This window comes from Mycobacterium sp., assembly GCF_025933915.1.
Lineage (GTDB): Bacteria > Actinomycetota > Actinomycetes > Mycobacteriales > Mycobacteriaceae > Mycobacterium.
This window is the reverse complement of sequence record NZ_JAICZA010000001.1, coordinates 1-82,806: the sequence shown is the minus strand read 5'-3', so window position 1 is coordinate 82,806 and position 82,806 is coordinate 1. Positions and strand designations below refer to the sequence as shown.

Sequence of the window (82,806 nt, the reverse complement as noted above, 5' to 3'; positions counted from 1 at the left end):
GGACTGCCGAAATACAAGCTGCCCGAAGAGCTTGTGTTCTGGGACGAGCCGCTTCCCGTCAACGCCAACGGCAAGGTCGACCGCACCAAACTCGATGCGCTGTCCGTTGGGCGCCAGCGGATGCTCGCCGACCGTCTCGCCACCACCGGGTGAGAGGTCTGCCGCGGGGCCTAGCCGTTGGCGGGATGGAAAACCGGCACGACGAATCCGTCCTCGTCGTCACGAAAGGCGATCACCAATTCCATGTCAGCACACAGATCTTCGACGCGGCAATTCTCCACGACCGTCATCAGCCGCGGCCCCTCCTCGAGGTCCACCATCGCCAGCACGTAGGGCGTGCGTACGTCAAAAGGGGCGGCATTCTGGTGGATGACACTCCACGTGTAGAGCCGCGCGCGCCCGGCGGACGGTGTCAGAACGACGTCCTCACCCCAACAGTGCGGACAGAACGGCCGGGCGTACAACGAGGTCTGTCCGCAGGACCGGCAGGCGTTCACCATCAGCCGGCGGCCCTGCGCGGCCGACCACCACGCTTGGCCGTCTGCGTCGATCGTGGGCCGATCAGGAGCCGTCATCACTGCCTCCCGAGAATCATTGTGGCGCTATGGGTGAAGAAACCACCCATCGCGTGGACGCATGCCAACCCGGCGTCGCTGACCTGGCGCTGTCCGCATTCCCCCCGCAGCTGCCTCACCGCCTCCACCATGAGGAACATTCCGCGCATACCGGGGTGACACGAGGCCAGGCCGCCCCCATCGGTGTTGGTCGGGAGCGCCCCGCCCGGGCGAAGCGCTCCGGACTCGATGAAGGGCCCCCCTTCGCCCTTGGCGCAGAAACCGAGGTCCTCCACGGTCAGCAGGACGGTGGAGGTAAAGGAGTCGTAGAGCTGGCACACATCGATGTCGGCCGGGCTGACGCCCGCGCGCGCGAACGCCGGCGGGCCCGAGCGGGCCGCCGCCGATGTCGTGAAATCGGGCCATTGGCTCATGCTTACGTGCGACGTCGCATCGGCCGCACCGAGAATCCACACCGGCTCCTTCGCGCAATCTCTGGCCACGCGCTCGCTGGCAAGCACGACGGCGCCGCCGCCGTCGGTGCGCAGGCACACATGCTTGGAGGTGAACGGTTCGGCCAACATCGGCGCGGCCGCGACGTCGGCCACGGTGATGCGGTCACGCTCAAACGCGTTGTCGTTCATAACCGCCCACTCGTGGGCCGCGACGGCGACTTCTGCCAATTGGTCGACGGTTGTGCCGAACTCGATCATGTGGCGCCTAGCTGCCATGGCGTACTTGGCAATGAGGGTCGCGCCGTAGGGCGCCTCGTACTGCAGCGCGCCACCGGTGCCCATCGCGGCAGCCGACGCGCGCACCCGTCGCTTGACGTCGGAGCGCGCGGTCGATGCGTAGGTCAACAGAGCGACCTCGATTTCGCCGGCCGCGATTGCGGCGGCGGCGTGCCCGGCCATCACTTCCCACGAGGATCCGCCGACGTTGGTCGCATCCACCCAGGTAGGTCGCAGACCGAGGTACTCGCTGACTTCCACGGGGGGAAGCAGCGTTCCGTGCCCGCCGAAACCGTCGATGTCCTCCTTCGCGAGCCCGGCATCTGCGACCGCCCGCCGCGACGACTGGGCCATCAGCGCCATGGCGGTCTTGTCGGGTACCCGGCCGCAGTCGGACAGGGCTGCGCCCACGATGGCGACGCGGTTCGATGGCATAGCTATGGTTATCACATCGAGGTCGCGGCTGATAATGGCCATTGACGATATTATGGAAACGTGATTCTCGGTCCGCTACCGTGAGCCTATGACGACGGCGCTGCGGGACGCGTTGCGGGGCGAGGCTCTGGTGCTGTGCCTGGCGCTGCTCAACTCACGCACTCCTGACATTCCCGCGGTCGCGGCCGCATGCGGGTACGACGCCGTGTACGTCGATCTCGAGCACACCTCGACGTCTCTGGATACTGCGCAGATGCTATGCACGAGCGCACTCGGCGCGGGGATTTCCGGCCTGGTGCGGGTGCCGTCGCACGATCCCAGTGTCATCGCGAGGGTGCTGGATGGTGGCGCAGTAGGAATCATTGTGCCGCATATTAATTCGAAGGAAGAGGCGGAACGAGTGGTCCAAGCCGCGCGTTTTCCGCCGATCGGCAACCGGTCCATTTCGGGTCCCAATGCGGTCAGTGGATACGCGCCCCGAGAGGCGGCGCAATTGGCGGAGCTGCTCGAACGCCGCACGGTGGTGGCCGTGATGATCGAGACCCCGGAGGCGGTCGAGGCATCCGACTCCATCGCCTCGGTAGACGGCATCGACATGATCCTCATCGGACCGAGCGATCTGACCGCCGAAATGGGCATCCACGGACAGTATGAGAATAGCCATTTCCACGGTGCAGTAGAATCGGTCGCGGCGGCTTGTCGTAGTCACGGTGTGGCGCTCGGTATCGCCGGAATAAAGTCAGTTGACCTGCTGAATCGATTCGTGGGACTGGGATTGCGATTCATCTCGGCCGGCACTGACATCGGGATGATGACCGAGGCGGCCACAACGCGCGCGCAAGTGCTTCGCGGACTGCAGAGCCGCCGCGATGACCAGCGTGACGAATGACACCGAGTAGCCGAAGCGACGCCAACCCAACAGGAGGACCGGATGCCGACAGCCATCTACACCGAACGTGTCACCGACCCAATGGCGTGGACGGGCGGGGACTTCGCGAGTAAGGAAGACTTCGCCTTCGATCTGTCCGCCCGCAATGTGGCTGCGCTGGAATCGATCCTGACCAAGACCGCGAACAAGGACCGGGACGACATCACGCCCGAGGACGCTCGCCACCCAGACCTCGACGACGACCTGGCACGGCTCTATCGGGATCTGATGTTCGGGAAGGGACTCGCGTGCGTGCGCGGCTTTCCGGTCGAGCAGCATTCGATCGAAGACCTCGAACGCATCTACTGGGCGTTCTGCACGCATCTCGGCTATCTGGTGTCGAACAACTCCTTTGGGCACCGCATGGTGCGCGTCCAGGAAGAGATCCTGCCCGGCGGGGTGCAACCCGCCCGCGGCACGAAGTCTCGCGCTGAACTGGCGATGCACAATGACGCCGCCGACATCCTGTCGCTGCTGTGCGTCTACCCGGCGGCGCATGGCGGCGAAAGCCAGTTCGCCAGCGGCCCTGCCGCGCACAACCGAATCGTGGCCGAACGGCCCGACCTACTCGACGTGCTCTATCAAGGCTTTCCGCACCACCGACGCAGCGAACAGCCCGATGACCAGCCCGATATCACCCCCTACGACGTGCCGGTCTTTTCCCAGATCAACGGGCGAATCTGCATCAACTTCACCTATAGCAGCATCTTGCCGGCGATGAAGACCCTGGGCCGCGAATTCACCCCGAAGCAACAAGAGGCCGTCGAGCTGCTCCGCAACATACTCGTCGAGCAGCAGGTCGAATTCCGTTTGGAATCCGGGGAAGCGGCCGTGGCCAACAACTTCGCGATGTGCCACTCCCGGTCGGACTTCGTCAGCAGCAACGATCCCAAGAAGGCCCGCTGCTTCCTCCGCGCGTGGATGGAGGTCCCGCGGGAAGATCGTCGGCTGCCGATCGGTCGCGAGTACTTCCACATGGAAAACAAGGATCTGCGGCTCGGATACGACGTGGTGCCCGGCCGCGACGGCGCGATCGCGCGCAACGACTACCGCAACGTCGACACCGCGCTGGCCGACATGTTCAAGGCGGCGCAGGCCAAACCCAAGGCGCGGCCGTGACCACGGGTGCGAAAGGCGCACCAGGGAGATGACCGACGCGCCACGACCACGGTTGGTCGTCGAGCGGTGGACCGACCCCGCCGCGGGGGAGGTCCTGGAACCTTCCGGCATCGACATCGTCAAACTCGATCTGACCGCACCCGCCGAATCAGGTTGGGCAGCACTGGAGTCCGCGCATGGGTATCAGGTCGCAACGCGAACCGATGTTGCCTCCGTCGCCGACGGCGCGCAGTGGCTGGCCGGGGAGGCATTGATCGCGCGCTGCCCGTCCCTGCTCGCCGTCTGTTCGGCTGGAGCCGGATACGACGTCATCGATGTCGATGCGTGCACCCGCGCGGGGGTGGTGGTGTGCAACAACTCCGGGCCGGGAGCCGAGGCGGTGGCCGAGCACGCCCTCGGATTCATGCTCGACCTCGCCAAGAAGATCACCGTCTCCGACCGGGCATTGCGCGGCGGTCCCCTCGGCGATCGGCTTGCCTTGCGTGGAAGTCAGCTGCTTGGCAAGACCCTCGGCGTCGTCGGGCTTGGTGCCATCGGGGGCAGGCTCGTCGAGTTGTGCGCGCCGTTCGGCATGGAGGTGCTGGTCTTCGATCCGTATCTCGACGAGGCGGCCGCACGGTCCCGCGGGGTGCAGCTGGTGACGCTGGGCGAGCTCGTTGAGCGTTCAGACTTCGTGCAGGTGACCTGCCCTCTGACCAGCGAGACGCGCGGGCTCATCGGCAGAACACAGTTCGCCGCGATGAAACCGACCGCCTTCTTCATCACCACCGCGCGCGGGCCCGTCCATGACGAGGAAGCGCTGCTCGACGCGCTGGTCAGCGGCGGTATCGCCGGGGCGGGCCTCGATGTGTTCCACCAGGAGCCGCCCCGGCAGGACAATCCGCTGCTTGGGCTCGACAACGTCGTTGCAACGCCGCACACCGCCGGCATCACCGTGGAGGCCGCGCGGGACATCGCGGTCGCGACCGCCACCCAGTGGCGCGCGATCTTCGAAGGCTGCATGCCGCCGCGTTTGCTGAACCCGGAGGTCTGGCCTCGCTACTGCGAAAGATTCCACGACGTCCTCGGTATTCACCCGAGTGCCGGCGTCACCGCGGCCGCCCAGTGAAAACGACTACTCCACAACGAGTTTAAGAGAAGGGCCCACGATAGGTGACTCAATACCACACGATCGACGTCGAGGTCAGGGGTCATACCGCCTGTGTGACCCTCAACCGTCCCGAGGTGCTCAACGCGATCAACGACGAGATGATCGCCGAATTGGCCGTGGCGTATGCGGAAATCGAACGCTCACAGGATATCTGGACAGTGATCATCACGGGTGCCGGCCGTGCCCTGTGCGTCGGAGCGGATGTCAACAAGGCTGCCGATCACGACATGGAGAACGCGGCGGGGATCGATAACCAGGGCGAGCCCATCCTCAGCTCGATGCGGCAGTGGGACGCGCCGCAGGAGGCGACGCCGCCGTGGCTTCAGATGACCAAGCCGATTATCTGCGCGGTGAACGGCATCGCCTGTGGTGCGGGAATGGACCTCGTGACCACGGCGGACATCACCATAGCGTCCGAGCGCGCGACGTTGATGGACCCGCACGTCAGCATTGGCGTGACGTCCGGGCGTGAAGGGGTCAGGCTCGCCCGCATTCTCCCGTTGCCTGTGGCGATGCGGCTGATCTTGATGGGTAAACACGAAAAGCTTGACGCACAGCGCGCTTATGATTTGGGTGTCTTCACCGAGGTGGTCACGCACGATGCGCTCATGGCACGCGCCTGGGGGATCGCCGACGTAGTGAACTCGAATGCGCCGCTGGCGGTGCGGGGTTCACGGATGGCCGTGCGCAAGGGGCTGACGATGCCCATCTACGAGGCGGAGCTGCTCGCCGAGAATTACCGGATGAAGGTGGCGCTGACGAAGGATGCCATCGAGGGGCCGCGCGCCTTCCTCGAGAAGCGCAAGCCGGACTGGAAAGGCCTGTAGGCACTGTAGCGCCTGGGCCAGCGCGCTACGCCATCCCGAAGAAGTTCTTCGCGTTGGTGGACAGCACCTTTCGCTTGGTCTCCTCGTCCAGACCCTCGGTCGCCTTGTTGGCGACCTCGAGACTCCGCGGCCAGTTGGTGTCGTTGTGTGGGTAATCGGTCTCGAACATGAGCTGGTCCGGCCCGACCAGATCCAGGATGCGGAACGCGACCGGATCACCGAAGGTGGAGAACCACACTCGACCGGGTACCTGGCTGCTCGGTGGTTCGGTCAGCAGCGGGTGAATGCCGCCCCATGCGCGTCGGTCCTCCCAGACCTCGTCGACACGCTGCAGGTAGTAGGGGATCCAGCCCGCTTGCGCCTCGGCGAACGCAAGCTTGAGGTCGGGGAACTGCATGAGCTTGCCGGAGAACAACCAGTCGACCATGGCGATGGTGCAGTTGACCGCCATCAACGCGCTCGTCACGACGTGCGGAGAGTCGGGGGAGGACTTGGTGAGCGAAGAACTCGACCCGATGTGCAGCATGATCCCCACCCGGTTTCGCTCGCACGCGGCGAAGAACGGGTCCCAATAATCGCTATGAATGGACGGCAGGTCGAGACGGGAGGGCAGCTCGGAGAAACACACGGCGTGCATTCCCTTGGCGGCGACCCTTTCGACCTCTTTCGCAGCGAGCTCGACGTCCCAGAGCGGGATGATGCCAAGCGGGATCAGCCGACCGTTCGAATTGGCGGCCCACTCGTCGATCTGGAAGTCGTTGTAGGCCTCGACGCAGAGCTTGGCGAGTTCCTTGTCCTTGCCGTAGAGGAAGCGTTGACCGCAAAAGCGGACGAGCGTATTCGGGAAGCAGGCGGAGGCCTCGATGCCGGCAATGTCCATGTCCGCGAGCCGATCCGCAGGACGGAAGCAGCCGGGGCGCATCTCGTCATAGGTGATCGGGTCGGTGGTGAGTTCGTCGAGTTCGTACCCGGCCGCCGCGCTGATGAGCGGAATCGGGATGACCGCATCCTCGTAATGCCAGATGTCGGCGTCGCGGCCCTCGTCGTCCTCGATGAACGCGACATCGGAGGTGACGGTCGGATCCATGCGGCCCCGGGTGCGAACGATCCGCGGGCCGATGTCGCGATAGCGCTCGGGCAGCCGGCTGGTCCACAAGTCGGCCGGTTCCACCAGATGGTCGTCCGGCGAGACGATTAGGATATCTGCGCTCAAGGCTGCACTCCTTTGACAACGGTCTGCGGCTTCAATTGGCGGCGCGCTGATTCGGAAATGAGAATGACCGTTTCCACGGTACCGCATGACGTCGACACGGCACTCCCGGGCACCTCCACACCGTCACCGCCCCGAGACTGTTGCCATAGCGGCCCACTGGCAGGCCGTTGAGAGCGGGGGCCAAGGCTGGCAATGGCCAGTTAACGGCAGTGAGAATCAACATACGCGTGTAGGTAGATCGCACATTTTCCGCGCCGAACGCGTATTCTTGCTGCATTATGCCTACGAAGAAGCGCGCCGGTCCCGAGTTCGAACCCGGCTTGGAATTGGTCGATACGGACGTCGAACTGCCCGGCGTGTGGCAGCAACGCACGATCGAGCGGCGGCTGAGCACCGCCAGAGCGCGTGCCCTCGCGCGTAGTTCGCGGTTTTTGGCTACCGCGCTCGAACTGGTAGAGGAGTCGGGTAAGGCCGACTTCACGATTCAGACGCTCATTGACAGGTCGAATCTGAGCCTCCGGGCGTTCTACCAACACTTCGCAGGCAAAGAAGAACTCATGTTGGCGCTCTACGAAAACGTCACAAGTCAGTTCACCGAGAACATCCGCCAGGAGGTCGCTGCGGCCGACGGTCCGATGGAGCAACTCGAGGCCTTCTGCCGCGGCGTGCTGTCCCGCGCTGAGTCGTCGGAAGCCGTGGGCGGCCGGGTCATGACGATCTACAACTTGAGCCTGGAGATCGAGCGGCCGGACGACTTCGCAAAGGTGTGGGAACCTCATCTGAAACTGCTGACGAAGATCATCACGTCGTGTGCGCGGGCCGGACTGGTACGCACCGACCTGACCCCCACGCAGCTGACCACGTTGCTGAACACCACGCTCACCGCACTCGCCCAAATCGGCGTTTTCCATCTGGGCGGCAAGAGTTCGAAGCTGACCGAGGACCAGTTGTGGGCGTGGTGCAAACAAGCCGTCACACCGCCTACCGCCGATGTCAAGGCCAGGCCCGCTCGCAAGGCAGCACCGCGTGCGACGTCCGCCAGCCGGGCCGGACGGCCAAAGAAACTAACGGGGTAGGCCGAGCCCACGCTGCGCGATGATGGTGCGCTGGACCTCGCTGGTGCCCGCATAGATCGTGGTGCCCAACGAAAATCGCAGTGAGTGGTCAAACCGCCCGCGTTCGGGAGCGGTCGGCTCGAGGTAACTGCGTAAGCCGTCGGCACCGACGAGTTCGACCACGTCCTGGCTGGCACGTTCGAGCGCCTCGGTACTGAACACCTTGGACATCGGGCCCTCGGCCACCGGTGTGTCGCCCTGTTCCAGCATCCACACGCACCGCCGCTGCAACAGCATCGACACCTCCGTCTCCATCGCGACGCGGGCGAGCCGACGCCGCACGTCGCTATTCGCGATCGGTCGTGAGCCATCGTCGGACAGACTGGTGGTGGCCCAATGCTCGGCATGCTCCAACAGCCGAATCAGATGCGGACCCCAACCCGAGGCGTGCTCGTCCTGCAGGGAAAGCCCGAGCACTTGCCAGCCCCCATCGACCTCGCCAATGCGCCACTCGTCACCGATGCGGACATCGCTGTAGAAGGTGATGTTGGTGCGTTCTCCGGAAAGGGTCCACACGGCCTGTGCCTCAAACCCATCGGAGTCACACGGCACCAAAAACATCGTCAGCCCCTTGTGTTTCGGCTTATCCGGGCTCGTTCGCGCAAGCAGGAACACAAAATCGGCGATGTGACCGTTGGTGGTGAACATCTTGGAGCCGTTGATCACCCATGGCGCGTCTTTCCCCGAGCCGTCGCGCACGGCCTTGGTGGCAGCCGCCGCTACATCCGATCCACATTCCGGTTCGGTGAAGCCGAGAGCGATGGTGATGTCACCGCTGATCGCACCGGCCAGAATGCGATCCTTCAACGCCGGGGTGCCGACGTCGCGGATGATCGACGCCACCATCCTGGTCGTCTCGGAGAGGTACACCGGCGCGTCAAAACGCATCAGTTCCTCTTTGACGACCTGGTCCTGCCACGCGTTACGGTTTTGTCCGCCGAACTCGACGGGCCAGGCCGGGGCGAAATAGCCCTTGTCAACTAGGCTTTTGGCGAACTCGTCGTCGTGTGCGACGCCGCTACGGGAGATGCGTTCCTCGAATTCGGGAGTCAACACGTCCTGAAGGTGGGCGCGGATCCCGTCGCGGTAGGTCGCAGTATCTGCATCGAGCTGAAAATGCATGTATGCACGCCAATCTGTCGTCACACACGGCCCCGGGCGGCGGGGTCGGTAATGCTAATCTCGCTTTTGAGAGTAACCATATCCGCATGTGATGGGGACGATTGTTGTGGATCTGAGCGTAACGGGCGAACAGCGGCAGTTGGTGGATTCGTTCGCCGCGCTGTTTGCCCGCGAGTCGACCTCCGAGCGAGTCCGGGCGGCTGAGCCGTCGGGCTTCGATCTCAAGCTGTGGAAAGCGCTGCAGGAGACCGGGACAGTGCAGATGGCGGTCGGTGAGGCGGCCGGCGGATGGGGCGCCTCCGAACTGGAACTCGCGCTGATTGCCGAACAGTTCGGCCGCGCAGTTGCGTCGGCGCCGGTCATCGAAGCACAGGTTGCCGCGCGATTGCTGGCCCAGTCCGGCGAGGCGTGCGCAGGGCTGCTAAGCGCGGCCCTCGCGGGTGACCAACTGGTCACCTTCGCGCCGCGCGTCGGACGCGGTAGGCAGCTGGGGTTGGTGCCCGGCGGGGCCGTGGCAGACCATGTGATTGCCCTGGCTGAGGGACGCCTGCTGCTGGTGCCGATCGGGAAGAACCGCAAGGCGGTGGGAAACCTTGCATCAATGCCGCTGGCGGACATCATGATTGAAAATGAGTACATCGTGCTCGCCGACGGAAAACGGGCGCGCGATCGGTTCGATGGCGCTCTCGATTTATGGCTCACGCTGACCGCTGCCGCGTTGGCGGGTGCGGCCAGGAAGGCCGTGGAAATCGGCGTCGACTACGCCAAGCAACGTCACGCCTTCGGAACCGCGATCGGCACCTTCCAAGCGGTGTCGCACCCGCTGGCCGACAGCGCTACCGCCGCCGACGGCGCGCGGCTGCTCGGGCTTGAGGCGGCGTGCGCATTTACCGATGAGCCCGATCGCGTTCGCGAACTGGCTGCGATGGCTTTCGCATTCGCCTACGAGACGGCGCGCGACGCCACGCGACGCAGCTTGCACATCCACGGCGGATACGGGTTCGGCATGGAGGGCGACATTCAGCTCTACTACCGCCGAGTGCGGGGCTGGGCAATGGTTTTCGGCGAGCCCGCCGTCGCGTTGGACCGCGTGGCCGATGCGCGCTACGGGGACGGCGAGGGCTGACCAGGATTGCGAGACGCCAAGATCGCAAAGCTCAGCGTCGCTCGTGCCGCGAGCCGGTTTCGGCCGACGTCGGAGACGTCGACGCCGACAACTACCATGTGTTTTCCTGCGCGCACCAACGTGGCGGTCGCACGCGCGGGGCCATCGACGATCGGCGCCAGAAAATGGATGGACATGTCCGCGGTTCCCGCGCCTCCGCCGTCGCCGGCATATTTGACCGCAAGGCGCCCCGCGGCGACATCGATGAGCGTGGCTACGAGTCCACCCTGCAACGCCCCGCGAAGGTTCATCAGGTCCGGTCGGTTGTGCAGGTCAACGACGACTGAGTCATCGGTATCGACGACGTCGAAGAACGGCAGCTTGGCGAAAAGATGCCCCGGAATGGTGACGTCCATTGGGCGTGTCGGCGCGGGTGAGTTGGTGGTCATCGGCGCAACGTTAGACGTCGGACCGGACCTGATCTTTGACAGCCAGGACAACCGGGCGAGCGTTCCGCCAGTTCGGTACCCCTTGCTCCTCGCCCGCAGTGGGGAGCTTGTCCTGGCGGATCTGCGCCCAGTGGGAGTGATTCAATTGGTGCAACGCGAAACACGATTGCAGCGAGTTGTAGAAGCCCATATTGTCGACCGATTGGTTTACCGACTCCTTGATGAGCAGGGCCGCCATCGTGGGCACCTTCGTGATGCGCCGCGCCATCTCGAGCGTGCGCTCGGCGAGTTCGTCGCGCTTGAAGATCTTGCTGACCATGCCGAGCCGGTAGGCCTCTTCGATACCGATCGCGTCACCGGTGAGCATGAGCTCCTTCGTGCGTCGCGGTCCGAATTCCCAGGGATGGCCGAAGTATTCCATGCCGCACATTCCCAGCCGCGTTCCCACCACATCGGCGAAGCGCACCTCGTCGCTTCCCACGATCAGATCACACGCCCAGATCAACATGAGCCCTGCCGAGAACACGTCGCCATGCACCTGGGCGATAGTGATCTTGCGCAGGTTGCGCCATCGCAGGTTGTTCTGAAAGAAGTAGTGCCACTCCTGGAGCATGGTCCGCTCGGCGCCGTCGCGGGTACCGCCGTTGATAGTGACGGTGGGGTGCTGGCCCGGCCCCGGGCTGAACTCGGCGCGCGCCTGCTTGGAGCCGATATCGTGGCCCGACGAGAACATCGGGCCCTCGCCGGCGAGGATGACGACGCGGACGGTGTCATCGGCCTCGGCGCGGGCGAACGCCTCGTCGAGTTCGACCAGCATGCCCCGATTCTGGGCGTTGCGCTGGTCAGGGCGGTTCAGCGAAATCCGAACGATCATGCCGTCGTCGAAGGTCTCCCGCTTCAAGAATTCGTAATCGTTCACCGTTCGCCCCTTCTGTCATCCGTATCCGGTAATGGTGTTATCAATATATGAGAAGTTATGTTCTCACGGATCGGGCGGGTCGTGACCGGAAGGGGTGCAGATGGTGGACGGTCAACGGAAGCCGCGAGTAATTCTGTGGGGTCCGGGTCAGGTCGGCATCGGTGCATTGCGTGCCCTCATCGCGCACCCAGGCCTAGAGCTAGCCGGCGTGGTGGTACATGCGGAAGCCAAGGACGGCAAGGACGCCGGCGACCTGTGCGGAATGCCCGAGACCGGCGTCATCGCCACGCGGAACATCGGTGCCGCACTGTCGGTGGACGCCGACGTGGTGGCCTACTTCGCATCGGGCGACTATCGCTACTACGAGGCGGCGCAGGACATCGCGCGCTGCCTGCGCGCGGGTAAGCACGTCGTCTCCACCTCACTGGTTCCCATGTGCTATCCGCCCGCAGCCGACAAGGAAACCGTGGAACTGCTGGAGGCGGCGTGCGCGGAGGGTGGCACCAGCTTCTTCAACAGTGGCGTCGACCCCGGCTGGGCGAACGATGTGATCGCGCTGACGATGACAGGCTTCAGCAGTCGAGTCGAGGGCATCACCATGCTCGAGATCCTCGACTACGGCCCCATCAATCAACCCGACATCATGTTCGACTTCATGGGATTCGGCCACACCCCGGAACATCCGGCGCCGCTATTCGATCCCGAGCGTCTTGCCGCGTTGTGGGCACCCACCGTCCACCTGGTCGCCGACGGCGTCGGACTCCCGCTCGACCGCGTCGAGGTATCCATCGAAAAATGGTTGGCCACAGAGCGATACGAGGTTGCGTCGGGCTGGATCGAGCCGGGGACCATGGGAGGTATGCGCTTCAAGCTCGCCGGCATGGTGGGCGGCGAGGAGCGTGTTGTGCTCGAACACGTCACTCGCATGGGCACCGGTTCCGCACCGGATTGGCCGCGGCATCCATCACCACACGGTGGCTACCGGGTCATCGTCGACGGCCTGCCCACCTATACCGTCGACATCGAGATGCATGGGCGCGGGAACAACATGCGCGGCCTGACCTACGCGACTGTCATGCGCGAACTCAATGCCATCCCCGCCGTAATGGCCGCGCCACCTGGTTTGCTCTCCACCCTCGATCTGCCTCTGGTGACCGGTCCAGTGCGCGGCGGAACATGGCAAGGCGTGTTGCCCGCGATGGCAAAGTCGTGAGCGAGCCAGCGGTCCCGCTGACGTCGACGGACCTGTGGGAGGTCATGCGCACAGCGTCGACGGTGCGACGCTATCGCGACGAACCGGTCTCGGACGAGGCCATCGATGCGTGTCTGCGCGCGGCGAGTTGGGCTCCGTCCGGAGGCAATCAGCAGCCGTGGAAGTTCGTCGTTCTGAGATCGAGTAGCGTGCGCGATGTGGTCACAGCCGCGGCCCACAAGACATGGGACGTCATGACTGAGTTCTATCGGCTTTCGATGCCCGGAAACGAGGCTGACGACCCCAAATCACGTGTTTTGCGAACGATGGCTGAGCACATGAGCGTTGGTGGCGCGGCCCCTGTGCTGGTGCTGTTCTGCGTCCAGCCGCAGCGAGGAACCACCGAACTACAGCAGGGGGGGTCGATCTTTCCCGCCGTCCAGAACTTCCTGTTGGCTGCCCGGGCGCAAGGCCTTGGGGCGGCGATCACCCTGTGGCAGGGTTCTTGCGAGGATCAGTTGCGGTCCATGGTCGGAATTCCGGACGACTGGCTCACCGCGACGCTGCTTACGGTGGGCTGGCCCAAGGGCGGGCACCACCCGGTGCGCCGCAAACCGCTTAATGAGGTGGCGGCGATCGATAGTTGGGACCGGCCTTGGAGTGCGACAAGGGAGTGACAGTGCGCAACCCGGATCTCGTTGTACCTGCGGATCTTTACCGATGGACGGCCGCAACATGATTGCGCCACGCTCGCATCGGCGGGGGCCGTGGAAGTCGCGGGCTGCTGCTATTTGACCTGACAACTACGATTATGCCTCGCCGAAAACAATTGTTCTCTTTTCAGAGAGGCTGCCGATCCTGCGACTCTGGGCCTTTCCGTGAACAATCCGCCCGAGTCGGGTATCCGGGCTTTGAAGAGCGCCTGCAGGATTGGTGTTCGTTCTCAACGAATCTGGGCCAACCACGGCCGGCGGGTGGCGGCGCTTATCAGTATTGGTACCGGGCTTTCAGGATCTTGACTTCGCTGTCGTGTGCTCGGTACACGAGCCGATGTTCGTCGTCGATCCGCCGGGACCAATACCCGGACAGTTCCCCTGTGAGTGGTTCTGGTTTTCCGATCCCTCCGAATGGGTCGCGTTGGATTTACCGATGAGTCGGGTGATCCGACGGGCCATCTTGCGGTCGGAGGGTAACCAAAACAGGAAGTCCGCCCAGACGTCAGCATCGAAGCTGATACTCCTCACTCCTGCCGGCCGGCCATCTCCTGAAGTTCGTCGATCGAGTTGGTCTAAGTGGTCGGGCGGGGGCGGCTGGCCTTGTCCCGCGCGACGGCACCCATGAGTCGCCGCGCATTTTCAGGTGAACGCAGTAGGTAGACCGTTCTTGCCACGAGCCGTAGTCGGCGGCCGACATGAGCACCGCGTCTCCGGCCCTCGAGGTAATGCGCACGGGCTCATGGTCGGTGTGACCTGTTCGAGCAGCGGGAAAGAGGCGCTGCCGGGCTTCACTTGCGCTGATACTCGAACGGGCAATCGGCATCCGCAGTGGGTCGTTCAGCTCGTGATGAGGAGTTCGACGGCAACAGTGCGGACCGAAGCCGCTCGGCTCGTCGACTGCCGCCGTCACCAGGGGCACCGAGTCAGCAGAAGCGGACGGTCAACGTCGCCAGCCCAAAGATCTTTCGGCCGTTGGACTTCGCGCCGACAATCACGACGCCGGTGCGGGTCGCCGGGTCCAGCGCCTTGATCCGGCCGCTGAACTCGATGTCTGCGCCCTCGGCAGCAGACACGATGACGGGCTGGGACAGCCGCACAGCGTAGCGGGTGATCGCGCCGGGGTCGCCCGTCCATGCTGAGGCGTATGCGGCACCCAAACCCATGGTCAGCATCCCGTGGGCGATCACATCGGGCTGTCGCGCCAGCTTGGCGATGTTCTCGTCCCAGTGCAACGGGTTGGCGTCGCCGGCCACGCCGGCGTAGTTCACCAGGTCGCCGCGGGACAGTCGGACGTGCCGCACCGGTAGCTCGTCGCCGACGTTCACGTCATCGAAGGACTGCGTTCCCGGGGTGCGGGTCGTACCTCCTTGGGCGATCCGGACCTCGCCCACGGGGCGCACGGTCTTCTGGTATGCCACATCGGGTTCGTCGGTTCCGAGGAGGTTCACGTCGTGCATCACCACCTTTTGCACGGCCGCCCTGATGGCCGGATCGACATCCTCGGCGGTGATGCCGACGACCGTGGTGTGCAGGGTGTGCACCCGCTCGCCTGCAGTGTCGGTGAAGGTGTTGGTCACGGTGATCAGGTCTCTGCCGGCGATCCGGCGCACCGACGACAGTTCGACATCAGTCTGCAGCTCGTCGCCGGCCACGATCGGTCGGTGCTGCTCGAAGACCTCTTCGGTCTGCAGGTACATGTCATAACCGATGACCACCGATTCGAACAGGTGCCGATTGGCCGCCATCGCCGGGGCCGATGTGAAGGTCAGCGGCGCCACCAGGCCCGAGTATCCGAGCTCCGCGGCTGCTGCGACATCCCAGTGCGCGGGCTGATAGTCCTGCACCGCACGCGCGAACTCGCGTACCTTCTCGCGGCCGACCCGGTAGGTGTCGTCCATCTGGTAGTAGTGGCCGACCCGCGATTCGGTTGTCGAGACTTCTGCCGCTGTGGTCATGAATGTGCCCAACTCTCCTATCGGCTTGTTCGACTGAGGCCGACCAGAGCACCCTAACGCGCAGACCTCGTGTCTAACGGCGCCGGCCGCTCGTCCATACGGATGTCAAATAGTGACCCGAGTTGAGCAGCTCCTGTCGCGCTTTCGCTCGACAAACTCCCAGTTAGACACTCGATTCATTGCCCGCCGTCGAAAGCTCTTGGGAGGGAGCATTATCCGTCTCCGGGGCGACACCGCGGCCGACCGTCGAGATCGATGCGCGCCGTGGCGTCACCTATCACTCGCGCCGGGTGAGCAAGCAAGCTGGCGTTACATTTCTGTGTGCTAGTGTAACTGCGTTGTCGCAACGGGCCGACGGGAAAGTGATGACCGCTGAGGAAGTCGTGCGTGCGGAGATCGCCGCATGGAGCCGCAACGATGTCGATGAAGTCATGAGCCACTTCGCCAAGGACGCCACATTCGACATCGGCCCTTCCTGGCCACGGCTATCAGGTCGCGACGCGATCCACGAGATGATGAAGGCCTTCTTCGCCCGCGGGACGTGCGTCGACCTCGAAATCCTGCATCTCGCCGTCGACGGCGATGTGGTGCTGATGGAGCGCCGCGATCATTGGCTCATCGAGGGAAAGCAGATGAGCTGGCCGGTCATGGGCGCGTATCAGGTGCACGGCGAAAAGATCAAAGCCTGGCGCGAATACTTCTACCCGCCCAATGAGACCTAGATGCCTCGCGCCCCCAAGGACGCTTTCGTGCTTCCCGTCCAGTTGAACAGCCCCGCAGCCCCGATGGAGTTCTGATGACCGTTCCGACCGCCCCCGCCGCATCTGATCTGTACTACGACCCGTACAGCGTCGACCTCAACATGAACCCCTATCCGGTGTTCGCCAGGATTCGCGAAGAAGCCCCGCTGTACTACAACGAGCAGCACGACTTCTACGCGCTGAGCCGCTACGACGACGTCAACAAGGGTGTCATCGACCACGAGACGTTCATCTCCGGGCGCGGAGCGCTGCTCGAGATCATCAAGTCCGGCATGGAAATACCGCCCGGCACACTGATTTTCGAGGATCCACCGATCCACAACATTCACCGCAACCTGCTGTCGCGGGTGTTCACACCGCGCAAAGTGCTTGCCCTCGAGCCGCAGATCCGCGAGTTCACCGCGCGGTGCCTGGATCCGCTGATCGGGTCGGATCGGTTCGACTTCGTCAACGACCTCGGCGAGCAGATGCCGATGCGCGTCATCGGCATGCTGCTCGGTCTCCCCGAAGACCGGCAGCGGCAGATCACCGACCACGGCGAGGAGACCCTGCAAGGGAAGACGGTCGACGCGCTGGCCACCGGTGAGGTATTCGCGGAGTTCGTCGACTGGCGCGCCGAACACCCGTCCGACGACATCATGACCGACCTCCTCAACGCGGAGTTCGAGGACGAGACCGGCACCGTACGCAAGTTGCGCCGCGACGAGCTGTTGCTGTACCTGACCGTCATCGCCACCGCCGGCTCCGAAACCACCACCCGCCTGATCGGCTGGGCCGGTAAGACGCTGGCCGACTACCCGGATCAGCGCCGTGATCTGGTGGAGAACCCGGGACTGATACCCCAGGCGATCGAGGAGATCCTGCGCTGGGAGCCGCCGGCGCTGCAGATGGCCCGCTACGTCACCCGCGATGTGGAGTACTACGGCCAGACCGTGCCGGAGGGTTCGGCGATGCTCATGCTCGTCGGCGCGGCCAACCGCGATCATCGCAGGTTCGCACCGGACGGTGACGTCTTTGACATCCACCGGGAACAGCGCTCGCACATGACCTTTGGCGCGGGCACGCATTTCTGCATGGGCAACGCGCTGGCCCGCCTGGAGGGCCGGATCGCGCTGGAGGAGATCCTCAAGCGCTTCCCGTCCTGGGAGGTCGACTGGTCCAACGCGGTACCGTCGGAGACCGCCGCGGTGCGGGGCTGGGCTGCGATGCCGACGTTGGTGTCCCGTTCCTGACGTCACCGCGCACACCGAACGTCGGCTACGGGCTTGACCGTTGCACGACGTCGGAGAGATCCCGCCGCGGCGTGGGCGGCAAGGGCGCCGCGCTGTCCGCGGCCCAGCCCACCCGTAGCAGCATCTGGGGATACCCTTGCGCGCCCCACACCTCGTCGCGGAGGGCGTCGCGCGTTTCGGGGATTTCCAGGGGTTCGGTGATCGGGCAGGTCGCCAGTCCCATCGCCGTCGCCGTCAGCAGCAGTGCGCTGGTCGCCTCGCCGACTCGCAGCTGAGCCAGACGGTCGTCGGCTTCGCTGCCGAGCACCAGGATGACGGCATTGTCGTCGGCGGGTGAGGTACCCGGCGGCTGCGCCAGGCCTGGCCCGGCGAAGATGCGACCGGGTATCGGTGCGCCACAATCGTGTTTGGGGATGTTGCGGGCCGGCACGCCGGCCCGCGAACCGTATCGACCGCTCCACCTGGCGAGCTCGACAAGGTAGTCGCGGTTGGTCGCATGCGCCTGTGCGGCTCGCTTGACGATCTCATGCAGCCTTTCCCGGGCATCAACCACGCGCAGCGTCACTCCCATCCGAGCGGCCACGGCAGCCATCGAGGCGATTTCACTCGCCGTCACCGGGCGAGCGCTGTACGTCCGCCGATCGGATCGGCGCTGCGGGATCGCCTCGGCCCAGAGGATGTCGGTGCGGTCGGGGCTGTATGGGGACACCTCGATGGCGGCGAGGTGGCTGGGGTCGGCCGGATCAGGTAGGCGATGCACGTCGGCGCGCCAACCCATCGCCGCCAGAGCGACGACGCAATGGTGAAGCGCTGCACCGCAACTCAAGATCAGGTCCCGGCCGCCCGGGTCGGTGTTGGGCAACCGCATGCCTGTATCGCCGTAGAGGTGCAGACTCGTGCGATCCACCCGCCACCGCCACGGCTGGGTGTTGTCGATGGAAGGGGCTCGGGTCGCCAGCGTGAGAACCGCATCGACGACCTCGTCGTCCGGGAAATGCCGGCCATTTACAGCAACGGGTTGCCTTTTCGCCATATCCACACGACCGCCTCCTGTCGCGCTTGCGTCAAAGCTATTATAACTGAATAATATCCTCTAAATAGGCGACGGGCAACTGGCGAGAGGGTGCTTGGGGGCGGATGGCCACCATGGCTTCCGCGCGGTCAAAGGGCGCGGCGCCCAACGTCAATCGGTCGCCCGCGCGTCGCCGGAGCATGCCGTTGCCACTGCCCATTCGGGTGCACGACCGGCTCGACTCGGGGACTTTTGGCCCTGCCGCCAGGGCCGTGCGCGACGGAAAATGGTGTTACCACTAGTTGCATATAAAGTTGGGAGGTGACGATCGTGGATCAACTGACAACCTTGGACGCCGGCTTCCTGAAGGCGGAAGACGCCGACCGGCACGTGAGTTTGGCGATCGGCGGTCTGGCGGTCATCGAGGGACCGATCCCGGACCGCGACGCGCTGATGGCGACTTTTGCTCAGCGGATCAGCCACTGCCCCCGATTCGGGCAACGCCTGCGAACGCGCCGGTTCGACCTCGGAGCACCCGAGTGGGTGGACGATCCAGGGTTTGATCTCGGTCGTCACCTTCGGCACATCGCGCTACCGCAGCCCGGAGGCGACCGAGAGCTGCTCCAGCTGGCCGCCGACGTGATTTCCCGGCGCCTGGACCGGGATCGTCCGCTGTGGGAAATCTGGATCATCGAAGGCCTCAGTGACAACCGGTGGGCGATGCTCACCAAGATCCACCACTGCATGGCCGACGGAATTGCCGCCACCCACATGCTCGCCGGCCTCTGCGACCCCGATGCCAGCGGCACCTTCGAGAGCTTCGCCAGCCATATCCGTGCCACCGAAGAACCTGAAGCGCAACGGATCTCACGGGGCATACAGAGTTTGAATCCGGTGCACATCCTGGGCGGATTGTGGAATACGTCGGCGGCCATCACGTCCGCCGCCGCCCGCACGGCCCTGGGTGCCGCGGAAATCGCCGCCGGTTTGCTGCGCCCCACAACGACATCTCTGAACGGGCCGATAACCACGTTGCGCCGCTACGGCGTCGCGCGGGTGCCCCTCGCCGACATCGCGCAGGTGTGCCAAACCTTCGACGTCACCATCAATGACGTTGCGCTGGCCGCAATCACGGAGAGCTACCGCAACACCCTGGTTCAGCGGGGCGAAACGCCGCTGCCGGATGCGCTTCGCGCGCTGGTGCCGGTGTCGATGCGGTCTGTCGACGCGTTGAACAAGACGGATAACCGCGTGTCGGTGATGCTGCCGTACCTACCGGTCGACGAGGAGCACCCGATTGAGCGGCTGCGGACCGTCCACGCCCGCTTGGACCGCACGAAGTCCCACGGCCAGCGCCAGGCGGGTCACGCATTCGTGTCGATGGCCAACCGCATTCCCTTTCCCCTGACCGCATGGGCGGTCCGGTTGTTGACCCAGCTACCGCAGCGCGGCGTGACCACCCTCGCCACCAACGTTCCCGGCCCGCGTCAGCCACTACGACTCATGGGCCAACGAGTGCTCAGCGTGTTCCCCGTCCCGCCGATCGCGATGCAATTGCGAACCGGGGTGGCAATGCTGAGCTATGCCGACGACCTGTTCTTCGGCGTTCTCGCCGACTACGAAGCCGTGGCCGACATCGACGCGTTGGCCCGTGGAATCGAGCTGGCGGTGGCGCGCCTCGTATCGATCAGCAAGCAACGCAAACGAATACATGGCCGTCGGGGGCTATCACTGGTCGCCAACGTCTAACCACATCGGTGCGCACCCGCACCGTGCGCCTATGCTGTGTGACGAGAAAAGGAGCCTGCCCAATGGACAAGATCTCGCTCACAGCTCTGGCGCGCGAGCAGTTGGCGGCCGCGCACCGGGCCGCCAGCGGCCGTAGCGCACATACGGTGTACGGCGGTCATCAACACTCACTCCGGCAAACCATGGTCGCGCTGACGGCCGGATCGGCGCTCGCCGACCATGACAGCCCCGGTGAGGCCACGTTGCAGGTCTTGCACGGGCGTGTCCGGCTGACGTCGCCCGAGACCAGTTGGGACGGCGCCCCGGGTGACCACCTGGTGATTCCGCCGACCCGCCATGGCCTGCAGGCCGTCGAAGACTGCGTCGTCTTGTTGACCGTTTCCAAAAGCGTTTAGCCAAGCCGGAGTTGGTCCGGGCTGGGACTACGGTCCGGCCACCTCGATGATGCCGTGGGCGCCACGTTCGGCGTCGACCATCGCGTGTGACACGAACGGGTACCGACCCGGTTCGCCGAAGGTCAATTCGACGAATCCGCCTTGAGCCGCGAACAATCCGAGTGTCTGGGCACCGCCCGCGCCCGGGCCTCCCTTACCGCCCAGCCGGTAGTCGCCCTCGGACCACACGGTGTCGAACTGCCCCCCGACGACGTGGAACGACGTGCCCCGGTTCGGTCCCGCGGCGAGCACCCAGATGCGAACGCGCTCGCCTACCCGAGCAGTCAGCGGCGCGTGGTCGTATTGGCGGGCGTAGCCGTTGAACACCACCAGGTCGGGCGTGTCCTTGGCGACCTTGTCGGCGTCGGCCTCGCCTCCGGGCGGGCCGAGGTACATCTCCGATTGCTCGATCAGGTATTCGCGATCCACCCGCGGCAGGTCCGGCGGGTCGATGATCACCGCCCCGAACATGCCGTTGGCGATGTGCAGTGACATCGGCATCGTCGAGCAGTGATACAGCCAGATTCCCGCCCGCGTGGCGGTGAACCGATACACCAGGCGCTGGCCGGGTTGGATGGTGCGCATCGGTCGGTCGGGGGCGAGCGCCCCGGCGTGGAAGTCGATCGAATGCCCGGTGCTGCCGTCGTTGACGAGGGTGATTTCGAAGACGTCACCGATCTTGCCGCGCAACGTGGGTCCGGGGGCGGTGCCACCGAATGTCCAGAGCCGCTGGGTGATCCCGGGTGACACCTCCCGTTGGATCTCGGTCACCGGCAACGTCAGGCGATGCTCGGCCGTTGCCGGGGGCAGCGTCGCGTCACGCGGGGTGAAGCCCGGCCCGCGGTCGGCCCCGAGGCTGCGGGCGAGGTCGCCGGGAGGGATCGTCGCGCCGGGGGCCGGCCCGTGGTGACCGGGATGCACCGAAGGCGTTGTGGGCATTGGCGCACCGGTCACCCGGACCGAAAAGACCATGCCCATCTGTCGGTGTCCGGCCACGGCGCACCAGCCGTCGAGGTTGGAGCCGATCACCCCGGCATCCAGGACGGTCGACTCGCCCGGTGCGATCCGTCCGGTGCGAGTGCCGTTGGACAGCACCAGATCGTGTTGGTCGGTGCCGGTATTGGCCAGAGTGATCTGCAGCCGGTCACCGGCGGGAACCTCGACCGTGTCCGGCACGAAGCGCATCCCCTCGATTCGGAGCGACGCTGTGGTGGTGTGACCGGTGGCGGCCACGGCCACCCGGGGTGCGGTGCCGATACCGAGCGACGACGCCGGGTCGGCCGCCACGCCGGCCGCGGTCGCCAGCACGACGACCCCGAGTCCGGCGGCGGCGACGCCGAGGCGCCGGCGCGGGGGCGCGCCCTCCGGCTGGCCCGGGGTCGTGGGCTTGTCGCGGTCCCGGTGGGCCCGCCACGCCGCCCGAACCAGCAGCGGCAGGAAGGCCGCGTAGGAGACCAGCACCAGAATCGATGCCGCGACCCGCACCAGGCTCGGAGCCGGAAGAACGCAGAGCAGCAGCCCGGCGTTGGCGACGGTGAGCCGCCACGGGGCCCCCCGCTCGAGCTCTGCGCCGGCGGCCAGCGTCGATGCGCGCCCGCCCATCACGACCGGCGCCAGGTAGGTCAGCGAGCCGAGCAGCACCTGCACCAGGAAGCCGGCCAGCACCGGCGCGGTGAGTTCGCCGGCCGCCGCGACCGCCGCCGGCCAGCTCGGCGCGATCGCCAGTGCGACGGCGGCGAAGGCCAGCGACCCGATCAGCCAGGCCACGCCGGCCAATACCGAGAGAGTGGCAAAGTCGTTGGGCCGCTTGCGGCGGATCTCGTCGAGGTGCGGCCGCAGCACGATCCCGGCGGCACCGAGATACCCGAGGGCGCCCAGTCCGGTGATCGGCGGTGATCCCACCACCGCACCGCCGGCGGTCACGGCCAGTGCGGTCAGCAAGGCCGGCAGGCCGTGGCGAGCGGCCACCTCGACCCCGGTGGCCATCCGGGTGCGCAGCATCGTCGGCCACAGCGTGACCAGCGTGCCCAGCACCGTGAGCCCCACCCAGCCGAACAAATTCACCGCCGCATGCGCGATGACGAATCGCTCGTGGATGCGGCCGGGGAGCGCCGAATTCGCCATCGCCACACCAAGGCCCGCGCCGAGGGCCAGACACACCGTCGCGGCGACGTAGTAGCGCACGGTGACGCCGAAGCGGGCGGGTAGCGCGGTGCGCATCTGCTGCAGCAGTGTCGCGCCGTGCGCCAGGGCGGCGACGGCGACCACTACACCGCCCGCCAGCACCACCGGCCACCACCGTCCCAGCATGCCTGCGACCACCGTGACGGCACCGGCGTTAAAGGCCGTGATACGCAACACTTCCGCCGTCCGCGCCGGATCCGGCGGCCGGCGCAGCAGCGCATCGGCGAAATGGCGGCTCCAGATCAGGATCGCGTTGCCGGCGGCGCCCAGGGCCAGCAGATGGACCAACAGCCAGCCGGACAGCGGAATGAACCGATGCGCGGCCGCCACCACGACGAGCGCGGCGAGCCAGGCGAACACGACCGCACCGGCACGCAGGTGCCATCCGGAACGATTCATGCCGGCACCCGACGGGCCGCGCGCAGGGCCGAATTGAGGGCGACGGCAACGAATGCGAGGACGGCGACGATGTTCAGCACGCCGCCCGCCTGCAGCGCCCAGTGGACGCCGCGTGCGTCGCCGACCGCCAGTCGCAGCAGCAGCGACACATGCAACACCACGGCCGGGCCGTACATCAGGGGGGTGTAGGGCAGTGGGCGGCGCAGCACGGCCGGCAGGATCACGGGTGCGTGCGCCATGATCATCGACAGCACAAAGCCCAGCATCACCGCGTGCACCACCGCGTCATAGCTTGCGCCGGCGGGTGTTTGGCCGATCAGCAGCCACGTCGACGCCGGTACCAGCAGCCATCCGTAGCCGGCGAGCAGGCACACCGCCATGTAGCGGGGCAGCCCCGTCGCGCGCACGGTGCGGCGGGCGACATCGAACCGACCCAGCCACGCCACCGTCGCCAACAGCGTCGCCCCGAGCAGCGGATAGCCGAACATCGGCCACAACAGCGCGGCGACGGTGGCCGCGACCATCGCCACGACGATCGCCGTGAGCAGCGCGTCGGCCCGGGTGCCGAGCATGGCGACACGGGCGAGTTCGAGGCGCTCCCCGACGATCGTGAGGATCAAAAATCCCGACAGCCAGGGCAACAGATCGGGGATCGGCACGCCGCCCAGCCACAGCAGTGCCGCTCCGGTCGCCAAAACGGCACCGCCGACCTGGACCAGAACCGACACGTCGGCGGCCCGTCGCCACAGCGGCACGTACACCGCGACCAACATCGCGGATCCGGCGAGCAACAGGACGCCCCCGAGGTTTCGGGGTGCCCGGGTGACCAGCAACACCGCGCCGGCGCCGAGGAACAGCGGGCTCAGGTAGGCCCACCAGTGCTGCGCGGCCACGGCGCGCTCCAGCGCAATCACCGTGCCGACGAACCCGAGCACCAGCAGGATGCCGTGCACCTCGGTCAGCCGGGTGGTTTCGACCGGTGCGGGGAGGCCGAGCAGCATCAGCGCCGCGTCAAGCCCTGCCAACAGCGCGAACCCGCCGGGCACCAGCAGCAGCGCGCGGGGCGGGAGGGCTCGGTCAGTCATCATGCCGCACAACGGGGTCGGGTAAGAATAGCCGGCAGGCGCCGGGTTCGGCGAACGGAATGAGAGCAAGCCCCGGTGTGTCGGTGGCGCCGAGTCGCTCCAGCATTCCCTCGACGATGCCGAGGTGGACCTGACAGACGATCGTCGGGTAGCGACGGGCCGCGTTCAGCAGAGGACAGCGGCGCAGCGCGACGCCTCGGTGCGCACCCAGCGCGTCTGGGTCGTCATCCGGCGCGAAGCCGAGGCGTGCCAGCGCCTCGAGCACGGACTGCCGCGCATCGCCGCCGGTCTGGCTGTACTCGTCGATGAGTTCGCGGCCCCACTCGACGCCGGCGGCGCGCGCGTCGCGCTCCGGGTGGGCGCTGGTGCGAGCCAGCTGTCCGGCCAGCGCGGTCGCCAAGCCCGCGTAGTCACGTATCGCCACCGCGGGGTCGGCGGCCGACGCCCGATACAACGTGGCCGGACGCCCGCGCCCGGAAGTCCTGGCGGTGGAGCGTTCGACGAGCCCGAGTTCGACGACCGCGTCGAGATGTTCGCGAACGGTGTTGGCGTGCAGGTCAAGCGCCGCGGCTGCCTCCGCGACCCGGACGGGGGAGTGGGCGCGCACGTACTCGAGCACCCGTAGCCGCTGCCCGGACAGCGCCACCGGCGCCTCCAGCACCGGCGTGGGTCGGGGGCCCAGGACGATAGGCTCTTTTTTCACGGAATTTACTGTAGTAAATTATTGGACGATGCACATAGGGCAATGAGTCACATTCGCTCAGCGGAGCGACCGGGCTCAGCGGAAAGGAACCAAAACATGCCAGCCAACGATGTGATCGTGGCGTCCACAGCTGCCGACGCCGCGGCGGTCGAAGCCATCACCAACCACAACGCTCAGCTCGCGGGGCAGCTCGCGGTGCTGACCGATGCGATGGTGTCGGCGCTCGAGCGCGGTGCGGACTTCGAGTCGGCACGATCCACGGCCCTGGCATTCCTGGCCGGTCAGCTGCTGCCCATCGCCGCCGCCAAAGAGGACCGGCTGTACTCGGCCGCCACCCACACCCAACGTGCGCGGCCCCTGATCGAATCGATGATCGCGGCGCACCGCATCATCGGCTCCCTCGTCGACGGCATCCGTACGGAACCGCCGGTGCGCGCGGCCGGTTCCGCCCACGCCCTGCGGGTGCTGTTCGACGCGCATTTGGTTGACGAGAACGAGCGGATCCTGCCGATCGTCGCCGCCGACCCGGACATCTCCCTGATGGAGGTGGCCGAGGGCATAAACGAACTCCTCGGCTATGCCCCCTCCGCCGACGGCGACGAGCATTCACACAACTGCGGTTGCGGCGAGACCGATGTCGACGATCCCGTGCTCGACGTGCGCGAGGTGCCCCACTCGATCCGGCACGCCACCGTGTTCGGTGCGTTCGATGCCGTTCCGCCCGGTGGAGCCCTGGTGCTGGTGGCTCCCCACGACCCGGTCCCGCTGCTGCACCAACTCAACGACCGCGCCTCGGGTCGGCTCGAGGTCGAATACGAGCAGCGCGGCCCCGATGCGTGGCGGCTGCGACTGATCAGGCGGTGAGCACCGCTGTGCTTACGGGCCAGCCCGAAATAGGTTTGTCACCAGGGGAATTCGAATGGAGCCGCGCTAGCCCGCGGCTCCATTCGAATTCTCAACCCGAGGCTTGACGAGTCGCGCCGCGCGTTTGGTCTTTTAATCGACGCGGGATATCGCCGCGCGCGGGCACGCGGCGATGGCCTGCTCGGCAAGCGCTTCCTGGTCGGCGGGGACGGGGTCGGTGAGGACCACGGAGTACTCGTCGTCATCGAGCTCGAACACCTCGGGCGCGATGTTCACACAGAACGCATTGCCCTCACAGCGATCACGGTCCACTACCACGCGCATCGAGAATCCTCCTTCGGTAGTTCAGCAGGTCGTCCTGTACGCCAGCAGAGCGAAAGCCTCACGCGTTCGCCTGCTGGCACACCCATCCGTCGGGCATACGCCCAGTCTCGATGAACCGGCTCAGTTCCGCGCTCGTTTGCGGCGGTAGGCCTGTGTCGGCGCTCGGATAGATGACCGGCTCCTCTTTGGAGTTGTGCTGGTGAAGTTGAGCGAGCAGCTGCGTGCACGTATCCCTCAGCCGCTGGCTGTCGGTCCCGTCGGCGAGTAGATCCGCCAGCGCGCCCATGGTGTGCCACAGTTCACCGTGCTCGCGCATCATCACGAAGATCGGCATCACGATCCCGCCCTCCCGAAGCGGCGGGAACAGAAAGACCTCCTCAAGGTAGATGTGCCGGCGCAGCGCCTCCAGCGTGTCGGTCAATAGTTCGCGCTGCAGGCTGCCACAGTCCAGCTTTTCGATGAAAGTCTCTATCGCATCATCGATTTCGTGGTGTTCTCGCGTCAGCTCGGAAGATAGCGACAGGCTGGCCATTTGTGCCTCCTCTACGTCAGGCAGGTTCCGTTTCATTGAGCTCGGCGTCGACGCTGATCGTCGCGCCGGCGAACAATCGCGATACCGGGCACAGGGCGGCGGCCTGATCGACCACGGCGGCAAAGGATTCGGCATCCAGCCCGGCAACGCTGGCGCTCACCTTCAATCGCGACGTGGTGATCGTCGGAACTCCATCGACCGCATCCAGGGTCACGGTGGCGGTGACCTCGAGTCGCTGTGGCGGGGTCTGGTTCTCGCCCAATTTCAGGGCCAGCGCCATTGAGAAGCACGACGAGTGCGCCGCCGCGGCCAGTTCTTCCGGACTGGTTTTGCCGCCAGGTTGCTCGGTGCGGGAGGCCCAGGTCAGCGGCAGGCCGTCCAGTGCTCCGCTGCTGCCCTGCGACAACGTGCCTTCGCCCGACGCCAGCGGGCCTTCCCATGTGGTCTGCGTTGCCCGTTCCGCGATGCTCATATTGGTCGATCCCTCTCTCTGGCTGCGTGGCATTTATACAAGTGCTAGTTGTGTAAACTCTAGACCGTCATCGCGCCCGTTGGCCAGAGCGATCCCTCGTGATCGACCATCGTCATGGTGTCGGTTGCCGGCGGTAAGCGCGGACAACGTCGGGATCGGGGTCGATACCCAGGCCCGGCCCCTGCGGGACGCAGATCCGGCCTGCCTTCGGAGTGAGGGCATCGCCGTAGACGGACGCCTCCAGGTCGAACCGGCGCCATTCGATCATGGAGTCGGCGCTGCCCAGCGCGGCCGTCGCATGAAGCGCCGCGAGCAACCCGGGACCGTCGTAGAAGGAATGTGTCATCACCGGGATGTTGTGGACGGCCGCAAGAGGAAAAACCTTGCACAACTCGCTGATGCCCCCCATCTTGGCCGGGCTCGGCTGAACGAAGTCCACCGCCCCCGCGGCGAGCATTCGCTCGAATTCCAGTAGGGTGGAAGCGTTTTCGCCGGACGAGACCGGAATTCCGGTGGTTCGTCGCAGTTCGGCCAGACCGTCGAAATTCTCCGGCGGCCACAGGGGCTCCTCGAGAAATTTGAGCCGAAGCGCCCCGAGTTCTTCAGCGACGGCGCCGGCTTCGGTCAAGGTCCAGGGACAGCCGGCGTCCACGATGAGCTCGACGTCGGGGCCGGCTTCCTCGCGGGCCGCGCGCATTGCCGGCATGCCCGCCTCGTGCAGCTTGATCACGTGAAAGCCGGCGTCGATTGCGTTGCGCACCGCGACGCGGACCAGCGTTGGATCGGAATAGCAGGCCAGGCTCGCGTAGCAGGGCATGCTGGCCACTCCGCCGCCGAGGAGCTGATAGACGGGAGCGTCGGCGAGCTTGCCGGCGATGTCCCACAAGGCGATGTCCACCGCCGAGAGCCCGTAGGTCAACGCACCGCCGCGCCCGAAAACGTGCAGCTTCTTTTGGACCTCCAGCATCAGCGGACCGATCCGGGTGGCGTCCTGGCCGATGCACAGCGGGGTGATCAGTTGGTCGACAGCAAGTTTGGCCGAATCGACGGCGCGAAAACCGAAGGCTTCCCCCCAACCCTCCACTCCGTCGCGGGTCGTCACCTTGACGAGCAGCGAGTCTGCCGCGGTCAGCGGGTCGCCCCACAGGGAGGCCCCGGGCGTGCTGTCCACCTTGAGCGGGATACGCAGTGGAATCGTCTCGATCGTGGCGACGACTGCGGGGCGGTCAGGCATAGGGCTATTTGGCGAGTGCCTCGAGGGCCAGGGTGGAGTGGGCGTAGGCGCCGCCGGCGCGCATTTCGGCGGCCACCCAGATGGCCTCCATGATCTCCTCGTCGGTGGCGCCTTTGCGGTGGGCGAGCTTGGTGTGGCCCTGAATGCAGTAGGGGCACTGGGTGGTGTGTGCCACCGCGACGGCAATGAGCTGCTTGGTCTTCTCCGGCAGCGCGCCCTCGGCGAACACCGCGCGGGAAAACGCCTCGAACGCCTCGTGGGTGTGCGGCGCGAGTTCCTTGCGACGGTTGTAGATCTCCTGGGTGGCCTGCGGGTACATGCCGTCTGCCATGAGCAGCTCCTTCTCGTATTATGTTGTCCGGCGCGCGGTTTGGGTTACGTTTTGCCGAGCAGTTTTCGCAGCACGTACTGCATGATGCCGCCGTGCCGGTAGTAGTCGGCTTCGCCGGGGGTGTCGATGCGTACCTTGGCGTCGAACTCGATGTCGCCGGCCTTGACGTGAACGCTGTCGGGCAGTGCGTCGTTGAATGCGCTCACCCCGGTGATGTCGAAGGCTTCCTCGCCGGTGAGGCCCAATGAGTCGGCATCTTGTCCGTCCGGGAACTGCAGCGGCAACACGCCCATGCCGATCAGGTTGGAGCGGTGGATGCGCTCATAGGACACCGCCAGCACCGCGTGCACCCCCAGCAGCAGGGTGCCCTTGGCCGCCCAGTCCCGCGAGGAGCCCGAGCCGTATTCCTTGCCGGCCAGGATGACCAGGGGAGTGCCGGCGGCGATGTAGTTCACCGAGGCGTCGTAGATGGTGGCCACCGGGCCGTCGGATTGGGTGAAGTCGCGGGTGAAACCGCCTTCGGTGCCGGGTGCAAGCTCGTTGCGCAACCTGATGTTGGCGAAAGTGCCCCGGATCATCACCTCGTGATTGCCGCGCCGTGATCCGTAGGAGTTGAAGTCCTTACGCTGGATCCCGTGCTCGGACAGGTATTTTCCCGCCGGCGAGTCGAACCGGATCGATCCGGCTGGACTGATGTGGTCGGTCGTGACCGAATCGCCCAACTTGGCCAGTACCCGCGCGCCGGTGATGTCGCCAACCGGCTGGGGGTCTGGGGTCATACCGTCGAAGTAAGGTGGCTGACGCACGTAGGTGGACTCGGTGTCCCATTGGAAGGTGTCGCTGTCGGGGACCGGCAGGGATCGCCAGTTCTCGTCGCCGGTGAACACATCCGCGTAGCTCTCCGCGAACATCTCGGCCTGCAGGTTGTCGTTGACGACGGCGTCGACCTCTTCGGCCGAGGGCCAGAGGTCACGCAGATACACCGGTTCGCCGTCGCTGCCGGTGCCGATCGGATCGAGCAGCAGGTTGGTGTGCAGGGTGCCGGCCAGTGCGTAGGCCACCACCAGGGGCGGGGAGGCCAGGAAATTCATCCGGGTTTCCGGGTGGATGCGGCCCTCGAAGTTGCGGTTGCCCGACAGCACCGAGCAGACCGTCAGGTCGTTGTCGACGACGGCCGTGCTCACTTCGGGGATCAGCGGCCCGGAGTTGCCGATGCAGGTGGTGCAGCCGTAGCCGACCAGGTTGAAACCGAGCTTGTCCAGATACGGTGTCAGGCCGGCCCGGTCGTAGTAGTCGGTGACCACCCGCGAGCCCGGCGCCAGCGAGGTCTTCACCCACGGTTTGCGGGTGAGCCCCTTTTCCACCGCCTTCTTGGCCAGCAGCGCCGCGCCCACCATCACCGAGGGGTTGGAGGTGTTGGTGCACGACGTGATCGCCGCGATCACCACGTGCCCGTTGTCGACTTCGGTGCGGGTACCGTCCGCGAGCTCGACGTCCACATGTGTCGACGGCCATTCGCCTACGACGCAGTCGTCGTTCGGCGTGCGCGGTTTGCCTTCAGGGCTGCTGGTGCTGCCGAAAGCGATCGGGTCACTGGCCGGGAACGAGTCCGCGGACGCCTCATCGAGAGCCGACAGCGCCTCTTCGGTCGTCTCCGCGCCCCCGAGCAGCGCACAGACGGCGTGCGGCGCCAGCCGCAGCGGGATGCGGTCCTGCGGGCGTTTCGGCCCCGCGATCGACGGCTCGACGTTGCCCAGGTCCAACTCGAGGGTCTGCGAGTACGTCGGCTCGTGATCGGGGTCGTGCCACATGCCCTGCTCTTTGGTGTAGGCCTCCACCAGCTTGATCTGATGTTCGGAGCGGCCGGTGAGCCGCAGGTAGTCCAGGGTGACGTCGTCGACGGGGAAGATCGCGCAGGTCGCACCGTACTCCGGGCTCATGTTGCCGATCGTCGCCCGGTTGGCCAGCGGCACGTTGGCCACTCCGGGACCGAAGAACTCGACGAACTTGCCCACCACACCGGTGCGGCGCAGCAGCTCGGCCACGGTCAACACCAGGTCGGTGGCCGTGGTGCCGGCCGGCAGTTCGCCGCTGAGCTTCAGGCCGACGACCGGCGGGACCAGCATGCTCATCGGCTGGCCGAGCATCGCCGCCTCGGCCTCGATGCCGCCCACACCCCAGCCCAATACACCCAGCCCGTTGACCATCGGCGTGTGCGAGTCGGTGCCGACCAGGGTGTCGGGGTAGGCCATTGGGGTCCCAGCCCCGTCGTCGCGGGTGAACACCACGCGGGCGAGATATTCCAGGTTGACCTGGTGACAGATGCCGGTGTCCGGGGGCACCACGGAGAAGTCGTCGAACGCCTGCTGCGCCCAGCGCAGCAACTGGTAGCGCTCGGCGTTGCGCTCGAACTCCAGCTCCGCGTTGATCTTGAAGGCGTCCGCGCGCCCGAAGACATCGGCGATCACCGAGTGGTCGATCACCAACTCGGTCGGGCACAGCGGGTTGATCCTCTTGGTGTCACCGCCCAGCGCGGTGATGGCGTCGCGCATCGCGACCAGGTCGACCACACACGGCACCCCGGTGAAGTCCTGCATCAAGACACGGGCGGGGGTGTAGGCGATCTCCCGGCCGTGTTCGGCGGCCGGGTCCCAGTCCGCCAGCGCCTGGACCTGCTCGGCGGTCACCAGGTGGCCGTCTTCGTTGCGCAGCAGATCTTCCAGCAGAACCTTCAGGCTGTACGGCAGCCGGGCCGAACCGTCGATTCGATCAAGGCGGTGGATGAGGTACGTCTGCTCGTCGACCGTGAGCCGGTCCAGGGTTCCAAAGCTGTTCGATGCCATCGCATTCACCTAACCGGTTGTTGGCTTACTCTCACCACCGTAGTCAAAGCGGCGGATGAAGGGCAGGGGCCGCTGCAACGGCCGAGGCTCAACTCGCCGGTCGCAACACATCGGCCAGCGCACGCCGGGGCGTGGGCGGTGGTGCTGCGCCGAGTGCGGGTGCGACACCCACCCGGATGAGGACCTGGGGTAGGTCGGTGTGATCCGTGAGTGCCGCGAGCAGTTCACGGCTGACCGACAGTTCCGTCAGTTGCGACACCGGGCAGGTGGCCAAGCCTGCCATCGTGCATTCCAGCAAGACACTCGACAGCACCTCGCCGCACGCAAACGCGTTGGCGTGACTGTCATCTTCGGTGGACAGCATCAAGATCTTCGAGAAATCCCGCGTGACGCCGGTGCGCCTGTCTGGATTGTGGGTGAAGGGAAAGTGGCGATTGACTCCCACCCGACCCGACTCGGTCGCCGAAATCAAGGAGCTATAGGGGATGCCCTCCGACATTTCGAACGGTGCTGTCCACCAATCGAGTTCGAGATGATACGAGGAGTCGTACAGGCGCAGCGACTCGGTGAATTCGGCGGCTTCGGCAAGGCGCGGACGCATCGTTTCCGGCAATACGTCCAATCGCACCGCGTCGGTGCCGATTGTGCCGCGCAGCACGGTCTCAACCGATTCCCAATCGATCGGCGCCAGGAACGGGAGCCGATCGGTTCGACGTTTGAGGATCGCGTCGGCGCGGCGACGCTGGTGGTCGGCCACGCCGTCTGCGGGGACGAATTTCACCCTCGCCAGGTGCGCAGGATTGCCCGACTCGGGAAATCGCTCGACATCGGCGATCCAGCCCGCGGCCGCCATCGCAACCCGGAGATGCTCGAGCGCTCCGCCACAGCTGATGTGGGCCTCCCGCATCGATCGATCCGTGTGCATGACACGGCTCGCGTCGAGAAACAGGTCCAGCCCGGCGCCGTCGGCCACCCACAGCCACGGCTGGGTGTTGTACAGCGACGGGGCGCGGCAGGCCAACCGGACCGCATTCTCGATGACCTTGTTTTCCGGCTTGGCTTCCACGATGGTGTCCAACACGGCGCACCTCCCGCTTCCCTGCTGCCCCAACGTCATTCGTTACCGGAGACGATTCGGGCGTGCAGTGCTATTATTAATGAATAATATCCTCTAAATAGCTGAAAGGCAACCGGACGAGAGGACGGATCGGGTGGGCGAGCAAGACGAGGACGAGGCCGGACGACCGCACCGCGCGGGCCACAACCGGCAGCGCCAACGAGTTCTGGAACTGGTGCGTGAACGCGACGAACCGGTCGACGCGGACGAACTCGCCGCTCGCCTTGGGCTGCACACGACGACGGTGCGCTTCCACCTTGACGCGTTGTGCGGCGAGGGGCTCGTCGAGCGCACCCGGATCACACGAACCGGTGTGGGTCGTCCCCGTACCGGCTATCGCGCGGTGCGCGACCGGATGGACTATCGAATCCTCGCCGAGATATTGGCACTGGAACTCGGCGAGACCGCCGACAAGCGGCGCCGCCGTGCCGAAGCCGCGGGTCGGCGATGGGCTGAGCGGATCACCAATGCGGACTCACACGAAGATGTTGCGGGGCAACCCGTTCCGGGCGGTGCTGCACCGAGGAAGGCCGCTGAACAGAGATCGGCGATGATCACGGCGGTGTTCGACCGGATGGGATTCGGCCCCGAGCTGGTGCCGGCCGCAAAATCGACCCGCGGCAACCGGTGGACCATTCGCCTGCACAGCTGCCCGGTCCGCGACCTGGCCCGTGATCACCCGGAGGTGGCGTGCGCCTTGCACCGGGGGCTGCTGCGGGGCCTGGCGGGGCCGGAGAAGTCGGTTGGTTCCGCGCCGGGGATGCAGGCCGAGCTGGAGCCGTTCGTCGAACCCGAGTTGTGTCTTGCCAGGGTGCGCGCATGACTGAGTTGTGTGCCCCGGTTGACCAAGGGCTCGCGGATCTCGCCGCCCGCGCGGACGTCGAGGCGCTCCTGCGCCGGTTTTACGGCCGGGTGATGGCCGACGACGTCCTCGCCGAACCTTTCGCGGAGCTGCGGACCAAGGGCCTGGAGTCGCACATCCCGGTGATGGCCGACTTCTGGGAGACCGCGCTGTTCCGGGCCGGCCTCTACCGGGGCAGCGCCTTGCAGGCCCACCGGCACGTCCATCAACGAATCCCCTTGAACGGCCGACACTTTGTCCGCTGGCTGACCACGTGGAACGACACCGTCGATCAGATGTTCCGGGGACCCATCGCCGAGCGCGCGAAGATTCAGGGCGCCCGGATCGCGTGGGCCATGCACCGACGGCTGACGGGCTCGGACACACCGGAACTCGACAACCTGGTCGCGCGCTGAAGGCTGACGGAGCGTACTACCTGCGGAAGAGCTTGACGCGGATGATCCCGTCGTAGGTCATCGAATCCCTACCTCTCGTCAGACCCTTTCGCGCTCGACACCGGCGTCGATGTGGGTTATGCGCCCGACGTGCCGCTCGCTGCGCATCCGTTCGGTCATGTGCGGGTAGTGCAGCTCGAAGGCGGGTCGTTCGGAGCGGATGCGGGGCAACTCCGTGAAGTTGTGCCGCGGCGGCGGGCAACTGGTGGCCCACTCCAGCGAATTGCCATGTCCCCAAGGGTCATCCACGGTGACCGGTTCTCCGTAGCGCCAGCTCCTGAACACATTCCAGACGAACGGCAGCATCGACGCGCCCAGGATCAACGCCCCGATGGTGGAGATGACATTCAACCCGGTGAAACCGTCGGTGGGCAAGTAGTCCGCGTAGCGGCGGGGCATGCCCATGTTGCCCAGCCAGTGCTGCACCAAAAATGTGGTGTGAAAGCCGATCAGGGTCAACCAGAAGTGCAGCTTGCCCAACCGCTCGTCGAGCAGCCGGCCGATCATCTTCGGGAACCAGAAGTAGATGCCGGCGAAGGTGGAGAACACGATGGTGCCGAACAGCACGTAGTGGAAATGCGCAACCACGAAATAGGAGTCGGTGACGTGGAAGTCGATCGGAGGGCTGGCCAGCATCACCCCGGACAACCCGCCCAGCAGAAATGTCACCATGAAGCCCACGGCGAACAACATCGGAGTTTCGAATGTCAGTTGCCCCTTCCAGATGGTGCCGATCCAATTGACGAACTTGATCCCGGTAGGCACCGCGATGAGATAGCTCATGAACGAGAAGAACGGCAGCAGCACCGCTCCGGTGGCGAACATGTGATGCGCCCACACCGCCGTCGATAGTCCGGCGATACTCATCGTCGCGTAGATCAGCGTGCTGTAACCAAAGATCGGTTTGCGTGCGAATACCGGCACCACCTCGCTGATGATGCCGAAGAAGGGCAGTGCGATGACGTAGACCTCGGGGTGGCCGAAGAACCAGAAGAGGTGCTGCCACAGCATTACCCCTCCGTTCGCCGCGTCGTAGATGTGAGCACCCAGGTGTCGGTCGGCAGCCAGCCCCAACAGCGCCGCGGTCAGGAGCGGAAAGATGATCAGCACCATGATCGAGGTCACCAGGATGTTCCAGGTGAAGATCGGCAGCCGAAACATCGTCATCCCCGGCGCGCGCAGGCACACCACCGTGGTGATCATGTTGACCGCGCCCAAGATGGTGCCCAAACCACCGACCGCCAAGCCCACGATCCACAAATCGGCGCCCGCGCCCGGACTGTGCACGGCGTCCGACAGCGGCGTGTAGGCGGTCCAGCCGAAGTCGGCGGCCCCGCCCGGGGTGATGAACCCCGCCAGCGCGATCAGCGCACCGAACACGAACAGCCAAAAGGACAGGGCGTTGAGCCGCGGGAACGCCACGTCGGGCGCGCCGATCTGCAGCGGCAGAACCAGATTGGCGAACCCGAACACGACCGGCGTGGCGTAGAACAGCAGCATGATCGTGCCGTGCATGGTGAACAACTGGTTGTACTGCTCATTCGACAGGAATTGCAGACCCGGCGCCGACAATTCAGCCCGCATCAACAGCGCCAACAGGCCGCCGATAAAGAAAAAGACGAAGCAGGCGACGCAGTACATGATGCCGATCACTTTGTGATCGGTCGTGGTGATCAGTCTGTAGACCAGGTTGCCGGTCGGCCCCTGCCGCGCGGGAAAGGGTCGGTGAGCCAAGAATTTTCGCGGTACGACTTCAGTTGTCATCGCGTCCTCTACTACGGGGGCAGCATCCCCCACTTTTGGTTTACGGTCAGGTAGCGAAGTCCGGCCGGGCCCGCGGTGAGTTGCGGCCGCGACCTGCTTGGCAGCCATAACAACACGCCGGGGGCCAGCTTGATCGTGCCCTCTTCGGTGGTGATCCGACCGCTCCCGAACAACACATGGATCAAGACGTCGACGTCGGCTCCGGTGGCGGTGTCGACTTCGCCGTCGGGCGGCAACGTGATGACATTCCAGTCCAGGTCGCGTTTTTCCCGGACGCCGGACTTCCTGGCCACCCGGGCGCTATCCGACAATCCCGCTACCGGCAGCTTGGCGGGGGCGGCCCAGGCGGTCGGTCGGTTGTCGGGTGTGGGCAGCCGCCGCACGCCGAGTTGGTTGTCGGCCATGGGGTTCCACCCCCTTCCGGAATTTGTACAAGTGCGATTGTATAAACACTACGACATGGGCGTGCGATAGGGAAGCCTGCCGGGCGTCCTCTCGTCAAATACCGATCAAATGGTTTGGTGACGCCCGAAGTACTCGTGATCTTCGTTGTATCCGCCGTACCCGCCGCCCAGCTCGGAGTAGTGTTCGACGAACTCAATGCCCTTGAGCCACTTGACATGGCGGAAGCCGTGTTGTAGTTCGTTGCGCAACCGCAGCGGCGCCCCGTGGCCGTAGGTCAGGGCCTCGCCGTTCATGTCGTAGGCCAGCATGGTGAGGTGGTGGCTCATCTGGTCGATCGGGTGTGCGACGTAGTAGACACCGCCATCGGCGCCGGGTCCCAGCGAGTAGAACACCACCCATTTGGCCTCGGGCAGGGGTTTGACGATGTCCATGATCGTCTGCATCGACACGCCACCCCACTTGGCGACACCCGACCAGCCCTGGATGCAGAAGTGTTGGGTGATCTGTTCGTGGTACGGCAGGTCATGCACGGCGGCCAGCGACAACTCGACCGGATGCTCAACGAGGCCGTAGACGCGCAGCCGCCAATCCACGAAGTCGTTTTTCTCCAACTCCTTGTATTCAACGGTTTCCGGGTAGGTGCCGTTGTGCCACAGGTACGGCGAGATGTCCTCGTCGGTGAACGCGCCGGGCCTGGGGTTGGTGCGCTCGAACAGCCGCTGCAGCGGCCCGACGAGCGCGTAGCCGACCCGCTGCACCACGCGGGGGTGGCGATAGGTGAACGGCGTGGCGGCCACCCAGCCGACGGCGACGACCGTCATGGCGACGGCGAAGACCGCGCACCCGATCCAGCCGTCGTCGTCGCGGGCGGCGAACATGTGGTTGAGGTTGCGCAACGCCTCGGTGGTGAAGACGAACGTGACGTGGACGACGATGAACAACACGAAATACATCAGCACCAGGAAATGCAGCGAGCGGGCGGTCTGGATGCTCAACCGCTTGCTGATCACGGTGAAACGCATCGACAGGGCCGGCGACATCCCAAGGCCGGTGATGACGGCCAGTGGTGCGGCGATGAACACGGTGGTGAAGTACGCCAACAGTTGTAACGCGTTATAGGCCACCCAGGTGTTGTCGTGCGGCCAGCTCAGCGAAAGGTATTGGATCGCAACCGATGCCGCGTTGGGGAACACGTCCCAGCTGGTCGGGACGATACGTCGCCATTGGCCGGTGGCGAATAGCAGCACGTAGAAGACCGCGCCGTTGAGTAGCCACAAGACGTCGATGCCAAGGTGCCACCATCGTGCCAGTCCGATCGAGTGACGAATTCCCGGTAACCCCAGCTGGTCTGGCAGCGCGACCGAATCGTCCTTGGCCGTCCACAGGGGGTCAGCGGGTACCGGCTTTGCCACCCGCAGCCACTCGTCCTTGCCCGGGGTGGAGTTGCGGTTGAAGTAAAGCCGTGGATGGTCGCACAGGATCTGAATTCCGGACCGGATGATGAACGTCATCATGAACAGGTTGAAGAAGTGCGTCCAGCCCACCCAGGCGGGGATTCCCGGGCCGGTCCCGGAAGGCACTTGGGTGCCCGGATGCCGCTGGATGAATGTCTGCACCGCCGGCATGTTGTACAGGCCCTTGCCCACTGCCACCGCCGCGAGCAGAACGACAAATCCAATAGGAATGAGCCACAAGAGATTTAGCCATCGGTCGCGACCGATGCGTAGCCGTGGCGCGATCGCCCGCTTGTCTTCCAGCCCGCCGGCCCAGGTCTCCGGGTCGACGACGTCCCCGGGCGCCAGCAACTCCGTGCGGTAGCCCACGCCCGGGTTCTCGTGACCGGCGTCGTCGTGGCGGGCGAGCCTGCGACCGTTGCGCCCGGTGGCCGCGGGGATGCTCCCCGACGGCTCCAGCCTCCTGCCGGCTTTGTCAGCACCCTGCGAGCGCCGAGCAGAAGTCATTTCGTCGGTCATGGTTGGCCGCTCCATCTGGTTTATACAACCTGGCTTGTGTAAACTCTACGGCATGGCATATGTGATCGGAAAGCCATGCGTTGATGTGATGGACCGGGCCTGCGTCGAGGAGTGTCCCGTCGACTGCATCTACGAGGGTGGCAGGGCGCTCTACATTCATCCCGACGAGTGCGTGGATTGCGGCGCATGCGAGCCCGTTTGCCCCGTCGAGGCGATCTACTACGAGGATGACCTGCCCGACGAGTTGCAGCCCTACCAAGCGGACAACGCGGCGTTCTTTTCCGAAACCCTGCCGGGCCGTGATGAGCCCCTGGGGTCACCGGGTGGGGCCGCCAAGCTCGGTCCCCTCGGCGTCGACACACCGTTGGTGGCCAACCTGCCCAAGCAGGACCCTCAGCACGCGTAGCGCGATCGCCATGTCACGCGAGGAGTCGTCCGGCCGCCGTCGTGATGTGCTGCGGGTGTTGCAGGCGGGGTCCGCCCCGATGAGCATTGCCGCGATCGCCAAAGCGCTTGATGTGCACCCTAATACGGTCCGCTTCCACCTGGACACGTTGGTCAACGACGGCCGGGTCGAGCAGGTCGGGCCGGGCCGCAAACGACCGGGGCGGCCACCGCTGATGTTTCGCGCGGTCCCGCGGATGGACCGGAGCGGACCGCGTCATTACCGGCTGCTCGCCGAGATCCTGGCGGCGACGATTGCCTCCGGTCGTGATCCGAGCGCCGAGGCACAGGCCGCGGGTCGTGCGTGGGGACGACAGTTCAGAAGGACTGCGCCACCGCGCAAGAAGACCACCGCGAAGGACTCGATCGACCACCTCGAGGGCGTGCTCGATGAGTTCGGGTTTGCACCCGAGCGTCGCAAATCCGGGGGAGAGCAGCAAATCGGCTTGCGGCATTGCCCATTCCTGGAACTAGCCGAGAGCCATCCCAAGATCGTGTGCCCGATTCATCTGGGCCTGATGCAGGGAGTTCTCGACAACGAAGCCGTGCCCGTCGCCGTCGACCGGCTGGAGGCGTTCGTTCAACCCGATCTATGCCTGGCCCACCTGAAGCTACAAGGTGCCTCGGCGACAACCTCGAATCCTATTCTCGGCGTGCGGTTGTGACGGCCTCACACGCGCGGGTGGCAGCGGAGATCACATTCGCCCGTACGCGACGGCCATCAGCAGGAAAATCGCGGCGATCAAAAGAAGCATCGTCGCCAACGGGTCGATCAGGTCGAACATCATGAGATCACCATCAGCTGAGGCTGGCCAGATGCACACCGTAGGGTACGGCCTTCACGAGTGTGACGGTGAGCGCAATACCGCTGGGCAGGGTGTAGGTGCGCTGCTCGCCGGGATGTGCACCGGCGATGGCGGCACCCAGCGGCGATCGCATCGAATAGACCTCCATGCCACCGTATTCGGCACCGCGCACGCCGAACAGGAATGTTTCGACTTCGCCGGTGTCGTCGTAGCGGATGGTCAAAACCATGCCCGGTTCGGCGATCCCGTCATCGGGCGGGTCCTCGCCGACGACGGCATCCACCAACAACTCATGGATCCGTCGAATGCGGACCTGCCAAGCGCGCTGGACGGCGACCGAGTTTTCGTCAGTGGCGCTGCCAACACCGTTGGTGTCACACAACTCCCGCAGCGTGGCCAGTTCCCGCTGCAGCCGCTCGTAGCCTTGCGGCGAAATCCACGCAGGTTGTGTGCTAGTCATATCTGTTCCCTTTCGTTTGACAGCGTTCGAGTACACGCGAGAAGTGCGGTTTCACAGGGCTATTACTGGGTGACCGTTTTCGACGACGGGAGCCCGTGAGGGGCCAGCCCCCGCCGCGGTCTGGTTTCGGAGTTATCGGGCGGCGTTGCGCAGGGTTCTGTGCTGCGGATCGAACTCGGCCAGAGCCTGCGGCTGCTTGCCGGTAGTGATCTGTTCGGCCAACAGCCGACCGGTTACCGGGCCGTGTGCCAAGCCCCACATGCCGTGCCCGCCGGCCACGTAGACGCCCCGTGCCAGCTCACCGATCAGGGCGCGGCCGTCGGGCGTGACCGTGCACGCACCGGCCCACAGATTGTTGCGTGCGGTCCAATCCACCCCGTCCAGCAGGGAACTGGCTGCGGCGGCGATGGACTCCATCCGTTCGCGTGGGTGCGGTTGGTGGCGGTGGCGGACTTCCAGGGTGCCTGAAACACGCAGCGCGCCCTTGTAGGGCGTGCACGCCACCCGAACGTCCGGCAGGTAGATGGGCGCCAGTATCGGGCGGTCAACCGGCACGGTGAACGAGTAGCCGCTCTGGGCCTGGACGGGGACCCGCAGCCAGCGGCCGGCGAGCCGTGACAACCGGTCACCGGTGGCGATGACCGCGGCGTCGGCGGTCAGGGGGTCGCCGCGGCGCGGCTGCACCGCGGCGCCGCCGCCGGAGCTGTGAACGTCGTCGATTTCAAGTCTGTGCATCGCGGCCCCGCGGGCCATCACCGAGCGGCCCAGGGCTTCTACGAAACGCCGGGGATCGACGAAGCGCTGGCCGTTGATGTTCAGTGCGGCGGTGACTGCCGGCGAGGCCAGGGGCACCTGCTCGCGCAACGCCTCGCCGGATAGCGCGGTGACATACATTGGCTGGCCTGCATTTTCGAGCTGGCGCAGCATTTCCAGCATGCGTTCCGCTTCCCTGGTGCCGCGAAACAGCGCGGTGATCGGCGCGTCGGTTACCGGGGCATCGACCCCGTTGGCGATGAGCACATCGAAGGCTTCGATGCAGTCCTCGTTGAGCGCCACGCTGGCCCGCAGGGTCCGCTGCGACGACGAACGCCGATGAGAGGGTGACAGTTGCATGAAAAAGGCGCCCAGGTGCGCGCCTACGGTCGAGGGTAGGTGCGTCGGCGTGACCGGATCGCGAAGGGCCTGCGGTTCATCGCGCAGCACCCCGGAGTAGTGGTGCGGAAGGGTCAATCCCGGAGCGATCCATCCCGCGTTGCCCCATGACGCGCCCGCGGCAACGCCCGTGCGATCGACCACCGTGACGTCGACTCCCCGCTCCTGGAGGAACCAGGCCGTGGACAGTCCCACGATGCCGGCGCCGACGACGATCACCGACCTGGGGCCGCCGTCAAGACGTTCGTCGCCATCCATCGCGCACCTCCGCAGCTGAACCTCTGATTGGTGATCTCCATGGTGGTGTGCGCGGGTGCCGCGGTGTTTGCCGGAAACCGACAACCGGGGCGTAGGGCGTTGTGCCGAACCGACAACGCCGTTGCCGCGGTTGTCTGACCGGACGTCAGCTCGGGACGGGGGAGAGCATCCGCGCCGGGAAAGACAAATCCCCGCAGGCGTCGACTGCGGGGATCGGTCGGCAATTTGACTGCGGCTGCGGTGATGTCACCGATGCCCCACAAGGCTGTCGAAGTCCCGTTGCCACCTGGCATAGCGGGATCGGTCAAGGGCGACACGGGCGACGCCGAATAGGCCTGCTGCCAACAAACTCATGGTGGACCACGTCGCCACGGCGAACGCCACCCCTTCCTCGGCGGCGGTCCATACCGGAGGGCGCACCGGGGAACCCAAGGCGTCGACCCAGATCTCGATCTCGTCACCGGTCTTCACGTTCGGCGGCGCGGCGACGTCGCCGGTGTGTTCGGTCCCGTCGACGAGCCACCGGGCAGGCACCGTCACCGTTGGGCCCTCGACATCCCTGCGGTTGCTGTCCCCGATGGACGTCGCGGTCACCTGCCGGCGAACCTGCGCTTGCTCGGCGTGAACCCGAGTTCGGGATTCGTGGACGGCGGTGCCCACGGCGGCACCGATAGGCACCGCGACCAGCGAGATCGCGATGGCCAACACCAAAACCAGCGCCTCCACCCGGTCGCTGGCGCGGATCAGCGGGTTGCGGCCGAAAAGCCGCGGGGACACTCTCCGCGGCAGTGGCACGGTGAAGCTTTCCATGTTTTCCATGGTGGCGTCATCGTCCGGATCGTCGGCGGGCTGCAGATGATCGGGACGTCTGGTGCTCATCGGATGTTTCCTATCGACGGGTCGACACGGGGTTTGCAGTCGCACATGGCGGCCGGAAGCCCGGCCGCCACTCGAACCTGGCCATAGATGGACAACCTCATGATGTCGCCGATGGTCGCCGCAAGGTTTGCCGAGGCAAGACAATGGTGCCGCGTCGCGTTGTCGGATTTCGACAGCGTCGTCGGTCAATCGGTGTCGGTGGCCGCGAGCTCGATCATCATGGCCAGTCGCTTTGCGGCGTCGTCCAATGACAGGTTGGTGATCTCGGCCATTTTGCGCAGCCGGTAACGCACGGTGTTTTCGTGCACTCCCAGACGTTCGCCGGCCTCGGCCGGGTCGCCCTGGGCCTCCAGCCATGCCCGTAGCGTGGGCACGTAGTCGGTGCCGTTGGCGTGGTCGTGGCGGCGCAGTTCGGCCACCGGCCCGCGGGTCGGCGCGCGCCCCGACCGCGCCGCGGCACGCAGCCGCTGCAGCAGGATGTCGTCCCACGACTCGTCGTAGGCCGGAGGCGCGGCGGTGGGTGACATCTCGTGCAGCGCCAGGCATTCGTCGGCCTCCTGGCGTGCGGCGGCGAGATCTGCCACCTCGGCCACACCACTGACTCCGGCGATCACCGTCACCCGTTCGGGCAGGGCCGCCCGCAAAGCGGCCACCCAGCGCCGCGCCGTCAGCGCGTCCTCGCCCGGAAGCACGGTATACACGATGTTGCCCGCCAATGCGCTGCGCCCCGGCCGTGACCAGCCGAATCCCGTGGTGGCGCGTTCGAATGCCAACAACAACGCGGCATCGCGGTCGTCTCCGACGAACGCCTGCACCGCGATCACGCGCAAACCGTTGTGCGCCAGGCCCAGCCTGCTCGCCACCGTGGACGCGTCGGGGGCGCCCTCCAGCAATCGGATCACCAGTTCGGATTCGACCTGGCGCTCCAGGTCCGCGCTGGCGCGCGACCGCAGCAGATGCAGGGCCACCGTGTGCGCGCCATCGGCCAAGGCGCTGCGCGCCGCCTCGTTCAGTGGCGCCGGGCAGGCCACCCACACCGACCCGATCAGTTCCGCGCCGGATCGCACCGCGACCACCATCCGCCCGCTCAGGCCCTGTTCGGGGGCCTCGGCGACAAACAGTGGCTCATCGGAGACCGCCAGGTGTGCGAGTACTCCCCGCGCATCAAACAACGCGCGTAGCGGTTCCGGTGTCTGCCGTCCAAGGATCGTCTCGACCCGCGCCGCGTCTGCGTGCTCCTGCAGTCTCGAGTACGCCAGCACCCGCAGCAGCCGATCGTGGATGATGACTGCGCTGCCGATCCCGTCCGCCAAACTATCGGCGAGCGCGAACAGATCGGTTGGGCCGCGCCCGGATTCAGTCTCGCGGCCCTCCAGCACCAGGCCGTAGACCACCGCTGCCACCGCGCTCCACGACACGGTCTCATCGATGACCATCACCGCGCCGACGTCGGTGTTGCTGTCAAACGTCACCGGCGTCTCATCGCCGCGCAGCACCACCACGACCGCGCGCGCCGACGCGGCCCAGCGCACCGCTTCGTCGAGCGAGCCGGCGCCGATGGCCAGCAATACATCGCCCACCACCGCGCGTTCGGTGGGCGGCTCGTGGACGACCACGCTGCGCAGCTCGGTCGACCGCGGCACCGACGACCAACGCAATCGGACGCCATACCCGCCCAGGACGTTCATCAGGCGGTCCAATGTGATCATGCGTCGGCTCCAACGATGCTCAGAAACGAGAGGTTGATGTCTTTGTATCCTGCCCCCAGATCACCAGCAACGACGTGATTTGGCTGCGGAGTGGGAATCCGCCACGCGCCGCCAATCAAGCCCGACCTGCGGCCGGTGTCGCCGACCGAGGTTTTCGGTCCGGCCGCGCTAGTGGTCAGCCACACGGGCGCAAGCCATTACGTGCGCGTCAGGGATCGCCTTTGCACCTGTTCTGGTCAACGCGCGCGACGGCGTCTAGACTTTTCACAATATCGATTGTAAAAACATAGTGCGGGCATGGACCACGCAAGCCGCGTTCGGCCAACGGCCGGCCGCGGACATGTGCGAAGAAAGGGCAGCGGCGCAATGAGTTTTCGCGACGACGGCAAGGTGTACCTCGAAGTCGGGGTCAACGAGGACGTCAGTAAGGACGAAAACCCGAATGTGCCCTACGGCGCCGAAGAGACGGCCCGCGACGTGGTGGAGTGCATTCAGCACGGAGCCACCGCCGTCCAATTCCGTGCCCGCTACGACGACGGCCGGCAAGCCTGGGCCGATGACGAGGTCTCTCGCACCATCTTGGCGGCTGCGGCCCGTGAGGTCGACCCGCTGGCCTATCCCGGCTACGCCGATAGCCTCGAACACATCTGGGCGCTGGCCGAGCGTCCGCCGGCCGGCACCGGGCTGCTGTTCGCACCGTTCGACCCGGCTCAACACGTCAAACGCGTGCTGTGGCTGGAGGACGAGAACCAGTTCAAGGCAGTCGATTTGGACGATTCGAACGGCTCACATCCGTCTTACCCACCCGAACTCGATCGGTTCCCCGAGCTGGGCCTGGTCCCAAGCATCGCTGTGTTCAATGCCGTCGACTTGCGCTGGGTGATTCTGGCCGCCCGCATCGGGATCTTGCGGCAACCATTGAACATCAAGTTGTACTTTTCCGATCGTTGCGTGTCTTATAACGATCCCGACCCCGAGGTCCTCGACTTCCTTGTCTCGCGCATCCCGAAGTGGATCGACCACGAGATCGTCGTCGTGCCGTATGCGATGAGCTCCGCCGAACGGCGTCAAGAGCTTTGGGAGCACGCGCTGAATCGTGGGCTCGGTATCCGGGTGGGTATCGGCGATTGCCCAATGCTGTTCCGGACTGCCACCAACGCCCAAGCGGTGGATCGCGCGGTCAACCTCATCACCAAGCGGGAGCTCGCCCCCGCCACCCAGGATGACGTGCGCGCCCGCTTCGCCGCGGCCGTTGCGGACGAAAGCGAGATGGTAAGGGTTGTCGTCAACCGGAATCGCTGTATGGGATGGGGCGTCTGCTACTCGCATGCGCCGGAGATATACCAACCCGATGCCGAGGGCTACTGCGTCGTCATCAAGCCCCACGTCGACGCCAGCCTGTTGGAGAAGGCCCTCGAGGGTGCGGCGAGCTGCCCGGAACGGGCGATCCGAGTCGAGTTGTGACAACACCTCACCGCCGGACGATGCCCGACCGTTAAAAGTGTGTCAAGGCGCCGGTCACGACGGTGGCTCGGACACAGGTCGAGTTCGCCGTGACGTTCGGGTCGTGAGCGCGCGCTCCAGGAACGGTGTGAGTATGTCGACGGGCAGCGGGAACACCACGGTCGAGTTTTGGTCGGCGCCCAGCTCCAAAAGTGTTTGCAGGTAGCGTAGTTGAAGCGATGCCGGATTCTTCGACAGCGTCTCGGCGGCCTGGCGTAGCTCGTCCGATGCCTGTAATTCGCCGCGGGCGTTGATGACTTTGGCACGACGTTCGCGTTCGGCCTCGGCTTCGCGGGCCATCGCCCGCTGCATGGATTCGGGGATCTCGACGTCCTTGATTTCCACGACTCGGACTTCGATGCCCCAGGGCCGGGTCTGCTCCTCGATGATGGTCCGAAGGTCGCTGTTGAGGTCCTCGCGTTGGGCCAGCAGGGTATCCAGGTCGGCGCGGCCCAGCAGCGAGCGCAATGTGGTCTGTGCGATCTGTGAGGTGGCCACCGCGTAGTTTTCCACGGCGAGAATCGCTTTGAGGGGCTCGACCACCTGGAACATCACCACGGCGTTGACCCGGGCGGGCACGTTGTCACGTGTGATCACCTCTTGGGGCGGGATGGTCAACGTCACCACCCGCTGATCAACCCGGATCATCTTGTCTGCCAGCGGAACCAACCACCGCAGCCCGGGCTGGTACAACGGGCGGGCACGCCCCATCCGGAACACCACACCACGCTCGTACTCGCGCACCACGGCCAGCGAAGCTAGTGCCAGCACTACCAGCAGCACCGCTATCGTCACCCCGACGACAACCAGCATCGCGCTCACGATGCTGCGTCCTTCCCCGGTCGGCTTGCGCCCCAACGGGTCGAATAGCGATCGACCGCTAGGGCCACCTGGTCTTCCATACCCGTGCGGTGCGGCAGGTGCTCGGGAGCGTTGGACGGGGTACGCCACAAATGACCGGCCAGCGGCAGCGACGCCGCCAGCACGACGGTGATGACGCCGATCAATACCAACAGGTCGGCGGGGGAGTGCAGCCTGGCGAGCATCACCAGCGGCATCACCACCCCCAAAGCGGCCACGCAGCAGGCGATACCGCGGTGAAAGCGTCCGGCTTCAGAATGCGGCCACGGGTCGATCTCACGGCTGATCTCGCGCCCGTGCTCCGAGGTCGTACAGGTCGATTTGACCGGGCAGCTGTTGCACACGCTGGGCTTTGCCCGATACCGCATCACGCGGTGCTTCGGATCGAAAGAACTCGGCCAGAGCCATTGGTCCTGGGGACACACCCACGCGTCATGGTCGGCGTGGTAACGGAATTGGCCGCTACGCCACTGCGCGGCGCGCTGCGATACGCGCCGCGCCATCACGTCGACGCCCCAGGCGGTGGCCACCAGTGCCAGTGCATAGCCGGCAACCAGCCATGCCGCGGCGGTCGGGGATGTCACCGTCAGCCTTTCTGCGATGCCGCGGGCATGGGGTCGAGTTCGGTGTAGAGCGGGTGTTCGCGCAGTTCGTCGCTGACCGGTGCGTGGCGGACGTTGCGTATCGCCGTCCACGCGATCCAGACGAATGGCAAGACGCCGCCGAGGATGAAGACGAAATCGCCGGGCAGTCGCAGCCATTCGATCAGCGAGTTCCCGGGGCGGGTGATGTAGCCCAGCGAACGCGCCTCGAAATACCCCGTGCTCACCGAGTGATACAGCTGCAAAACCCCGAGCGGCAGAAGGGTGGCGAACACCATCCACGCCAGCCCGATGTTCATGCACCAGAAGGACACCCGGGCCCACTTCTCCGGCCACTTGGCGGTGGGGATCGCGTAACGGAACGCGAACATCGCCAGCCCGACGGCGAGCATGCCGTAAACACCCATCATCGCCCCGTGGGCATGGTTGGCCGTCAGCGCGGTGCCGATCTCGTAGTAGGAGACGATGGGAAGGTTGATCAGAAATCCAAAGATGCCTGCCCCCAAGAAGTTCCAGAACCCGACTGCCACCAGGAACATGACCGCCCAGCGGTGCGGGAACGGTGTTTCGTGGCTTTGTTGACGAGACCCCAGCTGAAGGAAGGCCCACGCCTCGACCGTCAGGAAGGTCAGCGGGATGACTTCGGCGGCAGAGAAGAACGCGCCCAGTGCCATGTGCTCCACCGGGGTTCCGGAGAAATACAGGTGGTGCATCGTGCCGATCACACCGCCCGCGGAGTACAAGATGATGTCGAGGAAAATCACACCGAGCGCGATCCGTTCGCGCACCACCCCGAGCAGGACGAAGATGTAGGCCACCATCACGGTGGTGAACAGCTCGAGGAAGTCTTCCACCCATAGGTGGACCACCCAGAACCGCCAGAAGTCTGCGACCGAGAAGTGGGTGTCGTGACCGGCCAGCAGGCCGACGGCGTAGAAGGCGGGGATCGCCAGACCGGTGAAGAAAAACAGCCACGGCAGGTTCATCTTCGACGTGCCTTTGAGCTTCCCGCGGAGGCCGCGCCAGATGATCGCGATCCACAAGAACAGGCCGACGGTCAACAGGATCTGCCACAACCGCGGCAGGTCGAGAAATTCCCACTGCTGGGAGAACAAGCCACCCGCGGGGATCACCCCGTAGATCGAGAGCGCCTCACAGATCAGTGAGCCGCCGACCACCAGGACAAGTGCGCCGAGCAGGCCGTACACCAGCCAACTCTGCCGTCGTGGTTCCCGGCGGCTGATGAAGGGCACCAGGAAGATCCCCCCCGCGAGAAACGCGGCCGCCGTCCAAAACAGCGACAGCTGCACATGCCAGGTGCGGGCAAGGTTAAAAGGCAAGAGCTTGGCCAGATCCAGCCCGTAAAACGCCGAGAGGTCTGCACGGTAGTGCTCGACGGCACCACCCATCATGGTTTGCGCCAGGAACAGCACCGATACGGTCGCGAAGATCCAGATCGCGGCGCGCTGCGATGCGGTCAGTCCCACCTCGCCGGGCTGGCGGAATGACAATGTGGACGCCTCGGCGCTCTGCCAGCCGATTTTTTGGCTCCACCGCCCATAAACGGCGAACATGATTCCGGTCCCGCCCAGCAACGTGACCAGCGACAACACCGACCACACCACGATCGATGCCGTCGGCCCATTGTCGACCCGTGGCTCGGCGGGCCAGTTGTTGGTGTAGCTGTAGTTGTGCCCTGGCCGCTCGGCTGCCGACGCCCACGCCGTCCAAGCGAAAAACGCAGTGAGGTCATGGATATCGGCGTTGCTGGTGATCATGCGCGGCAATAGTCCGTACTTGGTGGAGTTCTCGCCGAAGTAAACCGCGTAATGCTGCCGGATGTGGTCGAACGCGGCCGCTTGCTTATCGGTGAAGACCAACGTCTTGGTTTCGGCGCTGTAGCGGTTGGCGCGAAATTCGGTCACCACCCGTTCTTTTGAATCGGCCACCCCCTGGGCCCGCCACTGTGCGGCCACGTCATCGGTGGACATGCGCAGATATTCCGCGGTGTAATCGGGTCCGAGGTAGGCGCCGTGCCCGAGCACAGACCCGTACTGCATCAGGCCACGTGACTGATAAAGCTCTTGACCGCGGGTGATCTGAGCACCGGTGAACAGCACCTGACCCGACTCGCTAACCACCGTGGCCGGCAACGGCATTGAGGCGGTGTAGGTCCGGTACGCAAGGATGCCCATCACCAAGAACCCAAAGACCATCACCAGGGCCACGCCCTGAGCCCAACCCTTGCCGACCAGCGACGTGGAGGTGCCCGGCGTTGCGGGTCGTGACGGTGCTGATCGGATTGCCATGTGCCGGTGCGCTCCTCGGGGCTGGATGAAGGCGGGATACGTGTCCGGGTAATTACACAATGTCGATTGTAGAAATTCACTATGAACTCCATCACGCCGTGGGGGTGGGGCGCTTGATGACCCGGCTGGGAGCTGGCGTTATTACTCCTCGCGCGAGGCTCCTGCGGAGGGCTGGATGGCCAATCATGCTCGGCCATCAGGGGATTCATCCATCGCGATCCGGCCCGCGACGTCGGCGCGTGGGTGTCCTGCCCGGTTGCGTATATCACAGCGATGAACGTGACGACGACCTCACGGGTGGAATGAAAGACCACTTCCTGGCCGACGGTACTTACCCCATGGACATTGTGCGCCATGAATGGCATTCAGTTACTTAACAAATACCGTGGTCTACTTTTGAACGAACTCGCCTGACGGAGGGACGACGTGCTCGCCGGGTGCAGGATCGAGCTCGGCTGCCAGGGTATGGCCGCGAGACATGTTGGGGCCGTGAGGAATCGATAGACCAGCCTCAAATGACTGATTACCGTGCGTGTTTCGTTCCCGCCCGCTGACACACCCATCCATCGGGTATGCGGCCAGTGACGACGAACCGGGTCAGCTGCGCGCTGGTCGGTGCCGGCAAATCGTAGTCGGCGTGCAGATATACGACCGGCTCCTCTTTGAAGTTGTGCTCGTGAAGCTGGTCCAGCAGCTGATCGCACGTGCCCTCGAGCCGTGGGCCGCCTGTTCCATCGGCAAGCAGCCGCGTCAACGTTTCCATCGTCCGCCACAGCTCACCGTGTTCACGCATCATCACGAAGACAGGCATCATTATTCCGGCCTTCCGAATCGGCGGGAACAGGAAGGTCTCCTCCAGGTAGATGTGCCGACGTAGCGCATCCATCGTCGCCCTCAATAGCTCCGGTTGCCGCTCGCCGCCACCGAGTGCCTCGATGAAACATTCGATCGCAGTGCCTATTTCGCGGTGTTGCCGCATCAGTTCGGCGGATAACACCCGGTCGGGCATCACGTTCTCCTCTACGAAGTCTGCAGATGGGATAGGTTCGGTCTCGCTGGCTTCGGCCTTCACACCGACCTCTGCACACGGTCGGCGGCGCCTGTCGAGTAGGTCAGGGCGGTGGCTTTGCGGGCGACGTGGCGAGGTTCGGTTCCCGTCGCCCCACGGAAAGCCCCCGCTGTATTCCCTTGCTGATCTGTTGCCTCTGGCCCGGGCTGCCGGGAGCGGTCTGTACGCAGCTGCAGCTGAGGCCGCCGAAGGGATTAGGATCGCCGCCACCCGGATTCGGCTCGGCGCCGGCCGGCGCCGGCGGTGGAGCCCAGACCACCGCGATGAAGGCAGCGCATATCACGGTTTTCGCGAGGAAAGCCAGCGGCTTTCGACCCAGCTGCCTGCGCCTGGACCGACGCGGCTCAGGCGGGGTCATCCGGCTACCGGCGAATGCGGAATGAGCGAGACGCGCAAGCCGACGCGCTGAACCGCGCCTTCGGACTCGCGCCCGACCATGCCGCCCAGCGGCAGCTTGGACACGGTGGGGCCGGGGGTCGGCGCTGCCGCCCATCCGCCCGGCATGGCGGCGGAGTGGAGAGCATGCAGCGGTGTGACCGACGAAACGGTGGCCGCCCAACTCGGGGGCACCGACAGGGTACTGAGCGAGCTGGCTTGGCCGATGCCCGCCGCGGCACCGTGGCCCAGCCCTGCTAGCGGCGAGAGGTTCTCTAAACCCGCCGCGGCGCCGAGGCCGCTGATGCCTTGGACACCGCTCGCGCCCTCGGCGCCCAAAATGGAACCGGCGCCCGCGTAGTCCAGCGCCAATCCCTGGTAATCCAAACCGAGTCCCTGATAGTCCAAATCCAGGCCGTAAAGGTCTATGCCGATTCCACCGGTGTCGGCGACCAGGCCGGCGCCGTCGGCTCCGAACCCGGCCGCCTCACCGGCCAGGGCGCCTGTACCTGTGTCCAGACCGGGTGCGGCGGCGAGCGTCGAGGCCAGTCCCGTCGCGGCGCCCGCACCGGTGCTCGCGCTCTTTGTCGCACCCTTGCCGGAGGCGTTGGTCACACCCGACAGCGCGCTGAGCGGGGCGGTAGCCCCTGAAGATCCCAGCGAGGCCCCCGTGCCCATCGCCGCCTGCGACAGACCGGTGCTCGGGGGCGAGCCGGGCGTCGACAGCCCCTGCAGGGTTTGCGGCACTGAGGAGGCCCACTGCGTCGCCGTCGCGTGTGCGGTGCTGCCGGACTGGGCTACCGCGTGGGTGACGGCCCCGATGTGGCCGGCGGCGGCGGTCGGATTGGCCGATTGTGGCGGCGGCGACGGCACGGGCGAAAGCGCCGAGGCTGACGCTGAACTCGCGGCGTAGCTGTACATCGCGGTCGCGTCTTGTGCCCACATTTCGCTGTACTCGGCCTCGGTGGCCATGATCGCCGGCGTGTTCTGCCCAAAGATGTTGGACTGGATCAACGCCAGAAGTCGAGCGCGGTTGGCCGCCACCAGCGGAGGTGGGACCGTCATTGCATACGCTGTTTCGAAGGCTGCCGCGGCGGCCGTGGCCTGCGCCGCAGCCTGCTGACACTGCTCGGCGGCCGCCGTCATCCAGGCGATATAGGGCATGACCGCGGCCGCCATCGACATCGACGCCGGCCCCGACCAGGATTCGTCGGTGAGGCCGGCGATCACTGTTTGGTAGCTGCCGGCGGCATCAGTCAGCTCGGTGGCCAGCGCCTCCCACCCCGCGGCGGCGGCCAGCAAAGTCGCGGGGCCGGGCCCCAAATACATTCGACCAGAGTTGATCTCTGGTGGTAACGCGCCAAAATCCATGCTTATCCCTGTCCTTTGTTGACTCTTGTGGCGGAGCTTGCCGATGTCGTGGCGGGTCGCCCGCGACATCTGGTCAGCAGTGGAAGTACGTGATGAAACATCCAAGTCCCCAACGCATCACGCGAGGTGCCTGGTGAACCTGCACACCCGGCGGCCTCTGGCTTGACCTCGCAATTGCGCGGAAACTGGCACACCGGCTTCCCGGCACAGCCGGGTTCGATCGCCAAAACGCATCCCGAATCAGCGAGACCAGCCGATCAGCAGATGCCGAGGGCCCCGAAGCTAATAGCGGCTAGCGTCTAATCCGCCGCGCGATGGTGTTGCGCCGACGAGATGATGTGCCTGATCAGCAACGGGCGACGCAGAAGTGAATCAGAATATTGTGCCCGACAGGGCTGGACGCCGGCGCGCGAGCCGGTGTGTCGATTCGTCGCTGCGACCAAATGATCCCGACCGTGGGCGGGACCGACGAGTCGGACTGTCGCGGCGTGGAAAGAGCCAAAGTGCTTCCACGATCACGCTTTAACCCGGCGCTCTTGAACGCCTTGTCATCGTTCACAGTGGAGCCGACGCTGAGGCGGCGTACCGGAACCGACTCGTGGTCCGGGTGCATCGGGTTGGAAAGCGGGCTGGCCGATGAGACCACTAGCTCGGGTTGCAAGGCGTTGGCGGCCATTTCAGCTCGCAAAGCCCCGCAGCCGAGTACAGCTGCGACAAGGGCCAGCGCAGCAACGATGGCCAACACGGATTGTCGTCGTGACCACCGGGAAAGCGTTCCCACTCCGAAATTCACAGTGCCACGCACTCTACCAGCCGCGATACGCCACCAGCCAACCCGTCACGTCCAGCAAAACCAGGTTCGCAATGGGTGATGGCGGGATGATCTGCCACCTGGAAAACCGGCGGCGCCGTCAGAGCATTCGCGGTCCGCCGAAGCCCGGCACGGCGCCTACCGGGATCAGCGCGAGCACGATGACCAGAATAATGAACAACCGCAACGTTTTTGGTGTGGGTTCCTGTTCGATCTCTTGCCGGCGCGCCGCGAATAGGAGGAAAACGATGGCAACATCGAACGTCACGATCGTCAGCCACCGGGTCCAGTCGAAGCCGGTCAGGAAGACCGGAATGACCAACAGCAGCCCGGCGGTGACCCAGGCCACTGCGCCGCGCAGCGTCTCGACGAACGCGCGCACCGGTACGCCCGAAAGCGCGCTGAGACCCCACACCGTCGCCACGGCCGCACCGGCCCCGAAGATCAAGGACACGGTGAGGCCGAGTATGCCGATGTGGCCGACGGTTCGGATGGCGTCCGCGATTCCGTTGTCGAAGTTCGGCATCACGTTGCGGCACACCCAGTCGTGATAATCGGTTTGACGGGGTTGTCCCTCGATCACATAGTGCATCAGCGTCGCTGGTGATGTGACCGTGGCAAATGGGTTGGGCACCAGGTGATGCGGCACCGCCGCACACAATTGGGAGGCGACGTCGTGGCGGCCGTATGCCGCCACGGCAGCCGTGGCGAGGGCCCCCGGCGACACGGCCAGCAGCATGCCACGGCGCCGGGTGGTTTCCAGCGCACGCCCGAGGACGATGATGGCCAGCAGCGCCCCCAATGCGAACTGCAGCCCTATCGCCTCGTGCACCAGCGTCAACGCCGCGATCGCGGCGCCGAAGGCCGCGCACCATCGGATCGCGACGGCCCGGGAACGTGTGAGCGCCAACGCCGAGCTGAACACCGCCAGGGCCGCCCCGCCGAACAGGTCCGGCCGAGCCGAGAATGCCGCAAACGGGACACCGAACGGCAATAACGGCATCACCATCGCGACCATCAGCCTGCGTTCAGACGGACGGCCGGTGAAGACCACCACGCCGGCAACCGTTGCCAGACCGCACAAATAGACCGCCGTGGACAGCCACCGGAGACCGAGCGTGGCCGCGAAGTAGTGGCCCGGGGCCAACCGAACCAGCTCGCCGGCGAGCCCGCGGCGGACGAAGCCGTGGGTGTAGTCGGCGGTGTAATACGACATCCAGTACACGTCGAGCGGAACGACCTTGATCGCGAACCACAGCACGGCCGTCGCCCAGGCCGCGATCGCGACCGCGATTCCGACGTGGCGGTGGCGTGCGCGTTGATTGGCCTCGAGGCCCAGATCCACCATCAGATCCGGCCCTCGTGGACGGTGGTCGCGGACAGCTGCAAGTCGGCCAGCGCCCGACACGCGAGCTCACCGGTGGCTGCGGTGGCGTTGCCGGCGCCGCTCTGGTAGGAGACGATGGTGAGAAAGCGGCTGCCGTTTACCGTTCCTGTGCCGCAGAACAATTGGCCGTGAGCTCGCTCGATGCGCGACTGGGTGATGCCCTGCTCGGCCAGCCGCATCGAGACCTCCGTCGCATCCGCACCATCGATGCGGCCGACGGCGGTGTCGAGGCTACCGAGGTTGGAGCAACCCACCGGCAGTCGGCCGGACGACATGGCGATGCCTTCGGCGCGCCGGACCAGCCATCGCGGCGTGAACGGGATGAGGGGCAGTCCGGCGAGCATCTCGTTGGGTTGTTCCTCCAGGGACGTCAGCAGTCTTTTGACCTCCGCACGCACGCCGCCCAAGTGATCAACCACCGCGTGGCCGTCGACGGTGAGTGTGATCGAGGTCAGCGCGTTGGCGCGGTCGTCGTCGGCGGTGCGGTCGCTGACCGGAAGCACCACCGTCACGGAGTTTCCGTCGGGGAGCACCCTGCCTATCCGGTGCGCGAGGCGAGCCGCGAACGCCACGAATAGCGCGTTGCTGCTCCCGTTGAGGCTGCGCGCACGCGCGTCCCATGCCGCAGCGTCGGTTTGTAACGTCACGGACTCCGATGCGTTCTGGCCATCGTCCATTGGGTCGGGTGCCCGGGGCCGCCCGCGCGGCTGTGGCTGTCGATCCGACGAGACCGTGAGCACTATCGCCAGAGTCGCGAGCAACGCCCGGATCGCCGCCGGCAGGGCGCGACCGGCGTCGGCCAAGTCCTCACCTACCGTGCGCCACCGGCCACGCGAATTCGCCTGCGGATAGCCAAGGTTGCGTCGTTCTCCCTTGACCGCCTCGGCTAGGGCCGTTGCCATCGCAAGTCCATCGACAACGCAGTGTGACGCCACCAAGGTGACCGCCGCCCCGCCGTCGTCCAAGGGCAGCACGCCGAGATGAAACGTCGGGCCGTGCTCGGGGTCGACACGCACCCGCGCGCGTCTCTCGATCCACGCGCCGATCTCCCGCCGCGGTTGCCGCGGTTCGCAGGTGATGTCCGGCGAGCGGCTGTCGACCACCCAGCGATGACGCCCGAACGGCAGCGGCGAGCGCTCGATCCTGCGTCCGAGGAGACCTGCCCCGAGATTGTCTTTGAAGGCCCGCAATTCGTCGCTGTTCACGTCGCGGTCGTAGACCCACGTGCATTGCACCGTGCTGCCTTGACCGGTGGCGCGCAGCCGCAGGAAGGCGGCGTGGTCCAGAAGCGCCAGCCTCGTCACTAGCATCCCGCCTCGGCCGCGGCGCGATACCCGCGCACCGCCGCCGGTGCGAACACCGCGACGAGAACGCCGGCCCACACGCCCGCCTGCCACAGCGGCGACAGCACCGGGCCGCCCTCCGCGAGGCCGCGCATCGCCTCGATCGTCGGCGATATGGGCGAAAAACGCACCACCGGTTGCAGCCAGCCCGGGAACACCTCGGCGGGTGCGACGCCGGTGTTGAGGAACAGCAGCAGGACGCATCCCGCGCCCAGCCAGGTCACCATCGCCTTGCCGTCCGCGCGGGCGGCGATCGCGATGACCAACGACGCCATTCCCGCCGAAATCGCCACGGGCACCAGCACGAAGGCAGGCACCGCGATCCAGCCGTAGCTGAATCGCAGGCCCAATGCGATCCCGAAGATGGTGAGCACGATGGCGGACGTGGTGGTCCGGGCGGCCTCGGCGACCAGTCGGCCCGCCACGGTGCTGGCTCGATGAACCGGCTGCACCCACAACCTCGTCAGCACACCCGACTCCCGCTCCGCCGGCAACGCCAAACCGGCGCCGAGGGTTCCGAACACGGCGCCGACCACCGCACACATCGGGACCAGCCCGTATAGGCTGTCGTGGCCCGTGACGGCCAGAACGGCTTTGCCGATCAGCAATTTGTAGACGACGAGCAGAAACGTCGGGAACAACAGCGCTTGCACGGCGACGATCGGGTCGCGCCGCCAGCGGCGCAGCAGCCGCCCCGCTTCCGAAGCGCTCTGGCTGACGAACGCCGTCAGCGACGGATCATACGGAATCCCCTGTGTTGCATGGGCAGTCACCGCCCCTCGGGGCTGTTCCGCAGGCGCGTCGCGAGCTTGCCGGCCGTCGTGAGGCGGACTGCGGACGATCCCAGGTGCGCGGAAGCTTCCGCCGCCCACGCGTCGCTGCATCCGCACCGCCAGAGCGCCGAAAAGTGCCAACAGTCCAAGGCACCACGCCGATGCCGCCACCAGCTCCCTACCGGTGGCGTGACCGGCGGCGAGTCCACGCAACGTGTCGGTGACCCGTGAGACCGGCTGGTGGCGGACGAACGGGCCGAGCCATGCCGGAAATGATTCCGCTGGAGCGATGCCCGTGGACACCAGGACCAGGACCAGCTGCGGGAGGAGCAGCAATTGGCTCGACGATTCGACGGAGCCGACCCGGGAGCCCAACGCGTCGGCGCCAAGGCACACCGCCATCGCGAACGCCACGACGATGATCACGAACAGGCCCGTGTCGGCCGGGCCGCCGGCCATCCGGAAGCCAAAGGACCACCCGACGGCGAGAGCGGCGACCAGCGCGATGACCGAGCGTATCAAGCAATAGAGCATCCGCGAGGCCAGCGGTACCGCCGCAGGAACCGGCAGAGTCCGGAGCCGAGACCCGAAGCCGGACAGTCGGTCTCGTGCGGCGCGGTCGGCGGTGGTCATCGCCCCGAACAGCATCGCCTGCACGATCACCACCGGAAGGACATATTGCGGGTAGGTCATCGGGCCGGTGTGGATCAGGCTGCCCAACACCACGGTGAATCCCAGGAAGCAGCCCACCGGCGCCAACGCCGCGAACAGGAGGTCGGCATCGCGCCGGGAGCCTGACATCGTGCGAAGGGTGAGTGCCACCAGGGCACTCATCTCCGGCCCCCCGGCGGGGCGGGAACTTCGTCAGGCATCCAGGAGCGGCCCGGCGTCGGACACCCGGGTGAACTCGGCGCGCATCGTCTCGACGTAGCGCAGGACGGACCCGCGGGCGATGTCGGTGCCCGGGTAGGCGACCACCAGCTGCGTTTTGTCGTGCATGCGATTGACCCACATGCACACCGTCTCCGACAGCCGGTTGTCACCCCAGACACCTGCGCGCAGACCGTCGAAATAGCCACCGAAGGGCAGCTTGCGAATGTCGATGTAGGACAGCATCGGGACCGGACGGTCGGGAACCTCGATGAGGCCCGACCAACGGTCGGGCGACTCGAGCAGGTGGTAGTACGGCACGGCGCCGAGGGCGGTGTTCGCGTCAAACGATGCCTGGGCGGCACTGACCACCTCGTCGAACGACGCGCCGGCCGTAGGAATCGCCAACGGGACGAAACTGGCCAACCATCCGACCGCGGTCGCGTGGGCGGGGTCGCGACGGTTGTCGAACGGTGTAAGCCCGAAATATGTTGGGGCGCCGGTCAGTCGATGTTCGGCCAGGGCGGCACAGGCGAACACACCACCGCTGAAACGTGCCCCCGCAGCGCGGCAAGCCGCTTCGAACCGTCGGCCCTGGTCGTCATCGATCAGGTCGAACACGTCGATGGCCCCCGGGGTATCCGCGGCTGCCTCGCCCAGCTCCAGCGGAAATTTCGGCAGCACGCCGTTGTTCGCTGCGAGAAAGTCCCGCCACGAACGGATCTCGGGCGATTCTTCGCTCAGACTCCTGGTGTACGCATGCTGATTCGCGCTGTATTCGCGATGGCTGGCAGCGGGTGTCAACGGGCTCTGTTCGCGCTGCAGCGCGGCGAAATACATCGTCTGGATGTCGAGGAAGATCACCCCGGCCGACATACCATCGGCGCGCAAGTGGTCAACAGCGATGTAGACGGTGAACCGGTCATCGGCCTGGATCACTCCGAAGGTGAAGCAGTCCCATTGCAGCGGATCGGGCGTGTCGAGAAGGAGTTTGCGAATCTGGGGCGGGGCCATCCTTCCGAGATCCGTTGGCGCCAACGTGATGCCCTCCGGATCGGCAATGACGTAGCGAAGGATTTCGTCGTCGTCGCCGAAGCCAAACCGGTCGTGGTAGGTGTCGTGTCGCCGCAGGTGCCTATTCACGGCGTGCGTCATCGCATCGATATCGCAGATGCCGCTGATTTCCCAGGCCCCGATGCACAACCGCGGGATGTCGCGGCCACGGCTGACCTGGCGCTGGTAATACCGAAGATGCTGCGACTGCTGATAACTCACCGGGGCCGGGTGGTATTGCGCTTCGGCTACGCGCCGATAGGTGGTCGCGGTGGGGTACCAGGATACGACGGTGCCCTCGGCCGTCCAGTCCTCAACCGTGCCCAAGAACATGCGCTACCTTTCGTCAGTCAGCTCGTGACGCCAGTCCGGATGACCTTAACGGCACCGCGCATAAGTTGCTGGCCGAGTTGAGTGCCCGCGGAGTCCCGCCGCGCGGGCCTGGCGAGCGTGTTATCGCCGGACGTGTCGGCGAATGCGCGTGCGAGGTTGAGTTCACCGTGGTTCGAATGGGCGGCCCGCATGTTGTCCCGGGGGGCAAGGAGATGACTCGCCGGCGCGCGCGCGGCGGAATCATAGAATTCCCCTCTCGCGCTGAGCAATCCCCAGGAACTTCTGACAACACATCGTGTGCCTGTGTGAGGTAGTCGACGACGGGGAGTCAGTCAAATCGCGCGCGATCAACACAGAACTACAGTTGGAACAAGCACTTATCTCGACGCGATGACCCAATCTGTCGATTCCCACCCACAGAGTGGCGCTGTCTCGGCGAGGCCAGCCATGACATGCCGGGCCTGCCGAAACGGCGCCTCGGTTACCATATCGTGATCTCCGCCCGTATTGGAATAGTGTCAGCCGAACCTTTCTTGCACCGATGATTCGGGCAAACTTCCAAACCATCACCAAAAGCGGGGCGGCACTGCGTCACACGCTCCTAACAATACGAAGCTGCGCACCGAATTCGGTCGGATCCCCGGCGCTGGCAGCAAACTGCGACCAACCGTGAATCGGGCTCGCCATTGACAGCGCATTGACACCGGGTTACGCAGACACAGCGCCCGCGATGGCCGACGACGATCTGGACATCACATCGTTCCCCACACCGCGGGCCTCGTACAGAAGGGACGTCGACGATGCCTGATGAACTCCGGGGGCCGGCCAGGCTGTTCGATGCCTTGACCACCAAAGGCACCGCCTTCACCGAGGACGAACGCCGGCGGTTGGGTCTGACCGGTCTGCTGCCGACCACGGTGAAGACCCTCGAACAGCAAGCCGAGCATTGCTGGCACGAATTCTCCACTCGCCGCAGCGATCTCGACAAGCACATCTATCTGCGGGCGTTGCAGGACCGCAACGAAACCTTGTTCTACCGCGTGTTACTCGACCACATCGCCGAGACTCTGCCGATCGTCTACACGCCCACCGTGGGAGAAGCCTGCCAGCGTTTCAGCGAGATCTACCGTCGGCCGCGGGGACTGTTCGTGTCCTACGCCGAGCGGGACTGCCTGGACGAGGTGCTGAACAATCGGTCCCAACGCGAGGTCGACGTGATCGTGGTGACCGATGGGCAGCGGATCCTCGGCCTGGGCGATCAGGGCATCGGGGGCATGGGCATCCCGATCGGAAAGCTGTCCCTCTACACCCTGATCGGTGGCATCGACCCCGCTCGGACTCTTCCGATCGTGCTCGATGTGGGAACCGACAACAGCGAACTGCTCGATGACCCTCGCTATCTGGGCTGGCGGCACCGACGTATCGACGACGACGATTACTACGCGTTCATCGACAAGTTCGTCGCCACGGTGCGCAAGCACCTACCCACCGTGTTGCTGCAGTGGGAGGACTTCGCCAGCACACATGCGTTGCCGATCCTCGCCCGCTACCGCGACAAACTCCTTACCTTCAACGACGACATCCAGGGCACCGCCGCCGTCGCCGTCGGCGCGCTGCACGGTGCCGCCAAGGTTGCGGGCCGCCCGTTGTCCCAGCAGCAGGTCGTCATGCTCGGCGCCGGCTCGGCCGGCATCGGAGTGCTCGACATGATCCGTCGCCAAATGGTGAACGAGGGGTTATCCGAACAGGCTGCCTCGGAGCGGATCTGGGTTCTCGACGTGGAAGGGCTTCTCACGGAGGACCGCACCGACCTATCCGACGCGCAGCGGGGATTCGCCCAGCCCGCCGGCCGTGTTGCGGGCTGGGGTCTGTCCGGTCCGGCCCGGCTCGCCGACGTCATCCACCATGTCGACGTCGGCGTGCTGCTGGGCCTGTCCACCGCCGCGGGCGCCTTCACCGAACCCGTCGTGCGTGAACTCGCCGGCAAGGCCGACCGACCGATCATCTTCCCGCTCTCCAACCCGACCAGTCGCGCCGAGGCGCACCCCGCCGAGTTGGATCGGTGGACCGACGGACGCGCCCTGATCGCCACCGGATCGCCGTTCGCCCCGCTGCACCGAAACGGCGTGGAACACCCTGTCGCCCAATGTAATAACGTCTATATCTTTCCCGCGATGGGACTGGCCGTGACCGCGGCCCAGGCGACCCGGGTCACCGACGAGATGATGCGGATCGCCGCGGAGACCTTGGGTGAGGCGTCGCCCGCCCTCGCCGACCCCGACCAGCCGTTGCTGCCCGCGTGGTCAGACGTGCCCGATGTCGCGGTCCGCATTGCGCACGCCGTCGCCGTGCAGGCGGTTGCGGACGGCGTCGCCCCGACGCGCAGCGGCGCGGAACTCGCCGAGCGCATCGCCGGGGTGCGTTGGCTTCCGAAATACGCCGCCCCAGCGAGCCAGTGAACACCGGCCGCCAGGAGACGTCGCGCACGCGGACCTATGCCGCTGACCGGGGAAGAGTGCCGGCCACGCGCAGGCGCTGACAAGACAGGGCGTCCCGCCCGTCACTGATCCAGAAGTTCGGACCCCTGCCCCGCGTGGTATGTTCGCCGACGTGAACATCGGCGTGCGCGCGTATTGGCGCTTTATCGTGGCTCCGGGCGGAGCCGGCGATGGGGCGTCTGGTTGACGCACCCGCACGACTGAGACCCGGAGCCCAGCAGTGACCGCAAGGTCGCTGCTTTTCGCTTTTCAGGGCATCGGGAACCAGCGGGCGTGCCCTGGCAGCTAACACAGAAAGACACACCCACATGTCCCTCACCGACTTCCCCACAACTGTCGACACGTCCGATCATCGGATCGTCTCGTTCCGAGAGCTCTCGGCTCCCGCCGTGATTCGAACCGAACTGCCGCTGACGCCTCGACGCGCCCAGGCCGTCCAGCGCGACCGCGATGAGGTTTCGGCAATCCTGGCCGGCCACGACGACCGGCTGCTCCTCGTGGTCGGCCCCTGCTCGGTACACGATCCCGTCGCCGCACTCGATTACGGCCGCCGGCTCGCCGCGCTTGCCGCCGAGTACGCGGAACGGCTGAAGGTCGTGATGCGGGTCTACTTCGAAAAGCCGCGCACCACCATCGGGTGGAAGGGTCTCATCAACGACCCCGCCATGGATGGCAGCTTCGACGTCGAACGTGGCATCCGCACCGCGCGCGCGTTACTGCTCGACATCATCGACGTCGGCCTGCCCGTGGGGTGCGAATTCTTGGAGCCCACCAGCCCGCAGTACATCGCCGACGCGGTTGCCTGGGGCGCCATCGGCGCCCGGACCACCGAATCACAGGTGCACCGCCAGTTGGCATCCGGGCTGTCGATGCCGATCGGATTCAAGAACGGGACCGACGGCAACATCCAAGTCGCCATCGACGGTGTCAAAGCCTCAGCGGCGCCTCACCATTTCTTCGGAACCGACAACGTGGGCCGCGCGGCCGTCGTCGAGACCATGGGCAATCCCGACTGCCACGTGATCCTCCGGGGCGGTACCGCCGGCCCGAATTACGATGCCGCCTCGGTGGTCACGGCCATCGAGTGGTTAGGCAGGGCAGGGCTTTCCGAACGAGTCATGATCGACTGCTCACACGCCAACTCCGGCAAAGACCACGGGCGACAGGCCGAGGTCGCGGCCGAGGTGGCCGCACGCATCGCGGCGGGCGAGCGCGGTATCGCCGGCCTGATGCTGGAAAGCTTCCTGGTGGCCGGCGCCCAATCGCTGAGCGGCGAGCTGACATACGGCCAATCCGTCACCGATGAATGCATGGACTTCGGAACCACCGCCGGCTTGCTGGCGGAGCTCCATGCGGCGATGGGCTGATCCGGGCAGCCCGCGCACCGGGTCGCGGCTATCGCGCCGAAACCTGGCCGGCGATCGCCTTTTTGTCGATCTTGCCGATCGGCGTGGTGGGTAGCGATGTCATCGTCACCAGGACATCGGGCCGGGCGTGCGCGGCCACGCCGCGCTCGTCGAGATAGACGTTCAATTCCGCAAGCGACAGCCCCTTGTCTTTGAAAACAACTGCCGCACAGATCTTCTCACCAAGATATGGGTCGGGCAGTGCTACCGCGGCGGCCGAGAAGATCGCCGGGTGGCTGTGCATCTGCTCCTCGAGGTCTGCCGCGGAAATGGTTTCGCCGCCACGGCAGATCACGTCTTTGACGCGGCCGGTGACCACGACGTAGCCGTCGTCCCCGATCCGGACCAGGTCACCGCTGCGAAAGAAGCCGTCGGGGTCAAAGCAGCGCTCATTGTCGCGCTCGGCGCGGAAGTAGCCGTTGAACGTGTACGGTCCGCGGACCAGCAATTCGCCCTCGTCGCCGGGCGGCACCGGCTCACCGGTCGTATCGACCACGCGCAGTTCATCGGCGGCGGACAACGGCCGCCCCTGCGTGTGCTCGGTGAGGTGCGGTGGATCATCGAGCCTGGTGTAGTTCAGCAGCCCCTCGGCCATCCCGAACACTTGCTGCAGGCCCGGCGTCAAGGCGGTGCGCACCAACCGGGCGTCCTCGGGCTCCAGCTTGGCTCCGCCGACTTGCAGGAGCCGCAAGGTCTTTGGGGTCACCGGTTCCCATTCGCAGGCCTGCGCCCACAGTTTGGCCAGGGCCGGCACCAGGGCGGTGACCGTGACGCCGTGGCGTGCGATGGCGGCAAAGGCCGCCTCGGGGCTGGGATCGGTGCCGAACACGGTGGTGGCGCCGACCGTCATCGCGCCGAGCAGGCCGGGGCAGGCGAGTGGAAAATTGTGGCCCGCCGACAGCACCGCCAGGTAGACGTCGTCGGAGGTGAGCCGGCAGAGTTCGGCGCTGGCGGTTGCGTTGAATACGTAATCGGCGTGGGTGCGGGGGATGAGCTTGGGCGTGCCGGTGGTGCCGCCGGAAACCAGAAGCAGCGCAGGCGATCCCGGGTCGCCGGGCGCCGGCGGCGGGTCTGCGGGCGCCTGCTCGCACAGGTGCGCCCATGAGGTGAACGGCCCCGGGTCGCCGTCGACGATGACGTGCTCGAGCGCCCCGTGTTCCTCGACGAGCCGGTGCGCCATCGTCCGGTAGTCGAAACCCGCTGCCGTATCGGCGATCAGCAGCCCGGTGGCCTGGCTGACCGCGGCGAAATGCCCGAGTTCGGCGGCCCGATGGCCCGGCAGGCACATCACCGGAATCGCGCCGGCCCGCAGCAGGCCGAACAGCGCCACCGCGAACTGGCAGCGGTTCGGCAGCTGCAGCAGCACCCGGTCGCCCGCCGCGATGCCCGCCGCCCTTAGTCCACCGGCGGCGCGGTTAGCCTGGGCGTCGAGGTCCGCATAACTGAAGCCGGTACCGCCCACGGCGTCGAGCACGGCAATTCGGCCGGGCCACTGCCGCGCCGCGTCGGTCAGGATCGAGTCCAGGGTTCGGCCCGTCCAGTAGCCCTCCGCCCGGTAGGCGGCGGCGCGATCCGCGGGGAATGGCACGAACCCGTCGAGGACTCCGGCCGGCGGCTGCGGTGTGTGCGGGCTCATGGCTCCTTAGGCGGGGTCAGGCGGGGCTAGTAGCGGGGACGCAGGGAGTAAGGATAGGGTAACCAAAAAATTAGGGCAGCCTGTGCTAATCCAGGGAGGGTTTGTGGTGCACGCCCCGGCGCGCTCGGAGGACATCCGGGCGGAGGTGGCTGAACTGCTCGGCGTTGACGTCGATGCAGTTCAGCCGGGTAGCAACCTCATCGGCCAGGGTCTGGACTCGATCCGGATCATGACGTTGGCCGGCCGCTGGCGCCGCCAGGGCGTTGCCGTCGATTTCGCCGCCCTCGCCGAAACGCCGACGATCGAGGCCTGGGCGCAGTTGGTCGCCGCCGGCGGCGAGGGCGCTGATCAGCGGGCCCTGCCGGTCGACACCCCCGCGGACGCCGAGCGATCCGGGGATGACGAGCCTTTTTCGCTGGCCCCGATGCAGCACGCGATGTGGGTCGGCCGCCAAGAAAACCAGCAGCTGGGCGGCGTCGCCGGGCACCTCTACGTCGAATTCGACGGTGGCCCGATCGATCCGGAACGGCTGCGCACGGCGGCCACCGCGCTCGCACGTCGCCATCCGATGCTGCGGGTGCGGTTCCTGCCCGACGGGACGCAGCGCATCACGTCGGCCGACGAGTGCGGCGCCTTCCCGGTCAGCGTCGAGGATCTGCGGGACCTGAGGACCGACGAGGTCGATCAGCGGCTCGCCGCCATCCGCGACGCCAAATCGCACCAGCAGCTCGACGGCGCGGTGTTCGAGTTGGAGGTGACGCTGCTGCCGGACCGACGGTCCCGGCTCCACGTCGACCTGGACATGCAGGCCGCCGACGCGATGAGCTATCGCACCCTGATGGCCGACCTGGCGGCCCTCTACCTCGGCCGCGACCTGCCCGAGCTGAGCTACACCTACCGCCAGTACCGCCAAGCCATCGAGGCCGACGACGCGCGGCCGCAACCGGCCCGCGACGCGGACCGGGCCTGGTGGGCGCAGCGGCTTCCCGAGCTGCCGGACCCACCCGCCTTGCCGACCACCGGTGGCCGTCCCGTGAACCAGAGCACCCGGCGCTGGCACTGGCTGGACCCGCAGACCCGCGATGCGCTGTTCGCCCGCGCCCAGGCGCGCGGATTCACCCCGGCGATGGCGCTGGCCGCGGGGTTCGCCAACACCCTGGCGCGCTGGTCGACCACCTCGCGCTTTCTGCTGAACGTTCCGTTGTTCGGGCGCCAGGCTCTGCACCCGGACGTCGATTCGCTGGTCGGTGACTTCACCTCCTCGCTGCTGCTCGATGTCGATCTCATCGGCGCGGACACGCCGGCGGCCCGGGCGCGGGTCGTGCAGGACGCGATGCGCACGGCGGCCGCCCACTCCGCCTATCCGGGGCTGTCGGTGCTGCGCGACCTCAGCCGTCATCGCGGCACCCAGGTGCTCGCGCCCGTCGTCTTCACCAGCGCGCTCGGACTCGGCGAACTGTTCAGCTCCGAAGTGACCGACCAGTTCGGAGCACCGGGCTGGATCATCTCCCAGGGGCCGCAGGTGCTGCTCGACGCGCAGGTCACCGAGTTCGACGGCGGCGTCCTGGTGAATTGGGATGTGCGCGAAGGGATCTTCCCGTCAGGGGTGATCGACGCGATGTTCGCCCACCACGTCGGCGAGCTGCTCCGGCTGGCCTCCGGCGACGGCGCGTGGGACGCGCCGGGCCCCTCGGCGCTGCCGGAGGCGCAGCGCGCGGTACGCGAGGCGGCCAACGGCCGCACGGCCGAACCCAGCGGAGAAGCCTTGCACGACGGGTTCTTCCGGCAAGCCGAGCAGCGGCCCGACGCGCCGGCGGTGTTCGCGAGCTCCGGTGACCTCAGCTACGCGCAACTGCGCGACCAGGCGCTGGCGGTGGCGGCCGCGCTGCGTGCGGCCGGCGTCGCCCCCGGCGACACCATCGCGGTGGTGGGTCCGAAAACCGCCGAGCAGGTTTCGGCGTTGCTGGGCATCTTGTCCGTCGGTGCGGTCTACCTGCCGATCGGTGCCGACCAGCCCCGCGACCGCGCCGAGCGCATCCTCGCGTCCGCCCGCGGGAGCCTGGCCCTGGTGTGCGGCGGACAACGACTGTCCCTGCCGGTGCCCGAGGTGGTGATCGCCGACATCCTTCGTGATGCCACCTTGTGCACCGAAATCCACTCCGCGAGAATCGATCCCGACGAGCTCGCCTACGTGCTGTTCACTTCCGGCTCCACCGGGGAGCCCAAGGGCGTCGAGGTCACCCACGACGCGGCGATGAACACCGTGGAATTCATCGCCCGCCACTTCGAGATCGGCCCGGCGGATCGATGCCTTTCCCTGTCGACCCTCGAGGGTGACATCTCGGTGATGGACATCTTCGTCACCTTGCGCACCGGCGGCGCCATCGTCGTCGTCGACGAGGCGCAGCGGCGTGATCCCGACGCCTGGGCCCGGCTCATCGACGCTCACAAGGTCACGGTGCTGCATTTCATGCCCGGCTGGCTGGAGATGTTGATCGAGGTCGGCCGCGGGCGGCTGTCCTCGGTCCGGGTGGTGCCCACCGGGGGCGACTGGGTGCGGCCGGAGGTGGTGCGCCGGCTGCGGGCCGAAGCGCCCAACCTGCGGTTCGCCGGCCTCGGGGGCGCGACCGAAACCCCGGTGCACAACAGCATTTTCGAGGTGACCGACGAGATACCCGAAGACTGGACCGCCCTGCCCTTCGGCGTCCCGCTTCCCAACAACGCCTGCCGCGTCGTCGACGACACGGGCGCCGACTGTCCCGACTGGGTTCCCGGCGAGTATTGGGTCTCCGGACGCGGCATCGCACGCGGCTACCGCGGAAGGCCCGATCTCACCGCGGAACGCTTCGTCGAGCACGACGGCCGAATCTGGTACCGCACCGGCGATTTGGTTCGCTACTGGCCAGACGGCACCCTCGAATTCGTCGGCCGCGCCGACCACCGCGTCAAGATCAGCGGGTACCGCGTCGAGCTGGGGGAGATCGAGACCGCGTTGCGTCGCGTGCCCGGGGTGCGGACGGCGGTGGCCGCCTTGATCGCCGTATCCGGCGAATCCGACGTGCTGGCCGCGCAGGTATGCACCGACGACACCGCCGTGACCGCGGAGAAAATCCGACAGGCTCTTGCCGATCTCGTTCCCGCGCACATGATTCCGCGCCACATCACGGTGGCGGAGCGGATCGGCTTCACCGATGCCGGAAAGCTCGACCGGCGCGCCGTGGCGCGCGAATTGGAAGCCGCCGTGTCGCAGTCGCAGCGGCCGGGCCACCGTGCGCCTTCGACGCCGCTGGAATCCGCGCTGGCAATGATCGTCGGTGATCTGCTCGGCCGGCAAAACGTCGGCGTCGACGACGACTTCTTCGCGCTCGGTGGCGATTCGGTGCTGGCCACGCAGGCGGTCGCGCGAATTCGGGCCTGGCTGGACGTACCGGACATCATGGTCGCCGACATCTTCGCCAACCGAACCGTGTCGGCGCTGGCCGCGGTGCTCGGCGCCGGCGAGCACGACCCCGGCCGGCTCGACCAGGTCGCCGAGCTATATCTGGAGGTTATCGGCATGGATGCCGAATCGGTTCTGGCGGCCTCTCAGCAACCCGCGAAATCGTAAACGGCGCAATGACATTGAATAACATGATCACCATGCCTTCCGCATTCCCGTCCTGGATCAAGCGGACCCCCGGCCGCGACAATGGTCCGGCGGACCGCCCTGCGGGCGCCACCGTGATATTCCCGCACGCCGGGGCCGCCGCCGCGGGCTATCGGGTGCTGGCCGCGGCGCTGGCCGCCGGCGGCGACACCTACGTCGTGCAGTACCCACAGCGGGCCGATCGCCTCAGCGAACCCGCTCACGAAAGCGTGCACGACCTGGCCACCAGCCTCTTCCAGGCCGCACCCTGGCCCAGCGTCGCACCGCTGACGCTGTTCGGCCACAGCATGGGCGCCGTCGTCGCCTTCGAGTTCGCCCGCGTCGCCGAGACACACGGCGCCCAGGTGCGCAAGCTCTGGGTATCGGCGGGCCCACCGCCATGCGTGGTCTCCGACATGCCCGAGCTGCCGACCAGTGACGACGGGCTGCTGGCGGACATCGCCGATTTGGGCGGCACCGACCCGGAACTGCTCGCCGACGAAGAATTCTCCGAACTGCTGACCACCGCGGTGCGCGCCGATTACCGGGCCTTCAACGGGTACGACCCCAGCCCCGATGTCCGCATCGGCGCGGACATCCACGTGTTGGGCGGCCATGACGACCACCGGATCAAGACCGGCGTGCTGCGCCGGTGGGAAAGGCACACCGCAGGATCCTTTGCGCTATCGCTGTATGACGGCGGGCACTTCTACGTCTATGACCATGTCGACGCGGTCGCCGCGCAGGTGAATGCCGGGTGAGGCCAATGTCGAACGATGCGTATGGTGCCGAGAGCGTCGACCCTGTCGTGATCGTGGGTATGGGTGTCGAGGCCCCCGGTGGCATCGAAAACGCCGAGGGATATTGGGATCTGCTGGCGCACGGCCGTGAGGCGCTGGGGCCGTTTCCCACCGACCGCGGTTGGGCGGTGCGGGAACTGCTCGCCGGATCGCGCCGCAGCGGATTCAAGGAGATCCATGATCGCGGTGGATTCCTCGGTGGGGCAACCACATTCGATCCCGAATTCTTCGGCATCTCACCCCGGGAGGCCGTCGTGATGGACCCGCAGCAGCGGGTGTCGCTGCGAGTGGCCTGGCGCGCTCTGGAAAACAGCGGCATCAATCCCGACGACCTCGCCGGGCACGATGTGGGCTGCTTCGTCGGCGCATCGGCCACCGGCTACGGACCCGAAATGGCCAGGTTCTCCGAGCACAGCGGCCATCTGCTCGCCGGGACCGCGCTCAGCGTGATCTCGGGCCGCATCGCCTACACGCTGGGATTGGCCGGGCCGGCGCTGACCCTGGATTCCTCGTGCGCGTCGGCGCTGGTGGCCTTCCACGTCGCGGTGCGTTCCCTGCAAAACGACGACTGCGACATGGCTATCGCGGGCGGGGTCAACGTGCTGGGCTCACCCGGCTTCTTCGTGGAGTTCTCCAAACAACACGCCCTCTCCGATGACGGATACTGCCGCCCCTACAGCGCGCAGGCCAGCGGAACCGTGTGGGCCGAGGGAGCGGCGATGTTTGTGCTGCAACGCAAATCGGCCGCGCTGCGTGCCGGCCGGCGGGTCGTGGCCGAGGTGCGCGCCACCGCCATCAACCAGGACGGGCGCAGCGCCGGGCTGAGCGCGCCCAGCGGCGACGCCCAGGTCCGCCTGTTCCAGCGCGCCATCGCCCAGGCCGGGATCAAACCGGCCGAGGTGGGGATGATCGAGGGCCACGGCACCGGCACCCGGCTCGGTGACCGCACCGAATTGCGTTCGCTGGCACAGACCTACGGCGACACCGAAGCCGGCGGCGGGGCCCTGCTGGGCTCGGTGAAGTCCAACGTGGGGCATTCGTTGGCCGCCGCCGGCGCGCTGGGGCTAGCCAAGGTGCTGGTCTCCGCCGAACACGGCGCCGTCCCGCCCACCCTGCACGCCGACAACGCCAGCCCCGAAATCGAGTGGGATAAACAGGGTTTGCGATTGGCACAGAATCTGACGCCGTGGGCGGCCATCGACGGGCAGCGCATCGCCGCGGCCTCGGCGTTCGGAATCGCCGGCACCAACGCGCATCTGATCGTCTCCGTCCCCGAGGTCGCGTGATGCTCATCCATCGATTGCCGGACGGGCGCGTCCCGGTGTTGCTGAGTTCCCACGACCCGGAGCTCATCCCCCGGGACGCCGCGGCGATCCTCGACTACCTGGGCCGCATCGACTCGGCGAACGTGACCGCCGCGATCGCCTCCACCCTGCTGCGGCTGCGGCGCGCGCGCCGGCACCGCGCGCTGCTGCGAGCGGCCGACCGCGCCGAGCTCGTCGCCGGGCTGTCGGCGATCGCTCGCGGCGAGGAGCACGAGCTCCTCACGCAATCCGCGAAGGCGACGCCACCGCGCATTGCGTTCGTGTTCCCGGGCCAGGGCAACCAATGGCAGTCGATGGGCGCCGACGCCTACCGACGATTGTCGGCCTACCGCGAGGCGGCCGACCGGTGCGCGCACGCGTTCCTGCTCGCCGGATTTGCCTCTCCGCTCCCGTATCTGGTGGGCGAGGAAGAGCGCAGCTGGTCACGTCCGCAGATCCAGGGAGCGCAGTTCACCCACGCGGTCAGCCTGGCCGAGGCGTGGCGATTCTGCGGGGTGCTGCCCGATATCACCATCGGCCACAGCCTGGGCGAGGTGGCGGCGGCATATGTGGCCGAAGCGATCTCGCTGCCCGACGCCGTCGCTCTGGTGGTCGCCCGCGCCACCGTTGTCGACCAGTTGACGGGCCGCTACGCGATGGCGGTGCTCGGCACCGGCCTCGACGTCGCCGAGTCGCTGCTGGCCGAGGCGCCCGGCTGGGTGGAGGTTTCGGCGGTCAACGGGCCGTCGTCGACCGTGGTCGCCGGCGATCACGACGCGGTGGCCGCCGCGGTGCGGCTGGCGCAGCAGCGCGACATCTTCACCCATCAGCTGTCCGTCGACTATCCCGGCCACACCAGTGCACTACGTCCGTTGCGTGCCAGCCTGGGCGAGCTGACACCGCCGTCGGCGTTCCGGGACGGGCCGGTGAGGTTCATCGGCTCCACCTTCGGCGCCGAGGTGGGCGAAGCGACCGATTTCTCTGGATATTGGTATGAGAACCTCTGCGGCACAGTGCTCTTCGATCTTGCGGTGCAGCACGCCCGCGCCTGTGGCGCTGACACGTTCGTGGAGCTCTCGGCGCACCCGTCACTGCTCTATCCGCTGGGCGACATCGTCGACGATGAGTCGACCGTCATCGTTGGCTCGGGGCACCGCGACCGGCCCATCACCGAAACGCTGTCGGCGAGCATCGCCGCCGTCGCGACCGCCGACCCCGGCTGCAGGTGGGCCGACGCGGTCCCGGCGGGTAACCAGGCTCCGCTGCGAGGCTTCCCGAACGCGCCGATGCGCGCGGTGCACCTCTGGGCGGCGCCGGAACGCGTGACCGAACCGGCGTCGGTGCCGGCGCTGACGGTGGCCGTCGAGGACTGGCAGCAGACGATGTCGCCGATCACGCCGAGCACAACACGCCCCGACATCGGGTTCTTCGGCGCGGACGCGCCGGCACGGCGGCTGGCCGATGCCGTTGCGGCGCAAGGTGGCTGCCGGGTAGTGTCGCCGAACGACGCGGAGATCCTCGCGATAGTGGCGCCGGGTCTCGACCGGCTCGACGCCACGGCCGCAATCGAGCAGATCGCCGGTCTGCCCGATGCCGGCCTACCCGATTACCCTGCGCTCATCGGCCCGCGATGCCGGGCCGTCTGGCTGCTCACCGCGGGTGCCGAACAGACCGATCGGGACGACTCCAACGTCTCAGCGGCGCAGGCGGCCCTGGCCGCGATGCATCGCAGCGTCGGGTTCGAATTCCCGGATCAGGCGTTCGGGCATCTCGACCTCGCGCACCGAGATGTGGACGCCGCGACCGCGCGGGCCGTCGTCGACGTGCTGTCGGGCGAGGCGGGCGAGGTCGCGTTGCGGGGCGGCGAGTCACCGATAAGCCCTGTCCGAAGCCATGTCCGAACATTCCGCGCGTGCCGCGAATCGGCGACGAGCCGGCCGCTCGAGGCCGGGGCTCTGGACGACGTGGTGATCACCGGAGGCAGCGGAGCCATCGGCTTGCAGTATGCGCGGTACTGCCTCGAACGCGGGGCGCGGACCGTCACCCTGCTGAGCCGCCACGGCGTGGACCCCGCCGCGCTGCGCGAGCTCACCGACAAGCACGACGCCGAAGTGCGTGCCCCGCAATGCGATATCACCGACCCCGCCGCGCTGGCCGCCGTGGCCGCCGCGTACGCGGGTTCGGGGGCGTCGTTGCTGATCCACACCGCGGGCATCGCACGGGCGCGCTCGCGCTCCGAGCTCACCGGTGCGGACGTGGCGGCGGTGTGCGCCGCCAAGGTCCGAGGGTTGGCGTTGATGGCCGACGGGTGGCCGCTGCGGCCGGACTGCCGAATCATCGCCTGCTCGTCGGTGTTCGGGACCTGGGGCGGCTACAGCCACGCGGCATACGCGGCGTCCAACCGGATGCTCGATGTGTTGGCCGCCCAGTTGCGTGCCGAAGGCCGCGACTGCGTGGCGATCCGCTGGGGACTGTGGCAGGGCGCCGGGGTGGTGGTCGGCAACGAGATCACCCGCACCGAACGCTCGGGTCTGGTGGCGATGGAGCCACAGGCGGCGATCGAAGCCAGTCTGTACCGCTACGACGGCGATCCGCTGATTTTCGACGCCGACTTCGACCGGCTGCGGGTGTTCTTCGAAAGCCAGGGAATGCCAATGCCGTTCAGCGCTTCGCACACCGGCGACGGCGATGCAGGGGAGAACATCTCCATCGCGAAGCCGCTCGCCGACGTGGTGTGCGCCGAATTGGCCGCGACGCTGCACCTGGGCGACGCACTGTCGATCGACCCCGCCACGTCGCTCATCGACCTCGGGGTGGACTCGTTGCTCGCCCTCGATTTACGTAAAAGGCTGCGCCGCACGGTGGGGAACTCGGTCCCGGTGGCCCGCATGCTGGGCGGCATCACCGTCACCGAGCTGATCGACGCGCTGCGCGCCGACCCAGCGGGCGGCCCCGCGGCGCCGCAATCATTCGAACCCACCGGCGCCGCCAACGGTGCGCACCACTCAACGCTCGCGACGCTCGAAAGGTTGGACTCCTAGCGTGACAGACACCACTGGCGCCGGCACCCATCTCGACGATGAGCGCTTAGAACTACTGCGCCGCAAGCTCGCTGAACGCGGCCTGGCCAGGTCGACGGGCGCGGGGGCCGTGACCACCTACGACGAGCCCCGCATGTCCGTCGGCCAACACCGAATGTGGTTCGTGCAGTCGGTCGATCCCGACAGCGCGTTGCTCAACATCTGCGTCTCCTATCGGCTCAGCGGCGCCGTCGATGCCGCGCGGTTACATCGCGCGGTCGACGCCGTAGCCGCGCGACACCCCGTACTTCATACGACGTATGACACCGACGGCGACGGCGACCCGCGCCCGGCCATCCGCGACGAGCTGCGGCCCGAGTGGGCCGAACACGACCTGTCGGGGTTGGCCGATCAGGCCCGCCGCTTGCGGCTGGATGTGCTGGCGCAGCGCGACTTTCGCCGGCCATTCGACCTGAGCAACGATTCACCACTGCGCGTCACGGTGGCGCGCCTGGCCGCCGATGACCTGATACTGCTGATCACCGCGCATCACATCGCCTGGGACGACGGCTCGTGGGCACCGTTTTTCGCCGATCTGACCCGCGCGTACACCGAGCCGGACGACTTCGCCGCCGGGCCGGTGCTGCCGGATCTCTCCAACGACCCGACCGCGATCCGTCAGGCGGATCTGGATTACTGGCGGCCGTTGATGGCCGATCTCCCGGAGCCACTGGAACTTCCCGGGCCCAACGGTTCGGTGGTGCCCAGTACCTGGCGTGCGCAGCGCGCAACCGCGCCGTTGTCGGCGGACACCGTCGACCGGGCGGCCGCGCTGGCCCGCGAGACGGGCGCCACTCCGTACATGGTGTTGATGGCCGCGTTCGGCACCCTGATGCACCGCTACACCCAGTCCACCGATTTCCTGTTCGCGGCCCCGGTGCTGAACCGTGGCGTGGGAACCGAGGATGTGATCGGGTACTACGGCAACACCGTGGTGATCCGGCTGCGCCCGCGGCCGCACCAGACGTTCCGCGAGCTGCTCGCCCAGACCCGTGACGGGGCGGTGGGTGCGTTCGCCCATTCGCGCGCCGACCTGGACTGGCTGGTGCGCGAGTCGAATCCCGATCGCCGACACGGCGCTGACCGGATGACCCGGGTCAGCTTCGGACAGCGAGACCCCGACGGTGCGGGCTTCTGCCCGCCGGGCGTGCACTGCGAGCGCGGCGAATTGCGCGGTCATTTCAACCAGCTGCCGCTGAGTCTGATGGTGGAGCTGAATCGTACGCCGGATGGCCCGGGCGGCGGCCTGATCGAGGCCGAGTATCTGGTCGAGGTGCTGGATCAGCAGTTGGTGGAGCAATTGCTGCGCCACTACGGCGCCCTGCTGGACAGCGTGCTGTCCGCTCCCGACGCGACGCTGTCGGCGTGCGCGCTGATGAACGACGACGACGCCGAATGGCTGCGGGCGGTCTCGACCGGTGCGGAGTTCGTCACCCCGGCCAGCACACTGTCGGCGTTGGTCAGCCGGCGGGCGGCGCTGACGCCCGATGCCGTCGCGGTCGTCTACGAAGGACGCGCCTACACCTATCGCGAAATCGACGAAGAGTCGAACCGGGTGGCGCACCGGCTCATCGAGCAAGGGATCGGCACCGAGGATCGCGTGGCGGTACTGCTGGACAAGTCACCCGAATTGGTCATCACCGCGTTGGGCGTGCTCAAGGCGGGTGGGGTGTACCTGCCGGTGGATCCCACCTACCCAGACGACCGGCTGAGCTTCATTCTGGGAGACGCGGACGCCAAACTGGTGTTGCGCGAACCGGTTTCCGGCGTGGAGGACTACCCGGCCACCGCGCCTGCCGCGTTGATCCGACCGCTGAGCCCGCAGAACACCGCGTACCTGATTTACACCTCGGGTTCCACGGGGCTGCCCAAGGGCGTTCCGGTGCCCCACGCGCCCATCGCCGAGTACTTCGTCTGGTTCGGCGACGAATACCGGATCGACGAAACCGACCGGCTGCTGCAGGTGGCGTCGCCCAGCTTCGACGTGTCGATGGGCGAGATCTTCGGGACATTGATCATGGGCGCCCGACTGGTGATTCCGCGGCCCGATGGGCTGCGCGACATCGGCTACCTCACCGATCTGCTGGCCCGTGAAGGCATTACGTCGATGCACTTCGTGCCGTCGCTGCTGGGGCTCTTCCTGTCCCTGCCCGGCGTCAGCCAGTGGCGCACGCTGCGTCGCGTGCCCATCGGTGGGGAGGCCCTACCCGGCGAGATCGCCGACAAATTCCACGCCACCTTCGATGCGTCGCTGCACAACTTCTACGGGCCGACCGAGACGGTCGTGAACTGCACCAGCTACCCGGTGGAGGGCGCCCAGGGTACGCGGGTGGTGCCGATCGGCCGGCCCAAGATCAACACGCAGGTGTATCTGCTCGACAATGCCCTGCGGCCGGTTCCCGTCGGGGTGATCGGTGAAATCTACATCGCCGGAACGCATGTCGCGCATGGATACCACCGCAGGCCGCAGCTGACGGCCGAGCGCTTTGTCGCCGACCCGTTCACCCCGGGCGGACGGATGTACCGCTCGGGCGACCTGGCCCGGCGCAACGCCAACGGGGACATCGAGTTCGTCGGGCGCGCCGACGAGCAGGTGAAGATCCGCGGGTTCCGCATCGAGCTCGGTGAAATCGCCGCCGCCATCTCGGTCGACCCCAGCGTCGGACAAGCCGTCGTGCTGGCCATGGACCTGCCCCAGTTGGGCAAGAGCTTGGTCGGATACGTGACGCCGGCCGAGGGCCTCGACACGGAAACGGTTGACGTCGAACGTATCCGCGCTCGGGTGGCCGCCGCGCTGCCGGACTACATGACTCCGGCCGCCTATGTGGTGCTCGACGAGATCCCGATCACCGCACATCAAAAGATCGACCGCGCCGCGCTGCCGCAGCCACAGCTCGCGGCCGGCACCGAGTATCGCGACCCGACGACTCCCACCGAAACCCGGATCGCCCAACTGTTTTCCGGGCTGCTGGGCCACGAGCGGGTGGGCGTCGACGACTCGTTCTTCGATTTGGGTGGTCACTCGCTGGTCGCCACCAAGCTGGTCACCGCGATCCGCTCCGAGTGCGGCGTGGAGCTGGGCATCCGCGACGTGTTCGAGCTCGCCACGGTGGGCCTGCTGGCGGAGCGGGTCGACCAGCTGAGTTCGGGCCAACTGACGCAGTCACGCCCCAGGCTGATCGCGACCACACACGACGAACCCATGCCGCTCTCGGCCTCGCAGCTGCGCAGCTGGTTCGCCTATCGCCTGGACGGCCCCAGCCCGGTCAACAACATCCCCTTTGCGGCGAAGCTGACCGGACCGTGGGACATCGACGCGTTGATCGCCGCCGTCGGCGATGTCCTTGCCCGCCACGAAATCCTGCGCACCAGCTACGTCGAGGTGGACGGCGTGCCCTATCAGGTCGTGGGCCCGGCCGACGTCGAGGTTCCGGTGCGCCGCGCGCAGGGCGCCGGGGACGCCTGGCTGCAGCAGCAACTCGACGTCGAGCGGCGCCACTGCTTCGAGCTGGACTCGGAACTGCCGATCCGGGTCGCGGTGCTGCGCACCGAGAACGCCGCCGAACACGTGCTATCGCTGGTGGTGCACCACATCGCCTCGGACCATTGGTCGGCGGGCGTGCTGTTCTCCGACGTGATGACGGCCTATCGAGCGCGGCGCGGTGGGGAAGCGCCGTCCTGGGCGCCGCTGCGCGTGCAGTACGCCGATTACGCGGCATGGCAGCGCACGTTTTTGGGTGACGGCAGCGGACAGGAGTCCGCGATTGCCTCCGAGCAGCGGGAGTACTGGACCCGGCGGCTGGCCGGGCTGCCGGAGGACACCGGGCTGCGCCCGGATTTCCCGCGCCAGCCGGTGCCCAGCGGGGAGGGCGAATCCGTCGACTTCCACATCGACTCGGGCACCCGGGCCAAGCTCGGCGAGCTGTGCCGCGAGTTGGGCGTCACCGAGTTCATGCTGCTGCAAACGGCTGTCGCCGTGGTGCTGCACAAGGCCGGTGGCGGCGTGGACATTCCGTTGGGTACCCCGGTCGCGGGTCGCACCGAAGCCGAATTGGACCAACTGATCGGCTTTTTCGTCAACATCCTGGTGTTGCGCAACGACATGGACGGCAACCCGACGTTACGAGAACTGCTGAAGCGGGCCCGGGAGACGGCGCTGGCCGCCTACGCTCACCAAGACCTGCCGTTCGACCGGGTGGTCGACAGCGTGAGCCCGGTGCGTTCGCTGTCACGCAACCCGTTGTTCCAGGTCGTCGTGCACGTCCGGGATCACCTGTCCGCCACGCGGGTCATCGAGACCGCACCCGCGGGGGGTGCCGGAGGCGACACCGTATGCACGTCACTGGATCCCATCTTCGACATGGCGCACGCCGATCTCAGCGTCAACTTCTTCGGCACCGACGGCGCCGACGACATCGGTTACAACTGCAATGTCATCTTCCGCACCGAGCTCTACGCCAGAACCACCATCGAGCGGCTGGCCGAATGGCTGATCCGGGCGGTCACCGCGTTCGCCGATGACCTCGATCAGAGTCTGCGAGACGTTGCGCTGATCGATGCAGGAGAACAGCGCCGCATTCTGCAGGACTGGAGCCGCGGTCCGCGGCCGCCGCACGACCGGCCGCGGACCATCCCGGAATTGCTGGAACCCAGTCGGACGTGGGGTGCGGACCGGATCGCGGTGCGCTGCGGCGACCAGCAGATCGATTACCCCACGCTGCATCGCTGTTCGGACAACCTGGCCGCGCTGCTCGCCAGGAGCGGGGTAGGCCCGGGGGCGTTGGTCGGGCTGTCGACCCGTAGGAGCATCGAGCTGGTGGTGGCGCTGATGGCCATCATGAAGGCCGGTGCCGGTTATTTCCCCATCGATCCCGGTTATCCGTCGGCGCGAAAGCAATTCATGCTCGACGACGTCCAGCCGTCGGTGGTGGTGGCAACGGCCGAGGCGGTGGACACCATGCCGCAGGTGCCGGGAGTCGAGTTGATTTCGCTCGACGATCCCCGCGTGGGCGCCCTGGTGGACAGCGATGACGTGGATCCGCAATCCAGGGATTTACGGCTGCCGCACCCCGACGACCCGATGTACCTGGTATTCACCTCCGGATCCACCGGCACGCCGAAAGGCGCCGTGGGAACCCATCGTTCGATGGCGGCCCGGCTGGATTGGCAGCTGCGAAACTATCCGCCCAGGACCGAGGACGTTCGGTTGGCGCAGGCGTCGATCACCTTCCTCGAAGGCGGCATGGAGATGCTGGCCGGCCTGGCGGCCGGCGCGACCATGGTCCTGGCCGACGACGCCGAGCACCGCGACCCCGAGGCCCTCGGGGAGTTGATGAACCGGTATTCGGTTGCCCAGGTGACCGCGGTGCCCAGCCTGGTCTCGGCGTTGGTGGACAGCCGGCCCGACGCCGTGGCCTCGCTGTCGCGGCTGGTGTGCGGTGGCGAGCCGGTCAGCGCGTCGTTGCTGCAACGGCTGGTGTCGGTGTGCACCGATGACGGTGGCACCGAGCTGTTGAACAACATCGGTTCCACCGAGACCTCGGGTGCGGTGTCCCGCGGGCGGTTGGGCTTGCCGAATCCGCTTGTCGGAAAGCCAGTCCCGGGCGCGCAAGCCTACCTCCTCGACGACGGGCTGCGCCCCGTGCCGGTCGGGGTGGTGGGCGAGCTGTACTACGCCGGCGACCAGCTGGCGCGCGGGTATTGGAAACGTCCCGGTCTGACCGCAACACGGTTCGTCGCCAATCCTTACGGTGTGGAGCCAGGTTCGCGCTTGTACCGCAGCGGCGATTTGGCCCGGTGGACCGAGGACGGCCAACTGGAATTCGTCGGGCGCTCCGATCACCAGGTGCAGGTCCGTGGTTTCCGGGTCGAGTTGGCCGAGGTCGAGGCGGCCCTGGCGGCGGCCGAGGGTGTCGCCTCGTCGGCCGCCCGCACCTGGGAGGTGCACGGCGGTACGTCGCTCGCGGGATATGTTGTGCCGCAGCGGCCGATCACCGATGATGTCGAAAGGGCGGTCTTCGCGGGGGAGGTGCGCGCCGCGATCGCGACGACGCTGCCGGGCTACATGATGCCGTCATCGCTGAGCGTTCTCGACGTTCTGCCCAAGACCGAATCGGGCAAGCTGAACCGGCCCGGGTTACCGCGTCCGTCGGTCGGCACCGGTGGCCTGACCGAGCCGGCACGCACGGACACCGAACGGGCGCGGGCCAAGGTGTTCGCCGAATTGCTGTCGACCCCCGAAGTGGGGCGCTTCGACGACTTCTTCGCGCTCGGCGGCGACAGCATCCTGTCGGTGCAGTTGGCCTCGCGTGCGCGGGCGGTCGGCCTGGCGGTGAGTCCGCGCATGATCTTCGAGAATCCGACGGTGCGGCAGCTGGCCGCGGCGCTGGACGCCCTGGGAGACGCGGAGGCTGACGCCGAACAGCGGGGCCAGGCGACCGATGTGCGTTTCGAGCCGATGAGCACCTCCGGTCTCTCGTCCTCGGATCTGGCTGCTGTGACACAACTTTGGTCGTCGTCGCGCGAAGGCACGACATGACGGCCGCCGGAACCGACGTCGCGCCCGACATCGAGGACGTGATGGCGCTGAGCCCGCTGCAGGAGGGCTTGTATTCGCTGACCACGCTCGCCGAATTCACCGACGGCGAAGCGGCGGACGACCCGTACGTGATCGGGATGGCGGCCGACATCTCCGGTGGCCTCGATGTCGCGCTGCTACGCGAGTGCGCTGAGAAGATGTTGGTGCGCCACCCGAACCTGCGGGCCAGCTTCTTCAGCCGGGGCATCCCGCGGCCGGTGCAGATCGTGCCGTCCCGCGTCGAGTTGCCGTGGCGACTCGTCGCCGCCGCGCCCGAGGACGTGCCGACGCTGGAAACCGGCGAGCGCCGCCGACCATTCGATCTGGAACACGGGCCGGCCATCCGCTTCCTGCTGATCGAATTGCCGGGTGCGCGATGGCGTTTGGTGCTCACCGCCCATCACATCGTGATCGACGGATGGTCGATGCCGGTGTTCATCAACGAGATGATGATCCTCTACCACGCCGGCGGCGACCTGGCGGCGCTGCCCGTCGCGTCGCGGCCGTACCGCGATTACATCGGCTGGCTGGCCAGTCGCGACCCGGAGGCCAGCCAGCAGGTCTGGCGCCAGCACCTGGCGGCCCTGCCGGGCCCCACCCTGCTGGCCGCCGCCCTGGGCTCGGTGGAGACGGCCGAGGGACAGCAGACGGCGCTGCCGCGCACCACCGAACTGCGGCTGCCGATCGAGGCCACCGCGCGGTTGGTCGACGAGACCCGGTCGCGTGGCATCACCGTCAACACCCTGATGCAAATGGCGTGGGCGCTGGTGTTGTCCCGGCTCACCGACACCCTCGATGTGGCTTTCGGGGTCACGGTCTCGGGCAGGCCGCCCGAACTGACCGGCGTCGAGACCATGGTGGGCTTGTTCATCAACACCGTGCCGCTGCGGGTGCGGCTGGACCCGGCCGCGAGCGCCGGTGAGCAATGTCGCGCCGTGCAGCGCGATGCCGCGCTGCTACGTGAGCACAGCTATCTCGGGCATGCCCAATTGCGGGCCCTCGGCGGGGTCGGGGAGATGTTCGACACCCTGCTGGTCTACGAGAACTTCCCGATGAACGGGCTTTCCTCCGGTGGCGAATTCACCGCCGGTGGTGCGACATTCCGGCCCTCGGCTCTGCAAACCCTGTCGCACTTCCCGATCGCCATCGCCGCCCACATGGAGGCCGGCGAGCTGGTAGTGCTGATCGAAGTGATCGATGGCGCACTGGGCGCCATTCCGGCCGCCACCGTCGGGCGGCGGGTGCTGACCACCGCCGAGCGACTGCTGCAGGACTGGGAACGTCCGCTGCGCGAGGTCAGCGTCCTCTTCCAGGACGAAGCGGCCCCGCTGCGTGCCGGCACAACGGGCCCGAAGTCACCGCGGTGCATTCACGCGCGGTTCGCCGACGTCGCGGCCGGCGCACCGGACAACCCGGCGATCAGCTGGGCGGGCGGCACGCTGAGCTACCGCGAGCTGGACGAGGAGACCACCCGGCTGGCCGCCCAACTCGCCCGGAACGGGGTCAAGCCCGAAACACCGGTGGGCATAAAGCTTTTCCGAGGCCCGCAGTACATCATCGCGATACTTGCGGTGCTCAAGGCCGGCGGCATGTGTGTCCCCATGGAGCCGGGGATGCCCCCGGGACGGGTGAATTCGATTCTGCGCCAATCCGGCGCCTCGATCGTCTTGGACGAAGGACTGACCGCGCAGCTACTCGAAGCCAGCCCGCCGCGCGACGACTTCGACCCGGTCGACGTCCCGCTCGAGCAGGCCGCGTACGTCGTGTTCACCTCGGGCACCACCGGAGAACCAAAGGGCGTCATCGGAACTCACGGCGCGGTGGGCGCCTACGCCGACGACCACCTGGACGGCGTGCTGCGCCCCGCGGCCGCCACGCTCGGCCGACCGCTGCGCATCGCCCACGCGTGGTCGTTCGCCTTTGACGCCGCCTGGCAGCCGTTGGTTGCCCTGCTCGACGGCCACGGCGTGCACGTGGTCGACGAGCAGACCCAGACCGACGCCGAGGCCCTGGTCGCGGTGATCGCCGAGCACGGCATCGACATGATCGACACCACCCCCTCGATGTTCGCCCAACTGCAGGCTTTCGGCCTGTTGACCGACGTGCCGCTGACGGTGTTGGCGCTGGGCGGCGAGGCGATCGGCAGCGCGGCCTGGGCTCGAATCCACAAGGCGTGCAACACCACGCCCATGACCGCATACAACTGCTACGGGCCGACCGAGACCACGGTCGAGGCGGTCGTCGCCGCCATCGCCGAGCACGACGAGCCCTGCATCGGGCGGCCGACCCGGCACACCCGCGGATACGTGCTCGATTCCGGGCTGCGCCCGGTGCCGTGCGGCGCGACGGGCGAACTGTATCTGGGCGGCGCCCAGCTGGCCCGCGGCTATGTGGGCCGCGCGGGAGAGACCGCGGCGCGCTTTGTCGCCGACCCGTTTGTGGCCGCCGAGCGGATGTATCGAACCGGCGACCTGGTGCGCCGGTTGCCCGACGGCACAGTGCAATACGTCGGTCGCGCCGACGCCCAGGTGAAGATCCGCGGCCACCGCGTCGAGCCCGGGGAAATCGCGGCCGCCCTCGAATCGCACCCCGCCGTCCGGCACGCAAGCGTGCTGGTGCGTCAGCACGCCGGCGTACCGCGGCTGACCGCGTACGTGGCGACCGGCGCGGGCGACAAGCCGACGGTGACCGATCTGCGGGGCATGCTCAGCATCCGGCTGCCGCGCTATATGGTGCCGCAGCGCATCGTCCTGGTCGACGAAATCCCGTTGACCCCCAACGGCAAGCTCGACGAATCCGCGCTGGCCGCCTTCGACACCGCCGAGTCCGTCGCCGGGGCGACGACGCCCGAGACCGCCACCGAATCCGCGCTGGCCGAACTGCTCGCCGAGCTGCTGGGGCACCCGCGCGTCGACGTCACCGCCGACTTCCTGCAGGTGGGGCTGGACAGCATCATGGCGCTGTCGGTGGTACAGGCGGCCCGGGCGCGGGGAATCGCGCTGCGCGCCAGACTGATCCTCGACTGCACCAACATCCGCGAACTGGCCGAGGCGATCGACTCCGAAACCGCCACGGCCACCCAGCGGGTAGACGACGGAACCGGGCCAATGCCGTTGCTGCCCAACGGCCGATGGCTCTACGAACACGGCGACCCGCGCCGGCTCGCCCAGACCGAAGCCATCCGGTTGCCCGAGACGCTGCGCCGCGAACAACTCGATGCCGCGCTCGCCAGCATCATCAACGGCCACGAAGTGCTGCGCACCCGGGT

The 82,806-nt window shown here is 66.6% G+C and carries 61 protein-coding genes and 3 pseudogenes; 27 read left to right on the top strand and 37 right to left on the bottom strand.

From position 1 onward, the window contains the following. Window positions 1-153, top strand: a pseudogene (locus tag Q0W90_RS24480) (AMP-dependent synthetase); the annotation flags it as partial. Between the two features lie 17 nt (window positions 154-170). On the opposite strand, the gene Q0W90_RS00315 reads toward Q0W90_RS24480, so the two are convergent. Together Q0W90_RS00315 and Q0W90_RS00310 are read right to left on the bottom strand one after the other, a co-directional pair. Beyond that, on the bottom strand, window positions 171-575 hold the full coding sequence (locus Q0W90_RS00315) for an OB-fold domain-containing protein (RefSeq protein ID WP_297699565.1): 405 nt from the start codon (window positions 573-575) through the stop codon (window positions 171-173). Next, a complete protein-coding gene (locus Q0W90_RS00310) occupies window positions 575-1,720 on the bottom strand; it encodes an acetyl-CoA acetyltransferase (RefSeq protein ID WP_297597476.1) in 1,146 nt (381 codons plus the stop codon). Before Q0W90_RS00310 ends, Q0W90_RS00315 begins: the two co-directional genes overlap by 1 nt. An 88-nt stretch (window positions 1,721-1,808) precedes the next feature. Between Q0W90_RS00310 and Q0W90_RS00305 the strand changes: the two genes are divergently transcribed. Genes Q0W90_RS00305 through Q0W90_RS00290 form a run of 4 tightly spaced genes read left to right on the top strand, consistent with a single transcriptional unit; the run spans window position 1,809 to window position 5,744 of the window. Continuing rightward, on the top strand, window positions 1,809-2,609 hold the full coding sequence (locus Q0W90_RS00305) for an aldolase/citrate lyase family protein (protein ID WP_297772561.1): 801 nt from the start codon (window positions 1,809-1,811) through the stop codon (window positions 2,607-2,609). Window positions 2,610-2,651: 42 nt separating this feature from the next. Next, the gene (locus Q0W90_RS00300) at window positions 2,652-3,767 is read left to right on the top strand and encodes a TauD/TfdA family dioxygenase (RefSeq protein WP_297772560.1); all 1,116 of its coding nucleotides are present in this window, start codon (window positions 2,652-2,654) and stop codon (window positions 3,765-3,767) included. Window positions 3,768-3,795: 28 nt separating this feature from the next. Beyond that, window positions 3,796-4,875, top strand: coding sequence for a hydroxyacid dehydrogenase (locus Q0W90_RS00295; RefSeq protein ID WP_297699560.1), 1,080 nt, complete (start codon window positions 3,796-3,798; stop codon window positions 4,873-4,875). Between the two features lie 44 nt (window positions 4,876-4,919). Further along, entirely contained in the window at window positions 4,920-5,744 is an 825-nt protein-coding gene (locus Q0W90_RS00290; RefSeq protein ID WP_297597450.1) for an enoyl-CoA hydratase-related protein, read from the top strand. Between the two features lie 25 nt (window positions 5,745-5,769). Here Q0W90_RS00290 and Q0W90_RS00285 read toward each other — a convergent pair whose 3' ends face one another. After that, window positions 5,770-6,957, bottom strand: a complete 1,188-nt coding sequence (locus Q0W90_RS00285) for an amidohydrolase family protein (RefSeq protein ID WP_297597448.1) — start codon at window positions 6,955-6,957, stop codon at window positions 5,770-5,772. 278 nt (window positions 6,958-7,235) lie between these two features. Between Q0W90_RS00285 and Q0W90_RS00280 the strand changes: the two genes are divergently transcribed. Further along, a complete protein-coding gene (locus Q0W90_RS00280; protein ID WP_297772556.1) occupies window positions 7,236-8,033 on the top strand; it encodes a TetR/AcrR family transcriptional regulator in 798 nt (265 codons plus the stop codon). Here Q0W90_RS00280 and Q0W90_RS00275 read toward each other — a convergent pair. After that, window positions 8,022-9,194: an acyl-CoA dehydrogenase family protein gene (locus Q0W90_RS00275; RefSeq protein WP_297597444.1), complete on the bottom strand. Its 1,173-nt coding sequence runs from the start codon at window positions 9,192-9,194 to the stop codon at window positions 8,022-8,024. The genes Q0W90_RS00280 and Q0W90_RS00275 overlap by 12 nt on opposite strands. 106 nt (window positions 9,195-9,300) lie before the next feature. Between Q0W90_RS00275 and Q0W90_RS00270 the strand changes: the two genes are divergently transcribed. Continuing rightward, window positions 9,301-10,320: an acyl-CoA dehydrogenase family protein gene (locus Q0W90_RS00270; RefSeq protein WP_297597442.1), complete on the top strand. Its 1,020-nt coding sequence runs from the start codon at window positions 9,301-9,303 to the stop codon at window positions 10,318-10,320. Here the strand turns inward: Q0W90_RS00270 and Q0W90_RS00265 are convergent. Then, window positions 10,299-10,715: a PaaI family thioesterase gene (locus Q0W90_RS00265; RefSeq protein ID WP_297597475.1), complete on the bottom strand. Its 417-nt coding sequence runs from the start codon at window positions 10,713-10,715 to the stop codon at window positions 10,299-10,301. The genes Q0W90_RS00270 and Q0W90_RS00265 overlap by 22 nt on opposite strands. A 43-nt stretch (window positions 10,716-10,758) precedes the next feature. Then, complete coding sequence (locus tag Q0W90_RS00260; protein ID WP_297772553.1) at window positions 10,759-11,667, bottom strand: enoyl-CoA hydratase; 909 nt, start codon at window positions 11,665-11,667, stop codon at window positions 10,759-10,761. Window positions 11,668-11,767: 100 nt separating this feature from the next. Between Q0W90_RS00260 and Q0W90_RS00255 the strand changes: the two genes are divergently transcribed. Beyond that, on the top strand, window positions 11,768-12,880 hold the full coding sequence (locus Q0W90_RS00255; RefSeq protein WP_297772552.1) for a dihydrodipicolinate reductase: 1,113 nt from the start codon (window positions 11,768-11,770) through the stop codon (window positions 12,878-12,880). 44 nt (window positions 12,881-12,924) lie between these two features. Next, window positions 12,925-13,536 (top strand): nitroreductase family protein, encoded by a 612-nt coding sequence (locus tag Q0W90_RS00250; protein ID WP_297597473.1) that lies wholly within the window; start codon window positions 12,925-12,927, stop codon window positions 13,534-13,536. Between the two features lie 310 nt (window positions 13,537-13,846). Here the strand turns inward: Q0W90_RS00250 and Q0W90_RS00245 are convergent. From Q0W90_RS00245 to Q0W90_RS00235, 3 genes and pseudogenes are all read right to left on the bottom strand, one after another. Then, a pseudogene (locus Q0W90_RS00245) lies at window positions 13,847-14,103 on the bottom strand (Txe/YoeB family addiction module toxin). A gap of 44 nt (window positions 14,104-14,147) precedes the next feature. Further along, window positions 14,148-14,398, bottom strand: a pseudogene (locus Q0W90_RS00240) (type II toxin-antitoxin system Phd/YefM family antitoxin). A 100-nt stretch (window positions 14,399-14,498) separates the two neighbouring features. Beyond that, window positions 14,499-15,530 carry a fused (3R)-hydroxyacyl-ACP dehydratase subunits HadA/HadB gene (locus tag Q0W90_RS00235; protein ID WP_297597437.1) on the bottom strand — a complete coding sequence of 344 codons (1,032 nt, stop codon included), beginning with the start codon at window positions 15,528-15,530 and terminating at the stop codon, window positions 14,499-14,501. Window positions 15,531-15,709: 179 nt separating this feature from the next. Between Q0W90_RS00235 and Q0W90_RS00230 the strand changes: the two genes are divergently transcribed. Both Q0W90_RS00230 and Q0W90_RS00225 read left to right on the top strand, forming a co-directional pair. Next, a complete protein-coding gene (locus Q0W90_RS00230) occupies window positions 15,710-16,252 on the top strand; it encodes an SgcJ/EcaC family oxidoreductase (RefSeq protein WP_297772549.1) in 543 nt (180 codons plus the stop codon). Window positions 16,253-16,326: 74 nt separating this feature from the next. Further along, window positions 16,327-17,523 carry a cytochrome P450 gene (locus tag Q0W90_RS00225; RefSeq protein WP_297597433.1) on the top strand — a complete coding sequence of 399 codons (1,197 nt, stop codon included), beginning with the start codon at window positions 16,327-16,329 and terminating at the stop codon, window positions 17,521-17,523. Window positions 17,524-17,548: 25 nt separating this feature from the next. On the opposite strand, the gene Q0W90_RS00220 is transcribed toward Q0W90_RS00225, so the two are convergent. After that, on the bottom strand, window positions 17,549-18,556 hold the full coding sequence (locus Q0W90_RS00220; protein WP_297772569.1) for a nitroreductase family protein: 1,008 nt from the start codon (window positions 18,554-18,556) through the stop codon (window positions 17,549-17,551). A 309-nt stretch (window positions 18,557-18,865) separates the two neighbouring features. Between Q0W90_RS00220 and Q0W90_RS00215 the strand changes: the two genes are divergently transcribed. Both Q0W90_RS00215 and Q0W90_RS00210 read left to right on the top strand, forming a co-directional pair. Then, window positions 18,866-20,284, top strand: a complete 1,419-nt coding sequence (locus Q0W90_RS00215) for a wax ester/triacylglycerol synthase family O-acyltransferase (protein WP_297600897.1) — start codon at window positions 18,866-18,868, stop codon at window positions 20,282-20,284. Between the two features lie 62 nt (window positions 20,285-20,346). Beyond that, on the top strand, window positions 20,347-20,679 hold the full coding sequence (locus tag Q0W90_RS00210) for a cupin domain-containing protein (protein WP_297600900.1): 333 nt from the start codon (window positions 20,347-20,349) through the stop codon (window positions 20,677-20,679). 27 nt (window positions 20,680-20,706) lie between these two features. Here the strand turns inward: Q0W90_RS00210 and Q0W90_RS00205 are convergent, their stop codons facing one another. Genes Q0W90_RS00205 through Q0W90_RS00195 form a run of 3 tightly spaced genes read right to left on the bottom strand, consistent with a single transcriptional unit; the run spans window position 20,707 to window position 25,089 of the window. Beyond that, complete coding sequence (locus tag Q0W90_RS00205) at window positions 20,707-23,301, bottom strand: multicopper oxidase domain-containing protein (RefSeq protein WP_297600903.1); 2,595 nt, start codon at window positions 23,299-23,301, stop codon at window positions 20,707-20,709. Then, a complete protein-coding gene (locus Q0W90_RS00200) occupies window positions 23,298-24,386 on the bottom strand; it encodes a hypothetical protein (RefSeq protein ID WP_297772546.1) in 1,089 nt (362 codons plus the stop codon). The genes Q0W90_RS00205 and Q0W90_RS00200 overlap by 4 nt, the downstream gene beginning before the upstream one ends. Beyond that, window positions 24,379-25,089, bottom strand: coding sequence for a helix-turn-helix domain-containing protein (locus Q0W90_RS00195; RefSeq protein WP_297701172.1), 711 nt, complete (start codon window positions 25,087-25,089; stop codon window positions 24,379-24,381). Before Q0W90_RS00195 ends, Q0W90_RS00200 begins: the two co-directional genes overlap by 8 nt. Before the next feature lie 96 nt (window positions 25,090-25,185). Between Q0W90_RS00195 and Q0W90_RS00190 the strand changes: the two genes are divergently transcribed. Then, entirely contained in the window at window positions 25,186-25,953 is a 768-nt protein-coding gene (locus tag Q0W90_RS00190) for a DUF2249 domain-containing protein (protein ID WP_297600912.1), read from the top strand. Between the two features lie 132 nt (window positions 25,954-26,085). On the opposite strand, the gene Q0W90_RS00185 is transcribed toward Q0W90_RS00190, so the two are convergent. The 7 genes from Q0W90_RS00185 to Q0W90_RS00155 form a co-directional block, all read right to left on the bottom strand. Further along, window positions 26,086-26,277 (bottom strand): ferredoxin, encoded by a 192-nt coding sequence (locus Q0W90_RS00185; RefSeq protein ID WP_297600915.1) that lies wholly within the window; start codon window positions 26,275-26,277, stop codon window positions 26,086-26,088. Window positions 26,278-26,335: 58 nt separating this feature from the next. Continuing rightward, window positions 26,336-26,809, bottom strand: coding sequence for a hemerythrin domain-containing protein (locus Q0W90_RS00180; RefSeq protein ID WP_297600918.1), 474 nt, complete (start codon window positions 26,807-26,809; stop codon window positions 26,336-26,338). Window positions 26,810-26,825: 16 nt separating this feature from the next. Beyond that, a complete protein-coding gene (locus tag Q0W90_RS00175; RefSeq protein WP_297600921.1) occupies window positions 26,826-27,281 on the bottom strand; it encodes an OsmC family peroxiredoxin in 456 nt (151 codons plus the stop codon). Between the two features lie 112 nt (window positions 27,282-27,393). After that, entirely contained in the window at window positions 27,394-28,515 is a 1,122-nt protein-coding gene (locus tag Q0W90_RS00170) for a mandelate racemase/muconate lactonizing enzyme family protein (protein WP_297772543.1), read from the bottom strand. Window positions 28,516-28,519: 4 nt separating this feature from the next. After that, a complete protein-coding gene (locus tag Q0W90_RS00165) occupies window positions 28,520-28,846 on the bottom strand; it encodes a carboxymuconolactone decarboxylase family protein (RefSeq protein ID WP_297597844.1) in 327 nt (108 codons plus the stop codon). A 44-nt stretch (window positions 28,847-28,890) separates the two neighbouring features. Then, window positions 28,891-31,689 (bottom strand): aconitate hydratase, encoded by a 2,799-nt coding sequence (locus tag Q0W90_RS00160; protein WP_297772541.1) that lies wholly within the window; start codon window positions 31,687-31,689, stop codon window positions 28,891-28,893. Window positions 31,690-31,777: 88 nt separating this feature from the next. Beyond that, the gene (locus tag Q0W90_RS00155) at window positions 31,778-32,770 is read right to left on the bottom strand and encodes an NAD(P)H nitroreductase (protein WP_297597848.1); all 993 of its coding nucleotides are present in this window, start codon (window positions 32,768-32,770) and stop codon (window positions 31,778-31,780) included. Window positions 32,771-32,900: 130 nt separating this feature from the next. On the opposite strand from Q0W90_RS00155, the gene Q0W90_RS00150 reads away from it, so the two are divergent. Further along, window positions 32,901-33,629, top strand: a complete 729-nt coding sequence (locus tag Q0W90_RS00150; protein ID WP_297597850.1) for a helix-turn-helix domain-containing protein — start codon at window positions 32,901-32,903, stop codon at window positions 33,627-33,629. Beyond that, window positions 33,626-34,063, top strand: coding sequence for a group III truncated hemoglobin (locus Q0W90_RS00145; RefSeq protein WP_297597852.1), 438 nt, complete (start codon window positions 33,626-33,628; stop codon window positions 34,061-34,063). Before Q0W90_RS00150 ends, Q0W90_RS00145 begins: the two co-directional genes overlap by 4 nt. Before the next feature lie 78 nt (window positions 34,064-34,141). On the opposite strand, the gene ctaD is transcribed toward Q0W90_RS00145, so the two are convergent. The 3 genes from ctaD to Q0W90_RS00130 form a co-directional block, all read right to left on the bottom strand. Continuing rightward, the gene (gene ctaD, locus Q0W90_RS00140) at window positions 34,142-35,866 is read right to left on the bottom strand and encodes a cytochrome c oxidase subunit I (protein WP_297698600.1); all 1,725 of its coding nucleotides are present in this window, start codon (window positions 35,864-35,866) and stop codon (window positions 34,142-34,144) included. 11 nt (window positions 35,867-35,877) lie between these two features. Next, complete coding sequence (locus Q0W90_RS00135; RefSeq protein WP_297597856.1) at window positions 35,878-36,270, bottom strand: hypothetical protein; 393 nt, start codon at window positions 36,268-36,270, stop codon at window positions 35,878-35,880. 105 nt (window positions 36,271-36,375) lie between these two features. After that, complete coding sequence (locus Q0W90_RS00130) at window positions 36,376-38,244, bottom strand: molybdopterin-dependent oxidoreductase (protein WP_297772537.1); 1,869 nt, start codon at window positions 38,242-38,244, stop codon at window positions 36,376-36,378. Between the two features lie 52 nt (window positions 38,245-38,296). On the opposite strand from Q0W90_RS00130, the gene fdxA reads away from it, so the two are divergent. Then, entirely contained in the window at window positions 38,297-38,650 is a 354-nt protein-coding gene (gene fdxA / locus Q0W90_RS00125; RefSeq protein ID WP_297597860.1) for a ferredoxin, read from the top strand. 10 nt (window positions 38,651-38,660) lie between these two features. Then, complete coding sequence (locus Q0W90_RS00120; RefSeq protein WP_297597862.1) at window positions 38,661-39,353, top strand: helix-turn-helix domain-containing protein; 693 nt, start codon at window positions 38,661-38,663, stop codon at window positions 39,351-39,353. Between the two features lie 133 nt (window positions 39,354-39,486). Here Q0W90_RS00120 and Q0W90_RS00115 read toward each other — a convergent pair whose 3' ends face one another. The 4 genes from Q0W90_RS00115 to Q0W90_RS00100 all read right to left on the bottom strand — a co-directional run bounded on the left by Q0W90_RS00115 (window position 39,487) and on the right by Q0W90_RS00100 (window position 43,952). Next, on the bottom strand, window positions 39,487-39,954 hold the full coding sequence (locus Q0W90_RS00115; RefSeq protein WP_297597864.1) for a GreA/GreB family elongation factor: 468 nt from the start codon (window positions 39,952-39,954) through the stop codon (window positions 39,487-39,489). Window positions 39,955-40,086: 132 nt separating this feature from the next. Then, window positions 40,087-41,364 carry an FAD-dependent oxidoreductase gene (locus tag Q0W90_RS00110; RefSeq protein ID WP_297597866.1) on the bottom strand — a complete coding sequence of 426 codons (1,278 nt, stop codon included), beginning with the start codon at window positions 41,362-41,364 and terminating at the stop codon, window positions 40,087-40,089. Window positions 41,365-41,610: 246 nt separating this feature from the next. Continuing rightward, on the bottom strand, window positions 41,611-42,243 hold the full coding sequence (locus tag Q0W90_RS00105; protein ID WP_297597868.1) for a hypothetical protein: 633 nt from the start codon (window positions 42,241-42,243) through the stop codon (window positions 41,611-41,613). A 185-nt stretch (window positions 42,244-42,428) separates the two neighbouring features. Continuing rightward, window positions 42,429-43,952 (bottom strand): helix-turn-helix domain-containing protein, encoded by a 1,524-nt coding sequence (locus tag Q0W90_RS00100; protein WP_297772533.1) that lies wholly within the window; start codon window positions 43,950-43,952, stop codon window positions 42,429-42,431. 366 nt (window positions 43,953-44,318) lie between these two features. Between Q0W90_RS00100 and Q0W90_RS00095 the strand changes: the two genes are divergently transcribed. Beyond that, the gene (locus tag Q0W90_RS00095) at window positions 44,319-45,416 is read left to right on the top strand and encodes a 3-keto-5-aminohexanoate cleavage protein (protein WP_297597874.1); all 1,098 of its coding nucleotides are present in this window, start codon (window positions 44,319-44,321) and stop codon (window positions 45,414-45,416) included. 54 nt (window positions 45,417-45,470) lie between these two features. Here the strand turns inward: Q0W90_RS00095 and Q0W90_RS00090 are convergent, their stop codons facing one another. From Q0W90_RS00090 to Q0W90_RS00050, 9 genes are all read right to left on the bottom strand, one after another. Continuing rightward, window positions 45,471-46,280, bottom strand: coding sequence for a slipin family protein (locus tag Q0W90_RS00090; RefSeq protein WP_297597880.1), 810 nt, complete (start codon window positions 46,278-46,280; stop codon window positions 45,471-45,473). Then, a complete protein-coding gene (locus tag Q0W90_RS00085) occupies window positions 46,274-46,900 on the bottom strand; it encodes a hypothetical protein (RefSeq protein ID WP_297597876.1) in 627 nt (208 codons plus the stop codon). Before Q0W90_RS00085 ends, Q0W90_RS00090 begins: the two co-directional genes overlap by 7 nt. A 2-nt stretch (window positions 46,901-46,902) precedes the next feature. Further along, window positions 46,903-49,227, bottom strand: a complete 2,325-nt coding sequence (locus Q0W90_RS00080) for a cbb3-type cytochrome c oxidase subunit I (RefSeq protein ID WP_297772530.1) — start codon at window positions 49,225-49,227, stop codon at window positions 46,903-46,905. Window positions 49,228-49,750: 523 nt separating this feature from the next. Then, window positions 49,751-50,236 (bottom strand): hemerythrin domain-containing protein, encoded by a 486-nt coding sequence (locus Q0W90_RS00075; protein ID WP_297772565.1) that lies wholly within the window; start codon window positions 50,234-50,236, stop codon window positions 49,751-49,753. Window positions 50,237-50,650: 414 nt separating this feature from the next. Then, entirely contained in the window at window positions 50,651-52,042 is a 1,392-nt protein-coding gene (locus Q0W90_RS00070) for a PPE family protein (protein WP_297594387.1), read from the bottom strand. A gap of 911 nt (window positions 52,043-52,953) precedes the next feature. Then, window positions 52,954-54,201, bottom strand: a complete 1,248-nt coding sequence (locus Q0W90_RS00065) for a hypothetical protein (RefSeq protein WP_297594385.1) — start codon at window positions 54,199-54,201, stop codon at window positions 52,954-52,956. Continuing rightward, window positions 54,201-55,544 (bottom strand): hypothetical protein, encoded by a 1,344-nt coding sequence (locus Q0W90_RS00060; RefSeq protein WP_297772526.1) that lies wholly within the window; start codon window positions 55,542-55,544, stop codon window positions 54,201-54,203. The genes Q0W90_RS00065 and Q0W90_RS00060 overlap by 1 nt, the downstream gene beginning before the upstream one ends. After that, window positions 55,544-57,190: an ABC transporter permease gene (locus tag Q0W90_RS00055; RefSeq protein WP_297698611.1), complete on the bottom strand. Its 1,647-nt coding sequence runs from the start codon at window positions 57,188-57,190 to the stop codon at window positions 55,544-55,546. Before Q0W90_RS00055 ends, Q0W90_RS00060 begins: the two co-directional genes overlap by 1 nt. A 30-nt stretch (window positions 57,191-57,220) precedes the next feature. Then, the gene (locus Q0W90_RS00050; RefSeq protein WP_297594379.1) at window positions 57,221-58,612 is read right to left on the bottom strand and encodes a condensation domain-containing protein; all 1,392 of its coding nucleotides are present in this window, start codon (window positions 58,610-58,612) and stop codon (window positions 57,221-57,223) included. Between the two features lie 800 nt (window positions 58,613-59,412). Between Q0W90_RS00050 and Q0W90_RS00045 the strand changes: the two genes are divergently transcribed. Further along, window positions 59,413-61,071, top strand: coding sequence for an NAD-dependent malic enzyme (locus Q0W90_RS00045; RefSeq protein WP_297772522.1), 1,659 nt, complete (start codon window positions 59,413-59,415; stop codon window positions 61,069-61,071). Between the two features lie 347 nt (window positions 61,072-61,418). After that, window positions 61,419-62,477, top strand: a complete 1,059-nt coding sequence (locus Q0W90_RS00040; RefSeq protein ID WP_297772519.1) for a 3-deoxy-7-phosphoheptulonate synthase — start codon at window positions 61,419-61,421, stop codon at window positions 62,475-62,477. Between the two features lie 28 nt (window positions 62,478-62,505). On the opposite strand, the gene Q0W90_RS00035 is transcribed toward Q0W90_RS00040, so the two are convergent. Then, window positions 62,506-64,152: an AMP-binding protein gene (locus tag Q0W90_RS00035; protein WP_297594373.1), complete on the bottom strand. Its 1,647-nt coding sequence runs from the start codon at window positions 64,150-64,152 to the stop codon at window positions 62,506-62,508. Window positions 64,153-64,255: 103 nt separating this feature from the next. On the opposite strand from Q0W90_RS00035, the gene Q0W90_RS00030 reads away from it, so the two are divergent. The 6 genes from Q0W90_RS00030 to Q0W90_RS00005 all read left to right on the top strand — a co-directional run. Beyond that, complete coding sequence (locus Q0W90_RS00030; protein WP_297772515.1) at window positions 64,256-67,759, top strand: amino acid adenylation domain-containing protein; 3,504 nt, start codon at window positions 64,256-64,258, stop codon at window positions 67,757-67,759. An 8-nt stretch (window positions 67,760-67,767) separates the two neighbouring features. Next, window positions 67,768-68,538: an alpha/beta fold hydrolase gene (locus Q0W90_RS00025; protein ID WP_297594369.1), complete on the top strand. Its 771-nt coding sequence runs from the start codon at window positions 67,768-67,770 to the stop codon at window positions 68,536-68,538. A 5-nt stretch (window positions 68,539-68,543) separates the two neighbouring features. Beyond that, window positions 68,544-69,863: a polyketide synthase gene (locus tag Q0W90_RS00020; RefSeq protein ID WP_297594367.1), complete on the top strand. Its 1,320-nt coding sequence runs from the start codon at window positions 68,544-68,546 to the stop codon at window positions 69,861-69,863. Beyond that, window positions 69,863-72,922: a mycobactin polyketide synthase MbtD gene (gene mbtD, locus Q0W90_RS00015; RefSeq protein ID WP_297772512.1), complete on the top strand. Its 3,060-nt coding sequence runs from the start codon at window positions 69,863-69,865 to the stop codon at window positions 72,920-72,922. Before Q0W90_RS00020 ends, mbtD begins: the two co-directional genes overlap by 1 nt. A 1-nt stretch (window position 72,923) precedes the next feature. After that, window positions 72,924-79,499: a non-ribosomal peptide synthetase gene (locus Q0W90_RS00010; protein WP_297772510.1), complete on the top strand. Its 6,576-nt coding sequence runs from the start codon at window positions 72,924-72,926 to the stop codon at window positions 79,497-79,499. After that, window positions 79,496-82,806: amino acid adenylation domain-containing protein (locus Q0W90_RS00005; protein WP_297772509.1), on the top strand; the 3,311-nt coding region annotated here is incomplete at its 3' end. The genes Q0W90_RS00010 and Q0W90_RS00005, both read left to right, overlap by 4 nt.

Excerpts from the sequence above, each read along its gene's own strand:
- Q0W90_RS00315 (WP_297699565.1), bottom strand. The coding sequence starts at position 575 with ATGACGGCTCCTGATCGGCCCACGATCGACGCAGACGGCCAAGCGTGG.
- Q0W90_RS00310 (WP_297597476.1), bottom strand. The coding sequence starts at position 1,720 with ATGCCATCGAACCGCGTCGCCATCGTGGGCGCAGCCCTGTCCGACTGC.
- Q0W90_RS00305 (WP_297772561.1), top strand. The coding sequence starts at position 1,809 with ATGACGACGGCGCTGCGGGACGCGTTGCGGGGCGAGGCTCTGGTGCTG.
- Q0W90_RS00300 (WP_297772560.1), top strand. The coding sequence starts at position 2,652 with ATGCCGACAGCCATCTACACCGAACGTGTCACCGACCCAATGGCGTGG.
- Q0W90_RS00295 (WP_297699560.1), top strand. The coding sequence starts at position 3,796 with ATGACCGACGCGCCACGACCACGGTTGGTCGTCGAGCGGTGGACCGAC.
- Q0W90_RS00280 (WP_297772556.1), top strand. The coding sequence starts at position 7,236 with ATGCCTACGAAGAAGCGCGCCGGTCCCGAGTTCGAACCCGGCTTGGAA.
- Q0W90_RS00275 (WP_297597444.1), bottom strand. The coding sequence starts at position 9,194 with ATGCATTTTCAGCTCGATGCAGATACTGCGACCTACCGCGACGGGATC.
- Q0W90_RS00265 (WP_297597475.1), bottom strand. The coding sequence starts at position 10,715 with ATGGACGTCACCATTCCGGGGCATCTTTTCGCCAAGCTGCCGTTCTTC.
- Q0W90_RS00255 (WP_297772552.1), top strand. The coding sequence starts at position 11,768 with ATGGTGGACGGTCAACGGAAGCCGCGAGTAATTCTGTGGGGTCCGGGT.
- Q0W90_RS00250 (WP_297597473.1), top strand. The coding sequence starts at position 12,925 with ATGCGCACAGCGTCGACGGTGCGACGCTATCGCGACGAACCGGTCTCG.
- Q0W90_RS00235 (WP_297597437.1), bottom strand. The coding sequence starts at position 15,530 with ATGACCACAGCGGCAGAAGTCTCGACAACCGAATCGCGGGTCGGCCAC.
- Q0W90_RS00225 (WP_297597433.1), top strand. The coding sequence starts at position 16,327 with ATGACCGTTCCGACCGCCCCCGCCGCATCTGATCTGTACTACGACCCG.
- Q0W90_RS00220 (WP_297772569.1), bottom strand. The coding sequence starts at position 18,556 with ATGGCGAAAAGGCAACCCGTTGCTGTAAATGGCCGGCATTTCCCGGAC.
- Q0W90_RS00210 (WP_297600900.1), top strand. The coding sequence starts at position 20,347 with ATGGACAAGATCTCGCTCACAGCTCTGGCGCGCGAGCAGTTGGCGGCC.
- Q0W90_RS00205 (WP_297600903.1), bottom strand. The coding sequence starts at position 23,301 with ATGAATCGTTCCGGATGGCACCTGCGTGCCGGTGCGGTCGTGTTCGCC.
- Q0W90_RS00200 (WP_297772546.1), bottom strand. The coding sequence starts at position 24,386 with ATGACTGACCGAGCCCTCCCGCCCCGCGCGCTGCTGCTGGTGCCCGGC.
- Q0W90_RS00190 (WP_297600912.1), top strand. The coding sequence starts at position 25,186 with ATGCCAGCCAACGATGTGATCGTGGCGTCCACAGCTGCCGACGCCGCG.
- Q0W90_RS00185 (WP_297600915.1), bottom strand. The coding sequence starts at position 26,277 with ATGCGCGTGGTAGTGGACCGTGATCGCTGTGAGGGCAATGCGTTCTGT.
- Q0W90_RS00180 (WP_297600918.1), bottom strand. The coding sequence starts at position 26,809 with ATGGCCAGCCTGTCGCTATCTTCCGAGCTGACGCGAGAACACCACGAA.
- Q0W90_RS00175 (WP_297600921.1), bottom strand. The coding sequence starts at position 27,281 with ATGAGCATCGCGGAACGGGCAACGCAGACCACATGGGAAGGCCCGCTG.
- Q0W90_RS00170 (WP_297772543.1), bottom strand. The coding sequence starts at position 28,515 with ATGCCTGACCGCCCCGCAGTCGTCGCCACGATCGAGACGATTCCACTG.
- Q0W90_RS00165 (WP_297597844.1), bottom strand. The coding sequence starts at position 28,846 with ATGGCAGACGGCATGTACCCGCAGGCCACCCAGGAGATCTACAACCGT.
- Q0W90_RS00160 (WP_297772541.1), bottom strand. The coding sequence starts at position 31,689 with ATGGCATCGAACAGCTTTGGAACCCTGGACCGGCTCACGGTCGACGAG.
- Q0W90_RS00145 (WP_297597852.1), top strand. The coding sequence starts at position 33,626 with ATGACTGAGTTGTGTGCCCCGGTTGACCAAGGGCTCGCGGATCTCGCC.
- ctaD (WP_297698600.1), bottom strand. The coding sequence starts at position 35,866 with ATGACAACTGAAGTCGTACCGCGAAAATTCTTGGCTCACCGACCCTTT.
- Q0W90_RS00135 (WP_297597856.1), bottom strand. The coding sequence starts at position 36,270 with ATGGCCGACAACCAACTCGGCGTGCGGCGGCTGCCCACACCCGACAAC.
- Q0W90_RS00130 (WP_297772537.1), bottom strand. The coding sequence starts at position 38,244 with ATGACCGACGAAATGACTTCTGCTCGGCGCTCGCAGGGTGCTGACAAA.
- fdxA (WP_297597860.1), top strand. The coding sequence starts at position 38,297 with ATGGCATATGTGATCGGAAAGCCATGCGTTGATGTGATGGACCGGGCC.
- Q0W90_RS00120 (WP_297597862.1), top strand. The coding sequence starts at position 38,661 with ATGTCACGCGAGGAGTCGTCCGGCCGCCGTCGTGATGTGCTGCGGGTG.
- Q0W90_RS00115 (WP_297597864.1), bottom strand. The coding sequence starts at position 39,954 with ATGACTAGCACACAACCTGCGTGGATTTCGCCGCAAGGCTACGAGCGG.
- Q0W90_RS00110 (WP_297597866.1), bottom strand. The coding sequence starts at position 41,364 with ATGGATGGCGACGAACGTCTTGACGGCGGCCCCAGGTCGGTGATCGTC.
- Q0W90_RS00105 (WP_297597868.1), bottom strand. The coding sequence starts at position 42,243 with ATGAGCACCAGACGTCCCGATCATCTGCAGCCCGCCGACGATCCGGAC.
- Q0W90_RS00100 (WP_297772533.1), bottom strand. The coding sequence starts at position 43,952 with ATGATCACATTGGACCGCCTGATGAACGTCCTGGGCGGGTATGGCGTC.
- Q0W90_RS00095 (WP_297597874.1), top strand. The coding sequence starts at position 44,319 with ATGAGTTTTCGCGACGACGGCAAGGTGTACCTCGAAGTCGGGGTCAAC.
- Q0W90_RS00080 (WP_297772530.1), bottom strand. The coding sequence starts at position 49,227 with ATGGCAATCCGATCAGCACCGTCACGACCCGCAACGCCGGGCACCTCC.
- Q0W90_RS00075 (WP_297772565.1), bottom strand. The coding sequence starts at position 50,236 with ATGCCCGACCGGGTGTTATCCGCCGAACTGATGCGGCAACACCGCGAA.
- Q0W90_RS00070 (WP_297594387.1), bottom strand. The coding sequence starts at position 52,042 with ATGGATTTTGGCGCGTTACCACCAGAGATCAACTCTGGTCGAATGTAT.
- Q0W90_RS00065 (WP_297594385.1), bottom strand. The coding sequence starts at position 54,201 with ATGGTGGATCTGGGCCTCGAGGCCAATCAACGCGCACGCCACCGCCAC.
- Q0W90_RS00055 (WP_297698611.1), bottom strand. The coding sequence starts at position 57,190 with ATGAGTGCCCTGGTGGCACTCACCCTTCGCACGATGTCAGGCTCCCGG.
- Q0W90_RS00050 (WP_297594379.1), bottom strand. The coding sequence starts at position 58,612 with ATGTTCTTGGGCACGGTTGAGGACTGGACGGCCGAGGGCACCGTCGTA.
- Q0W90_RS00045 (WP_297772522.1), top strand. The coding sequence starts at position 59,413 with ATGCCTGATGAACTCCGGGGGCCGGCCAGGCTGTTCGATGCCTTGACC.
- Q0W90_RS00040 (WP_297772519.1), top strand. The coding sequence starts at position 61,419 with ATGTCCCTCACCGACTTCCCCACAACTGTCGACACGTCCGATCATCGG.
- Q0W90_RS00035 (WP_297594373.1), bottom strand. The coding sequence starts at position 64,152 with ATGAGCCCGCACACACCGCAGCCGCCGGCCGGAGTCCTCGACGGGTTC.
- Q0W90_RS00025 (WP_297594369.1), top strand. The coding sequence starts at position 67,768 with ATGACATTGAATAACATGATCACCATGCCTTCCGCATTCCCGTCCTGG.
- Q0W90_RS00020 (WP_297594367.1), top strand. The coding sequence starts at position 68,544 with ATGTCGAACGATGCGTATGGTGCCGAGAGCGTCGACCCTGTCGTGATC.
- mbtD (WP_297772512.1), top strand. The coding sequence starts at position 69,863 with ATGCTCATCCATCGATTGCCGGACGGGCGCGTCCCGGTGTTGCTGAGT.